This window comes from Brevibacterium marinum, from assembly GCF_011927955.1.
In the GTDB taxonomy this organism is placed as follows: Bacteria; Actinomycetota; Actinomycetes; order Actinomycetales; family Brevibacteriaceae; genus Brevibacterium; species Brevibacterium marinum.
Genome location: NZ_JAATJN010000001.1, coordinates 57,086 through 172,428, shown reverse-complemented (window position 1 = coordinate 172,428; position 115,343 = coordinate 57,086). Strand labels below are relative to the sequence as shown.

At 64.0% G+C, this 115,343-nt stretch carries 98 protein-coding genes and 1 riboswitch (2 of these 99 running past the window's edge); of the genes, 60 read left to right on the top strand and 38 right to left on the bottom strand.

Going from position 1 to position 115,343, the window contains the following annotated elements:
- Positions 1-3,016, bottom strand: partial view of an FAD-binding and (Fe-S)-binding domain-containing protein gene (locus BKA07_RS00730; protein ID WP_167949193.1) — the 5' portion only. Its footprint begins 95 nt before the window's first position; 3,016 of the gene's 3,111 nt are visible here — the first part of the coding sequence; the start codon lies at positions 3,014-3,016; its stop codon lies off the left edge, out of view.
- Positions 3,017-3,375: 359 nt separating this feature from the next.
- On the opposite strand from BKA07_RS00730, the gene BKA07_RS00725 reads away from it, so the two are divergent.
- Entirely contained in the window at positions 3,376-3,531 is a 156-nt protein-coding gene (locus BKA07_RS00725; protein ID WP_167949192.1) for a hypothetical protein, read from the top strand.
- Between the two features lie 2 nt (positions 3,532-3,533).
- Here BKA07_RS00725 and BKA07_RS19460 read toward each other — a convergent pair whose 3' ends face one another.
- A complete protein-coding gene (locus BKA07_RS19460) occupies positions 3,534-3,668 on the bottom strand; it encodes a hypothetical protein (protein ID WP_280712821.1) in 135 nt (44 codons plus the stop codon).
- Between the two features lie 305 nt (positions 3,669-3,973).
- On the opposite strand from BKA07_RS19460, the gene BKA07_RS00720 reads away from it, so the two are divergent.
- From BKA07_RS00720 to BKA07_RS00710, 3 genes are all read left to right on the top strand, one after another.
- The gene (locus BKA07_RS00720; protein WP_167949191.1) at positions 3,974-4,948 is read left to right on the top strand and encodes an inositol monophosphatase family protein; all 975 of its coding nucleotides are present in this window, start codon (positions 3,974-3,976) and stop codon (positions 4,946-4,948) included.
- A gap of 317 nt (positions 4,949-5,265) precedes the next feature.
- Entirely contained in the window at positions 5,266-6,252 is a 987-nt protein-coding gene (locus tag BKA07_RS00715; protein WP_167949190.1) for a siderophore ABC transporter substrate-binding protein, read from the top strand.
- Between the two features lie 30 nt (positions 6,253-6,282).
- Complete coding sequence (locus BKA07_RS00710; protein WP_245161784.1) at positions 6,283-7,359, top strand: ABC transporter permease; 1,077 nt, start codon at positions 6,283-6,285, stop codon at positions 7,357-7,359.
- 37 nt (positions 7,360-7,396) lie between these two features.
- Here BKA07_RS00710 and BKA07_RS19110 read toward each other — a convergent pair whose 3' ends face one another.
- Complete coding sequence (locus tag BKA07_RS19110; RefSeq protein ID WP_167949189.1) at positions 7,397-7,606, bottom strand: hypothetical protein; 210 nt, start codon at positions 7,604-7,606, stop codon at positions 7,397-7,399.
- Here BKA07_RS19110 and BKA07_RS00700 point away from each other — a divergent pair.
- From BKA07_RS00700 to BKA07_RS00690, 3 genes are all read left to right on the top strand, one after another.
- Positions 7,566-8,549: an iron chelate uptake ABC transporter family permease subunit gene (locus BKA07_RS00700; protein ID WP_245162029.1), complete on the top strand. Its 984-nt coding sequence runs from the start codon at positions 7,566-7,568 to the stop codon at positions 8,547-8,549. The genes BKA07_RS19110 and BKA07_RS00700 overlap by 41 nt on opposite strands.
- Entirely contained in the window at positions 8,546-9,301 is a 756-nt protein-coding gene (locus BKA07_RS00695) for an ATP-binding cassette domain-containing protein (protein ID WP_167949187.1), read from the top strand. The genes BKA07_RS00700 and BKA07_RS00695 overlap by 4 nt, the downstream gene beginning before the upstream one ends.
- A gap of 468 nt (positions 9,302-9,769) precedes the next feature.
- A complete protein-coding gene (locus BKA07_RS00690; RefSeq protein ID WP_167949186.1) occupies positions 9,770-11,269 on the top strand; it encodes an APC family permease in 1,500 nt (499 codons plus the stop codon).
- A 157-nt stretch (positions 11,270-11,426) separates the two neighbouring features.
- Here the strand turns inward: BKA07_RS00690 and BKA07_RS00685 are convergent, their stop codons facing one another.
- The 4 genes from BKA07_RS00685 to BKA07_RS00670 all read right to left on the bottom strand — a co-directional run bounded on the left by BKA07_RS00685 (position 11,427) and on the right by BKA07_RS00670 (position 14,970).
- Positions 11,427-12,134: a cache domain-containing protein gene (locus tag BKA07_RS00685; RefSeq protein ID WP_167949185.1), complete on the bottom strand. Its 708-nt coding sequence runs from the start codon at positions 12,132-12,134 to the stop codon at positions 11,427-11,429.
- A 69-nt stretch (positions 12,135-12,203) separates the two neighbouring features.
- Positions 12,204-12,968, bottom strand: a complete 765-nt coding sequence (locus BKA07_RS00680) for a FadR/GntR family transcriptional regulator (RefSeq protein WP_167949184.1) — start codon at positions 12,966-12,968, stop codon at positions 12,204-12,206.
- A gap of 216 nt (positions 12,969-13,184) precedes the next feature.
- Positions 13,185-13,640, bottom strand: coding sequence for a flavodoxin domain-containing protein (locus BKA07_RS00675; RefSeq protein WP_167949183.1), 456 nt, complete (start codon positions 13,638-13,640; stop codon positions 13,185-13,187).
- Positions 13,641-13,683: 43 nt separating this feature from the next.
- Positions 13,684-14,970: an FAD-dependent oxidoreductase gene (locus BKA07_RS00670; RefSeq protein ID WP_167949182.1), complete on the bottom strand. Its 1,287-nt coding sequence runs from the start codon at positions 14,968-14,970 to the stop codon at positions 13,684-13,686.
- 303 nt (positions 14,971-15,273) lie between these two features.
- On the opposite strand from BKA07_RS00670, the gene BKA07_RS00665 reads away from it, so the two are divergent.
- The 18 genes from BKA07_RS00665 (at position 15,274) to BKA07_RS00580 (ending at position 34,449) form a co-directional block, all read left to right on the top strand.
- A complete protein-coding gene (locus BKA07_RS00665) occupies positions 15,274-16,482 on the top strand; it encodes a cytochrome P450 (protein ID WP_209043822.1) in 1,209 nt (402 codons plus the stop codon).
- Between the two features lie 144 nt (positions 16,483-16,626).
- On the top strand, positions 16,627-18,117 hold the full coding sequence (locus BKA07_RS00660; protein WP_167949181.1) for a glutamine synthetase family protein: 1,491 nt from the start codon (positions 16,627-16,629) through the stop codon (positions 18,115-18,117).
- Positions 18,114-18,875, top strand: a complete 762-nt coding sequence (locus BKA07_RS00655) for a substrate-binding periplasmic protein (protein ID WP_167949180.1) — start codon at positions 18,114-18,116, stop codon at positions 18,873-18,875. The genes BKA07_RS00660 and BKA07_RS00655 overlap by 4 nt, the downstream gene beginning before the upstream one ends.
- Positions 18,872-19,600 carry a gamma-glutamyl-gamma-aminobutyrate hydrolase family protein gene (locus tag BKA07_RS00650; RefSeq protein WP_245161783.1) on the top strand — a complete coding sequence of 243 codons (729 nt, stop codon included), beginning with the start codon at positions 18,872-18,874 and terminating at the stop codon, positions 19,598-19,600. The genes BKA07_RS00655 and BKA07_RS00650 overlap by 4 nt, the downstream gene beginning before the upstream one ends.
- 30 nt (positions 19,601-19,630) lie before the next feature.
- On the top strand, positions 19,631-20,461 hold the full coding sequence (locus tag BKA07_RS00645; protein ID WP_342448947.1) for a gamma-glutamyl-gamma-aminobutyrate hydrolase family protein: 831 nt from the start codon (positions 19,631-19,633) through the stop codon (positions 20,459-20,461).
- Positions 20,462-20,683: 222 nt separating this feature from the next.
- On the top strand, positions 20,684-21,085 hold the full coding sequence (locus tag BKA07_RS00640) for a N,N-dimethylformamidase alpha subunit family protein (RefSeq protein WP_167949179.1): 402 nt from the start codon (positions 20,684-20,686) through the stop codon (positions 21,083-21,085).
- On the top strand, positions 21,085-23,373 hold the full coding sequence (locus tag BKA07_RS00635; protein ID WP_167949178.1) for a N,N-dimethylformamidase beta subunit family domain-containing protein: 2,289 nt from the start codon (positions 21,085-21,087) through the stop codon (positions 23,371-23,373). Before BKA07_RS00640 ends, BKA07_RS00635 begins: the two co-directional genes overlap by 1 nt.
- A 608-nt stretch (positions 23,374-23,981) precedes the next feature.
- Positions 23,982-24,284, top strand: a complete 303-nt coding sequence (locus tag BKA07_RS00630; RefSeq protein ID WP_167949177.1) for an urease subunit gamma — start codon at positions 23,982-23,984, stop codon at positions 24,282-24,284.
- Positions 24,284-24,898 (top strand): urease subunit beta, encoded by a 615-nt coding sequence (locus BKA07_RS00625; RefSeq protein WP_167949176.1) that lies wholly within the window; start codon positions 24,284-24,286, stop codon positions 24,896-24,898. The genes BKA07_RS00630 and BKA07_RS00625 overlap by 1 nt, the downstream gene beginning before the upstream one ends.
- Positions 24,891-26,600, top strand: a complete 1,710-nt coding sequence (locus tag BKA07_RS00620; protein ID WP_167949175.1) for an urease subunit alpha — start codon at positions 24,891-24,893, stop codon at positions 26,598-26,600. The genes BKA07_RS00625 and BKA07_RS00620 overlap by 8 nt, the downstream gene beginning before the upstream one ends.
- Positions 26,601-26,608: 8 nt before the next feature.
- On the top strand, positions 26,609-27,364 hold the full coding sequence (locus tag BKA07_RS00615; protein ID WP_167949174.1) for an urease accessory protein UreF: 756 nt from the start codon (positions 26,609-26,611) through the stop codon (positions 27,362-27,364).
- Positions 27,342-28,250, top strand: coding sequence for an urease accessory protein UreD (locus BKA07_RS00610; RefSeq protein ID WP_167949173.1), 909 nt, complete (start codon positions 27,342-27,344; stop codon positions 28,248-28,250). The genes BKA07_RS00615 and BKA07_RS00610 overlap by 23 nt, the downstream gene beginning before the upstream one ends.
- A 147-nt stretch (positions 28,251-28,397) precedes the next feature.
- Positions 28,398-29,129, top strand: coding sequence for an urease accessory protein UreG (ureG, locus tag BKA07_RS00605; protein ID WP_167949172.1), 732 nt, complete (start codon positions 28,398-28,400; stop codon positions 29,127-29,129).
- Positions 29,130-29,203: 74 nt separating this feature from the next.
- Positions 29,204-30,796, top strand: a complete 1,593-nt coding sequence (locus BKA07_RS00600; protein ID WP_167949171.1) for an ABC transporter substrate-binding protein — start codon at positions 29,204-29,206, stop codon at positions 30,794-30,796.
- A 68-nt stretch (positions 30,797-30,864) separates the two neighbouring features.
- Positions 30,865-31,902 carry an ABC transporter permease subunit gene (locus tag BKA07_RS00595; RefSeq protein ID WP_167949170.1) on the top strand — a complete coding sequence of 346 codons (1,038 nt, stop codon included), beginning with the start codon at positions 30,865-30,867 and terminating at the stop codon, positions 31,900-31,902.
- Entirely contained in the window at positions 31,899-32,678 is a 780-nt protein-coding gene (locus tag BKA07_RS00590; RefSeq protein WP_167949169.1) for an ABC transporter permease, read from the top strand. Before BKA07_RS00595 ends, BKA07_RS00590 begins: the two co-directional genes overlap by 4 nt.
- Positions 32,675-33,775 carry an ATP-binding cassette domain-containing protein gene (locus BKA07_RS19455; RefSeq protein ID WP_167949168.1) on the top strand — a complete coding sequence of 367 codons (1,101 nt, stop codon included), beginning with the start codon at positions 32,675-32,677 and terminating at the stop codon, positions 33,773-33,775. The genes BKA07_RS00590 and BKA07_RS19455 overlap by 4 nt, the downstream gene beginning before the upstream one ends.
- Before the next feature lie 5 nt (positions 33,776-33,780).
- Positions 33,781-34,449 carry an ATP-binding cassette domain-containing protein gene (locus BKA07_RS00580; protein WP_167949167.1) on the top strand — a complete coding sequence of 223 codons (669 nt, stop codon included), beginning with the start codon at positions 33,781-33,783 and terminating at the stop codon, positions 34,447-34,449.
- 28 nt (positions 34,450-34,477) lie between these two features.
- Here the strand turns inward: BKA07_RS00580 and BKA07_RS00575 are convergent, their stop codons facing one another.
- The gene (locus tag BKA07_RS00575) at positions 34,478-34,972 is read right to left on the bottom strand and encodes a hypothetical protein (RefSeq protein WP_167949166.1); all 495 of its coding nucleotides are present in this window, start codon (positions 34,970-34,972) and stop codon (positions 34,478-34,480) included.
- A gap of 103 nt (positions 34,973-35,075) precedes the next feature.
- On the opposite strand from BKA07_RS00575, the gene BKA07_RS00570 reads away from it, so the two are divergent.
- Positions 35,076-37,208, top strand: coding sequence for an amidohydrolase (locus BKA07_RS00570; protein ID WP_167949165.1), 2,133 nt, complete (start codon positions 35,076-35,078; stop codon positions 37,206-37,208).
- Between the two features lie 247 nt (positions 37,209-37,455).
- Here BKA07_RS00570 and fabG read toward each other — a convergent pair whose 3' ends face one another.
- The 3 genes from fabG to BKA07_RS00555 all read right to left on the bottom strand — a co-directional run bounded on the left by fabG (position 37,456) and on the right by BKA07_RS00555 (position 40,908).
- Positions 37,456-38,271 (bottom strand): 3-oxoacyl-ACP reductase FabG, encoded by an 816-nt coding sequence (gene fabG / locus BKA07_RS00565; protein WP_209043820.1) that lies wholly within the window; start codon positions 38,269-38,271, stop codon positions 37,456-37,458.
- A gap of 77 nt (positions 38,272-38,348) precedes the next feature.
- Positions 38,349-39,512 (bottom strand): acyl-CoA dehydrogenase family protein, encoded by a 1,164-nt coding sequence (locus tag BKA07_RS00560; RefSeq protein WP_167949164.1) that lies wholly within the window; start codon positions 39,510-39,512, stop codon positions 38,349-38,351.
- A 163-nt stretch (positions 39,513-39,675) separates the two neighbouring features.
- The gene (locus BKA07_RS00555; RefSeq protein ID WP_167949163.1) at positions 39,676-40,908 is read right to left on the bottom strand and encodes a CaiB/BaiF CoA transferase family protein; all 1,233 of its coding nucleotides are present in this window, start codon (positions 40,906-40,908) and stop codon (positions 39,676-39,678) included.
- 223 nt (positions 40,909-41,131) lie between these two features.
- On the opposite strand from BKA07_RS00555, the gene BKA07_RS00550 reads away from it, so the two are divergent.
- Entirely contained in the window at positions 41,132-42,031 is a 900-nt protein-coding gene (locus tag BKA07_RS00550; protein WP_209043819.1) for a LysR family transcriptional regulator, read from the top strand.
- A gap of 173 nt (positions 42,032-42,204) precedes the next feature.
- On the opposite strand, the gene BKA07_RS00545 is transcribed toward BKA07_RS00550, so the two are convergent.
- Together BKA07_RS00545 and BKA07_RS00540 are read right to left on the bottom strand one after the other, a co-directional pair.
- A complete protein-coding gene (locus tag BKA07_RS00545) occupies positions 42,205-43,026 on the bottom strand; it encodes a phosphotransferase family protein (protein ID WP_245161782.1) in 822 nt (273 codons plus the stop codon).
- A 10-nt stretch (positions 43,027-43,036) separates the two neighbouring features.
- Positions 43,037-43,618 carry a DUF1990 family protein gene (locus BKA07_RS00540; RefSeq protein ID WP_167949162.1) on the bottom strand — a complete coding sequence of 194 codons (582 nt, stop codon included), beginning with the start codon at positions 43,616-43,618 and terminating at the stop codon, positions 43,037-43,039.
- Between the two features lie 119 nt (positions 43,619-43,737).
- Here BKA07_RS00540 and BKA07_RS00535 point away from each other — a divergent pair, with 119 nt between their 5' ends.
- The 8 genes from BKA07_RS00535 (at position 43,738) to BKA07_RS00500 (ending at position 54,665) form a co-directional block, all read left to right on the top strand.
- Positions 43,738-44,538: an SDR family oxidoreductase gene (locus BKA07_RS00535; protein ID WP_167949161.1), complete on the top strand. Its 801-nt coding sequence runs from the start codon at positions 43,738-43,740 to the stop codon at positions 44,536-44,538.
- Positions 44,539-44,770: 232 nt separating this feature from the next.
- Positions 44,771-44,892: riboswitch (glycine riboswitch) on the top strand.
- Positions 44,893-44,991: 99 nt separating this feature from the next.
- A complete protein-coding gene (gcvP, locus tag BKA07_RS00530; RefSeq protein ID WP_167949160.1) occupies positions 44,992-47,943 on the top strand; it encodes an aminomethyl-transferring glycine dehydrogenase in 2,952 nt (983 codons plus the stop codon).
- On the top strand, positions 47,943-49,238 hold the full coding sequence (locus BKA07_RS00525) for a glycine cleavage system aminomethyltransferase GcvT (protein ID WP_167949159.1): 1,296 nt from the start codon (positions 47,943-47,945) through the stop codon (positions 49,236-49,238). Before gcvP ends, BKA07_RS00525 begins: the two co-directional genes overlap by 1 nt.
- Positions 49,239-49,331: 93 nt before the next feature.
- Entirely contained in the window at positions 49,332-49,730 is a 399-nt protein-coding gene (gcvH, locus tag BKA07_RS00520) for a glycine cleavage system protein GcvH (RefSeq protein WP_209043818.1), read from the top strand.
- Between the two features lie 115 nt (positions 49,731-49,845).
- Positions 49,846-51,489 (top strand): L-serine ammonia-lyase, encoded by a 1,644-nt coding sequence (locus BKA07_RS00515; RefSeq protein ID WP_167949158.1) that lies wholly within the window; start codon positions 49,846-49,848, stop codon positions 51,487-51,489.
- A gap of 714 nt (positions 51,490-52,203) precedes the next feature.
- On the top strand, positions 52,204-52,644 hold the full coding sequence (ectA, locus tag BKA07_RS00510; RefSeq protein ID WP_209043817.1) for a diaminobutyrate acetyltransferase: 441 nt from the start codon (positions 52,204-52,206) through the stop codon (positions 52,642-52,644).
- Positions 52,645-52,824: 180 nt separating this feature from the next.
- Positions 52,825-54,117 (top strand): diaminobutyrate--2-oxoglutarate transaminase, encoded by a 1,293-nt coding sequence (ectB, locus tag BKA07_RS00505; RefSeq protein ID WP_167949156.1) that lies wholly within the window; start codon positions 52,825-52,827, stop codon positions 54,115-54,117.
- Between the two features lie 155 nt (positions 54,118-54,272).
- Positions 54,273-54,665 carry an ectoine synthase gene (locus BKA07_RS00500; protein WP_167949155.1) on the top strand — a complete coding sequence of 131 codons (393 nt, stop codon included), beginning with the start codon at positions 54,273-54,275 and terminating at the stop codon, positions 54,663-54,665.
- Between the two features lie 217 nt (positions 54,666-54,882).
- Here BKA07_RS00500 and BKA07_RS00495 read toward each other — a convergent pair whose 3' ends face one another.
- The 7 genes from BKA07_RS00495 to BKA07_RS00465 all read right to left on the bottom strand — a co-directional run bounded on the left by BKA07_RS00495 (position 54,883) and on the right by BKA07_RS00465 (position 63,067).
- The gene (locus BKA07_RS00495; RefSeq protein WP_167949154.1) at positions 54,883-55,800 is read right to left on the bottom strand and encodes an SMP-30/gluconolactonase/LRE family protein; all 918 of its coding nucleotides are present in this window, start codon (positions 55,798-55,800) and stop codon (positions 54,883-54,885) included.
- A gap of 331 nt (positions 55,801-56,131) precedes the next feature.
- A complete protein-coding gene (locus BKA07_RS00490) occupies positions 56,132-57,601 on the bottom strand; it encodes an alanine/glycine:cation symporter family protein (protein ID WP_167949153.1) in 1,470 nt (489 codons plus the stop codon).
- 100 nt (positions 57,602-57,701) lie between these two features.
- Positions 57,702-58,727 (bottom strand): ketopantoate reductase family protein, encoded by a 1,026-nt coding sequence (locus BKA07_RS00485; RefSeq protein WP_167949152.1) that lies wholly within the window; start codon positions 58,725-58,727, stop codon positions 57,702-57,704.
- Positions 58,724-59,578 carry an SDR family NAD(P)-dependent oxidoreductase gene (locus tag BKA07_RS00480; RefSeq protein ID WP_167949151.1) on the bottom strand — a complete coding sequence of 285 codons (855 nt, stop codon included), beginning with the start codon at positions 59,576-59,578 and terminating at the stop codon, positions 58,724-58,726. Before BKA07_RS00480 ends, BKA07_RS00485 begins: the two co-directional genes overlap by 4 nt.
- A complete protein-coding gene (locus tag BKA07_RS00475; RefSeq protein WP_167949150.1) occupies positions 59,575-60,888 on the bottom strand; it encodes an MFS transporter in 1,314 nt (437 codons plus the stop codon). Before BKA07_RS00475 ends, BKA07_RS00480 begins: the two co-directional genes overlap by 4 nt.
- A gap of 118 nt (positions 60,889-61,006) precedes the next feature.
- On the bottom strand, positions 61,007-61,951 hold the full coding sequence (locus BKA07_RS00470; RefSeq protein ID WP_167949149.1) for a polysaccharide deacetylase family protein: 945 nt from the start codon (positions 61,949-61,951) through the stop codon (positions 61,007-61,009).
- Positions 61,952-62,035: 84 nt separating this feature from the next.
- Positions 62,036-63,067, bottom strand: a complete 1,032-nt coding sequence (locus tag BKA07_RS00465) for an AsnC family transcriptional regulator (protein WP_167949148.1) — start codon at positions 63,065-63,067, stop codon at positions 62,036-62,038.
- A 287-nt stretch (positions 63,068-63,354) separates the two neighbouring features.
- On the opposite strand from BKA07_RS00465, the gene BKA07_RS00460 reads away from it, so the two are divergent.
- The 3 genes from BKA07_RS00460 to BKA07_RS00450 all read left to right on the top strand — a co-directional run bounded on the left by BKA07_RS00460 (position 63,355) and on the right by BKA07_RS00450 (position 68,281).
- On the top strand, positions 63,355-64,170 hold the full coding sequence (locus BKA07_RS00460; protein WP_167949147.1) for a glycerophosphodiester phosphodiesterase: 816 nt from the start codon (positions 63,355-63,357) through the stop codon (positions 64,168-64,170).
- A gap of 139 nt (positions 64,171-64,309) precedes the next feature.
- Positions 64,310-65,821 (top strand): serine hydrolase domain-containing protein, encoded by a 1,512-nt coding sequence (locus BKA07_RS00455; RefSeq protein ID WP_167949146.1) that lies wholly within the window; start codon positions 64,310-64,312, stop codon positions 65,819-65,821.
- 12 nt (positions 65,822-65,833) lie between these two features.
- Positions 65,834-68,281: a thioredoxin domain-containing protein gene (locus tag BKA07_RS00450; protein ID WP_167949145.1), complete on the top strand. Its 2,448-nt coding sequence runs from the start codon at positions 65,834-65,836 to the stop codon at positions 68,279-68,281.
- Positions 68,282-68,325: 44 nt separating this feature from the next.
- Here BKA07_RS00450 and BKA07_RS00445 read toward each other — a convergent pair whose 3' ends face one another.
- The 3 genes from BKA07_RS00445 to BKA07_RS00435 form a co-directional block, all read right to left on the bottom strand.
- Positions 68,326-70,194, bottom strand: a complete 1,869-nt coding sequence (locus BKA07_RS00445; RefSeq protein ID WP_167949144.1) for an ABC-ATPase domain-containing protein — start codon at positions 70,192-70,194, stop codon at positions 68,326-68,328.
- Between the two features lie 107 nt (positions 70,195-70,301).
- A complete protein-coding gene (locus BKA07_RS00440; protein ID WP_167949143.1) occupies positions 70,302-71,096 on the bottom strand; it encodes an amidohydrolase family protein in 795 nt (264 codons plus the stop codon).
- Positions 71,097-71,357: 261 nt separating this feature from the next.
- Positions 71,358-72,797 carry a M18 family aminopeptidase gene (locus BKA07_RS00435; RefSeq protein ID WP_167949142.1) on the bottom strand — a complete coding sequence of 480 codons (1,440 nt, stop codon included), beginning with the start codon at positions 72,795-72,797 and terminating at the stop codon, positions 71,358-71,360.
- Between the two features lie 167 nt (positions 72,798-72,964).
- Between BKA07_RS00435 and BKA07_RS00430 the strand changes: the two genes are divergently transcribed.
- Entirely contained in the window at positions 72,965-74,476 is a 1,512-nt protein-coding gene (locus BKA07_RS00430; RefSeq protein WP_342448946.1) for a DUF1684 domain-containing protein, read from the top strand.
- Positions 74,477-74,662: 186 nt separating this feature from the next.
- Here the strand turns inward: BKA07_RS00430 and BKA07_RS00425 are convergent, their stop codons facing one another.
- Entirely contained in the window at positions 74,663-76,609 is a 1,947-nt protein-coding gene (locus tag BKA07_RS00425; protein WP_167949140.1) for a M13 family metallopeptidase, read from the bottom strand.
- Positions 76,610-76,735: 126 nt separating this feature from the next.
- Between BKA07_RS00425 and BKA07_RS00420 the strand changes: the two genes are divergently transcribed.
- Both BKA07_RS00420 and BKA07_RS00415 read left to right on the top strand, forming a co-directional pair.
- On the top strand, positions 76,736-77,251 hold the full coding sequence (locus tag BKA07_RS00420) for a low molecular weight protein-tyrosine-phosphatase (protein WP_167949139.1): 516 nt from the start codon (positions 76,736-76,738) through the stop codon (positions 77,249-77,251).
- 33 nt (positions 77,252-77,284) lie between these two features.
- Complete coding sequence (locus BKA07_RS00415; protein WP_167949138.1) at positions 77,285-77,935, top strand: copper resistance CopC family protein; 651 nt, start codon at positions 77,285-77,287, stop codon at positions 77,933-77,935.
- Between the two features lie 300 nt (positions 77,936-78,235).
- On the opposite strand, the gene BKA07_RS00410 is transcribed toward BKA07_RS00415, so the two are convergent.
- Together BKA07_RS00410 and BKA07_RS00405 are read right to left on the bottom strand one after the other, a co-directional pair.
- Positions 78,236-79,627, bottom strand: a complete 1,392-nt coding sequence (locus tag BKA07_RS00410; RefSeq protein WP_167949137.1) for an MFS transporter — start codon at positions 79,625-79,627, stop codon at positions 78,236-78,238.
- Positions 79,620-80,045, bottom strand: a complete 426-nt coding sequence (locus tag BKA07_RS00405; protein ID WP_167949136.1) for a MarR family winged helix-turn-helix transcriptional regulator — start codon at positions 80,043-80,045, stop codon at positions 79,620-79,622. Before BKA07_RS00405 ends, BKA07_RS00410 begins: the two co-directional genes overlap by 8 nt.
- 251 nt (positions 80,046-80,296) lie before the next feature.
- Between BKA07_RS00405 and BKA07_RS00400 the strand changes: the two genes are divergently transcribed.
- Complete coding sequence (locus BKA07_RS00400) at positions 80,297-81,280, top strand: LLM class flavin-dependent oxidoreductase (protein WP_167949135.1); 984 nt, start codon at positions 80,297-80,299, stop codon at positions 81,278-81,280.
- 694 nt (positions 81,281-81,974) lie between these two features.
- Here BKA07_RS00400 and BKA07_RS00395 read toward each other — a convergent pair.
- Positions 81,975-82,913, bottom strand: coding sequence for a LysR family transcriptional regulator (locus BKA07_RS00395; protein ID WP_167949134.1), 939 nt, complete (start codon positions 82,911-82,913; stop codon positions 81,975-81,977).
- 77 nt (positions 82,914-82,990) lie between these two features.
- Here BKA07_RS00395 and BKA07_RS00390 point away from each other — a divergent pair, with 77 nt between their 5' ends.
- Positions 82,991-84,766, top strand: a complete 1,776-nt coding sequence (locus BKA07_RS00390; RefSeq protein WP_167949133.1) for an FAD-dependent oxidoreductase — start codon at positions 82,991-82,993, stop codon at positions 84,764-84,766.
- Positions 84,767-84,961: 195 nt separating this feature from the next.
- Here the strand turns inward: BKA07_RS00390 and BKA07_RS19100 are convergent, their stop codons facing one another.
- Complete coding sequence (locus tag BKA07_RS19100; RefSeq protein ID WP_245161779.1) at positions 84,962-85,243, bottom strand: hypothetical protein; 282 nt, start codon at positions 85,241-85,243, stop codon at positions 84,962-84,964.
- On the opposite strand from BKA07_RS19100, the gene BKA07_RS19865 reads away from it, so the two are divergent.
- Positions 85,190-85,501 (top strand): FAD-binding protein, encoded by a 312-nt coding sequence (locus tag BKA07_RS19865; protein WP_425339302.1) that lies wholly within the window; start codon positions 85,190-85,192, stop codon positions 85,499-85,501. The genes BKA07_RS19100 and BKA07_RS19865 overlap by 54 nt on opposite strands.
- Here BKA07_RS19865 and BKA07_RS00380 read toward each other — a convergent pair.
- The 3 genes from BKA07_RS00380 to BKA07_RS00370 all read right to left on the bottom strand — a co-directional run bounded on the left by BKA07_RS00380 (position 85,470) and on the right by BKA07_RS00370 (position 86,887).
- The gene (locus BKA07_RS00380; RefSeq protein WP_167949131.1) at positions 85,470-85,736 is read right to left on the bottom strand and encodes a hypothetical protein; all 267 of its coding nucleotides are present in this window, start codon (positions 85,734-85,736) and stop codon (positions 85,470-85,472) included. The genes BKA07_RS19865 and BKA07_RS00380 overlap by 32 nt on opposite strands.
- A gap of 381 nt (positions 85,737-86,117) precedes the next feature.
- Positions 86,118-86,681, bottom strand: a complete 564-nt coding sequence (locus tag BKA07_RS00375) for a hypothetical protein (protein ID WP_167949130.1) — start codon at positions 86,679-86,681, stop codon at positions 86,118-86,120.
- Positions 86,678-86,887: a helix-turn-helix transcriptional regulator gene (locus BKA07_RS00370; RefSeq protein WP_167949129.1), complete on the bottom strand. Its 210-nt coding sequence runs from the start codon at positions 86,885-86,887 to the stop codon at positions 86,678-86,680. The genes BKA07_RS00375 and BKA07_RS00370 overlap by 4 nt, the downstream gene beginning before the upstream one ends.
- A gap of 200 nt (positions 86,888-87,087) precedes the next feature.
- Here BKA07_RS00370 and BKA07_RS00365 point away from each other — a divergent pair, with 200 nt between their 5' ends.
- From BKA07_RS00365 to BKA07_RS00350, 4 genes are all read left to right on the top strand, one after another.
- Complete coding sequence (locus BKA07_RS00365) at positions 87,088-87,759, top strand: GntR family transcriptional regulator (protein WP_167949128.1); 672 nt, start codon at positions 87,088-87,090, stop codon at positions 87,757-87,759.
- Positions 87,760-87,906: 147 nt separating this feature from the next.
- Positions 87,907-89,067, top strand: coding sequence for an MFS transporter (locus tag BKA07_RS00360; RefSeq protein ID WP_167949127.1), 1,161 nt, complete (start codon positions 87,907-87,909; stop codon positions 89,065-89,067).
- 131 nt (positions 89,068-89,198) lie between these two features.
- Complete coding sequence (locus BKA07_RS00355; RefSeq protein ID WP_167949126.1) at positions 89,199-89,561, top strand: MmcQ/YjbR family DNA-binding protein; 363 nt, start codon at positions 89,199-89,201, stop codon at positions 89,559-89,561.
- 66 nt (positions 89,562-89,627) lie between these two features.
- On the top strand, positions 89,628-91,136 hold the full coding sequence (locus BKA07_RS00350) for a replication-associated recombination protein A (RefSeq protein ID WP_342448945.1): 1,509 nt from the start codon (positions 89,628-89,630) through the stop codon (positions 91,134-91,136).
- Positions 91,137-91,317: 181 nt separating this feature from the next.
- Here BKA07_RS00350 and BKA07_RS00345 read toward each other — a convergent pair whose 3' ends face one another.
- Positions 91,318-92,544: an MFS transporter gene (locus BKA07_RS00345; RefSeq protein ID WP_167949125.1), complete on the bottom strand. Its 1,227-nt coding sequence runs from the start codon at positions 92,542-92,544 to the stop codon at positions 91,318-91,320.
- A 277-nt stretch (positions 92,545-92,821) separates the two neighbouring features.
- Between BKA07_RS00345 and BKA07_RS00340 the strand changes: the two genes are divergently transcribed.
- The gene (locus BKA07_RS00340; protein WP_167949124.1) at positions 92,822-93,868 is read left to right on the top strand and encodes an LCP family protein; all 1,047 of its coding nucleotides are present in this window, start codon (positions 92,822-92,824) and stop codon (positions 93,866-93,868) included.
- Positions 93,869-94,099: 231 nt separating this feature from the next.
- Here BKA07_RS00340 and BKA07_RS00335 read toward each other — a convergent pair whose 3' ends face one another.
- From BKA07_RS00335 to BKA07_RS00325, 3 genes are all read right to left on the bottom strand, one after another.
- On the bottom strand, positions 94,100-94,561 hold the full coding sequence (locus BKA07_RS00335; RefSeq protein ID WP_167949123.1) for a hypothetical protein: 462 nt from the start codon (positions 94,559-94,561) through the stop codon (positions 94,100-94,102).
- Between the two features lie 436 nt (positions 94,562-94,997).
- A complete protein-coding gene (locus tag BKA07_RS00330) occupies positions 94,998-96,206 on the bottom strand; it encodes an MFS transporter (RefSeq protein ID WP_167949122.1) in 1,209 nt (402 codons plus the stop codon).
- Positions 96,206-96,769, bottom strand: a complete 564-nt coding sequence (locus BKA07_RS00325; protein WP_167949121.1) for a helix-turn-helix domain-containing protein — start codon at positions 96,767-96,769, stop codon at positions 96,206-96,208. Before BKA07_RS00325 ends, BKA07_RS00330 begins: the two co-directional genes overlap by 1 nt.
- 58 nt (positions 96,770-96,827) lie before the next feature.
- On the opposite strand from BKA07_RS00325, the gene BKA07_RS00320 reads away from it, so the two are divergent.
- On the top strand, positions 96,828-97,955 hold the full coding sequence (locus BKA07_RS00320) for an aminotransferase (RefSeq protein ID WP_167949120.1): 1,128 nt from the start codon (positions 96,828-96,830) through the stop codon (positions 97,953-97,955).
- A 199-nt stretch (positions 97,956-98,154) separates the two neighbouring features.
- The gene (gene fdxA / locus BKA07_RS00315; RefSeq protein ID WP_101573299.1) at positions 98,155-98,487 is read left to right on the top strand and encodes a ferredoxin; all 333 of its coding nucleotides are present in this window, start codon (positions 98,155-98,157) and stop codon (positions 98,485-98,487) included.
- 28 nt (positions 98,488-98,515) lie between these two features.
- On the opposite strand, the gene pgm is transcribed toward fdxA, so the two are convergent.
- The gene (gene pgm / locus BKA07_RS00310; protein ID WP_167949119.1) at positions 98,516-100,198 is read right to left on the bottom strand and encodes a phosphoglucomutase (alpha-D-glucose-1,6-bisphosphate-dependent); all 1,683 of its coding nucleotides are present in this window, start codon (positions 100,196-100,198) and stop codon (positions 98,516-98,518) included.
- Between the two features lie 254 nt (positions 100,199-100,452).
- On the opposite strand from pgm, the gene glsA reads away from it, so the two are divergent.
- Together glsA and BKA07_RS00300 are read left to right on the top strand one after the other, a co-directional pair.
- A complete protein-coding gene (gene glsA, locus BKA07_RS00305) occupies positions 100,453-101,457 on the top strand; it encodes a glutaminase A (protein WP_425339344.1) in 1,005 nt (334 codons plus the stop codon).
- Positions 101,458-101,499: 42 nt separating this feature from the next.
- Positions 101,500-103,122: an MFS transporter gene (locus tag BKA07_RS00300; RefSeq protein ID WP_342448943.1), complete on the top strand. Its 1,623-nt coding sequence runs from the start codon at positions 101,500-101,502 to the stop codon at positions 103,120-103,122.
- A gap of 30 nt (positions 103,123-103,152) precedes the next feature.
- Here the strand turns inward: BKA07_RS00300 and BKA07_RS00295 are convergent, their stop codons facing one another.
- Positions 103,153-103,479 carry a rhodanese-like domain-containing protein gene (locus BKA07_RS00295; RefSeq protein ID WP_167949117.1) on the bottom strand — a complete coding sequence of 109 codons (327 nt, stop codon included), beginning with the start codon at positions 103,477-103,479 and terminating at the stop codon, positions 103,153-103,155.
- A gap of 236 nt (positions 103,480-103,715) precedes the next feature.
- Here BKA07_RS00295 and BKA07_RS00290 point away from each other — a divergent pair, with 236 nt between their 5' ends.
- From BKA07_RS00290 to BKA07_RS00270, 5 genes are all read left to right on the top strand, one after another.
- Entirely contained in the window at positions 103,716-104,015 is a 300-nt protein-coding gene (locus tag BKA07_RS00290) for a hypothetical protein (protein ID WP_167949116.1), read from the top strand.
- A gap of 90 nt (positions 104,016-104,105) precedes the next feature.
- Entirely contained in the window at positions 104,106-105,299 is a 1,194-nt protein-coding gene (locus BKA07_RS00285; protein WP_167949115.1) for an FAD-dependent oxidoreductase, read from the top strand.
- Positions 105,300-105,376: 77 nt separating this feature from the next.
- Positions 105,377-106,228, top strand: a complete 852-nt coding sequence (locus tag BKA07_RS00280; protein ID WP_342448942.1) for an ABC transporter permease — start codon at positions 105,377-105,379, stop codon at positions 106,226-106,228.
- Entirely contained in the window at positions 106,221-107,048 is an 828-nt protein-coding gene (locus tag BKA07_RS00275; RefSeq protein ID WP_167949113.1) for an ABC transporter ATP-binding protein, read from the top strand. Before BKA07_RS00280 ends, BKA07_RS00275 begins: the two co-directional genes overlap by 8 nt.
- Positions 107,049-107,245: 197 nt before the next feature.
- Positions 107,246-108,913, top strand: coding sequence for an APC family permease (locus BKA07_RS00270; protein WP_167949112.1), 1,668 nt, complete (start codon positions 107,246-107,248; stop codon positions 108,911-108,913).
- A 126-nt stretch (positions 108,914-109,039) separates the two neighbouring features.
- On the opposite strand, the gene BKA07_RS00265 is transcribed toward BKA07_RS00270, so the two are convergent.
- Positions 109,040-111,046: an acetoacetate--CoA ligase gene (locus tag BKA07_RS00265; protein ID WP_167949111.1), complete on the bottom strand. Its 2,007-nt coding sequence runs from the start codon at positions 111,044-111,046 to the stop codon at positions 109,040-109,042.
- Positions 111,047-111,293: 247 nt separating this feature from the next.
- Here BKA07_RS00265 and BKA07_RS00260 point away from each other — a divergent pair, with 247 nt between their 5' ends.
- Entirely contained in the window at positions 111,294-112,973 is a 1,680-nt protein-coding gene (locus BKA07_RS00260) for a stealth family protein (protein ID WP_167949110.1), read from the top strand.
- Positions 112,970-115,343, top strand: the 5' portion of a protein-coding gene (locus BKA07_RS00255; RefSeq protein ID WP_167949109.1) for a bifunctional glycosyltransferase/CDP-glycerol:glycerophosphate glycerophosphotransferase. It continues 239 nt past the right edge of the window; 2,374 of the gene's 2,613 nt are visible here — the first part of the coding sequence; it begins with the start codon at positions 112,970-112,972; its stop codon lies beyond the right edge, outside the window. The genes BKA07_RS00260 and BKA07_RS00255 overlap by 4 nt, the downstream gene beginning before the upstream one ends.

The window sequence follows — 115,343 nt, the reverse complement described above, 5'->3', positions numbered from 1 at the left end:
AGTAGCCGTCTGCCAGCACGATCCGGGTTCGTTCACCGTCGCCGGCGGTTTCCCCGGCCCCCGCAGCCCCGCCGGTCCCCGTAGCTCCCACGCCCCCCGCAGCCCCGCCGGCCCCCGCAGTCCCGCCGGCTCCAACCGCGTTCGGGGCGCGATTGCTCAGCGCCTCTTGGTCGCGCAGCGCCGGCAGCAGAGCCACCTCTGCCACGGCGACCGAGGTCTCGTAGTGGCCCTCTTCGACGCCGAAGTTCCCGGCCAAACCGCAGCAGCCGCCCAGGAACTGACTGGCGGCACCGCTTCTGGCCAGCAGCTCCTTGTCGGCGGCGTTGCCGAAGATCGCCGTCTGATGACAGTGCGGTTGCACGAGCGCCTCGACCTCGTCCAATGACGGCAGTTCGGCGCCCACGCTGAGCAGGTACTGGGCGAAGGTCTGAACCCGGTCGGCGACTCGTGCCGAAGCCTCGTCAGCGAGCAGCTTGAGCGAATCGTCCTTGAGCGTAGCCAGACAGGAGGGCTCGACCCCGATGATGGGCACGTCCCCGGTCGCGTCGAGCGCGGAGATCGTGGCTCCCAGGTTCGCCTTCGCCGCTTCGAGCTGGCCGGTCGAGATCAGCGGCAGGCCGCAGCACACGGTCTGGTCGATGACGCGGACCGTGACTCCGGCGTGTTCGAGCACGGCGACAGCGGCGGCGAGGATGCGCGGCGCAAAGTGATTCGACCACGAATCGGCGAACAGAATCACCTCACGCGTCTTCGCCGTCCGCGACCCGGCCGCTGCCCGCGACCCGGCCGCTGCCCGCGACCCGGCCGCCGTCCGTGACCCGGCCGCCGTCCGCGACCCGGCCCCACTCCGCGGCCCGGCCCCAGCCTCGGCGAGGGACTTCCACCACTTCCTGAACGTCGTCGGGGCGAACTTGGGGATGGACCGGCGGACGTCGATTCCGGCCATCTTCTTGGCCACGGTCGTCAGCCCCGGCAGACCCGAAACCCGGTTGACCACGGGCGCCAGGGGAGTGATCGCACGAGCCAGCTGCGGCAGGAACCCCAAGGAGTAGTGCTTCATCGGGCGCAGTTTCCCGCGGTATGACTGGTAGAGGACCTCCGCCTTGTACGTGGACATGTCCGTGCCCGTCGGGCACTCGGTGCCGCAGGCCTTGCACGAGAGGCAGAGGTCGAGGGCATCGGCGACCTCGGGCGACTGCCAGGAGGAGTCGAGGAGATCGCCGGAGACCATCTCCTGCAGCACACGCGCTCGGCCACGGGTCGAATGCCGTTCATCGCGAGTGGCCTGGTAGGACGGACACATCACCTCGCCACCGGCGGCGGTGTCTGCGCGGCACTTGCCGATTCCGGTGCAGCGATGCACGGCCGAGGCGAACCCCGCCGACTCGTCCTCATAGGCCATCGCCAGCGTTCCGGGCAGCTCCTGCCGCAGCGGCAGCTGGGTCAGGCGCAGCGACTCGCTCAGGGCATCGGGGTCGACGATGACGCCGGGATTGAGCAGATGCTGCGGGTCGAAGAGCTCCTTGACCTCCCTGAATAGGTCGATCACGGCCGGAGGGTAGATGAGGCGCAGCAGCTCGGACCTCGCCCGTCCGTCGCCGTGCTCGCCAGAGACCGATCCGCCGTACCGGGCCACGAGTTTCGTGGCCGCGACCATGAACTCGCGCATCACCGCGGGCCCGTCCGGATCCTCGAGCGGGAAGTCGACGCGCATGTGCAGGCAACCGTCACCGAAGTGCCCGTACGGAATAGCCCACAGCCCGTGCTCGGTGAGCAGATCCATGAGATCACGCAGATAGTCGCCGAGGTGCTCGACCGGAACCGCGGAATCCTCCCACCCAGCGTGGGCGTCGCGCCCGTCGGGAGTTCGGGAGACGAGGCCGGCGCCGTCGGCGCGGATCGCCCACACCTCGGCGGCGGCAGGAGCATCGAGGACCGCGGAATCCTGTGCGCTCGACTCGGTGATCAGGCGCTTCGTCTCCTCGTCGAGTTCGGCTTCGTCCTCACCGGTGAGCTCGACGACGAGCCAACCGCCTCCCTCCGGCAAGTGGGGGATCGCTTCGGCGCCTTTGGTCTCGATGACGCGGTCGAGCATGCGGGAGTCGAGCCCTTCGCAGGCAGCGACCGGGAAGTCCCTCAGCAGTGGGGCGTCGTGGGCGGCCGCGACCATGTCCTCGTATCCCAGCACCACCGCCGAGGTGTGGGTCGGGTCCTTGACCAGGCGCATCTTCGCGGCGAGGATGATTCCCCAGGTGCCCTCGGTGCCGGCGAAGGCGCGGCGGAGGTCGAAGTCGTTCTCCGGCAGCAGGGATTCCAGGCCGTACCCGGAGACCTGTCGGGAGAAGGTGCCGAGGTTGGTCCGGATCGTGCCGAGTTCCTTCGCGACGAGCTCGTGCAGGCGCGGGAACTGTTCGGAGGAATCACCGTCGTCGAGGGTGATGACGGTGCCGTCGACGAGCATCACTTGGAGGGCGAGGACGTTGTCGCCGGTGCGGCCGTAGCCGAGGGCACGTGGTCCGCAGGCGTTGTTGCCGATCATGCCGCCGATCGTGCACCGGGTGTGGGTGGAGGGGTCCGGCCCGAAGCGCAGTCCGTGCGGTCTGGCCTGTTTCTGCAGATGGGCGTGGATGCAGCCCGCCTGAACCCACGCCGACCGTTCCTCGGGGTCGAGGCCGATGACCTCGTTCATGTGCCGGGAGAAATCGAGGATGATGCCGGTGCCGATCGCGTTGCCGGCTATCGATGTTCCCGCCCCTCGGCTGGTGATGGGCACGCCGAGGCGCCGCGCGATCGCCAGTGTGCGAGAGACTTCGGACTCGTCATGCGGGAACACGATGACCTGCGGGACCAAGCGGAACAGAGAGGCATCGGTGGTGTAGGCGGCGCGGTCGGTGTCATCGATGCTGAAATCGCTGACCCCGGCTGTCCGAAGCTCGGTGGCGAGGGCATCAGCCAGGGACGTCTCTGTCCCCGTGGACCGCCGAGGTGAGCTGGAGCTGTGAGCCAATGTGGTCATGTCCGCATTGTGCCACTTCAGCTGTTGCCGGGGTACTCCCCTCGTCCGGGTTGTGCTCGCTCCGACTCGAGTGAGGTGTTCCCCGGCCGGGAACAGAGACCACCTCGAAAGTTACCAAAACGTTATATCAAATGACCGAGAAAGTGGCTCGTCTTCTCCAATTCGGGAATTATTGGCCTATTGTCAGGTACGTGGTATTTAATAGGACTACATCATTAGATGGCCTCGAGCCACGACTATAAGTAAGGGAAGAAACCATGTCGCGTCGCGCCCGTGAATTAACAGTTGACCAGACAGCCTTAGTTGGTGCAGTTCGAAAGGTTTCTCGACAGCGGACCAAAATCAACACCGATTACGTGATGGCGATTCTTCGTGCCCGAGAAGAGGGTGCGACTTTCGGCTCCATCGCCGAGGCGGCCGGGACCTCCTCGCAGGCGGTGCAGGAGATCGTGCGCAGGCACGGTCAGGTCCAGCGCCCCGATCCCGCATCATCCGCAGCAGCCCCCGCCAAATGAGGTCAGGCGGGAGCCGCAGGCGCTCCCGTCGACCCGCGGCGGACCGAGTCCGTCGTGTGATCTGCGCGTGACCGCGGCGTGATCGCAGCAGGGGTGCGCTTCGGGTGCCCGAAGGCGGCTCGAGCTGTTCGTTTCATCACTATTTGATAACAACATTTCTTTATTGTGGAATTCATGTGCAAAGCATGCATGCCGCGTTAGAAGTCCGATTGTGCGGAGCCAATGAAGCCTCCGGGCGGTGACGAGGTCACGTGGTCGAGAAGTCGGATCTCTGATCGTCGAGTTGGGGTCCAGACCAGGAGGCGCAGGTGCTTGAAATCACGATCATCTCCCCTTCGGAATCCGCAGCCGAACCGCATTAGATACAAGACGTACACATTCGGAACTGTATTGCAGTGTTGTTACAGACGAGCGATCGACGAGGACCGACTATCGTTGGAGCATGAGCTCAGAGACCGACCTTCTGCCCAGTGATGTCAGCGATCTGCCCTTGATGAGGATGGCCGCGGACCTGTCCGCGATGGCGTGGGAGCAGATGACGGCCTGGCGCAGTTCCCTGGGCGCCGGCCTCGATGCCGCGGTCGTGGATACGAAGACTTCACCCAACGATCTCGTCACGCTCGCGGATGCGCAGATCGAATCACTCGTCCGCGGCTATCTGGCGAAAGTCCGGCCGGGCGACACGATGGTCGGGGAGGAGGGAGCGCCGGCGCTCGATCCGACGGAGTTCTTCGATGCCCGGTTCCTCCGCGGACTCGGCTGTGTCGATCCGAGGCGCGGCGAGCTCCTCGATATGAGCGATGGCGGTCAAGAGTTGGAGTGGCACGTCGATCCCATCGACGGAACCGTCAACTACGTCCGGAACATCGAGCACTACGCGTTCTCCGTCGGAGTGCGAGTCGCCGGCGGCAATCACGGCCAGGGGCTCAGCGAGGACGGGTGGCTCCTCGGGCTGGTGGCCTCGCCCGGGCTGGGTGCCACGTGGGTGGGTGCCAGGGGCCTGGGCGCGTACCGGCTCGAGGGTCGCTGCTCGGGAGGTCGCCTCTCGGGTATCGGAGACGCAGCCGTCCCGGCCCAGCGCCTGCGCGGAACTCCCGATGGCCTCTCCGGTCGACTTCTGGCCACCGGGTTCGCCTATACGGGCAGCAGCCGCGGCCCGCAGCTGGCCAAGCTCGAGGCTCTCATGGGCGGCTACGACGACATCCGCCGCTGCGGGTCGGCGGCCATCGACCTGTGCATGCTCGCCGAGGGCAAGGTCAACAGCTATGCCGAACGCGGCCTGGGGATCTATGACTACGCCGGGGGTGCGGTCATCGCCGAAGAGGCCGGGGCCCGCGTCCATCGTGGAGGGTCCGGCGGCCCTACTGCCGCAGCGGCATCCGAGTCTGAGGTCAGGCGACTGATCGACACCATCTGAAAGCTTGCCGGCGGTGGGCGCGAGCTTGCCGGCGGTGCAGACGGGCTTGGCTGCCGGCCGACCGACGGTGGGCGCGAGCTTGCCGGCGGTGCAGACGGGCCTGGCTGCCGGCCGACCGACGGTGCGAGCGAGCCCGCCGGCGGTGCAACATCCGCAGTTCTTGCTGCCCTTGTCGCGCGCTCATGCATGGCACGGACTATTTCTGCTGTCAACGTGAGATGAATAACGATAGATTGCTGTCACGTATTGCGTGAAGCTTAGGCTAAGCTAATTACCAGTTCGCTCTCACTCGACACCCATGCAGGAAGGCAGAACCCATGGTTTCGTCCCGTCTCCGTTTCATCGCCCTGGCGGGCGTCGTCGCACTCGCCCTCGCTGGCTGCTCTCAGACCGCAACAGATGAGGCCGGCGCGAAGGCCGGCAGCGCCATCGACATCGCAGACAACAACGGTGCGCAGAGCGTGGCGAATCCTCCCACCTCGGTGGTGGCCACGGACAACCGCACCTTCGAAACCCTCGAGACCTGGGGCGTCGAGCTCAGCGCTGCCGCTGTGTCCCTGATGCCCGAGGGCCTCAGCTACACGAAGGACGATTCGATCCTGGACCTCGGGTCGCATCGTGAGCCCGACCTCGAGAAGGTCGTCGAGGCCGAGCCCGATCTCATCATCAACGGGCAGCGGTTCGCGCAGTTCCACGACGACCTCGCGAAGCTGGCCCCCGGCGCCGCCGTGCTCGAACTCGATCCTCGTGACGGTGAGGACTTCGGCTCGGAACTCAAGCGTCAGACGACCACCCTGGGTGAGGTCTTCGACAAGCAGGACGAGGCGCAGACGATCATCGACGACTACGACGCCTCGGTGAAGCGAGCCAAGGCCGCCTATGACAGCAAAGACACAGCAATGGGCCTCATCACCTCGGCGGGGGACATCAGCTACTCCGCTCCGTCGTCCGGGCGCACCGTCGGGCCGGTCTTCGACATCCTCGGTCTGGATCCGGCACTCGAGGTCGACACGAGCAGCGAGGATCACCAGGGCGACGACATCTCCGTCGAGGCCATCGCCGACTCCGATCCGGACCTCTTGGTCGTCATGGATCGCGACGCCTCGTTCGCACCGGACGAACGCGATGAGGGCTCAGCGCCCGCCGCCGAGGTGCTCGAGGACTCCGAGGCGCTCAAGGACGTACCCGCGATCAAGGACGACAAGATCGTCTACTTCCCGCAGGACACCTACCTCAACGAGGGGATCCAGACATACACCGAGTTCTTCAACTCCTTCGCGGACAAGCTCGAAGAACAGAGATGATGCAGTCCAGCCGCAATTGAGATCGACCCCATGACCAGGACACGCACCCGGCCCGACGATGCCGAGTCGACGGGCGGCACCGCCTCGGTGAGGGCTGGTGACGGCACCGCCTCGACGCGTCCTGTCGGCACGCCGAGGAAGAGTGCGGCCGGGACGAAGAGTTCGCTGATCGGCTGGAAGCTGGCGGCGGGCATCGTCGGTGTCCTGCTGCTGCTCGCGCTCTCCCTGCTCACCGGCGTCTACGACGTCTTCGGCGGTGACGGGGGAGCGGAGATGTTCCAGATCACCCGCATGCCGCGCACCATCGCTCTCGTCCTCTCCGGAGCGGCGATGGCGATGTGCGGACTGGTCATGCAGCTGCTGACGCAGAACCGGTTCGTCGAACCGACGACGACCGGCACCACGGAATGGGCCGGACTCGGACTCATGCTCACCGTCATCGTCTACCCGGACGCCTCGATCCTGGCCCGTATGATCGGCGCGATCATCGCCGCCTTCATCGGCACGCTGGTCTTCTTCCTGTTCCTGCGCCGGATCTCGCTGAAGTCATCGCTCATCGTGCCCATCGTCGGCATCATGCTCGGTGCGGTCGTCGGCGCGATCTCCACATTCATCGCCGTCCAGACCGACATGCTCCAGAGCCTGGGCATCTGGTTCGCCGGCAGCTTCACCTCGATCCTGCGCGGTCAGTACGAGATCCTGTGGGTCGTCGCCCTCGTCGTCGCCGCGGTCTTCATCACCGCCGACCGTTTCACCGTCGCCGGCTTGGGTAAAGAGGTCGCAACGAACATCGGGCTCAACTACAACCGGGTCATCCTCATCGGCACCGTCCTCGTAGCCATCGCCACCGGCGTGGTCACGGTGGTGGTCGGCAGCCTGCCGTTCCTGGGTTTGATCGTCCCCAACATCGTCTCGATGATCCGCGGCGACGACCTGCGCAGCAATCTGCCCTGGGTGTGTCTGCTGGGCATCGCCATCGTCACTATCTGCGACCTCATCGGCCGAGTCATCATCATGCCCTTCGAACTGCCCGTCTCCGTCATCCTCGGCGTCGTCGGCGCCCTGGTGTTCGTCGCACTGCTGCTGCGACAGCGAAAGAGAGGGTGAGGCGCGCCATGTCAGCAGAGACGACAGAGTCCGACATTCAGCCGGCGGCGCAGCCGACGCCATCCGCGACGGCCCCGCCTGCGACGACCCCGCCCGCGTCGACGCTGCCCGCGTCGGCGAGCGAGCGGACAGCAGCGCCGAGCAGCGCCCGGGCCTCGCGCGCGGCCGAGCGCGACGGCCGGCCACCTCGGCGATCGTCCGGGTCGTTGGCCACACCCAAGGCCAAGTGGCGGTACTGGTCGATCATGATCGGACTCATCGTCGCCTCGGCGGCCATCGCTCTCGGACTGCTGGCCTGGGACAATCCGATGCCGATCACCGACGAGGGATTCTGGCTCATTGCGCAGCTGCGGACGAAGAACCTCGTCGTCATCGCTGTCGTCGCACTGTGCCAGGCGTTCGCGACCGTGGCGTTCCAGACGGTGACGAACAACCGGATCATCACGCCCTCGATCATGGGCTTCGAGTCCCTCTATGTGGCCATCCAGACCGCGGCCATGTACTTCTTCGGCGTCACCGCGATCGTCGACCTCAAGGGCCTGGTGCCCTTCACGCTCCAGCTGCTGCTCATGGTGGGCCTGTCGCTGGCGCTCTACGGCTGGCTGCTCTCGGGCAGATACGGCAATATCGCGATCATGCTGCTCATCGGCGTCGTCATCGGCGGGGGGCTCGGCTCGATCGCGACGTTCATGCAGCGGACCCTGACGCCCAGCGAATTCGACGTCCTCGCCGCCCGACTCTTCGGCTCGGTCTCGAACTCCGATGCCAGCTACCTGCCGGTCTCGATCCCGGTGTGCATCCTCGCCTGCGCCGCGATCTACCTCAGCTCCCCGCGTCTGAATGTCCTGGCGCTCGGTCGGGAGACGACCGGCAACCTGGGACTGGCCCACCGGTTCGAGATGATGAAGATCCTGTTCTTCGTCTCGATCCTCATGGCCGTGTCGGTGTCGATGATCGGACCGATGATCTTCCTCGGGTTCCTCGTCGCGATGCTCGCCTACCAGTTCTCCGACACCTACGACCACAAGTACATCCTGCCGATGGCGGCCCTCCTCGGCTTCGTCGTCCTGGGCGGGGCGTATTTCATCATGAATAACCTGTTCTACGCCGAGGGCGTCGTCTCGATCATCATCGAGGTCGTCGGCGGCGGCGCATTCCTCATCGTCATCATGAGAAAGGGGCGCCTGTGATCACGCTGCGCGATGTCCGCAAGTCCTATACCAACGACGTCGAGATCGGACCCGTCGACCTGCAGATCCCTGCCGGGGGAGTCACCGCGCTGGTCGGACCCAACGGCGCCGGCAAATCGACGTTGCTGACGATGATCGGTCGGCTGCTGGGCATCGACGACGGTGCCATCGAGGTCGCCGGATACGATGTGTCGTCGACGAAGTCGAAGGACCTGGCGACGATCGTGTCGATCCTGCGCCAGGAGAACCACTTCATCACCCGGCTGACGATCCGCCAGCTCGTGGGCTTCGGCCGCTTCCCCTACTCAAAGGGACGCCTGAGCGCCGCCGACGAAGAGATCATCTCGCAGGCGATCGATTTCCTCGAGCTGGCCGAACTCGAAGACCGGTTCATCGACGAACTCTCCGGCGGCCAACGGCAGCGCGCCTACGTGGCGATGGTCCTGGCCCAGGACACCGACTACGTGCTGCTGGACGAGCCGCTGAACAACCTCGACATGAAGCACTCGGTGCAGATGATGGCGCACCTGCGCCGGGCCGCCGCCGAGATGGGCCGGACCATCGTCGTCGTCCTCCACGACATCAACTTCGCCGGGCACTATGCCGACCACATCTGCGCCGTGAAGACCGGCAGCGTCGTCGAGTTCGGAACGCCGGAGGAGATCATGACCGCCGAGGTGCTCTCCAGTGTGTTCGACACCCCCGTCGAGGTCATCGACGGCCCACGTGGGCGATTGGCCGTGTACTACTGAGGTGACGCCGACCAGTACTGCTGAGGTATCCCGGTCGGTACTACTGGGGTGTCGCCGACTGCGCGAGGTGCCTCACCGGGAAGTGAGCACGTGATCGATGCGCAGCCGGCAAGACCGCTGGCAGAGTATCGTGGATCCTTGGGAACACTGGGATCGGTGTTCGGCCGATCCTATTGGCTTAAACATCTACAATTGATAGTATTCCAACTGGTTAGCATGGCGGGTCGTCGTCGACTCGCTTCGACATTGGAACTCTGAGCCCCTGAATTTCAAGGGGGAAAGCTGATTATTGCGGGCTCTGAGGATCACAGCGCTGCATGAGAGCGAATCATTTCAGCGTCATTTCCACATTAACAATTTAGTTACAAATGTTTAGTTCGGCGAATTTTGTCGAGACGGCGTTCGAGACCCGAAGAGGGGGCGAATGCTGGTCCGACAAGCTTCGACTCCAACGAAGGAATCGGGAGCATGGATATTCAATCGACTTCAGTCCCCAGCACGCCCAGTGACAGTCAGCACTCGGGCGGGGACTTCAAACGCGATATGGGATTCTGGGGCAATCTCGCCCTCGGGTTCACCTATCTTTCACCGGTCGTCGGCGTCTATGCCACGTTCGCGGCCTCGATGGCGCTGGCAGGACCTCCGGCGTTCTGGATGCTCATCGTCGCCGGCGCCGGTCAGCTTCTCGTTGCCACGGTCTTCGGCGAGGTCGTCTCCCAGTACCCGATCGCCGGCGGCATCTACCCGTGGAACAAACACCTGTGGGGCAAGAAATGGGGGTGGATGAGCGGCTGGGTCTACATGATCGCCATCAACGTCACCATCGCCTCGGTCGCCTACGGTGCGGGCCCGTTCCTGGGAGCTCTGCTCGGCATCGAGATGTCGCCCATCGCCAACGTGCTTCTGGCTCTGCTCATCATCTTCCTCGCCACCCTTGCGAACCTGTGCGGAACGAAGTTCCTCGCCAACGTCGCGTTCGTCGGGTTCGTCGTCGAGATCTTCGCCACCGCGGCCATCGGGGTCTGGCTCCTCCTCACGGTCCGTAAGCACGATCTTTCAGTCCTCTTCCAGGACTTCCGCCCGGGCGACGTGCAGGATCAGACCCCGTTCGTCGTTGCCTTCGTGGGCGCGGCGATCATGGGCATCTATCTCTACTACGGCTTCGAGGCCAATGGCGACGTCGCCGAGGAGGTCCGGCACCCTGGGCGAGTCATTCCCAAGGCCATGCGGATGACGATCTATGTCGGCGGCCTCGCCTCGATGTTCATCGCCCTCGGGCTGATCCTGGCGGTCGGCAGTTTCGAGGACATCATCAACGGGACGATCCCCGATCCGATCACGACGATCTTCCTTGAGGCGTTCGGACCGATCGGGTTCAAATTCGTCATGGCGATCGTTCTGATTTCGTTCCTGTCGTGCACGATCTCTCTGCAGGCCGCGGCTTCCCGTCTGATGTACTCGATGGGCCGCGACGATCAGCTGCCGTTCTCGAAGTTCCTGCGCAAGTTCAGCGGGTCCCGTGCGGTGCCTCCGTATGCGCTCATCGTGGCCGGTGCCATCCCGTCCGCCGTCATCCTCATCTCGCTGCTGAGCGAGAACGCTCTGCTGGCGATCATCTCGTTCGCGTCTTTCGGCATCTATCTCGCGTTCTCCTCGGTGGTCTTCGCCTCGCTTCGGGCACGCGCCAAGGGATGGAAGCCCAGCGGCGAGTTCACAATGGGGAAGTGGGGCTGGACGATATCGCTCTCGGCCTTCGCCTATCAGCTCTTCGCGATGGTCATCGTCGTCTGGCCGGTGGCAGGAGTGCCGTGGTACGACGCCTGGATCGTCGGGCTCATGGCACTCGCGGTCGTCCTGGTCGGCGCGCTGTATCTGTTCGGTTCGCACCCCGAACGTCGGAGCGGAATCAGAGGGGCAGCAGGGGACGCCGCCGGTCCGTCTGTACCCGAACCAGGGGTCCGGTCCTGAGACCTGGTTCGGGTACGAATTGAACCCCTATCGCGTCAGCAATCATCACGCGATGGGGGTTCGATTCATCTCTGTGACCAGCCTCGGAGATGAGTCTTTGGTGATCATCCTCGGAGGACTGTCTCGGAGATGAGTCTCGGTGGTTTGTGGATCCGCGTCATGCGTCGGGAAAGACGAGGCTGAGGTCGACGCTTTCGACATCGATCGGGATGCGTGAGTAGCCGGGAGGCATGACGGCGATTCGCACCCCGGTGCTCAACTGAGCGGAATTGCCGACGAGGACCTGGTTGTGCCGGCTGAGCACGGCGCACCCGGATACAGGAGACAGGATCCGCAGCAGCTCGGTCTCAACGTCGTTCATGAGGATGTCGATGCCGGCGACGCCGACCCTGACCCCGTCGACGGTGCACGGAACGGCCATCGTCATCAGATAGTCGTCGACCCCGAGATGATCGATGTACGGTCCCGCCACGGTTCGCGTCCCCGCGTGGAAGGCGCCTTGGAACCACTCGAGGTACTCATAGTCATAGTACCGATCGGACTCGGGATCGAGGATGAAGTCGCGGCGGTTGATCTTGTCCTCGTCACGTACCCACCATTCGATCCGGGCTGTCTCGGGCTTGAGCTGCGAGAGTTGGAAGATGAGACCGGCACCATCGAGGCCCGGATGCTTGTCCAGGAAGGCGGCGACGTCTCGTCCCAGCTCTGTGCGGACCGAAGCACTGACTTCATGAGGAGGTTCTCCGGTGAAGTCCGAGACGAGCCGCGGGCCGAGGGACTCCTCCAGCTCTTCGAGGCCGCTGAACAGGTCTTCGAGCCAGATCGCGACTCCGCGTGCGACTGCTTCTGCCTGTGAGTTGGCCATGCTGCCCCTTCCTGTGCGCTTTCACCGTGTCGGCGCTGTGATGTTTCACCGTGTCGGCCCTGTGCTTTGTCACCGTGGCGGCGCGGTGTCGGCGCCGTTCGAGTCGAGGGTGAGCTTGACATCGATGAGACTGTAGACCGTCTTCCGGATGTTCGCCTCGACGGCCCGCTCTGCGCGTTCCGAGTCGCGGTCGCTGACTGCCTCGATCACCTCCCGGTGATCGGCGATGACGTCTGAGGTGTGTGCCGCCGCTCCGGCGGGGGACCACTTGAGTGCGAGGATCTCGCTCTGGAGGCGCATCTCTGCTCGCAGCAGTCGTGGAGACTGGGACACGATGGCCAGCTGCATGTTGAAGCGGCTGTCGGCGGCCGAGCATTCAGCGGGCGTGTCCGCGTTCTTCATCCGCAGGGCGGCATGTTCGAGTTCGGCCAGGGCCTGGGTGTGTGCCCGCTGGCAGGCCAGGCGGACGACGCCGGTCGATACGGCGGTGTGCTCATCACCGTAGTCTCGGTACTGGACCATCGACAGGCTGGCGAGGTAGTTCCGGATCTGCTCGTCCGCGGGGAACGGCACCTTGACGATGAAGGTCCCGCCGCTCCTGCCGCGGTGAGTCTCGACGATTCCGGCCTCACGCAGAACCGCAAGGCTCTTGCGCAAGGTGGCGACCGCGACGTTGAATTCGGCCGCGAGCTCGATCTCGGCAGGCAGCCGCTCTCCCACAGAGATCGACCCCAATGAGATTGCGGTGACGATCCGATCGGCAAGAGCATCGCCGAAGCCGAAAGGACCCTGGGCTCCCTGGGATGTGGGAACGAATGCAAACGAACTTGCCAACGGTCCCGCCCCTCCTGACTTCACGTCTGTCTGATCCTGACCACTTCTGAAATCTTAACCCGATGTGAAGCGGACAGGGGTGACGGTCCACGCCGGCAGAGCCCGAGCGGCGACATGATCGACCCGTTGTGCCACCTCGGCGGGCCGCCCAGCGTTGTCGCTTCGTTGGGCCGCTCAGCGGGGCCACCTCGGCCGGTCTCGTGTCGGATCGGCTGTTCAGGCCGCGTCGGCCGCTTCCATGACGGTCGGCAGCCATTCGAGCGCCACGTCGCTGGGCAGGTCCCAGGAGGAGGCGTCATGTCTGCCGTATTCGCCGATGCGAGTGGCACCGAGTTCGGTGAAGCGACGGTCGAGGTGCTCGCTGCCTTGGCTGTAGGTCTCTTCGTAGAACGAATCGCCGAGTCCGAACATGGCGTACTTCACTCCGGTGAGGTCCCCCGAGAATTCGGTGAACCTCTCATGGAAGTCGATTGCAGTGTTGGGCAGCTCGCCGTCGCCGTGGGTGGAGCAGACGACGAGGTAGAAGTTCTCCGGTGTGAGGTCCTCCGGTTCGAAATCCTGCAGGTCGAAGACCTCGGCGGAATGTCCGTCCGCGTTGAGTTTGTCGGCGAGGTCCTGAGCGATGAGCTCCGAATTGCCGGATTCGGTTCCGTAGAGCACGACGGTATTCATTTCATCTCTTTCGTTGGTCGATTGCGGTGTTCAGGCGTTTGAGTCAGGAGTCCTGGGAGCGAGCGGCGGCGAGCATGTCCTCATGGTCATGGAACTTGCGTCGGATGCGTGACTCTCCCGCGTTCGCTCGCTCGGCGGAGTCGATGCGCCCCCAGTGCGCGAAGCTCACGGACTGCTTCGTCAATGAAGCAGGAAGAGCTTCGTAGCCACCGGCCTCGGGATTGATCGTGCAGTCACCCGATTCGACGTCGGCGATGATCTCCTTGGCGACCTGGTGGGCGTCGGAGCGGTTCGCCGGAATTGCGCCCACCGGTCCGCGTTTGAGCCACCCCGAGCGATAGAGCCCAGGTCCGATGCGACCGAGAGTGTCCGAGGGCGTGAAGTCGTATTCCTCGGCGTAGTGCCAGTGACCAGGCGCGTTGACATCGAAGCCGATGGCGGAGATGACCGTGTCAGCGGGAATCACGCTGGCTTCACCACTCGGGGCCGCAGACAGATGGACGGTCTCCACCTGGGTGGTCCCGCCGACTCGAGAAGGGGTGGCTCCGAAGACGAAATGGACATGAGCACGGACCTCATCGACGTCACGGGAAGCGAGTTCTGCGAACGCCGCCTCGCGTTTGCGTCCGAGCGTGTTGTCCTCTGCGGCCGGGCTCGCATTCGCGACGGTGATGCGAACTCCGGGAATCTTGCCGAGCTCGCGGATCATCGCCACATCTGCCTTCGCCGAGGCGATGGGGGAGCGACTGAGAACGGTGACCTCGGTGGCCGGTGAGCTGAGATAGGAGTCGAGGGCCTCCGGGCTCACATCGCTGTCCGCGTAGTCGGCGGCAGTCTTGATGAGGAAGCGCACGATGTCGAGGGCGACATTGCCCGCCCCGACGACGACGACCTTCCGGCCGATCGTGGGCATCGGGATGTTGGGCCGCGGAACGGTGTTGAGCGCATTGACGATGTCGCCCGAGACGAGCACGCCGTCGAGGTGGGCGCCGGGGACAGTGAGCGTTCGGTCACGCCATCGCCCCGTGGCCAGGACGACGATGTCGAACTCGGCTCGGATGACATCGAGGTCGATGTCGCTGCCGACTTCGACATTGCCGGCGAATCTGAAGTCGCCGGAGCCGAAATTGCGGTCGAACTGGCGGGTGACAGCCTTCGTGTGCTGATGGTCCGCAGCGACTCCGTATCTGATGAGGCCGTAGGGTGAGGCGAGGCGGTCGAAAATAGTGATATCTGCATCTTTCCACTGCCGGCGCAGAGCCTGAGCGGTGAAGCAGCCGGCAGGGCCGCTGCCGATGACGGCAATATGTCGGGGTGAGTCAGCGTCCATGGTTCGACCTCCATCTGTCGACGAATTCTCCGTTGAACTCCGGGCCGATGCCCGCCAGTCGCTATGGTCGCCGAGGGGGCCGTCGACTCAACGACCATAACATTCGTTTCTCAATCATTGCCGATTGGTAGTTCTTCGGCAAGTGGGGCGATCGGATTTCTGAAAATCTTCGGTAGACACGGATTTGTCGGGTGAGTCGTGGGCTTGCGTGCGGTGAGTCACATGTGGTTTAATTCATACAGAAGTGAATGTTTAATTCGCCGTAAGCGTTGATCAAAGACGATTGGCTGGAGAGTGACGCTGATGAGCACAACCATCGACACGACAGAACTTCCCTACCTCGACATCTCCGCGCCCGGTTTCGCCATGGCGTCGGAAGAGGTTCGAGACGCCCGCGAGCAATCATGGATCGCCCGGACAAACTACGGCTACGCCGTCCTGCGATATGACGAGGTGGCGGCGTTGCTGAAGAACCAGAGCCTCTCCCAGGGCAGCGCACGTTGGCCGGACCACCATGGAGTCCACTCGGGTGCCTTCCACGAATGGTGGCGGAAGAACCTGCTGGTACTCGAAAGCGACGAGCACCATCGGATCCGGCGGCTGCTCAATCCGGCATTCTCGCCGTCGATGGCACGCAAGCTCGAGCCCGAGTTCGCAGAGATCGCCCACGAGCTCATCGATTCGTTCGCAGACAAAGGAGAATGCGAGTTCGTCCGCGATTTCGCTGAACCCTTCGCCACCCGCGCACTGTGCGCGATGATGGGGCTCGACCACAAGCACTGGCCATTCATCGCCTCACGCGCCAATACCGTCGGCTACGCACTGTCGGTGTCGATCAAGGACGAGATCGATCGCATCGACGAGGCGGTCAACGAGCTGTACGAATTCGTCGAACAGCTCATCGAGGAACGACGGGCACAACCGGGCCAGGATGTCGTCTCGCGCCTCGTCCACTTCAGCGAATCCGGAGACAAGCTCGACGCAGAAGAACTGCGAAACGCCCTGGTGCTCATGCTGTTCGGCGGAATGGACACGACCCGCAACCAGCTCGGACTCGCGATTCAGACCTTCATCCGCAACCCGGAGCAGTGGGAGAACCTCGCGCAGCGGCCCGAGCTGGCCAAGCAGGCCCTCGAAGAGGTGCTCCGGGTCAACCCCACGACCCGCTGGGTGACACGAGAGGTCATCGCCGACTTCGAACTGGGCGGCATCGAATTCGCCGCCGGAACCACGGTGCACCTATTCACTCAGACCTCAGGGTCAGACGAACGCGCATATCCGAACCCCGAGGTCGACATCACCGCGGAAGATCGGAAGCCGCACTTCACCTTCGGCGGCGGAATCCACCACTGCCTCGGACACTACATCGCACGGGCGGACATGAGTCAGGCTCTGCCGATCCTCGCCTCCCGAATCACGAACCTTGCCTGCCCCGGTGGGGACTCCTGGCTGCCCGACTCCGGAAACACCGGCCCGATCGAATTTCCCCTGACCTTCGACCCGCGCAGCTGACCGGTACCTTCCGGCAACAGCCCACCCGACAGCTGACCGGTACCGTCCGACACCCGTCCACCCCACAACCGACCGCACATTCCGGGCCATCCCGGATCATTCGTTCGGCAGAGCTGCCGAACCGCGAACAGAGGACACCGAACAATGACGATCACAGACCCGCACATCACACCGGCAGTGCAGGACGACCCCGCCGTCGAGGCGATTCGTCGCCGGACGGACTCCCAGGGGACGAACCTCGCCGAGGTGTTCCGATCACGCATCGCCTCCGAACTCGAGGACAACACCGCCCTCGACCGTCACCGTGAGGCGAACACGGACAACGACACCGTTGCAGAGCTCAAGGAGAAGATCGAGCGTTCAGGAGTGGAGTACATGTACTACATGGTGCCCACTCTGCGTTCGCGCACGGTCGCCAAAGTCGTCCCGGCCAAACACTTCGTGCGCAACCTCGAAAAGGGCGTGAACTTCACCCGCAACGCCCTCATGGACTTCCAGAACGATATCCACGGCAACCCCATCGGCGCGAACATCAATTCGAAGGAATTCGTGGCGATGCCGGAGGCGGACTCATTCGACCAGCTTCCCTGGGACGAGTCGATCGGCCGGATCTTCTGCTCGACCTACGAACCCGGTCACCTCGGCGGCATTGCGGGACGTCCCAACGTCCATGACTCACGCGCGCATATGAAGCGGACGCATTCGCTGCTCAAAGATGTCTTCGGACTGACGATGAAGTCCGGCACGGAGCCAGAGATGGTGTGGGTGGGAGAGTCCATCACACCGAAGACCATTCCCGGATACAACCCCGCCTATCAGGTGGAGTATCTCGAAGGGATGCGCCCCATCTACAAACGCATCCACGAATACGCCGACGCTCTCGGCTTCGAGATGATCGAAGGCGACTACGAGGATCGCGGCCAGATCGAACTCAACTGGAACTTCGACGACATCGAGAACACCACCGATCGTCTGGTCACCTACCGCCAGATCTGTTCACAGGTCGCTCGCGAGTTCGATGTCGAAGCCTCCTTCATGCCCAAACCCTTCATCGGCGAGATGGGCGCCGGCTGCCACCACAACATCTCCCTGTGGGATGAGGCGGGGACCAACACCTTCGAGGACGAAGGCGTCCAAGAACTGCACCTGTCCCAGCTGGGACGCTGGGCCGTGGGCGGCATCCTCAAGAACTCTCCCGCGATGATGCTCATCTTCGCCTCGACGGTGAACTCGTACAAGCGTTTCTGGGACCCGGGCCAGTTCGCCCCGGCTCGAGCCGACTGGGGACTGGACGATCGTGCGTCGATGATCAGGATCTCCTCGAACGGACGGGCCGAAGTGAGAGTTCCCGACGCTTCGGTCAACCCCTACCTGTCGCATGCGCTGCTGACCGCGGCCGTGGCCGATGGAATCGGCAACCAGGTCGAACCGCCGGAAGCCGGAGCCCAGGGCATCGACCTGCCCCGCACGCTCGGCGAAGCCGTCGAGGTCTTCCGCAACGACGAATTCGTCAGGACCGCGCTGCCTCCGGAGCTCGCCGACACCTTCTTGGAGATGAAGGACAACGAATGGGCACAATACTGCGGTGTGCTCACGCAGTGGGAGTTCGACCAGTACTGGCAGGCCATCCCATGACCGAGACTGCAGATCGTGGCGTCCCAGATGCTCGCACCGGCACCAGCATTCGCTTCGCCTGCATCGACTCGGAGGCCGCACCGCTGTTCGACAAGTCGGAGGACGGCGGCATCACTCGAACCGGGTATGAACCCGAGGCGGCGCAGCTCGTCGCCGATGCCCTCGGCCGAGACCTCGAATGGGTCATCGTGGCCTGGGACGACATGATTCCCGCTGTGATCCGCGGTGACGCCGATGCGGTGTGGTGCGGGCAGGGGATCATCCCGTCCCGACAGGAACAGGTGAACTTCACTCGGCCCTACGCGGTGTTCAACGAATCCGTCCTCGTCCGTGCCGGTGACCCCGCGACATCGGCGCAGACCCTCGGCGGATACAAGGTCGCGGCCATCGAGGGCAGTGCGAACATGGCCCTGGCCGAGACATTCACCGGGGCACAGCTCGTACCCTTCGGTCCGAGCGACGACGTCTTCGGCGACATGATCCAAGCGGTGCGTGATGGCAGTGTCGACGCGATGGTCGACGACGACGTGGTCACGGTTCCATTGGGTGACGATCCCGAGTTCGACATCGCCTTCACGGAGCCGACGCGCAATCCTTGGGGAGTGGGGGTCGCGAAGGACGACGTCCTGATGCTCGAATTGCTCGACACCGCTCTCGCCCAGGTCATCGCCGATGGCCGCCTGGCCGAGGTGTGGGCGCGATGGATGCCCCACCTGCCCTTCCCGGACGAAACTCTGGCAGCAGGACGAGCATCATGACGGATGCGGTCGGCATGGACTCAGGGAAACCGCTCATCGCCGTCCCCGCCATGTCCTCGGGTCAGGTGCGTGGGCTCCGCTATTCGGGGAGCGTCGTCGCCGATGCCGTGCTCAGATCGATCGCCGCTGCCGGCGGGGAACCGGTCATCGTGCCTCCCGTGGTCGACAGCGGACTCTACGCCCGTGTCGACGGCATCGTCCTTCCCGGCGGATCGGACATCGACCCGGGCCGCTACGGTCAGACACCCGACGAATCCTATGCGGGCACCGACCTGCCCGATCAGGACGACGCCGACGCGGTGGCCATCGCAGCGGCGGAGAACCTCGGACTCCCCACCCTCCTCATCTGCCGTGGTCTGCAGCTGTGGAACGTGGAGCGCGGAGGCACGCTGTTCCAGCATTGGCCGGCCGACGGGGTCGACCATATCGGTCAGGTCCACCCGGTCAGCGTCGACGCGCAGTCACTCCTGGCCGAAGCCTTGGGCACCAGCGAGAACGTGGCGGTGTCGAGCTATCATCACCAAGCCGTCGATGAGCTCGGCCGTGGGCTTCGAGTGACCTCACGCGGAAACGACGGCTGCGTCGAAGCCGTCGAGGACGACGAGCACACCATCCTCGCCGTCCAGTGGCACCCCGAGGACCGAGCCGAAACCGACCCCGTGGACCGAGCTCTCTTCGAATGGATCGTCGTGAGGGCAGAGGAACACAGCCAGCGACGCAGTTGAACCACCACGAGACAATGGAGGCGGAGCGCAGTGGCCGTAAATGAACTTGTTCCAGCAGACGTACTGACGACGTCACCCGCCGCCGAGGCGGATGTCGAGATCGCGGTGATCGTCGGCCTGAATGCGCCGGGGCAGACCGAGGACGCGATCGCTCTGCAGAGAGACCTGACGATCACGGCCGTCGACTCCATTCACGAGCTCGGCGGCAGGGCTGTCATCCACGATGTGAGTGTCGCAGATGAACCGGACTACGAGGACATAGCGACCGCAGACGGCATCCTCGTCCTCGGCGGCGGGGACGTCGACGCGACGATCTATGGATACACCGACCCCGTGCCCAACGAGTACGGCAAGGACCGGCGTGCCGATGAGCGCGAACTGGAGATCATCGCCCGAGGGATCGGTGAGGACTCGATCATGCTTCACCTGTGCCGTGGCTCCCAACTGCTCAACGTGGCCTGCGGGGGAACCCTGATACCCGACCTGGATCCGTACGGCCCCCACAAGGGCGCCCCGGGCCAACCGCTCTTCCTCGACGAAGAGGTCCGACTCGAACCGGGGCACTTCGTCCACGACCTCTATCAGGTCGAGAACTTCACTGTCCGCAACGGGCACCACCAGGCCATCGACCGGGTCGGGGTGGGTTTGTCCGTGGCCGCGCGGGCCGCCGATGGAATCGTCGAAGCCACAGAACGGGTGGACAACACCTGGATCGTCGGGGTGCAGTGGCATCCCGAGGAAGCCGGGGCAGATGTCGACGATCGCACGATCCTCTTCGAGGCTTTCCTCGCTCAGGTGCGGGGCTGGAAGAACCGCCCGGTTCGAGGGGCGGGCATGCGAGCGGAAGCGACCAGTGGCTGAGGACGTCGACGACAACTGTGCGGCGGCGACAAATAATGATCTCCCCCGAGAGGGGCATGAAATGCATATTTCACCAGGAAGGATGATTGATTCTTAATTCTTCAACCGGGCAAGCGAAGCTACTGATATGCGCAGAGTGATTCAAATCTAACTTGTTCTGCTGGATTCGGGCCACCGGCTGGCTCGATTCGACCACCCACTATGAACTCAGAAAGGTATCCAATGCCGTATACATCTCCGGAACAGCTCAGAGATCATAACGACGATTGGCTCGACTACTACTATCTGCGACGTGGCCGGGACATCCTCAATATGATTGACGAGGAACTGATCGACGAACATCGGAAGAATCCCGAGCAATCTGAAACTTATCACAGTGCAAAGTTGCACGAAGTGCTTAACTACTTCCGGGCTCTCCCAGTGCTCGGTAAGACATTCGCGTATGCCGAAGTGCCCTATCAGCGCTATCGACTCGGTGTCGTCACAGAGCGAGGGAAAGAGGCGCGCTGGGTCGATGACGGAGTCTATGCCTCGGAACAGGAAGCTGTTCACGGCATCTTAAAGTACAGGATCGAGGAACTGCGACAGCGATTAGAAGCTGCGAACGGAAAGGAGATTCGGTAATGGCCAGACTGCGAATTCGCGGATACACCGATCGGCCGAATGTTGCACCCGGTGAGTCGCTGAGCGTTCACATCTCCTGCGATGACCCGGGAACTTATGAGGCACAGTTAGTAGCTCTCAGGAATGGGGACCCCCATCCCGATGGGCCCGGACATAAAGAGTCACCCGTAGAGAACGACGCGAACGGCAACTATCCCGCAAAGTGGAAGAGGACCCAGGCCGGTGGATTCGTGCAGGTTCCCGACCTGCAGAAGAAATTGGCGCCGAGCGGGAGCTTCACTGTTCATGCTTTCTTCAGTGCGATGCTTCCAGGACATGGAATGCAATGCCTCATTTCCCGATGGGACGAGTCCACCCAGAGTGGGTGGGCGGTTCAGGTGGATGAGCAAGGACGTTTGAGATTCCGCGTGGGAGATGGAACGGGAACCGTCCGTGACGTCGTCAGCGACAAGTCACTTTTCGTCGATACATTCTACTCCATCACATGCACCTATAACGAGGACGAGGGGACGCTGGCGCTGCGTCAGAAACAGGTCGTCAACAGTACCAACAGTCGGTTCGGAATGGTGTTTCCTCTGGACGGTGACACGACTGTGAAAGCCGAGTCCAGGTTGGATCCGGGCGCGCCATCCGTGCCTCTCGTGATCGCTGGCCAGGTCGAGGATGCGTCCTCAGGGGATACGTGGATTGTCAACAACTTCAATGGGAAAATCGACAGTCCATCGCTCTTCTCCGGAGCTGCTTCGGAAGAAGACATGACTTCTCTGGAACGGGGCGAGGCTCCCCACACGCTTCAGCCCTTCGCCCGTTGGGACTTCACCGCTGGATTCGGAAAGAACGGCATCCCGACTGACGACGTCGTCGATGTTTCAGGAAACGAGTGTCACGGCTTCTGCGTGAACCAGCCGGACAGAGGGATGACCGGCTGGAATTGGGAGGGCCGCGAGGAAGTCTTCAAGTATTGTCCTGAAGAGTACGGTGCGCTTTGGTTCCACGATGACTCGCTTGACGATGCCCGTTGGGAGAAGGACTTTGACATCCGCATTCCAGAGGGGACACCCAGCGGCGCGTATGCGATGCGACTGACGCAAGGGCAGAATGTCGATTGGGTCCCGTTTTTCGTTCGGCCGCCCCGGGGCACGGCCACGAGTAAGGTTCTCCTGCTCATTCCGACGTTCAGTTACCTGGCTTATGCCAATACCCAGGTGATGCAGAATGGGGCAACCGGTCAAGCTATCATGGGACATTTCACCGTTCTCGAAGAGATCGATCTGGAACTCAATGAGTACACCGAGCCGTATGGGCTGAGCACCTATGACTATCACCGAGATGGGCGAGGGTGCCAGTACTCGAGTTGGCGCCGTCCGATCCTCAACATGCGACCGAAGTACACTCACGAGTTTGGTTCCGTCTGGCAGTATCCTGCTGATCTCCAACTCATCGATTGGTTGCACAGCCAGGGAATCGACTTCGACATCGCCACGGATCATGACCTGCAGGAAGAAGGAGTTGACCTCTTCTCACGCTATAACGTAGTCATGACGGGAACACACCCTGAATACTATTCGCGTCAGATGATCGACGGGTGGGAGCAGTACCTGGCCCAGGGTGGCCGAGGTATGTATCTCGCGGGGAACGGTATGTATTGGGTCGCCGATCAGCATCCGGAAAAGCCCTGGATGGTGGAAATCCGTAAGGGAGAGCAAGGAGATCAGGCATGGAGGGCTCGTCCCGGCGAGCTGTATCACGGCGTCAGCGGTGAGCGCGGAGGGCTATGGCGAATGCGCGGACGCTCCTCGGCAAAGGTGTGGGGCACCGTCTACACCGCACATTGCCTCGATGTGAGTGTCGGCTTCCAGCAGATGCCGGATGCCCGAAAGCCAGAGATCAGCTGGATGTTCGATGGAATCGACGAGGACGAGGTGATCGGCGACTTCGGACTTGTCAACAATGGGGCATCAGGACTGGAAGTCGACCGCTACGACCAGACTCTCGGAACCCCTCCCAATGCTCTTCTCATCGCGAGTTCCTACAGCGAAAGCAAGAACTGGGTGCTTGTCCCTGAAGAAGCGTATTTTGCCTATTCGGGGATGAACGCACCGGAGAATCCATTGGTGCGAGGCGATATCGTCTACTTCTCCTCCCGCAACGGCGGTGCGATGTGGAGCCCGGCGTCGATGACGTGGTGTTCCAGCCTGCAGTGGAACGACTACGACAACAATGTCTCGACGATGACAGCCAACGTTGTCCGTTATTTCGCACAGGACGGCCCGCTGCCGGAAGTCTGAGCGGATCGATGCAGAACGATATGACGGGAGGGCAAAGGAAACCGCTCTCCCGTCATATCGTTGTTCAAATGGATGGTTCGAAGAGAGTTGGCCGATCAGCGGCTAACCGCCGGGCGGATCGTCACCCAGCGGCTGACCGCGACGATGAGCAATGCACGATGAGGCCGAGGGTTAGGAGTCCGTCGGCGGCTATGTAGAACAGGTGCAGGCTCGACCCGCCGTCGTCGGTCCCCGCGGGCACAGAATTCGTGCGTTTGTTGAGCAGGGGTCGGATCACCGGTAACTCGGCGATGACGACTGCGTTCACCGCATAAGCCAGGTGCCGAAAGACAGCTTCCGAGCGGCCCTGATCCGGGTATCACCGACCCGCGCATCACTGACCGCCCGACACGGCCACCAGCAACGATCCTCGTCGTGGTCCCGAGTGGACTTGACTGCCCCCGGGCGATGGGTATTGTTGCTTGCATGAGCGTATCCTCGCGGGTGAGAGGCTGCTTACGGACGTCGTTCGACGTATCCGGCCCGGGGTTCGCGCCCTCGACGAGACAGGCAGCCTTCACATCACCTCTGCGAATTGATACATACCTTTCGAATGCACCGGGGGAGAAGTGTTTCTCAGTCTGTACGAGCAAGAGCGTCTGATGATCTACACGGCCGGCAAGTTGGCCCTGGAGCGCAAAGACCGCGGCCTCAAGCTCAACCTGCCCGAAGCGACCGCCGTCATCACCTCCTATCTTCTCGAAGGTGCCAGGGATGGAGACAGCGTCGCCGACCTCATGGAATCGGGCCGACACGTGCTCAGCAGAGACGACGTCATGGAAGGGGTGCCGGAAATGCTTACTCAGGTTCAGGTCGAGGCGACGTTCGCCGATGGGACCAAGCTCGTGACCGTGACAGGGCCGCTCCAATGATGAGCAATGAACGCGGACCGGCGGGAACCGGACCCGACGAGGAGAAGCGGGGCACCAACCCGTTCGAGAACGAAGAGCTCCAGCCCGAGCACCGCGACACCGGCGCCGAGCATCCCAGCGATCACCCCGGTCGCGACTACGACTATGTCGAAGCAACGGTAGTGGCGGAACCGGGCATCGAGGAACGCCAGCGACACCCGTCCTCGGGCCCCAGCGGTCCCAGTGAGCCTCGGAGACCCGGCTCGGGTTCCCGGCAGGGCCCGCGTGAGGAGTCCGAAGCACCGGTGACGGCGGCGGACACGGTCGTTCCTGGTCAGATCTTCCTCCGTGATGAGCCCGTCGAGGTCAATATGGGACTGGCCGTGACGACCCTGCGAGTCGCCAACGTCTCCGACCGTCCGATCCAGGTCGGGTCGCACTTCCACTTCGCCGAGGTGAACCCCGGCTTGGAATTCGATCGTGAACGGTCCTGGGGCAAGAGATTGAATGTGCTCTCCGGTGGTGCGATGCGCTTCGAGCCGGGAGCAGATGAGGAAGTCGAACTCGTTCCCTTCCAGGGCGCACGCATCGCCCTGGGGTTCCGAGGCGAATGCAGAGGAGAGCTGGATGGTTGACATATCGAGATCCGAATACGTGGCCTCGTTCGGTCCGACAGTCGGTGACCGGATCCGGCTGGCCGACACGGACATCGTCATCGAGATCGAGAAGGACTACTGCGTCGGCGGCAACGAGGTCGTCTTCGGCGGTGGCAAGAGTGCCCGGGAGTCAATGGCCCAGTCGTCTCGGACTCGAGCCGAGGGCACCCCCGATCTCGTCATCACCGGTGTGATCATCCTCGATCACTGGGGAGTCATCAAGGCCGACGTGGGCGTGCGCGATGGCAGATTCGTCGGCATCGGACGCTCCGGCAACCCCGACACCATGAACGGGGTCGACCCCAACCTGGTGATCGGCCCGAACACGGAGATCGCTGCCGGCAACGGACTCATCATGACCGCCGGCACCATCGACACCCACGTCCACTACGTCGGACCCGACATGTTCCAGGTCGGCCTCATGGCCGGGACCACGACGATGGTCGGCGGCGGCACGGGCCCGACCGAGGGGTCGAAGGCCACCCTGGCGACACCGGGGCCGTGGTGGTTGGCGCGGATGTTCGAGAGCATGGACCCCTGGCCGGTCAACGTTCTCTTCCTGGGGCGCGGCAACACCATGAACGACGAGGCTCTGCTCGAGCAGGTGCGCGGCGGCGCCGGCGGCTTCAAGATCCACGAGGATTGGGGTGCGACACCGGCCGTCATCGACAACGCCTTGCGCGTGGCCGATGACACCGGGGTCCAAGTCGCCATCCACTCGGACACCCTCAACGAAGCCGGCTTCGTCGAGGACATGCTCGCCGCGGTCAAGGGGCGCACCTTCCACGCCTTCCACACCGAAGGCGCCGGCGGCGGTCACGCCCCGGACATCATCACCATCGCCTCGGAGCACAACGTCCTCCCTGCCTCGACCAACCCGACGAGGCCCTTCACCGGAAACACCGTCGACGAGCACCTCGACATGGTCATGGTCGCCCACCACCTCAACCCGCAGGTGCCCAATGACCTCGCGTTCGCCGAGAGCCGGGTGCGGGCGGGCACCATCGCCGCCGAGGATGTGCTCCAGGACATGGGCGCACTGTCGATCATGTCCTCCGACGCTCAGGCCATGGGCCGCATCGGTGAGGTCGCCATGCGCACCTGGCAGACCGCCCACCAGATGAAGCGTCTGCGCGGCCCCCTGGAAGGCGATGTTCGCGCCGACAACAACCGCGCCATGCGATACATCGCCAAGTACACGGTCAACCCGGCCATCGCCCACGGCATCGACTCCCACGTCGGCTCGATCGAGGTCGGCAAACTCGCCGACTTCGTGCTCTGGCAGCCCTCGATGTTCGCGGTCCGTCCGCACACCGTGTTCAAGGGCGGCATGGCGGCCGTGGCAGCGCTGGGCGACCCGAACGCCTCGATCCCGACCCCGCAGCCGGTGTCCGAACGGATGGGCTTCAACCACCGGAGTTCTGCGGCCGCCTCGACGAGCCTGGCCTTCGTGTCCGAGCACGCCATCGCCGACGGCATCGCCGACAAGGTCGACGTCGACAGGCCCTTCGTGCCGATCACCTCGACCAGGGAGGTCACGAAGGACGACATGATCCACAACTCGGCACGGCCGAAGATCGACGTCGACTCCGACACCTATGCGGTGACCATCGATGACGAGCTCATCGAACACGAACCGACCGAGTTCGTACCCATGGCCCAACGCTATTTCCTGTTCTGAGAACAGGGATGGCACGAAGCACCTCACGCGCGACCCTCCTGATGCTCGGCGACGGGCGACTTCCCTCGGGCGGGTACGCCCACTCCGGTGGACTCGAACAGGCCATCCGCCAAGGCTGGGTCAACGACACCGCTGACCTGCACGCCTTCCTCCGCGGGCGCCTGCACACCACCGGGCTGATGAACGCCGCCTTCGCGGTCTCGGCCAGGCACCACCTCGGCGAGGATCCGGCCCTCACCGAGGTGGGTGAGGAGACCACCTCGGTGTGCGGGGAGACCGCCGAGACCTCCGTGGGCGATGCCACCGCCCAGATGCTCGCGACCCTCGACGCCGAACTCTGTGCCCGCACACCCGCACCCGCTCTGCGCACGACGGGGGAGTGGCTGGGGACGCTGATGCTGCGGTCGATGCAGCGGATCCATCCGCATCCGCTGCTGGAGACCCTGCCCAAGGGCCTGCAGCAGCCGCTCGTCTACGGGGCGGTGGGCCGAGCGTTGGGACTCGGTGCTGCGGAGACGGCCGCGGTGGTGCTGCACGAAGCCGTCACCGGACCGGCCACCGCCGCGGTCAAGCTGATGAGCATCGACCCGTTCCAAGCCCATGGGGCGATCCTGTCCCTGGGCTCCGAACTCGATGCCGTTGCCGAGGCGGCCGCCGAATACGAGACGACTGCGGCCATGGACCTGCCGGCACTGAGCTCACCCCTGTCAGACTTCGCCGCCGAGATGCATGTGAAGGACAATGTTCGACTATTCGCATCCTGAGGACAGGACCCTGAAGAGCAAGCGCCCCGGCCCTGCGCCCGCGGGCGACGCCACGGCCAGCGGCCCGAGCAAGATGACGTGCCGGGCCTCCGTGGCAACCGAGCTGATGGAGCCGGGCCGACCGGGAACACGCGTCTCTGGCCTGCGCGCTCAGGCCCCGCTCGTGCCCCGCCCCACCGGCGCCAGCGGCCACGAACCCTTCATCGACCGTGACCCCGACGCCGCCCGCATCGCCCTGACCTCGGGAGCCGCCGGACCGTTGGGCGGGGACCACTACCGCTTCGACGTCGACGTCGGCGACGGTTCGAGCCTGCTCATCCGAGAGGTCTCGGCGACCCTCGTCCTGCCGGGCGTGCACGGGCACCCCTCACTGCTGGAGACACGCGCCCACGTCGGGGAGTCCGCGACCTTGGTGTGGATCCCGGAACCGGTGATCGCGGCGAAGGGCTGCCGCCACACGCACCGCGTCGACATCGACCTCGCCGCAGACGCCCGGCTCTTCTACCGCGAAGAACTCGTCCTCGGTCGTCACGGGGAAGATCCCGGTGACCTCAGCTCCGCCCTCACCGTCCGCCGAGGCGGGGCACCGCTGAGCATCCAACGCTTCGACCTGGGACCGAACAGTCCCGGCTTCAACTCACCCGCCGTGGCCGGACCGGGCCTGGGCGTCGGCTCGATCGTCATCGTCGATCCAGACGGGGGACTGCCGCGAGAGACCGTGGTCATCGACCCGCAGACCTCGATCCTGCCCGTCGGCGACACATGCGTCCAGATCACCGCGGTCGGGTCGGATGCCCTGGCCCTGCGCAAACGACTCGATGCGGCGCTCGCCCACATCGGCGAACCCTGGGGCCGCGAGCAGACCTGGTCGGCGGTGCCCCGATGAAGTGCGGCACGGGCTGGCCTGACGAAGTACGGCCCAGGCCGGATCGGCCCGATGAGGCGCGACCCGGACCAGCAAGCGGCCCGACTGCGACGGCCAGGTCGCCTGAGAATTTCAGCTGACGAATCAACAACGAACAGGAGAGAGACAATGAGCACTGGAAAACGCGCACTGCGCTTGGGCATCGCCGGACCGGTCGGCACCGGCAAGAGCTCCTCGATCGCCAACATCTGCACCGCACTGGCCGAGGACTTCCGCATCGGCGTCATCACCAATGACATCTACACCGACGAGGACGCACGCTTCCTCAAGGCCGCAGGGGTTCTGCCCGACGAACGCATCCGCGCCGTCGAGACCGGAGCCTGCCCGCACACCGCCATCCGCGATGACGTGAGCATGAACCTGCTCGCCGTCGAGGCGCTTGAAGAAGACTTCGACCCTCTCGACATCGTCCTCATCGAATCCGGCGGCGACAACCTCACCGCGACGTTCTCACTGGCACTCGTCGACGCCCAGCTCTTCGTGCTCGACGTCGCCGGCGGCGGCGACGTCGCACGCAAGGGCGGGCCGGGAATCGGTCGCGCCGACCTGCTGGTCATCAACAAGATCGACCTCGGCCAGTATGTCGATGTCGACGTCGACCTCATGCTCGAGGACGCGAAGACCGCCCGCGAGGGCGGCCCCGTGTTGGGCGTCTCCCGCAAGGTTCCCGAAACCGTCGATGCCCTGGCCGACTGGGTCCGCGAGGTCCACGCCCGCTTCGTCAAGGGCGACCACACACCGGTCGACCCGGGTCCGATGGCGCCGCACTTCCACGCCGATGAGGACGGCGAAGGCTACATGCACACCCACGCCGAAGGCGAAGAAGCCCACCAGCACTGACAAGACACCACACTGACAAGGTCCCGCACTGATAGAAGGAGAACGACCGACCACCCACGGTTCGGCCCGACCATATGAAACGAACGCACACCTCGGCGCTGGTGGCCTCACTGGGAGCCCTCGCACTCGTGCTCACTGCGTGCGAGGCTCCCAGCGGGGGCGATTCGCAGCTGGTCATCGGCACCGAGAACATCGGCGGATACAACCCCGTCAACGGGTACTCGGTCGACGGCAACTCCCCGTTCTACGACGGACTGCTGCGCCTGCAGGAGGACTCGGGAGAAGGGGAGATGCCGGACCTGACTCCGGCCCTGGCCGCCACGGAACCGGAAGCGAACGAGGACTCGACGACATGGACGGTGAAACTGCGTGAGGGCGTGAGCTTCTCCGACGACTCCGCCTTCGACTCCACGGACGTCGCGGCCACCTACCGGGCCATCGTCGACCCCGACTCCGCCTCGGAGGTCGTCGACGCGTTCCGGATGATCGAGGACATCGACACCCCGGACGAGTCCACGGTCGTCTTCCACCTCGCCGAGCCGACACCCACCTTCGCGTCACGTCTGACCCTGGGGATCCTGCCCAGCGAAGCCATCGAGGAGGGTACGCCGGCCGCGGACTGGAAGGTCAACAGCGAACCGGTCGGCACCGGGGCCTACCGGCTGAAGTCGTTGACCTCCGACACCGCTGTGATGGAGGCCCGCGACGACTACTGGCGAACGACCCCGGAGCTGAAGTCGGTGACGGTCCAGGCTTATTCGGACTCCTCGGCACTCGCGGCAGCGGTCTCCGACGGCAAGGTCTCCGGGGCCGCCGTGCCACCGCGCTCGGTCGACAAGATCACGGGCGACGACCACGAGGTCGTGACCGCGAGAACCGCGGACTGGCGGGGACTGACACTGCCCTCGGACAACCCATTCACCGCCTCGGCGACGGTGCGCAAGGCCCTGAACCTCGCCGTCGACCGGGAGAAGATCGTCGACGAGGTCCTCGCCGGGCACGGCACACCGGCCTCGACCCCGGTCGGCGACTTCTACGGTGACGCCTACGAACCCTCCGCGAACTTCGAGCGCGATGTCGAGGCGGCAGAGACCATGCTCGACGAGGCCGGCTGGGAGAAGGAATCGGACGGGATCAGGAGCAAGGACGGCCAGCGGGCCGAGATCCCATTCACCTATCCGGCCGGTGACTCCGTGCGCGGGGACATCGCCGCCGAGGTCGCGGCCCAGCTCAAGCCCCTGGGCATCGGCGTCGAGGTCGAAGCCGGCGAATGGGACCAGATCGAGAAGTCGATGACCGGGCAGGCCATCGTCTACGCCGGCGGGGAACAGCCCTACAACATCGACCACCAGATCAGGGCCTCCCTGCACACGCACACGAAGACCTCCGGAGTCTTCGACAACCCTGCCGATGTGGAGGTCCCCGGAGCCGATGAGCTCCTCGACCACGCCGCCCAGGAGACCGACGAGGCGAAGGCCGCCGCCGACTACCGCAAGGTCCAGGATCTCTATATGGACGATCCCAGCTACCTCATCGTCGCCTTCCTCGAACACACCTACGTCGCCGACACCGAAGGGTGGGATGTTCCGGACACGACGTTCGAACCCCACGTCCACGGCTCAGACTGGGGCCCGTGGTGGAACCTCGCGGACTGGACGAAGAGCTGATGAGCGTCACCGCCGGATGACTCGGACTCACGCATTGACCAGGACGCAGGTATGAGAGCCGTCCCGATATGAGAGGCGTCCTGACCAGGGCCGCAATCGTCATCGGCGGAATCTGCGCCGCGGTGCTGGCCGCCGGGATCGGGGTGTTCGCCCTGGCGGCGGCCTCACCGGCGAACCCGCTGGCGCACACGATCAGCAGTTGGGAATTCGCCTCCGCACAGGCTCGGGCCGATCTCGAGGCCGCCTACCAATCCGGTGGGTGGCTCTCGGCCTGGTGGCAGTGGCTGATGACAGCGGTGACGTCCGGGGACCTGGGCTATTCGCGGATCCTCCACGCTCCCGTCGCGGAGCTCGTGGCCTCCCGCGGGCTCAACACCATCGCAGCCAGCGTCACCGCCGTGGCCATCACCGCGATCGTGGTCGGGGCGGTCGCGATCGCCCTCGCCCGCTTCCCGAGCCTGGCGCAGAGTTCGAGCGCCTCGGGCGTCCTCGGCGCCTGGTTGGCCATCCCCTCGTTCCTCCTCGCGCTCATCATCGTCGTCGCCTGGGGCACCCAGCTGCCCAACCCGGCCACCAGCGCTCCGATCACGCTCATCCCCGGAGTGGCGATCACCATCGCGTTCGCCTGGGCCGCCCCGCTCATCGCCGCGGCCCGGTCGGCCGCCGCCGAGGTGTGGTCGACTCCGTGGGCCCGTGCCCTCATCGGCCGGGGATTCGACAACGGCGCCCGGATCCGCACCGTCCTGCCCACCGTGCTCGGGGCCGTGGCCAGTCCGGCCCTGGTCTACCTGCCCACCATCGTCGTGGGCGAAGCCGCCGTCGAGGCGGTGCTGGCCTACCCGGGGCTGGGCAATGCACTCGTCCAAGCGGCCGCCGGAGCCGACCTGCCGCTGCTGGCCACGGTCACCTCGATCGCGGCGGGTGTGACGACGGGACTCGTGCTGATCGTTCGCACCACGTCCGCAGGCCCGCGCCTCGGCGGCGAACTGTCGACCCTCACGGAGGCTCGGCTCGGTTTTGACGGTGCCCGCCGAGACGGGGGCGACGGTGCCCGCCGAGGTGGGGGTGCGGATTATGCCCGCCGAGGTGGGGGTGGTCGGTCATGAGATCCAGACTTCCCTTCGTCGTCCTGGCACTGGTTCTGGTGCTGCTGATCATCGGGCGCTTCGTGCCCGAGCCGAGCACCGACTTCGCGGACTCACTGCTTCCACCCGGTGACGGCGGAGTGGCCGGGACCGATCATTACGGTCGCAGCGTCGTCCTCACCGTGTGGACAGCGGCCGGGGGTTCGGCCCTGGCGGCACTGATCACCGCCTCGGCGACCACTCTCATCGGTGCCGCGGTCGGGCTCGTCTCCACGTTGTCGCGAACACTGTCGACAATCTCGACGGCCCTGCTCATCGCCACCGTGACCGTGCCGTCCATGCTGCTGACGTTCATCGTCGTCGGCATCCTCGGCGGCGGCCGTGAGGCGATCATGGTGACGGTGGCGCTCACGCACTGGCCGATCGCGGCCCAGCTCATCGGACCGAAGATCAGCGAGGAATGGAACTCCGGATGGGTGCGCTTCGACCGCCGCCTCGGCGCCACCCGCCGCCAGATTCTGAGCTGGCACCTGCTCCCGGCCGTCTGGGGTCGGGTGGCCGCTGCCATGGCGATCACCTTCCCCTCGGCGGTCGTGCACGAAGCCACGACGTCTTTTCTGGGCATCGGGGTCGATCCGGGCGCGGTCTCTCTGGGACCGCTCATCGCCTGGGGCCGCAACGACATGACTGTGGGAGCATGGTGGACGCTGCTGGTTCCGACGTTGGCGCTCATGCTGCTGCTTCTGCCGTCGACGATCATGTCCCGCCGATTGGGAGAGAGGCCGCGATCACTGTGAACACCATCGCCGTGTCCCGCTGCTGTCTGCAGCTGCCTGCCGGCGACCGCATCCTCTCCGACCTGTCCGTGGAGTTGCCGATGGGGCGGATCACCTGGCTGGTCGGAGAGTCCGGGGCCGGCAAATCCACGCTGTGCAACCTGTTGGCGGGACTCACGCCTGCCCGGGCACAGGTCACCGGGCACCTCGATATGGGCGGGGGCTCGGGCGAGCCGGGCACCCGGGGCAGGGCCGAGGAGTGCGGCACTCTGGGCAGGGCCGACGACTGCGGTACTCGGGGCCGGGCCGACGACTGCGGTACTCGGGGCCGGGCCGACGACTGCGGCACGGCAGGTTCGGTCGACCTGGGCACTCGTCGGGGACGGAAGCTGTTGGCGGGGATGCGTCGCCGCGGTGAACTGGCCTGGGCGCCGCAGAACGCCATGGACACGTTCCCACCGCGCCTGCGTCTGCGCGAGTGGTTCCATCGCGCGGGCATCGAGAGCCCGGATCTGGTCCCCTTCGGTCTGGAGAACACGATGCTGGAACGTCACCCGCATGAGCTCTCCGGCGGGCAGATCTCCCGTGTGTCCCTGGCTGCAGCCCTGGCACACTCGCCGAGGCTGCTCGTCTGTGACGAGCCCACCGCCGGCCTCGATCCCGGGCAGGCCGATTCGATGGTCACCGTCCTCGACGACTGTGTTCGCGGGGGTGGAGCGGCCGTGCTCGCGGTCACCCATGACCTGTCGAGCATGGCCAGGAACGCCCGCCCCGATGATCAGGTCGCCGTCATCTTCAACGGACACATCGTCGACGCCTGCTCGGTCGAGGTCTTCCTCAGCACACGTGCCGACAACGCCTACAGCCGGGCTCTGGCCGCGGCCGCCCCGGTCACGGGAGCGCACCCGCTGCCGTTGGCGCCCGACCACCTCGGCGGTCGGGGATACCGTGAGGGCGACGAACTGCGCAGACTGCACGAGTTCGAGCAGCTTCCCGACGATCTTACCGGGGCCTGCCCTGGAGACCGTTCCGGAACTTTTCCACACGTGGACAGGACGGTGGTGCGCGAGACGATCGAGTGTGACCGGGTCGAATGGACATCGGGCGATGCGGGGTGACGACGATGGAGCTGAATGAGCTTGAGATCGACTACGGGGCCACACTGATCGGACCGGTCAGCGCCGAGCTCCCCGCCGGTGGCGTCACCGTTCTGCGGGGTGGTTCGGGCAGCGGCAAAACCAGTCTGTGCCTGGCGATGACGGGGTTCCTCACGCCCACCGGCGGGGGCATCAGCGGCGATGAGGGTGTGCTGGTTCCGCAGAACCCGCGCGAATGGCTCAATCCCAGGCACACCGTCGACGAGGTGATCGACCGGACCGCCCGCATCCTCGGCCACAGCTTGGGAGCCGACGAGCGCGCGGGCGTACTGGCTCGCGCGTTGCTCGGACCCGAACTGCTCCAGCACCGATGCGGTGAGCTCTCCGGAGGTCAGGCGGCCAGAGTCTGCCTGGCCAGGGCCCTGGCCAGCGGAATCGACACGATCGTCTGCGACGAACCGACGGCTGCCCTCGACGCGTCGAACGCCGCGAGGTTCGCTCGACTCATCCGCACTCTCGCCGAGGCGGGACACACGATCGTCTGGGCCACCCACGACCTGCCCCTGGTGATGGCGACTAACGCAGACTGCGGATTCGTGTCCCTGGACCACCGGCAGTCCGAGCTTCGGCAGCCCGATCACCGGCAGCCCGATCACCGTTGGCCCGATCACCGGCCGCCCGAGCTCTGGCAGTGAGCTCACCGGCAGTGAGCTCGGCTCCGGGTCAGCTGCTGACGGCGTCCTTGACGGCGGGGCGGACCGTCACCCAGCGACGCACCGCGACGATGAGCAATGCGATGAGGCCGAGGATGAGCAGACCATCGGCGGCAATGTAGAACAGGTGCAGGCTCGACCCGCCGTCGTCGGTCCCCGCGAGCACAGCGTCGGTGCGGTGGTTGAGCAGGGGCCGGATGACGACGACCTTGATGATGAGCACGCCGATGACGCCGCAGGCCAAAGACTGGTAGAGCTTGCCGACGGCGTCTTTGAGCACCGACCACAGCAGGGCGACGGCAATGGCGATCTCGACCCAGTTCATGACGGTGAAGACCAGACGGCCGATGCCCAGCCCCAGTGGGATCGTGATGCCCGGTGCCGTGAACTTCAGCGGCGCCTCGATCAGCGAGATGCCGATGATGAGGCCGAGCCAGATGGCAGGAAGAACGATGCGGGCACCGGCGGAGAGCCGGGTGTCCTGAGAGCTGAGAACATTGGCCATGCCTCGAATTCTACTCCGGGTAGAAGGCATGTCCGGTCAGTGTCGGGAAACCTGCCTCCTCTCCAGCCCGGTGCATGTGTCCGTGAGCCTTAGACTGGTGCTCATGCGTCTGTTCTCCAACGCCGTCGTGCGAACTTTTGCTCCTTCCTCCTCGGGATCCGATGCCGCCACAGTAACTGCTGCCACTGACACGAGCGCGACGACTGTCCCCGACGCGATTCTCGTCGACGGGGAGACCATCGTGGCCGTCGGCACCAGAGCGGAACTGCTCGACATCGCAGCCTCGGAGTCCTCGACGACGGCAGCGCTCGCCTCGGCGGGCGGGCTCGGAGCCACCACGGTGATTCCCAGCCTCGAGATCGAGGAGGTCGACTGCGACGGCAAGGTCATCCTGCCGGGCCTCGTCGACGCGCACATGCACTCGGTCCATTACGCCGACTCCCTGACCGATCTCGATCTCTCGACCGTCCGATCCCTCGCCGAGGCGGTCGAAGCCATCCGTGAACGCGCTGGCCAGATGCCGTTCGGGGCCTGGGTGGTCGGCTCTGGCTGGGACCTCAACAAATGGGACGAGCCCCGTTTCCCCGATCGAGAACTGCTCGATCAGGCGGTGCCCGATCACCCTGTGGCGATGTGGTCGGTCGATCTCCACACGCTCTGGACGAACGCCCACGGTCTCGAGATCGCCGGCATCGACGATGTCACCGCCGACCCGTTCGGCGGAGAGTTCGTCCGCGACGACGAGGGGGAGCTGACGGGACTCGTCAGAGAGGACGCCACCGACCTGGTGGCCAGGTACATTCCCGAACCCAGTCGTGAGGAACAGGTCGAGCGACTCGACCGCACGCAGAAGCTGTTCCTCTCCCAGGGGCTGACCGGCATCCACGACTTCGACGGGATCGCCTCGACGCTGGGCTGGTCCGATCTGCGGGAAGCCGATCGGCAGTACATCCGAGTCTCGCAGTACCTGCGCGGGCCGGAGGTGCCGTGGGCGATCGAGACAGGGTGGCACACCGGCGACGGCGACGATTGGCTGAGCCGAGGTGGGCTGAAGCTGTTTTCGGACGGAGCTCTGGGCTCGCACACCTGTCACATGTCCTCACCGTTTCCCGAGCCGAGCGCTCACGACAGCGCTGTGCCCGAAGGAGCGGCTCACGAGGGGGCGGCTCGCGCGGGGACACCACTCGAGGGAGCGACTCACGTTGGGGCGGCGCACGAAGGGACGACTCACGAGGGGACGGGCGACTCTCGAGGGACACCAGCTGAGGAGGGCAACACCGAACAGGAGTCCTACACCTACCCGGGGAACGTACCCGAGGGGGTGCTGAGCAGCGAGCCGGTGGATGCGAACTACGGGATCGCTCAGATGTCCGAAGACGATCTGTTCGAGAATGCGCGGCTCGCCACCGAGGCGGGGATCTCGGTCGCGATCCACGCCATCGGCGACCAGGCCAATCACCACGTGCTCAATGTCTTCGAGCGCTTGCACCAGACAACGAAGGAGGCCGAGGAACGTTTCGAACGTCCGCTGCGTCACCGGGTCGAACACGCTCAGTTCATCCAGCCCGGCGACGTCGACCGATTCGCCGAGCTCGATGTCATCGCCTCGATGCAGCCCCATCACTGCATCTCCGATCTGCACTTGCTCCACCTCATCGACGAATCCGCCCAGCTGGCCGCCTATGCGTGGCCGGACTTGTTGGCTGTCGGGGCGCAAGTGGCGTTCGGCTCCGATGGTCCGGTCGAATCCGCGAACCCTTTCGCTGCTGTCTATGCGGCGATGACCAGGGCCGACATCTCCGGGGATGCGAGTACAAGCTTCCAGCCCCGACGTCGGTTGTCGGCGGCCGAGGCGATTCGGCAGCACACCCAGGGTCCGGCTTACGCCGCCGGGCTCGAAGATCGGCGCGGGTATCTGGCACCTGGCATGGACGCTGACTTCATCGTCGTCGACACCGACCCGTGTGCTGCAGAGGGGTTGAACGACTCCGCACGTGTGAGGAATGAGGCCGAAGGTGAGCCCGGCGGTGCCGAAGGTGAGCCCGGCGGTGCCGAAGGGGGTGTCGGCGGTGTCGAAGGCGGGGTCGGCGGTGTCGGCAGCAATGCGGCCGTGCTCGATCACGATGGTCTGCTCGGCTATGAATCGGAGGAAGCACTCTTCGCCCACGCGCAGGCGATCCGCGACACCACGGTCGCACTGACCGTCGTCGGCGGTCAGGTGAAGTACCGGGCGTGACGCGGAACTCGTAGTCGGCGGAGGCCCACCCAGCCTCCGGCTCGGGGAGAAGACGATTTGGAGGGAACAGAGTGTTGGTTTCTGCGGTGAAAACCAACACTCTGTTCCCTCCAAATCAGGGCCCGCTCCAAATCAGGGCCCGCTCCAAATCAGGGCCCGCTCCAAATCAGGGCCCGCTCCAAGCCAGGGCCTGCTCCAAGCCAGGGTCCGCGGGCTTGGCCGGGACGGGCCGGGAGCGAAGGAATTCTCAGATGTGGCGTCCGCCGGATATTTCGGTGACGGTGCCGGTGAGGTAGCTGGAGAGGCCGGAGGCCAGGAACAGCACCACCGAGGCTACTTCTTCTGGTTCGCCGGGACGCGCCAGGGGGATCTCGGCGAGCTTCGAGTCGATGGCGTGCTGGGGCATGGCCGCGGTCATCGCGGTGTTGATGAAGCCGGGCTGGATCGCGTTGATGCGGATGCCCTTGAACGCCACTTCCTTGGCCACAGCCTTCGTCATGCCGACGATGCCGGCCTTCGCGGCGGAGTAGTTCGACTGGCCGAGCATGCCGACCTTGCCGCTGATGGACGAGACGTTGACGATCGCGCCCCCGCGGCCCTGCTCGCGCATGACCCCGGTGGCGACCTTGAGCCCGTTCCAGGTTCCGCGCAGGTGGACGGAGATGACGTCGTCGAACTCCTTCTCGCTCATCTTCCGGATCGTCGCGTCGCGGGTGATGCCGGCGTTGTTGACCCAGATGTCGACGCCGCCGAAGGTCTGCGTTGCCGCCTCGGCGAGTTTCTCGGTGTTCTCCAGCGAGGCCACGTTGCACACGACCCCGGCCGCAGAATCGGACCCGCCGAGCTCCTCGACGGCCTGCTGCAGGCTCTCTTCATTCATGTCGCCGAGGACGACCTTGGCCCCCGAGTTGACGAGGCTCCGGGCCATGGACAGGCCGAGTCCCTGGGCGCCGCCGGTGACGATGGCGACCTTGTCGGCCAGCAGGCCGGGGATCTCGGAGATGCCCTGAGCGTTGGAAATCTGGGTGTTGGAGACATCGGTGGTGGCAGGTGTGTCAGTCATGGGTTCTTCTTCCTTGCAATCGGGTAGTTATGTGTTCTGGCGATGCGCCGTTCGCGGGTCGGCGGGCGGTGGGCCGTTTACAGGTTGAACTGCGATTTGTGGGCACCCTTGAGCAGCTGCCGGGCGACGACGACGCGCTGGACCTCCGAGGTGCCTTCGTAGATGCGGAACAGGCGAGCGTGACGGTAGAAGCGTTCGACCGCGGACTCACGCATATAGCCGGTTCCGCCCTGGATCTGCACACCCTTGTCGGCGATGCGGCCCAGAGCCTCGGAGGCGAAGAGCTTCGCGGAACTCGGGCCGAGCTTCCGGTCCTCGTCGGCATCCCAGCGCTTCGCGGCCGCGAGGACGAGGGCCTTGGCGGCGGCAACCTCGGTGTAGATGTCGGCGAGCATGGCCTGGACCAGCTGGAACCGGGCGATGGGCTCTCCACCCTGTTTCGCCTCGGCGGCATAGTTCACGGACTCATCGAGGATGCGGGTGGCCTGGCCCACGCAGATTGCGGCGATGTGCAGGCGACCCTTGTTCAGCGAGGCCATCGCGGCGTAGAAGCCCTTCTCCTCCTCACCGCCGATGAGATTGGCGGAGGGCACTCGGACCTCGTCGAAGAAGATCTCCGAGGTCCAGGCGCCGGCCTGCCCCATCTTGTTGTCATGGCTGCCGACGGTGACGCCTTCGGCCGTGGTCGGGACGAGGAAGACGGAGATGCCCTTCGAGCCCTGCGCGTTCGGGTCGGTGCGGGCGAAGACCATGAGCACATCGGAGGTCTCGGCATTGGTGATGAAGCGTTTGCTGCCGGTGATGACGTAGTCATCGCCGTCGCGCACGGCGCGGGTGCGCATGCCCGAGGGATCGGAACCGGCCTCGGATTCGGTCAGCGCGAAGGAGGCCACGATATCGCCGGAGCTCAGCTTCGGCAGCCACTGACTCTTCTGCTCATCGGTGCCGTAATTGACGAGGACCTGCCCGGCGATGCCGTTGTTCGTGCCGAAGACCGACCGGAACGCCGGTGTCGTGTAGCCGAGCTCCATAGCCAGCTGGGCGTCCTGCTCGGCATTCATGCCCAGTCCGCCGTACTCCTCGGGCAGTGCCCAGCCGAAGAGTCCCATATCGGCGGATTCCTTGATGATCGAGTCCGGGATCGCGTCATCGGCCTCGATGTCGAGCTCGATGGGCACGACCTTCTCGCGGACGAATTCACGGACAGTTGAGAGGACATCGTCGAGTTCCGAAGTATCCATTCTTCGTTCTCCTTATGAGTTGAAGTGGTGTAGTCAGGTTGGTGTGGTCGCCGAGGCGGTGGCGGGTTCCCTCGCCGAGGTGGCCTGATTTCGCCGAGATGGCCTGATCCCGCCGAGATGGCCTGATTTCGCCGAAGTGGCCGTTCGCGTTCGTCGTTTTCGGTCAGAGGCCGTCGATCCAGACGCGGACCCGGTCGGAGTCGGCGCCGAGTTCCGGTGGCGCAAGATCGTAGGAGACCTCGGACTTCGCCAGTCGGATCGGATTGCGGATCGTGGGAATGACGCGCTCGCCTTGGCCGGTTTCGACGATCGGGTCGAGCCCGAGGTCCCGGGCGCGTTCGACTCCCTGCGAGATCGAGTTGATCGGCGCGCAGGGCAGGCCGACGGCTGTGAGCTTCTCGAACCATTCCTGCGCAGTGTGGTGCGCCAGGGCTTCGAGGAGTTCGGGTTCGAGCTCATCGCGATGAGCATTGCGGGTCTTGGCCTTGGCGAAGCGTTCGTCCTCGGCCCAGTCAGGTCGTCCCAGGGCCTTCGCGAGCGCGGCGAACTGTCCGTCATTGGCGGCAGCGACGATGATCTCACCGTCCTTCGTCGCCATCGGCTGGTAGGGGTAGAGGCTGGGGTGGGCGTTGCCCATGCGCGTCGGCGTCACTCCTGCGGCGGCATAGGCTCCGGACTGGTTCGCCAGTCCCGACATCGCCGAAGACATGAGGTTCGTCTCGACCAGCTGCCCCTCGCCGGTGCGGGTCTTGTGCTGGATGGCGGCCATGATGCCGATCGTCGTGTGCAGTCCGGTGATGACATCGAACACCGCGACGCCCGCACGGTAGGGGGAACCATCGGGGCTACCGGTGACGGACATGAAGCCGGACATCGCCTGCACCAGCAGGTCGTAGCCGGGCAGTCCGTTGTGGGCACCGAAGCCGGTGACCGAGGCGAAGATGACCTCCGGGTTGGTCTCCGTGACCGAGTCGTAGTCGAGACCGAACTTCTTCAGGCCGCCGGGCTTGAAGTTCTCGACGATGATATCGGCGCGAGCGGCCAGCTTCTTCGCGACCTCGAGGTCATCGGCGTCGGTGAAGTCGAGGACGATGTCGTACTTGTTGCGGTTGATCGACAGATAGTAGGTGGCGTCCTCATCGCGGACCGGTGGGCTCCAGTGCCGTGTGTCATCTCCGTTGGGGCCCTCGACCTTGATGACGGTGGCGCCGAGGTCGGCGAGCATCATCGTGGAATAGGGGCCGGCGAGGACGCGGGAGAAGTCGACGACGACCTGGCCCGTCAGCGGACCGTTTCCTTCACGGGGGAGGTGGTCGGCCACGGGGTCCGGCCGATCGTTCGATGCGTGTCCGTCGTGATCTGTTGGCGTCTGCGTCGCGGCGGTCTCGCCATTCATCGATGAAAGCTCCCGTTGATCGTGGTCCGGCGACGTCCATTGCTCTGGACAGAAACGTGATGATCGCCGAGGTGGTTCCGAAGTCCGTTCGAGTGTTTCACCCCACAATATAGCAACATGGGTAATAATAGGAAGTGATTGTTATCTGCAGCGATATTTAAAGAGGTGGGCGGGCCGGCTGACATCCAGGCTTGCCGGCGCAGGAAGGAAACATGAAGGAAGCATGATGGAGATCCAGCAGGTGCGGGCCTTTCTCGTCGTTGCCGAGGAGCTGCACTTCGGTCGCGCCGCCCAGCGCCTGGGCGTGTTTCAGCCGCCGCTGAGCAGGACGATCAGGGCGCTCGAGGACGACCTCGGCGTCTCCCTTTTCCAACGCACCACCCGCAACGTGCGCCTCTCGCCGGCAGGTGAGGCGCTGGTCGAACCGGCACAGAAGATGCTGGAATATCAGGGGCTTGCGGTCGACTCCGTGCAGCGGGCCGCGACGGGGGAGACCGGGCGCATCGGCTTCGGATTCGCCAGATCCTCGTCACGGACCTTGGCCGCCAGGTTGATCGCAGCCTCGAGACGTCAGAGTCCGGGGATCGTCTTCAGCCTCGAATCCGATGTCTTCGCCGAGGAAGGACTGGACCGCCTCGTCGACGGCACACTGGACCTCGCGCTGGTCAGGTGGGACACGCGACCGCCGGGAATCATGGGCAGACCGGTGATGATCGAACGCCTCTGCGCTGCTCTCCCTGCGGGCCACCGTCTGGCTGGGCACTCTTCCATCCGAGTCGAGGAGCTGGCAGATGAGGACTTCATCACGCTGCCGGCACACCCCAACTCCACCCTGCGCGAGAGCACCATGAAGCTGTGCCGCGATGCTGGATTCACTCCTCGCCGGGTGCAGGTCGCTCCGGACACACAGACGATCGGCGCCCTGGTCGCCGCGGGTCTTGGGGTCTCGATCACCTTCGACTCGGTATCGGCGAACACGCGCGAGCTCGGCACGGCTGCCGTGCCCCTCGACATCCCGCAGGACCCCTCGACGCTGTACCTGGCGCACCTGAGCGACCACGGCAAGCCCTCCTTGGAAGCGGTGCTGGCCCTCGCCGAGGAGGTCCTGCCGACCGTGGAGTGAGCAGAAGACGCAAGGTCGCGACGAACGCGGGCTCACTCGCAGGCGCGAGGACGGATTCGCAGGTGACAGAATGTCGGTCTGAGCGCCATTTTTCGACAGTCTCCTACCTCGAAAATGGTTCACCTCACGAAATGATCTCCCACACCGCGTCCTCGCTGATTCTCCGCTGCCGCTTACAACGTCGCGTTCCACGAATCGAGTCGCTCGCGCAGCAGCTGGGCAGTCATATCGGTTCGCCCGATCCCGACATAGTTGGGCAGCCAGGTTTCGACGCGATCATGGGCGCGAGCCGCGGCTTGAACATCCCAGGCGTCGATGTCGTCGATCGAGTCGCCCCACAGCCGTTCGTACTCCTCGATGAACAGGCGGGCAGCCTCGGGAGAGCCGAGGAGTACGAGGTCCTGCCGACACCACGCCACATCGACGCCGCGCGGACCCGAGCGCGCACCCGACCAGTCGACGACACCGGTCAGCCGACCGCCCTCCCACAGGGCGTTCCCGCACCAGAAGTCCGAGTGGATGAGCACAGGATCGCGCATGTCCAGGCTCGCCCATTCCCGCCGAGCACGGGCGGCAAGGGCCGACTCCCCACCAGGTGGCTCACCAGGAGTTGGTCTCAGTCCGTGCCCGCCGAGGTCGTGGATCCTCACCAGCGCAGCCGCCATCTCGGCAGCGATCACCATCGGCGACAGATCAGGACCAGGGGCAGACCCAAAGACACGCGAGGTGACGATGACAGGATCGGCCAGATCATCATTGGCCGCGACCAGATGAGGGGCCCATGCACCCAACGTCGATAACCGGCCGAGTACCTCGGCTTCCCTGATCGCAGCATCGTGGTGGGCGGGGAAGGCTCGGACGACGAACTCCGAATCACCGTCGGTGGCCAAGAGAGTGATGGCATGCTGGCCGCCGGTGAAGACGTCGACAAGACTGAGCTCCCGTCCCACCAGGTCAGAGGCGGTGCGAAGTGCCCGAGCCTGCACGTCTGTCATGCCCGCAAGCCTACAGACGGCGATCCGAGCGCCCGAACACCGGACTGCCCTGCTGCTGAACCGGACTGCCCTGCTGCCGAAGCATCTGCTTGAGCCCATTGGCGTAACGTCTGGCCATCATCTTCTGCGCCGCCACCGACATCGGCGCGACGGCCTGCAGCAACGGGTGCCCCGGAACAGATTGGGAAGTGATGGAGACGCCCAGGCGATCGTTCGTTCCGACGAACACGCGGAAGGACTGTTCGCCGGATTCCAGGTGCTCTGGCAAAGTGCGATAGACGAATCCGGCAGTGCGCTCAGCGCCGAATTCTTCGAGGGCAGCCCGCTCCGCCTCGGTCCCCGCCGTATCGATGACGTCAACGACCTCGCAGGACCCGATCGGGAGCGCGAGGTCACGACCGCGCAAGCGCACCGCAGGCCGCGGCCAGACCGGATTGAGCCAGAGGCCGACGATCTGACCGACCCGCACACGCCGCACCGGCCGCGCGATGACTCCGGCAGATTCCTGCAGCTTCCAAGTCAGAATCGCCTCACGCGCCGCCGGAAACAGGTCCACAGGACCGAGGTCGAGGGTGTGCTCCAGCTGGTTCATTCCAAACTCCTCGTGCCTCCGGGCAACTTCTCCTTGTGATCGTCGCCTGCTCCTGCCTACGATACGAACACACTACTGAGCGAACGCTCGGTTTCTTCGACGGACGACGGAGTTCCCCCATGACAGAACAAGCCAGCACGGATACTCAGCCCCGCCTCGGCGCGCGATTCGCCGGTCAGGTCGCACTCATCACAGGTGCCAGCCGCGGCATCGGACTCGGCATCGCCCACCGGCTGCAGGCCGAGGGCGCCACCGTCGTCCTCACCGCCCGCAAACCCGAGGCCCTCGCCGAGGCGGTCGCCCAGTTCCCCGAAGGCACTGCATTGGGCATCGCGGGAAAGTCCGACAATCCGGACCACCGCGCAGAGGTCTATGACGCGATCGCGGAGAAGTTCGGTCGCCTCGACGTGCTGGTGACCAACGTCGGCATCAACCCGGTCTACGGCCCGCTCATCGACCTCGACCTCGATGCCGCCCGCAAGATCCTCGACGTCAACGTCATCGGCACGCTCGCCTGGGTGCAGGAGGCCGTCCATCACGAGAAGCTGGGCTTCCGCGAGAACAAGGGGCGAATCGTGTCCATCTCCTCGGTGGCCGGTCAGGTGCCCAGCCCCGGCATCTCCTTCTACGGCATCTCGAAGGCGGCGGTCTCCCACCTGACCAAATCGCTGGCCGTCGAGCTCGGCCCGGACATCCGCGTCAATGCAGTGGCCCCGGCCGTGGTGAAGACGAACTTCGCCACCGCGCTCTACGAGGGCAAGGAGGAGGAAGTCGCCTCGGCGTACCCGGCCAGGCGCCTCGGAACTCCCGAGGACATCGCCGGCGCAGTCGCCTACTTCGCCTCGTCCGACGCCGACTGGATCACCGCGCAGGTGCTCACCGCCGACGGAGGAGTCATCACCGCGGGCGGAAACGCCTGAGCTGCTGACTGGGGCGCCGCCAATCAAAGATTTCGCGGGAGGAGAATGTCGAATTTCGCCGCTGAAACCGACATTCTTCTGCCTCGAAATTCTGATTCGGGAGGGAGCGAGCCACCACCTTGCCGTTTGTCCACCGTGAGCGGTGCCACTAGACTCGGGGCCGTGAGTGCTCAGCCTCCAATGGCCGGGCACGCAGACAAACGAATAGCCACATAAGTTCATATTGCCGTTAAGACATGACGTGGGAGAGCTGCTCAGCTGCCGCAGCTATCAGTTGCAGCAAGCGCACTGTGCAGCGCCGTAGGTGCAATTCCCTCCCCGGGAAACTCTCAGGCCCAGTACCACCGATTGCAGGCATATCTGAAGGACGCGCTGCGTCCGACAGATCGGGGAGGACCATCACTGTTCAGTGCGTCCTCCGCAGGCGGGCGCGACACCGACCCAAGGACGGCAATGACCAGTTCACTCGCCCACACCAGCTCACTCGCGCACACCACGGCTCCCACCGGAGACACCGAACGCCCCTTCTCCGACCGGCATATCGGACCCCGCGCCGACGACACCGCGGCCATGCTGGCCGAACTCGGCTACGACTCCCTCGAAGCACTGTCGGCCGCAGCCATCCCAGAATCCATTCAGATCGACGGACTCGACCTGCCCACCGGCCGTTCCGAAGCCGAGGTCCTCGACGACCTCCGCTCCATCGCCGGACAGAACATGATGCGCAAGCAGATGATCGGCCAGGGCTACTACGACACGATCACCCCGGCCGTCATCCGCCGCAACCTGGTCGAGAACCCGGCCTGGTACACCGCCTACACCCCCTACCAGCCGGAGATCTCCCAGGGTCGCCTCGAAGCGCTGCTGAATTTCCAGCAGGTCGTCCAGGACCTCACCGGCCTCGACATCGCCAACGCCTCCCTCCTCGACGAGGCCACCGCCGTCGCCGAGGCGGTCCTGCTCATGCGTCGATCCGTGAAGAAGGGGTCGACCGTCGTCCTCGACTCAGAACTCCACCCGCAGACCATCGCCGTCGTCCGCGCCCGTGCGAAGGCCATGGACTTCACCGTCACCGTCGCCGACCTCGCCGAGGGCCTCGTCGGCGAGGACATCTTCGGCATCGTCTGCTCCCAGCCCGGCACGACCGGCGTCATCCGCGACTTCACCGAAGCCGTGACCGGCGCCCACGACCGCGGCGCGCTCGTGACCTTCGACGCCGACCTGCTGGCCCTGACCCTGCTCAAAGACCCCGCCTCCCAGGGCGCCGACATCTCCGTCGGATCGGCCCAGCGCTTCGGCGTACCCCTTTTCTTCGGCGGACCCCACGCCGGCTTCATGGCCGTGAAGACCGAACTCAAGCGCCAGCTGCCCGGCCGCCTCGTCGGAGTGTCCAAGGACGCCCAGGGCAAGCCCGGCTACCGCCTGGCCCTGCAGACCCGCGAACAGCACATCCGCCGCCAGAAGGCCACGAGCAACATCTGCACCGCCCAGGCGCTGCTCGCCAACGTCGCCTCCATGTACGCCGTCTACCACGGCCCCATCGGCCTGACCCGCATCGCCTCCCGCATCCACCGCCTGGCCCAGGCCTTCGCGGCCGCGGCGAACACCGCACCCGGCGCCGAGGTGGTCAGCTGGAACTTCTTCGACACCGTGGCACTGCGAGTCGCCGACGCCGAAGCCGCCCGCCACGTCGCCGACCAGGCCGGCTTCAACATCCGCGTCATCGACGACTCCACCATCGGCGTCTCCTTCGGCGAACCCCACACGGTCGCCGACGCCAACGGCCTGCTCGAAGCCTTGGGCATCATCGCCAGGGTCGACGAAGCGAACTTCGAAGCCGCCTCGGCGGGAACATTCGGAGCCAACGCCGTGCCCACCCCGGCCTTCGATGAGAACTTCCACCGCACCACCGAGTTCCTCACACACCCGGTCTTCAGCTCGCACGGCTCCGAGACCTCGATGATGCGCTACCTGCGCACCCTGGGCGATCGGGACCTGGCGCTGGACCGGACGATGATCCCGCTGGGCTCGTGCACGATGAAGCTCAACGCGGCGGCCGAGATGGAGCCCATCACCTGGCCGGAGTTCGCCTCCATCCACCCCTTCGCCCCGGCCGAACAGACCCACGGCTGGCGCAACCTCATCACCCGCCTGGAGAACTCGCTCGTCGAGGTCACCGGCTACGATCGAGTCTCCCTGCAGCCCAACGCCGGCTCCCAGGGCGAGCTGGCCGGACTGCTCGCGATTCGCAACTTCCACGTCGCCAACGGGGACTCCGACCGCAGCGTGGTCCTCATACCGCAGTCGGCCCACGGCACCAACGCCGCCTCCGCTGTGCTGGCGGGACTGACGGTCCAGGTCATCGCCACGGCCGAGGACGGATCGGTCGACATGGACGACCTCGACGCGAAGATCGAGAAGAACGCCCACAAGCTCGCCGCGATCATGATCACCTACCCGTCGACCAACGGCATCTTCGAGTCCCAGATCCGTGAAGTCTGCGACAAGGTCCACGACGCCGGCGGTCAGGTCTACGTCGACGGTGCGAACCTCAACGCCATGGTGGGACTGGCCAAGCCCGGGGAATTCGGCGGCGACGTCTCCCACCTCAACCTGCACAAGACCTTCTGCATCCCCCACGGGGGCGGCGGACCCGGCGTCGGACCGGTCGGCGTGCGCGAGCACCTCGCCCCGTACCTGCCCGGTGACCCCACCTCGGCGGAACTCGTGGCAGGAGACGAGGACGCCCGCGAACTGCCGATCTCGGCCTCGATGTTCGGCTCCGCCGGCGTTCTGCCGATCAGCCTCGCCTACCTCGAGCTCATGGGCGGAGACGGACTGAAGGAAGCCTCCCATGCCGCGCTCCTGGGCGCGAATTACCTGGCGGTCAACCTCAACGACGTCTTCCCCATCCTCTACTCGGGCGAACACGGGCTCGTCGGACACGAGACGATCCTCGACCTGCGTGAGGCCACCGCGAAGTCGGGCGTCACCGCCGAGGATGTGGCCAAGCGCCTGATCGACTTCGGCTTCCACGCCCCGACCTTGGCCTTCCCGGTCCCCGGCACCCTCATGGTCGAGCCGACCGAATCCGAGGACAAGGCCGAACTCGATCGCTTCATCGAGGCCATGCGCGTCATCCGCGCCGAGATCGATGCGATCGGCGACGAATACTCCTACGAGGAGTCGCCGCTGGCCGGAGCCCCGCACCCGGCGACCGTGGTGATGGATGACTGGGACGGAAAGTACTCTCGCGAAACCGCAGTGTTCCCGGTCAGGGGACTGCGCCAGACCAAGTACTTCCCGCCGGTCAGCCGCATCGACGGTGCTTATGGCGACCGCAACCTGGTGTGCACCTGCCCACCGCCAGAGGCCTTCGAGGTCACCGATGGAGAGGACGACTGATGAGTACCGAGAATTCAACGCGCGAGACCCCGCTGCACGGCATCCACGCGCAGCTGGGGGCCTCCTTCACCGATTTCGGCGGTTGGGACATGCCGCTGAAGTACGGGTCCGAACTCGCCGAGCATCGCGCCGTGCGTGAGGCAGCTGGGATCTTCGACCTCTCCCACATGGGCGAGGTCCGCATCACCGGCTCCGACGCGGCCGCCTTCCTCGACTACGCACTCGTGGCGAAGTATTCGAAGATGAAGATCGGCAAGGCCAAATACGGGGTGCTGGTCAACGAGTCCGGCTACCTCCTCGACGACCTCATCACCTACCGGATCGGCGATGAAGAGTTCCTCATCGTCCCCAATGCCTCGAACACCCCGACCGTCGTCGCGACACTGAAGCAGCGGCTGCAGGACTTCGTGGGCACCCAGTCGCCGGGAGCCGATGCCCGGCTCAGCGACGAGTCCGAGGATACGACGCTCATCGCCGTGCAGGGACCGAACTCGGAGGCCATCATCCTCCGTGCCCTCGACGAGGGTGCGCATGGGGAATTCGGGCCCAGCACCACCGCGGCGGATGGATCGGCGGCCAACGATGCGGCCGTGACCGGGGCTGCAGACGGTGTGGGCGATGACTCCACGGTGAACTCGACGGGAATCACCGTCGGCGAGGCGGTCCGCGAGCTGAAGTACTACGCGTGGATGCCGCTGACGATCGCCGGCATCGACCTGGCGCTCGCACGCACCGGATACACCGGGGAGGACGGGTTCGAACTCTACATTCCCAACATCGCGGCCGAGCGTCTGTGGCAGACCCTGACGACCGCGGGAGTCGACTACGGCCTCGTGCCCTGCGGCCTGGCCTCACGCGACTCGCTGCGCTTGGAGGCGGGAATGCCGCTCTACGGCAACGAACTCGGCCTCGAGACCACACCCTTCGACGTCGGATTGGGCCGCATGATCGGGTTCAAGACCAAGGAGGACTTCGTCGCCCGCGAGGCCCTGGCCGAACTGGGAGAGACCGAACCGGCACGCGTGCTCGTCGGGCTCACGTCCGAGGGGCGCCGCGCCGCACGTGCGGGAGCGAGCGTCTTCGCCTCGGCGGACGAGGTCGGAGCCGAGGGTGGTACAGCAGTCGGGACCATCACCTCCGGACAGCCCTCACCGACGCTCGGACACCCCATCGCACTGGCGTTCCTCGACCGCGGACTGGTCGATCCGGGCACCCCCGTGTTCGTGGACATCCGCGGCAAGGCACACGAGTTCACCGTCACCCAGCTGCCGTTCTACAAACGCGGCGAGAAGTGATCGGCAGATCGTGATGGTGTTGCCCCCGGTGACTCGTACACTGGGGGCACCTGCTCACCCACACAGCTGTCAACTCAGCAGAAAAGGACAATCATGGCGCAACTGCCCCCGCTCCCAGACAACTTCACGTACTCCGCCGAGCACGAGTGGATCAACGCCAAATCCGACGCCATTGTCGGCAACACGGTCAAGATCGGCATCACGGCGGTCGCCTCCGACGCTCTCGGCGAGGTCGTCTACGTCGACCTGCCTGAAGTCGGAGACTCTGTCACTGCAGGTGAGACCTGTGGCGAAGTTGAGTCGACGAAGTCGGTCTCGGACCTGTACTGCCCCGTGTCCGGCGAGGTCGTCTCCATCAACGAGGCAGCCACGGACAACCCCGGCCTGCTCAACTCCGACCCCTACGGCGAGGGCTGGCTGCTCGAAGTCAACGTCACCGAGCTGGGCGAAGTGATGGATGCAGCAGGCTACGCAGAGGCCAACTCCCTCTGACGCACCCTCCGACCGATGGGACCGACCACGGCCGGAACGTTCCTGCCTGACAGGGCCGGAACTTCCGACCTGGGTCGGTCCCATCGATCACACGAAATGAATCGGAGTATCTTCAATGTCACTGAGCGTCTTCGATCTGTTCTCCGTCGGCATCGGCCCGTCGAGTTCTCACACCGTGGGGCCGATGCGAGCAGCATCGAGCTTCCTCACACTTCTGGGCGACAAGCTCGGATCCGTCAAGACCATCACAGTCGATGTCTTCGGATCCCTTGCCGCCACCGGTGCCGGGCACGGCACCTTCGACGCGATCCTGATCGGCCTCGAAGGCTGTCACCCCGAGCACGTCGAAGCCAATGAACTCACCGCACGTCGCACCCGCATGGCCGAGTCCGGCACGCTCCTCCTCGGCGACGCTGTCGGGGGAGACTCGGCCGGCGACGCAGGTGCGGCGGGCAGCTCTGGCGCGACCCGTGAGGCAGGTGCGGCCGGCGGTGCAGGGGCGGCTGGCGGCGGCGTCGAAATCGCCTTCACCGAGGACGACATGGTGAAACGCCCCCTGACCATTCTGCCTCGGCACACGAATGCCATGACCGTGGCCGCCTATGATGCGGACGGCCGGACCGTGGCCGAAGAGACGTACTATTCGGTGGGCGGCGGATTCGTCACCTCCGAGACCGAGTTCCTCGAGAAAGAGCAGGCCGCCGAGGCGGGCGCCGAGTCGGGAACCGAGACAGGCGCTGAGTCATGTGCCGAATCCGGCGGTGAGTCTCGTGTCGAGGCATGCGCTGAGTTCGGAGACGGCGAATCCGCCGACGGGCAGTTCGCCGTAGCCGATGCGGTCATCGACGCGGAGCTGCAGTCCTACAGTGAAGATCTGCCCTACCCTTTCCACTCGGGCGTCGAACTGCTGCAACGGTGCCACGAGAACGACATGTCCGTCGCCCAGATCATGCTCGCCAATGAGAAGTCGATGCGAGATGAGGACGAGATCCGCCACGGCCTCCTCCACATCTACTCCGTGATGGAGGAATGCGCCTCGGCGTCGTTGGACCGTTCGGGCTACCTCCCCGGTGGACTCAAGGTCCGCCGACGGGCCCACGACTGGTACCTCAAGCTCAAGGACGAGGACCCCGACCGCGACCCCGGCTACTACCTGGAGTGGGTCAACCTCATCGCGATGGCCGTCAATGAGGAGAACGCCTCGGGCGGACGCGTAGTCACCGCACCGACGAACGGTGCTGCCGGAATCATCCCCGCGGTTCTGCACTACGCCCTGAACTATGTGGAGTCAGTGGCAAAGGGCGGCGAGGCCGCGAAGCACGCTGCGATCGTGGACTTCCTGCTCACCTCGGCGGCGGTGGGTGTCCTCTACAAGGAGAGGGCCTCGATCTCCGGAGCCGAGGTGGGGTGCCAGGGCGAGGTCGGTTCCGCTTCGTCGATGGCAGCCGGGGGACTGGCCGCCATCATGGGCGGAACCCCGGAGCAAGTCGAGAACGCGGCCGAGATCGCTATGGAGCACAACCTGGGTCTGACCTGCGACCCGATCTCAGGGCTCGTGCAGGTCCCCTGCATCGAACGCAACGCGATCGCGGCTGGAAAGGCCATCAACGCCTCGAGAATGGCGCTGTGGGGCGATGGTCAGCACCGGGTCAGCCTCGACGAGGTGATCGAGACGATGCGACAGACAGGCGCCGATATGAGTTCGAAGTACAAGGAGACAGCGCAGGGCGGCCTCGCCGTCAACGTCGTCGAATGCTGAAGCGGGCCGGTCGGCGGAAGAGCCGGCTGCGCTGGATGGGTGGACTGGGTGGTCTGGGTACTTGGGCCCCGTGTTCTAGAGCCATGGGCACGGGTTTCTAGGACTCTGGGGCCTTAGGCACGGCGTTCTAGGGCCCTGGGGGCTGTGGGCATGGAGTTCTGATCCTCTGAGCTCTGAAGGTCGGCGGGCCCGTCGAAACACGGGTCGTGCGCACCTGCGCCTTCATCGAGACCACGGCTGCGTCCCGACACCGCGGTGCACGCACCGTTGCCTCGGCGCTGAGGCGTTGTATCGGAGCCAGGAGTCGACTCCCAGCATCAGCTCCAGCTGCCAAGAGGTGCCACCCAGACCCCCTTCCACACCCCCAACCACCCTGCTGTTACCGTCGCGTAGAAGCCATTCGGACGTCACGACCCGAGAGTCCGTCTGGGCGTGGAACAGCCGTGGAACCGGAGTTCCAAAACCTGCGAAATGTAACGAAACGATAACGAAGCACTTCCGCGGATTGAGCGCGCAGGAGCGCCCTGGTGCATCCCAGAGATGCCATGGGGAAGCCCCGGTTCGTCACGTCAGGACCACGCGCCGAAAACACCCCGGAATGTGGCTTGAATCGCCACTTTCGGAGTTGACGCTCATCCTGAGCCCGTTAAGTTTGGTGGCGTGAGAAACGCAGTCGCTGAACCTCAAACGGAAACCGATGTCCGTACTCCGAGCATGGAGGACGGACAACACATGTGGAGACTGGCTAAAGATTCGGCCGTTCTCGACCTCAACTCCTCGTACTCGTACATCCTGTGGTGCCGTGATTTCTCGGCTACCTCGACAATCGCACGAATCGGCGGAGAGCCCGCTGGCTTCGTCACCGGCTACACCCGCCCGGATCGGCCCAACACGCTGATGATCTGGCAGGTCGCCGTTTCGTCTGACTTCCGCGGACACGGACTGGCGAAGACCATGCTCAACGAGCTGGCCGATCGCACCAATTCGCTCCGCCTCGAGACGACGATCACCGATGACAATCACGCGTCGAACCGACTGTTCCAGTCTTTTGCTGAGCAGCGCGGAGCGTCATGCGAACGACGTGCGCTGATCACCCCAGATCTGTATCCGGACGGCCACGACACCGAATTTCTGTACGAAATCGCACCGCTCTGATGCACAGCTTCGACGCACCGCTGTAAAGCGTGGTGCCACCAGGCGCCCTGGGGATCGACTGATCCCGACTGAGGACGCCGACCGGCGACAGCCGTACCCGAAACGTTCGGTCGCGGCCACCGCCTGAAGCACCTGCTCACGAGGCAGGCGCTCATTCCAGAAGTCGAAAGGACTCAAGTGATGACCGAAACTCCCAAGACCGAAACCCCTGACATCTTCGATACCCGCGAATCAGAGGTGCGAGGATACTCGCGCTCCTGGCCCGCCACCTTCGCCCAAGCGCAGGGCGCGAAGCAGTGGGGCGAAGACGGCCAGGAATTCATCGATTTCTTCTCCGGCGCCGGAGCCCTCAACTACGGGCACAACAACCCCGCCGTTATGAACCCGCTCGTTGAATACCTCCAGTCGGGTGCAGTCCTGCACTCTCTGGACATGAAGACCCCGGCCAAGCGTGAGTTCCTCGAGACCTTCCAGGACCTCATCCTCAAGCCGCGCGGACTCGACTACACCGTGATGTTCCCCGGACCGACGGGAACCAACACCGTCGAAGCAGCCCTCAAGCTGGCTCGCAAGGTCACCGGCCGTCAGCACATGCTCTCCTTCACCAACGCATTCCACGGCATGACCCTGGGGTCGCTGTCCGTGACCGGCAACTCGATGAAGCGCGAAGGCGCAGGCATCCCGCTGACCAACAGCTCGAAGATTCCCTATGACGACTACTTCGACGGAGAGATCCCTGACTTCCTGTGGCTGGAGAAGGTCCTCGAGGATTCCGGCTCCGGCGTCGACAAGCCGGCCGCCGTCATCGTTGAGACCGTGCAGGGTGAGGGCGGCCTCCGCGCCGCTCGTGCCGAATGGCTCCGCGAGCTGTCCAAGCTGACCAAGAAGCATGACATCCTCCTCATCGTCGACGATGTCCAGGCCGGCTGCGGCCGCACCGGTTCGTTCTTCAGCTTCGAAGAGGCCGGAATCGAGCCGGACATCGTCTGCCTGTCGAAGTCGATCTCCGGTTCGGGCCTGCCGATGGCACTGACTCTGTTTCGTCCCGAGCTCGACGTCTGGGGAGCCGGCGAGCACAACGGAACCTTCCGCGGAAACAACCCCGCATTCGTCACGGCGACCGCTGCGATCAAGACCTTCTGGGCCGACAACTCGTTCCAGAACGAATTGGCCGACACGATCGCCGCACTGCACCAGCGCCTCGACTCGATTGTGGAGAAGGCAGAGGGAGCGTCCATCCGTGGACGCGGCCTGCTCGCCGGACTGCACTTCGAGGACGACGAGGTTGCCGGCAAGGTGGCAGCAGAAGCCTTCGACAACGGCCTTCTCCTCGAGACCTCCGGTCCGAAGGACGAGGTCACGAAGATCATGCCTCCGCTGACCATTTCCTCGCACGATCTGGAACAGGGCCTCGACATCATCGAGGCTGCTGTGCTGAAGTTCGCTCCGGCCGCAGAACCTGCGGCGGTCTGAGCCTGCTCCCAGCTGAGCGCGAGAGCCTGAGAAACAGAGCTTCGGTCCGCCGTTGCTCGACCATGAAACTTGAATGATGTGTTGCCGGTGTATCGGTCGATTTCTCGATCGATGCATCGGCAATATGTCTGACACCTTGATCGAAAGGACCACGAATGTACGTCGTCAACCGCGATGACCTCAATGACACCGACCGCGACATCAAGTCGGAGACCTGGCGCAGCCGCCGCATGGTGCTGGGCAAGGAACGCGTCGGATTCTCGTTCCACGACACTGTGATCTACGAGGGAACCACCTCGACCTTCCACTACCAGAACCACGTCGAAGCCGTGTACTGCGTGCAGGGCGAGGGCACTCTGACCGACCAGGAGACCGGTGAGACCTACCCACTTCACGATGGTGTCATGTACCTGCTCGACGGAAACGAGAAGCACACCGTGGTCGCCGACAAGGAACTGCGTATGGCCTGCGTCTTCAATCCGCCGGTCACCGGCCGCGAGGTCCACGACGAGAACGGCGTCTACCCGCTCATCGTCGAAGAGGACTGAGATCCTCTCGTGAGCTGACAAGCTCCATCGCCGAGGTGACCGATCGTTGAGTCGGTCACCGGAGCACCGTCCGGCCCCGGACGCCTGAAATGGTGGCCACGGAACCAAGGCAAGCCCCGCAATGAGGGGCATGAACTTGGTTCCGTGGCCACCATTCTTATATGCGATCACCAGAGTGCCGAAGCGCGATCACCAGGGAGGCGATGCGCTTCCTCAGTCAGATCCGGGACTTACCTGGCACGTCGACCTCCGCCACCTCGATCTTGCCAGTGCGCGAGGCGCCGGCTTCGTTCGGGTTCGACGACACTGCGGTGCACAGCACCAACGTACTGCCCTCGAGTCCTACGGCGAAGCACCCCTGCGAAGCCGTGACGTAGTCGGTCGCAGAGCCGTCTGGGCCAATCCTCACGGCACCACCATGCGTCGGGTCCGAAACCCAGATGCCGTCCTCGACATCACTGCAAGTGCCGTCGGGAAAAATAGGTTCACCGCCGGGTGCTGCGGCCGTGAGGTCCGCGTAGACAGTGCGGTTGGCCAGCGCTCCCTGCTCTCCGACGTCGAAGGCCGTGAGGCAGCCTCCCACCGTTTCCGCCACGACCAGGCGCCCATCACTAAGTTGTACGATGCCGTTGGGGAACCGAAATCCTGTAGCCGCCGTGCGCACCGTACCTTCGACATCAATGGTCACCAACGACGCCGTGGGCGGATTCGCTCCCGGCCCAAAAAGGGGATCCGCTTCCGGCTCGCGCTCCAGCATCCCGTAGAAGTCGAAACCGAAGTCGCCGACCCAGGCGCGGCCGTCATGCGCCACATACATGTCGTTCGCGCAGCCCTCCGTGTGTGCACTCAAATCGGCGTACTCATTCACGCTGCCATCTGGACGGCGCCGCAATACCCTGCGGTCCCGCATCGACACGACGAGCAGGCTCCCGTCCTCCAGCCAGCCCAGTCCCGACGGCTGGGCCGGGACGGTCAGAATGGTTTCCTTCGCGCCAGTCTCGACATCGATCGCCACGACCTCGTGCGCATAGAAGTCTGATACGTAGACCCTGCCATCAGGCCCCGGCGTCGGGGTTTCCGCGAAATGGATTCCGTCAGTGAGGGTTCGTGCGTTGATTATGTCGTATTCGTCCATGGTCTCTCCTTTGCCTGCTCAGACGCGACTACTCGATGGTCGTCCCGAGATCTGTCCCGTGAATTTCTCCATGTGTACCTTCGAACGGTGCTATGGCTTCGCAGACGGGCATGCACAGCACATCTATCCCGGCCGGCCGATCTGCGACCGCCGTAGCTCTTCGCTGCGCTATTGGCGACGAAGCGCAGGTGCCCCAACTCTGCATCGCTGACGGTCCAGACGATCGCCTGCGGCGGGTCGTCGTTGACGAACGTGAAACGGCGCGCATCCGTGGTGACATCCCAGCCGGTTGACTGGGCGAGGGACTCAGCCAGCTCGGACCGGACCATCTTCACTTCCGGCTCTTCTCATCCCAGAAGTCGCGACGGGTGACGTCGTCGGAACCGTCCCAGGCGTCGATCCCGTCGATGCCGGGCAGATCGTCCTTGTGGAAGACCGGCTCGAGGCCCAGCTTGCGCTGCCGCAGGTAGTTCTTCAGGAGCTTCATGGCCGTCGGTGCGAGGAAGAAGACCGCGACGAGGTTGGTCAGGGCCATGAGCGACATGAACACGTCCGCGGCAGACCAGGCCAGGGGCAGGGCGATGACCGAACCGGTGAACACGGCCACCATGACGATGATCCGGTAGATCGAGACCGCGGCCCTCGGCTTCTTCGTGAATAGGTACGAGACGTTCGCTTCGCCGTAGTAATAGTTGCCCAGAATCGACGAGAATGCGAAGAGAAAGATCGCGATCGTGAGGAAGTGGACCGCCCAATCACCGAGCTGTGAAGCCAGAGCGGTCTGAGTCAGCGATGCACCTTGGGCTTCGTCGTATTCCGGGTTGGAGAGCAACACGATGAACGCGGTGATCGAGCAGACCAGGATGGTATCGAAGTAGACGCCGAGGCTCTGGACCAGCCCCTGCTTCACCGGGTGGGACACCGATGAGGTGGCTGCGGCGTTGGGCACCGACCCCATGCCGGCCTCGTTGGAGAACAGACCACGCCGGATGCCCTGCATGATGACGATGCCGATACCGCCGCCGATGATTGAATCGAAGCCGAGGGCATTTTTCACGATCAGCGCGATCATGGCGGGCACCTCGGTGATGTTGATGGCGACGACGATGACACCGAGGATCAGATAGGCCACGGCCATGATGGGAACGATGACGGCCGACCAGTTCGAGATCCGCTGCACTCCGCCGAGGAAGACCAGGCCGGTCACGACGGCCAGGCCGATGCCGAGTCCGAAGGGCAGCCAGAAGCTCTGCGAAGTGTCGATGGAGAAGCTGGTGGCGGTGGCGTCGACGATCGAGTTCGCTTGCAGCGAGTTGAAGACGAAACCATAGGTGAGGGTGATGATGACCGCGAAGAACGCACCCATCCACGGTTGCCGCAGGCCCACGCTCATGTAGTAGGCGGGGCCGCCTCGGAAGGTGCCGTTGTCCTTGACCTTGTAGAGCTGGCCGAGGGTTGATTCGATTAAGGCGGTGGCCGCGCCGAGGATGGCCATCACCCACATCCAGAAGACGACTCCCGGCCCGCCGATGGAGATCGCCAAGGCGATTCCCGCGATGTTTCCGGTTCCGACGCGGGAGGCGGCCGAGATGCAGAAGGCCTTGAACGAGGAGATGGATTTCGTTCCGTCGATGTCCTTGCCGGGGCTCTCTCCGACGATGCGGAACATTTCCGGGACCAGCCTCAGCTGGACGAGTCCCGTCCGAATGCTGAGGTAGATGGCGACGCCGACCAGAACGGGGACCAGAATCCATCCGAGCCAGTCGTTGACGACAGTGATGAGTCCATCGAGCGAGAACATGCAGAACATCCAATGCTGAAAAATTGTCTGAGTGTATCTTCAGAACATTGTGTCACCCTGCCGAACTGGTCGAGACTTGCGGCTCTGAAGGACGCTCAGATCATTCTGCTTCGATCCGCCACATCAGTGAGGCCCCCATAGACGATTCGTTTCGTTCCAACTCTCCGATGAGTTCTACCATCGTATGTAGCTTCGGTGTTCTGATGCCTTGGTCGTCAGCAACTGCGAAGACAGGTTGATAATGAGCGGTGACTTCAGTCGGTCGTTTACGCACGTTGATGTCACGCCAGATTCCCGAACGGGTCTTCGTCTGACCAGCTAACCAATCGGAGAGCGAGTCGAATGCGGCGTTGATCGTGCTATCCGACGACTCGACGCGGTAGTCATCGGGAATGAACGCGTCGAAGCTTTCCAGCTGAAGACCGAGCGCGTCGGACACCGCGAAGACTTCGCGAGCAAGACCGAGCATGGGAGTGCGATTCTCGCTGATCACTGACGACATATCCTCGTCGATGAACGCACTGGCCGTGAGCATGGCACCAAAGGCGAGTTTTGACCACAAGTACCCGCTGACATTGTCACTGACGATTGGCGAGCCCCAGTGTGAGAGATCCTCGGCAAGGCGATCGACACGCCTGCTCGTGTCCCCGGCGTACTCACCCAGAGCGATTGTACCGATGCCTCCGTCCTGGACGACACCGGGCTCCAGCAGGTCCGCGAACAGGTCCACGAAGGCAATCACCGTTCGGTCGGCCCCGATGCGCTTGGCGATCGCAGCCTCATTGAGTCCATTCTGCATGGAGACCACAAAGCCGTCAGATCGGAGGCGCGGCCCAATCCATTCCATCGCTGACGCGGTTGCCTGTGACTTCACAGCAAGAATCACGGGGCCCAACTCGTCCGGTGCGTCCGCGAGTTCGAACGCAGGGATCGAAGTTTGGAGTGTTCCAGTTGGGCTGTCGATTCTCAGGCCCTGCCGGCGAATGGCAGCCACATGGGCGCTGTCCGTATCCACGATCTGCACGGGGTGGCCGGCCAGAGCAAGGTGCGCCGCCAGTGTGCCGCCGATGGCACCGCCACCGACGACTGTGTAGGCGGCCGCGGTGGGGGAAGCTGGAGTCGTCATTCGGTGGTGCTCGCTTTCAATGCTGACATTGTCGCTGGTTCGTCATCGATCTCGGTGCGCGTCTCCGGCCAGTGCACGGGAAGGTTGAGCGCTCCCGTTGCTGATCCTCCGTCGACTCGAAGGATCTCGCCGGTGATCCATTCTGCAGCGGGGGACGCGAGCCACAGCACGGCTCTGGCGATGTCATCGGGCCGACCTTTTCTCCCGAGCGGATTGGCCGATACTTTGGACACGTAGTCGTCGGTGAGACGGTTGAGCTCACTGTCAACGACGACGAAACCCGGTGCCACGGCATTGACCCGGACCCCCATAGGGCCAAGTTCCAAAGCGGATGACTTCGTGACCATCTCCAGAGCGGCCTTCGACGTGGTGTAAGGAGCGGCTCCCGGCCGCGCCCGGAGTGCGGCACCCGAAGAGATGTTGACGACGGCGGGGTATCCGAGCGGAAGTCCTTCGTCGAGGTTATTCATCCTCTTGGCGAACTCAACTGTCAGCAGCTGTGGCGCGCGAACGTTGATCGACTGCACCGCATCCCACACCTCGGCGGTGATGTCGAGCAGTGGGACCGCGGGATAGACGCCGGCAGAATTGATAAGGACGTGGACTTCGCCGAATACGAAAGCGGATTCGATCACCTGGACCGGAGTCCGGGGATCACGGAGATCCGCGGTGATGGAGTTGACCTCGGCACCACCTCGGCGAAGATCGTCGGCAACTGAGTGGAGAGATTCCTCATTGAAATCCACGAGGCTCAGCTGTGCACCCTGTTCGGCGAACTGGCAGGCGATTTCCTTGCCGATTCCACTCGCGGCACCGGTGATGAGAACGTGAGGTCTGAATGTTTCAATCATGCGAGCTTCTTTCCCTTCGTCTCAGGCATGGTGAGATAGACAGCTAGACCGATTGCGGCCGCGGCAGCACAGTAGATCCACACTTTGTCCCCGATTCCGGCGTCGTTCATCCACGTGATGACATAAGGTGCGGTTCCGCCGAAGACGGCGACGGCCAGTGCGTAAGGAAGACCAATACCGGTGGCGCGCACCTCCGGTGGGAACTGCTCGGCCATGATCACTGCACAATTGGCCGAGTACCCGAGCAACAGCGTCATGCCGATGATCTCCACTGCCAGGAAGACCCAGAAATTGTTCTCGAGAACATTGAGCAGGGGGAAGGCCAAGACCAGGAAACCTGCAGCGAATGCTGACATCGTCGGCTTGCGGCCGATCTTGTCCGACAGAATTCCCGCGAAGGGAAGCATGCAGATGAAGTAGGCGATCGCGATGAAGTTCGCCGTCAGCGCCAAGTTGAGGGGGAGGCCCGTGGCGACGTGAGCGTACGTCGGGAGGTAGGAGACCCAGATGTAGTAGAGCAGGGTGCCGGCGATCGTGATGCCGAAGACGCGAGCCACAGCACCCGGGTGTTTGACGAACATAGCGAGGTAGGAGCTCTTCTGCTTGGGTTCGGAGGCACGGGCAGCCTTGCTTGCTTCGAATGATTCGGACTCTGCAACGTTCGTGCGCAGCCACAGACCGAACAGGCCGAGCAGCGCGCCCAGAGCGAATGCCAGTCGCCAACCCCACGAATCGAGTGCCTGGGAATCGAGTGCGGAAGTGATGACGGCTCCGATGCCGGCAGCGATGAGTCCGCCGGCTCCAACCGAGACCTGTTGCCAGGACCCGGCGAAGGCGCGACGCTTCGGTGCTGATGCTTCCACCATGAAGGCAGAAGACGCTCCGAACTCTCCTCCGGCAGAGAACCCTTGCAGCATGCGAGCCAGGACCAGCACGATCGGGGCGAAGATGCCGATCATCGAATAGTCGGGGGTAATCGCAATGATGAGGGAGGCCCCAGCCATCAGACCGATCGTCAAAGCCATGCCCTTTTTGCGACCGTGACGGTCGGCGTAATTGCCGAGCACTGCGGCTCCGATGGGGCGCATGATGAATCCGACGGCGAAGACAGCCAACGTCGCCAGAAGAGCAGCGGCAGGGTCACCACTGGGAAAGAAGTGCACGGCGAAGACGGACGAGAACGTAGTGTAAATCGCCCAGTCGACCCACTCAACGGTATTTCCTACGGCACCGGCGAGCAGTGCTTTGCGGCCCTTTTTCGACAGTTTTGTGTCGTGGGGTGGATGAGTCTGCGGTGTATCTGTGGGCATGTTCGGTCCGTGCTTTCATGAGAGTGGTGTCCCGGGACCCGGAATCGACACGGGTGAGAGACGAAGAGCCTGTGCTGAGAGGGCGGGCAGCGGGTAGTGGGCAGTGAGAGGCGCGTAGTCAGTCCTGTGGTTCCAGGGCGAAGTTGGCTCTCAGATGGTCGGCCAGCTGGGCGTGCGTGCCGAACCAGACATTATCGAAAGTGCGGATGTGTGAGAGCAGCCGATCGACCATGGCAAGACGCGACCGGTGTCCACTGATGTGTGGATGCAGGGTCAGCTCAAAGACACCGCCCGCGGCGTGTGCTGCTTCGAACTCGTCGATCCAGATGCGTTCGACGTCGTACGGGGAGAGATGGGGTCGGAGACCTCCGAAACGATCCATCATGAAATAGGGTGCGTCGTCCCTGATCCATTCGACGGGAATCTCGATGATTCCGGTCGGTACTCCATCGGCATTGAGCTCATAGGGTTCGTCATCCGCCATCAGTGAGGAGTCGTAGGTGAACCCCAGTTCTCTGATGACGTTCAACGTCGACTGGGAGAAGTCCCACGAAGGTGTTCGGATACCAACTGGACGAGTACCGGAGAGCCGTTCGAGCACATCCGTGGCTCTGCTGATGAGATCGAGCTCGGCTTCGTGGGGCAGCGTGGTGTTGCGCTCGTGAATCCACCCATGCACGGCAATCTCGTGGCCGCCGGCAACATAACCTTCGATGTCCTGCGGGTGAAGCAGCGCAGACACAGCTGGCACATAGAAGCTTGTCGGAACTTCGTGACGGGTGAGCATGTCGAGAATCCTAGGTACAGCTGATCGACTGCCGTACTCACCCTGTGCCAGGGACCCTGGTGAAGTCTGTCCGTCTCGCAGGTAGGGGGTTTCGTGATCGGAGTCGTAAGCAATGAGAACAGCACATTGCGCTCCTTCGGGCCAACGCCGCGAAGCGTAAGCGTTAACCAGGCTTCGTCCGGCTCGTACACGGTTGACCTCGGATTGCCACTGTTCGTCCGACCATTGCCAAGGCTCGGTCCGCGGGCTGGTGACAGAAGGACTTTGTGAGGACATCTGATCTCCTATGTGTTGTGGTTTCGACGATGAGACACGGGCCGTTCCGCGGCCGGACGGAGCCGAGATGGCAAATTCTGTGAGTCAATCATGAGATTGGAGGTATTCAATCGGATCCAGCGGTTGCCCGGCCGTTGCGTAGACGCCTTCTTCGATGGATGTCCAAACCCGCTTGTGAGTTGCGGTCTGGATGGAAAAGTCCGCACTGCGGATTCCGGGGAGGGAAGCGAGGACCTGTGTTGAATAATGGAATAGCTCGGTGCGGTCGCGAACAATGAACTGTCCTGCCAAGCTGCAGCTGCCGGTTGTGGCCGTGAGGTATTTCGTGGACGGATGTTCCGAAAGGGAAATCGCGGTTTCGGTGAGATGTTGAGGCTCGACCTCCAGCCAAAGTAGAAACTCGGTGCCGAACCCCAGGCGCTCCGGTTCTACGAGGATCCGAAAATCGAGAAGGCCATATTCTTGGAGCTGATCAATCGTCCGGGAAGCAGTGTTCTCCGACTTGCCAATCGCGTTTGCAAGGTCGCCGAGCGAAGTGCGGCCGTCATGCATGAGCATGCCCAGGGCTTTCGCTTCGGATCGCGTCAGCTCGACCGGTGGGGCCGGCTGAGTCTTCACCGGTGCCAATCGAGTGGGCTCATCCGTGTCACGCGGGGGAGCCCAGTCTTGTCCGGAAGCGAAAGCATGGGTGAGGAGGAGGGTCTCGACAGTGGCTGCGGTTCCCTTCGTGATATCTGCGACGAGCCTGCTGTGGTCTGCATTTGGGGGAAGTACCATTTCGGCCGCAATGTCGACGGAACCGAGAAGTGTATTGAGGGAACGTACCTCCTTGCGTGACCTGAGCCGGGGGATCAGCACGTCCAAGTCCCCGTGAGCGTTGGACAGGCGCATGTATATGGGTGTCCCCAGGCCCAGCCGAGCAACGTCGGTTGCTCCGATGACCCGTATCACACCCTGATTGTGCATGGTTTCGTAGCGCCTGCGAACGGTTGCTGCGGACACATTGACTTGCTCGGCAACTCTGGACCATGGTGCGCGACCATCACGGTGAAGAACGTCGACGATAGCTCTGTCGACTGGGTCCAGAGTGGCGCTTGGTGTTGTGTTGTAGTTCACACAATGATCATATTCTTCAAATAGGTAAAGTCAAGTGATGGTCCTCTTCATTATGATCCGACTACATGACTGAAAGCGAGATTTTGAACGATTGTTGATGCACGTTTGCGGGCGGAGAACGGGCAGGCTGTGCACCGAGACTGACGCTGTACCCATCCAGCATTCACGTCGAGTCCATCCGCGCATCACCCGGGCATTGCTCTGAGTGTCTAGTCTTGTCCGCACTGACCTGCATCATCGGCCGCTGGCCACCGTCTCGAGCCGCCATCCGCTGAGGAGCCCCCGCCATGCCCATCACTCTCCTGAACCACTCCGCCGCCGAGCTCACTCACACTCGGGTCCCGCCGCTGGTCATCGCTCACCGAGGAGCGTCCGCACAATATCCCGAGAACACAATGCCCGCTTTCGTCGCCGCAATCGACCAGGGCACCGACATGCTCGAGATCGACGTGCACATGAATGCTGACGGCGGGCTCGTCGTCATCCACGACGACACCGTGGAACGGACGACGAATGCCCGTGCCGTCTATCCCGAGCGCACGGACTGCAGCGTGAAGTCCATGACCACGGCCGAGATCGCCAGTCTCGACGCTGGCAGTTGGAAGTCCGAATCATTCACCGGCGTCCGAGTCCCTCACCTCGCCGAGGTGCTCGATCTCGTGCACGTGACCCGCACCGGGCTGCTGCTCGAGGTCAAACACCCCACCCAGTACCCGGGATTCGCCGAGGCGCTCGTTGAGTCCCTTACCGCAGTCCCCGACTATCTGGACCGAGCTTTGGCCGCGGGAATGCTCGTCGTCCAGTCCGGCGACTGGGCCTTCGTCCGGGAGTTCCACGCCCTGGCACCGGAGGTCCCTGTCGGCGTGCTGGGCAGGCCCTGCCCGGATGAGCTGAGTGACTTCGCCACCTGGGTCGATCAGGTCAATCCTCAGTACATCGCCGCCGATGCCACGTTCCTCGGACATGTTCATGAGCTGGGAATGTCGAGCCTGGTGTGGACCGTCGACAGTGTCGAGGACATGGAGAAGGCCGTCGACCTCGGCGCCGACGGCATCATCACCAACCTGCCAGATCGGCTGGTCCAAGTCGTCGAAGACCTCTGACCCCCGCCTGAGCTCAGGTACCCGCCAGCGTTGTCAGCTGCTCACTCCCGAGGAACTCGCAACTGGTTGGGTTTTCCTCCTGGCGACGTGAGGATCGACCCCTGGTACCGACCATTTTGTGCGCCCTAGGGTGGAGGCCATGGTCAATCTCCTATCCACGGCGCAACGTCTCCTCGCCTGTGTCGCAATCTTCGGCCTGGCATTCGGTCTTGCCCCAATGGCGGTGGCAGGCCCGGCGAACGCTGCTGCGGAATCGGCGGCGAGCGCCCGGCCCGCGAACGGCAGTGGTGCCGAGGCTGACCCGACTGATTATGGTTCGGACTCGGCAGAAGAATTCGTCTCCGCCTACACCTCCCGCCACGGTCTCCCCGGAGCCAGCTACGCCGTGGTCAAGGACGGCGAGCTCGTCGCAGCCGAAGGAGTGGGCGACGTCTCGACCGACACTCCGATGGCGATCGGTTCGGTATCGAAATCCTTCACCTCCTTCGCCGTCCTGCAGCTCGTGGACTCCGGCGACGTCGACCTCGATTCTCCGGTCACCGATTACCTCTCCGACTTCTCGATCCGCGGAGCAGACGCCTCGGCGATCACGGTGCGCATGTTGCTGTCCCACACCTCCGGGATCCCCAATCCCACCTTCGTCAGAGCCACAGGTTCACTGGAGGACAGCGTTGCCGACATCGCCGACCTTGAAGTTGCCAGCGTCCCAGGCTCCACCTATGCTTACAGCAACTTCAACTACCGCACCCTCGCCCGCCTCGTCGAGGTAGTCGATGGCCAGGACTTCAACACCTACCTCGACGAAAACATCTTCACTCCACTGGGCATGGACGACACCGACGCAGTCACGACGGCCGGCGACCGGTCCGGACTCGATGCCGGGCACGTCACTGCCTACGGGCTGGCGCTGCAGCTGCCCGAGTTCGCCACCGACATCGGCGGGTCCGGAGGCGTGATCAGCACCGCCGAGGACATGGCCACGTGGGTGGGTGTGCAGCAGCGGGGCGGCACATCGGCCGATGGCAAGCGCCTTCTGAGCAAGGACCTCGTCGCTGAGACCCACACGCCTCAGCCGAATGCCGACACCTACGGGATGGGCTGGCAGCACACCTCGACCGCCGACCCGGAAAGGGTCGGCCACGGAGGATCGCTGATGCGCTACAGCGCGCGTGCGGACCTCGTCCCGTCGAGCGGCTATGCCACGGTCGTGCTCCTCGACAGCTTCACCTCCATCCATCAGCATCAATTCGACATCAGCACGGGATTGATCAACATCTCCGAAGGAAAGGATCCCGACCTCGGATTCCCGCTTGCGACGGTCATCGATCTCGTTCTCGGAGCGATGACGATCATCGTTGCGGCCTTGGGTGTCCGCGGACTGCGCCGTTCATCTCGCTGGGCCGAGAAGCGAGCCGATCACCCCTGGTGGCGTCGCGCTCTGCGACTGCTGCCGCAGGCGATCATGCCCATCGCCGCCCTCGGTGTCTTCGTCGGGCTCACCCTCGGACAGGGAAATCCAGCGACACCGCTCGATATATTCGGAGTCTGGCCGGCCCTGATGATCCTGATCGCGGCCGCAGGCATCGTCGGACTGCTCCTCATCGTGTCCCGATTGCGAGCCTTCGGGTTCTCTTCTCCGCCGGTGCAATGAGACGCTGGGAGCATGGCCAATGAACTCGCGTCCTCCACCAGCCCGTACCTCCGCGCCCACGCCGGAAACCCCGTCGACTGGCGGATGTGGACGAAGGACAACCTCGCCGAGGCGTCCCGTCGTGACGTGCCCCTGCTCATCTCGATCGGCTATTCCACGTGCCACTGGTGCCACGTCATGGCCCACGAGTCCTTCGAGGACGAAGCCATCGCCCGCGTCATCAACGAGCACTACCTGCCGATCAAGATCGACAGGGAAGAGCTGCCCGATATTGACTCCTACTACATGAACGCCCTCCAGGCGATGCGTGGCCAGGGCGGTTGGCCGATGACGATCTTCGCCACACCCGAAGGCAGCCCCTTCTACGCCGGCACCTACTTCCCGCCTGCGCCGCGGGGGAATCTGCCCGCGTTCACGCAGGTGCTCTCGGCCGTGTCCCAGACATGGACGGATCGCCGCGCCGAGGTGACCGAGATGACCCAGCGCATGGACCGTGGGCTCGCCGACATGGCCGACGCGGTCTCCGAGGCTCTGCCCGCCGAGGCCGCCTCGGAACTGCTGAGCGCCGAGGAACTGGATTCGGCCGCCGAATCCCTGCTCGACTCCTACGATCCGGCCTGGGGCGGATTCGGCACGGCACCGAAGTTCCCGCCGCTGATGAACCTCATGCAGCTCTTGGCCGCATTCGTACGCTTGGGCGGAACCACCTCGGCGAGGGACGACGACGAACGCGGGCAGGTACGGGAAGCTTTGGCTGCGGGCGCAGTGGACAGGTTGGGTGCCGACGGTCATCTGGAGGGCGCGCTCGTCCTCGACTGCCTCATCGCGGTCCGCAGCACCTTCGCGCGGATCGCCAGCGGCGGGATGCGCGATCAGGTGCACGGTGGCATCGCCCGCTACAGCGTCGACCGGCAATGGTTCGTGCCCCACTTCGAGAAGATGCTCTACGACAATGCGCTCTACCTGCGCGCCGCCGTCCAGTGGGCGAAGGTCGAACGCGCCCTCGACCCGGCATCGAAGTGGCTGGCGTTGGCCGAACGGGAGGTCACCGATACGGCGAATTTCCTCAACGCGGACATGTCCGACGGCGACCGCTTCATCGCCGCGCTCGACGCCGATTCACTCAATTCCGATGGTGTGCTCGAGGAGGGTGCCGCGTACGTGGTGACGCCGGAGGAATTCGCCGAGGCGGGGGAGGAGGGGTTGCTCCAGCTCGTCGATTCGCCCGCCGCCGCAGAACTGTCCGGATCCGTCGTCGCCGCGATCCGTATCATCGACTGGCTGGGCATGGACGAGGTGCCCTTCGACGAGGAGCATCCGGCACCGTGGACCACCTCGGCGACGGCCGCGCAGCGCAACAGACTCAAGGAGCTGCTGGACAGACGTCCCCGGCCCGCACGGGATGAGAAAACGATCACCGAGTGGAACTCGCTGGCGATCACGGCACTGGCCGAAGCGGCGTTGTACTCGGGTGCTGCCGCTGGAGCCTGTGCTGATGCCGACGCCGGTGCTGCCGACGGTGCCGGTGCTGCCCGCGATTCCTCAGCCGCTGATGAATCGGCTGCTTGGGCCAGCGAGGCAGCGCATCTGTGGGAGGCGATGCTCGCACGCTTCGGCGAGGCCGGTGCAGGCGTCGACCGCGACTCGGACGTGAGCGCCGGCAGTTCCGGCTCGAGTACCGCCCCGGGTCTCGACGTCCGGCGCAGCTTCACCGGTGACATACCAGGACCGGGCCAAGCCGGACTCGCCGATTGGGCTCAGTTCATCACCGCGGGCATCACCGTCCGCCAGCTGCCGGACGCGTCGGTGCAGGTGAGCGACCTGGTCTCGTTGAGCGCGCGCATGTTCGGAAACTTCACCGCCGAGGGCGAGACGCTCGAGGTCTTCGACTCCCTGGGCGACGAGATCCTGGGGGTGAGAGCCTCCGATCCGGTGGACAACACGGTGCCGTCCGGCAGATCTGCCGCAGCAGAGGTGGCACTCCTGCTCGCGGAGATCGGCGTGGAGAGCAGCGCTGAGGCTGGTTCGGCTGTCACGGCCCGGGTCGACGACATCCCGGCCGACGACACCCCGGCCGACGGCTTGGGCACGGGGGCATCTGACGGCCTGGGCGTCGGCACAGTCGGAGGGCTGAGTAGTGGTCGGCTGATGGAGCTGAGAGACAGACTACTCGGCATCTACCGGGCGCTCGCCGGTCGTGCTCCGCGAGGTTGTGGCCACGCGCTGTGGCAGTCAGAACTGGCTCTCAATCCGGTTCGCGTGGCCACCCGTGATGCTGCGCTGAGCAGTATCGCGTCCCAACATCCCACGGTCACGCTGGTCACCAGTTCAACCGGCGTACCTGCCGAAGACGGTGCGGAGGTCGAGGTGCCTGACGGTGCGGCCATCGTCTGCCGCGGAACGCAATGCTCACTGCCGGTGACCACGCGTGAGGAGCTGTCGGCTCTGCTGAACGAGTGAGCTGGCAGCGGCGTGGACTTCGCGCCGCTTGAGGGACTCACGGTTCACTCCACGAGGCGCAGCCCTCGGAAGCGGTTGAGGGCGGCCGCGATCTCCTGTGCGCGGGGTCTGGCGACATGACCAGGATGGTCGCGGTTGCCGGTCAGCCCATCCACGCCCTGCGCATCGAGCATGTCCTCGACCTCTGCCAGGGCCTCGGTGAGCGAGGTCCGATCGTCGAAGATCTCGGCCATGTACTCGAGCGCCTCGGCGATGCCCGTCGTCTGCTGGGGATCGATGAGCTGGGACACGGCGGCGAGGTCGATGAACGCCTTGCCGAACTGAACCTGGCCCAGCCCTTTGGCCTTCGCAGACTTCGTCTTCGAGCTGGGATGCAGCGCTTTCGCCGTCGGGGTCCGCGGCTGCGGAGTGGTGAACGTTTCTCCGCCCGAATCGACCGATTCGTCCGTGTCGACCGATTCGTGCTCGGTGTTGTCTGGACCGGCCGAGCCTGCGACCGTGCGCTGATCCGGGTTCGACCTCTCCAGATCGTCGGCGTCGACCCCCACCAGCTCGTGTGCCTTCGCGGTGACCTCCTGCGGCACGTAGGCGTCGAGGCCGATGACGTGGTCGGCGACCTCGAAGAACGCGCTCGAACCGCCCGCGACCAGAATCGTGGAGACACCCCGGCGGGTGAACAGCGGACGGATGCGGTCGACGAACGGTGTGATGGGTTCGCGGTCGGCCGGGATCAGCGCGCGCATGCGCTCGTCGCGGATCATGAAGTTCGTCGCCGAGGTGTCCTCGTCGATGAGCAGCGTCCGCGCCCCGACTTCCACGGCTTCGACGAGGTTGGCCGCTTGTGAGGTCGAGCCGCTCGCATTCGTCGTGGTGAAGGATCTCGTGTCAGTGCCGGATGGCAGATTGTTGATGAAGGGCGAGATGTCGTCACCGGTTACGGCGCGACCGTCCTCGGCCCGGATGGAGGTGGCACTGGGTTCTGTGATGACCCATTCCCGGCCGTCGCCTGCGATGTGCGGGTAGACGCCGCGTTCGAGAGCGCGCAGAATCGTCGACTTGCCGTGATACCCGCCGCCGACGATGACGGTGACACCGCGGGGGATCGCCATGCCCGTGAGGCTGCGCCCGCTCGAGAGGGTGACGGTGTGCTCAAGTGAACTCGGGCTGGTGAAGGCCACAGCGCTGGAGTCCATCGGCAGATCCGAATCACCTGAGCGCCGCGGCAGAATCGCACCGTTGCCGATGAACGCAAGGAGACCTTCCTCGCCGAGGTGGTTCTGCAGTTCCAGCTGATCCCGGTGGAGCTGGACATGCTCGCGCAGGCCACCGTCGGGGCCGTGGCCGGACGCCTCGCCGGAGCCGTCGCTGGAACTCTGGCCGGACGCGTCGCCGGAGCTGTCCCTGGATTCGTGGCCGGAACTGTGCCGGGCGAGATTGGAGTGGACGAACATCGCCTGTGCGAGCTCGGGCACATCGCGGGTGAGGATGTCCGCGGCCTGATGTCCCAGGATCCGCCTGCCCCGAGCCGGAAGGTTGACGAGCAGCCGTGCTTCGAACCCCTCGTCGTCGATGATGACGTTGGTGCGCTCAAGAACTTCCTGTCCCGGACGTCCGAGGATGATGGCGCGCCGATTGCTGTGGTGCAGGAACTCGTTTCCGACGCGGAATAAGAAGTCGGAGGCGGCAATCCGATCGGCCCGGTCGGTGGTGATGTCGGTGGGGAACCCCGCCTCGGCGCGGTTGATCCTGATGCGGACCTTGGACGGGGAAGCGAAGGGGTCGACCTGGACCCGGTCGACGAACACGGTGACCGGCCCGAACTCGTAGCGGCCGCGGATCTGCTTGTAATTGCCGTAGCTGCGTCCGTCGAGGTTCTGCAGGGTCGAGGCGAGCTTCGATCGTTGGGAGTTCATCCCAAAAATGCTACTCGATCGAGGTCAACAGAGACGAAGACCGGGCTTTGTGAGGAGTGAAACGGGCCAAGCGGGCGTCGTCACCGCGCTCAGGCGCATGGGCGTCGTCACCGAGAACAGGCGCGTGTGCGTCCCAGATAGAATCCGGCGGCGTTGTCCCAGAACACGGCGGTGAGCTCCTCGGGGGAGAGCGCATCGCGGATGACGTCGAAGTCGGATTCGTCGAAGGGCCGGGGAGCCCGGGTGGAGGGCAGGTCCGTTCCCACCATGAGCGCTGTCGGGTCGACGTCGACGATCGCTCGCATCGCGGCGGCCGGATCGAGTGCGACGCGTCCGAAGCCGGTCGCCTTCACCTTGACGCCGCGCTCGACGAGGCGCAGCAGATCCGGCAGGCCTTCGGCGTGCATCCCGAAGTGGTCGATGCTCACGGCAGGCAGTTCGGCGATGCGGTTGCCGAGGTCCTCGTCGATGCTGCGGGCGTCGATGTAGAGCTCCGAGTGCCACCCCGCGAGGTCATGGACTCGGCGCGCGATGTGCTCAAGGTCGTCCAAGACTGCGGATCCGCCCCGCGCGACGTTGAACCGCAGCGCTCTCACGCCGTCGCGGTCGAGTTCGAGGATGCGGTCGTCGGAGGTGTCGGCCGGAAGCTGAGTGACGCCGACGAAATCGGGTCCGAGAGTGTGCAGGGCGTCGACGAGGTAACACTGGTCGTATCCCTGGAAGGATCCCGCGACCACGGCTCCGCCCGCGACCGTGACACCACTGCTGCCCAGGTTGCCGACGCGGACCAGATAGTCATCGACCGTGAAGGGATCCGGCAGGTAGCCGTCGTTCTCGACCAGCGGATGCTTCGGATCGATGATGTGCAGGTGCGAATCGAAGACCGGGGCCGGAGAGTCCATGGTGCAAATTTACCGGTGAAGTCGACAGCCGCAACTTCGATCTCAAACGACGGTCGACCCACCTGACCGTTCACCTCGGCCGGGGCCCGCGCAGCCCCCGGGCCCGTGCAGCCGACGGGCACGCACAGCCCCGGCGTCCCCACACCCCGGGCCGGCACACCCCCAGGGCACGCACAGCCTCATGGCACACCTTGCGGAACAGTACATGGGTTGCAACCTGTGTACTGTTCCGCAAGGTGAAAAGTCCTCACCGCTGATCCCTCACCCCGCGCTCTCACCCTGCAGGAATGCCTTCGCCGCAGCCCCCAGGGCGACGACATCGTCGATGGCGACCATCTCGCGGGCCGAGTGCATCGAATACAGCGCGGGTCCCACATCGACGGTGGTCATGCCCAGACGCGTCGCGGTCAGCGGGCCGATCGTCGACCCGCACGGCATGGCATTGTTCGACACGAAGTTCTGGTACTCGACGCCGGCCGCCGCGCACGCCCTTGACCAGGCGGCCGTGCCTACAGCGTCCGTGGCATAGCGCTGCTGGGCATTGAGTTTCAGCAGCGGACCCCCGCCGAGGCGAGGGCGGACATGAGGGTCGTGGCGCTCCGGATAGTTCGGATGGGCGGCATGTCCGGCGTCGGAGGACACGCAGATCGACGAGGCGAGTGCGGCCAGATAGTCACTGCGCGTCGAGTCCGGGTCCAAGGAGGCGATGATGCGTTCGGTGACATCGGCGAGGAACGGCCCGCTGGCACCGGAGCGTGAGTTCGACCCGATCTCCTCATGGTCGAACCCGGCGAAGAGCGCAATGGCATCGAGGTCGGAGGCGTCGACGTCGACCAGGGCGCTGACACCGGCATGGACGGACAGCAGGTTGTCCAGCTTCGGCGCGGCGAAGAACTCCTCCTGGGCGCCGAACAGAGCGGGAGCCTGAACGGGGACCGTGTAGACGTCGTGTCCGACGACCTGCTCGGGATCCACCTCGGCGGATGTGGCGAGGATCTCGATGACATCGGCCTCGGCAAGGTCGGCCAGCCCGATGATCGGGGTGGTGTGGCGCTGCTTGTCCAGCGTCAGACCGTCGTTGACCTGCCGATCGAGGTGGATAGCCAGCTGCGGGATGCGCGCGATGGGCGGGGTCTGTGCGAGGACGACCGTGCCGTCGGCGAGGCTGAGCTGCCCGGCCAACGCCAGTTCCCGGTCGAGCCACGAATTGAGCAGAGGCCCGCCGTAGATCTCGACGCCGACCTGTCGGGTGCCCTCGGCGGTGAATTCCTCGCCGGGTTTGAGTTTGAAGGCCGGAGAGTCCGTGTGAGAACCGAAGACGCGAAACCCGGGAACCGGGCCGGTACCAGTATCCGCACCCGTACCAGTGCCCGCTCCCGCACTTGCGCCTGCACCCGCACTCGTGCCGACGTCTGCACCCGCACTCGCGCCTGCACCGCTACCCGCACTCGAGCGGGAATCGACACCCGCGCTCGTCGGAATTCGCCATGCGATGATCGCACCGTCGCGAACGACATAGCAGCCGCGACCAGGCTCGAGCGACCATTTCGCCTGCTCGTCGAGTCGAGAGAAACCTGCGGCGTCGAATCGTGCGGCCGCGCTGGCGGTGGCATGATGGGAGCTTGGAGAAGAACTGATGAAGTCCGACAGGTCGGCTGCGGCCTGGGCATTCGTGCGTGGTCTCACGGGCGATGTACTCATTTTCACAGCCTATCGTTTGCGGTACCTTTGGCCACATGGACAACGGTCGCCGAGTCCGCGCACGGCGCGAGATGAGGTGCCGGAGCCGCAGTGACCATCGACCGCTCGGGCTTCATCGTCCGTGATCTGAGTACCAGCAGCGAGAAGTGAAACAGGGAGTGTTCGAAGTGAACCAGTTCGTGACCGAATGGAACACATGGCGGGATTCGAGGAACTCGGCCCTGGCGACTCCCTTCGGATGGCTGAGCGTGAGCGGCCTGCACTGGCTCGACGAGACCACGACCTGGCCCGATGCCCCCGGAACCTTCACCGTCGACGGCGGTTGGGTCAGCGTCGACCTCGAGCCCGAAACCAAGGCCGGTCCCGCGGCGGCAACCTTGGACCTCATGAGCAGGACCGCCGAGGCGGGTTCCGGCACCAGTCGTCCCTCGGCCACCAGCTCGGCATCGGTTCCGAGCGACACCACGGCGATGCCGATGGTCCGTGAGATTCCCAACGCTGAGGCGCGGGTCGAAGAGAACGGATTCAGCGCGAAGCTGCCGACCGGGGGATCTCTCCAGTGGTTCACGGTCGGCAACGTGCTCTACGAACTCATCGACCGCGCCGGTCGGATCGGAATCCGGGTGCGCGACTCCAAGTCGCCGCTGCTGGGTAAATTCTTCGAAGTTCCCGTCTTCGATCCGAATCCCGACTTCGTCTTCCTCGGCAAATTCACGCCGTTCGAGACGCCTCAGGTGCACCCCATCAACACGGCGCAGGACGACCTGAAGGTGGAGACCCCGGCCGTCGGAGTCGTGTCATTCACCAGTGAGGCCGGCGAGGTGCGGCTGCTGGCTACGGGCAATCCCGCCACCGGCCTGCAGCTGGACTTCCACGATTCCACGAACGGAGTGAGCACACCCGCGTGGAGGACCCTCGACCTGGGTGTGCCGAACCAGGACGGTTCGCTGGTCGTCGACTTCAACCGTGCCGTCGACTACCCCTTCGCGTTCACCGCCTTCGCCACCTGCCCAGCACCGATCGCCGGCAACATCGTTCCGTTCGAGGTCACTGCGGGTGAGCGGACGCCGCCGTTCTACTTCTCGGAAGCGGGCATCAACGTGCCCTTCCTCTTCTACGTGTGGTGGGATGAGGAAAGCGCCAAGGTGACCCGGCCGTGGTACGCCCGCTTCGGCCTCGACATCACGCTGCTCAACCCGAACCACGACGACATCCAGCAGTCCCTGGTCGGCTACGACGGTGTCGCGATGTCCGGCGCCGACGCCACCCCGCTGACGCGCAGGGCCCGGTCACGGTTGGTCAAAGTCGCAACCGAGGCGTTGACCTCTCGGATCCCGGTCGTCGGAATCGGTGCCTATGCCGAGTTCGTCATCACGGCCCAGCGCGAACTGCGCGAATCCCAGGGATACGACGACGGCATCGAGGAGGAGTACGCGGGCTCGGACGGCAGACTGCTCATCGTCATGAACAACGAGCTCGCGCCGAAGAGCGCCGGGTTCGACGTCGTGCACACCGATGCGAGCGGGCTCCTCTACGTCGAGATGCCCTACGACATCCCCTTGGAGTCGGACTTCGACGAGATCGACGAGTTCGACGCCGCGATGCAGGAAGACGCACCGATCAACAGCTGGGAAGAATTCGACTACCGCATGGTCAGCCTCATCCGCCAACACCGCTGAGTCGCCGGCGGCACCCGCTGAGGCGCCGGCGGCTCTGAGGAGCATGCGGTGCTGCGTCGTGGCGGCAAACGCTGAGGGGCCGTCAGCACCCCGAATCTCAGCAGCCCGAAGGGCGCCGGGCAACCCGGCTAAAGGTTGCCCAGCGCCCTTCGGGTTGCCAGGATGAAGTCCGCCTGCACGCCACCTTCACCAGATGGTGACGCGCTCCTCGGGCGGCAGGTACATGCCGTCGGACTCTTTAATCCCGTAGGTGTCGTGGAAGGCGGTCATGTTCTTCACGACCTGGTTGCAGCGGAACTCCTCCGGTGCGTGCGGGTCGATGCTCAGCCGACGCACGCGCTCCTCGGTGCGCATCTTCGCCCGCCACGCCTTGGCCCAGGCTTCGAAGAACGTCGTGGCCTCGTCCGAGGAGGGCACCCGGCCCAGCTCCAGCTCGAGGGCCTTCCAGCCGATGGTCAGTCCGCCCAGGTCGCCGATGTTCTCGCCCACGGTCAGCGCACCGTTGACGTGCTGCGATGAGTCCAGCCCATCGGGAACCAGCGCCTCGTATTGGGCGATCAGCGCATTGGTGCGCTCCTCGAAACGCTCCCGGTCCTCGGCCGTCCACCAGTCCACGAGGTTGCCGTCGCCGTCATAGCGCGAGCCTTGGTCGTCGAAGCCGTGACCGATCTCGTGGCCGATGACCGCCCCGATGGCTCCGAAGTTCGCCGCCACGTCACCGGAGGCGTCGAAGAACGGCGGCTGCAGGATCGCTGCCGGGAAGACGATCTCGTTCATCACCGGGTGGAAGTAGGCATTGACCGTCTGCGGCGTCATCAGCCACTCTGTGCGATCGATCTCCTTGCCGATGCGCTTGATCTGGCGCACATGCTCGGCGCGGGCGCAGCGGCGGACATTGCCCACCAGGTCGGAGGAGTCGATCGCGGCCGGGTATTCGCGCCACACCTCGGGGTAGCCGACCTTCGGCGTGAACTTCGAGAGCTTGACCAGCGCCTTCTGCTTCGTCTCCTCGCTCATCCAATCGAGTTCGTTGATCGATTTGTCGTAGGCCCGGATGAGCATCTCGACGAGGTGGTCGATCGCCTCCTTGGCCGCCGGTGGGAATTCCTGCGCGACGTAGAGTTTGCCCACAGCCTCGCCGAGGAGGCCCTGGACCAGTCCGACACCGCGCTTCCAGCGTTCCCGCAGAGCAGGGGTGCCCGAGAGGGTGCGGGCATTGAAGTCGAAGTTCTCCTCGACGAATTCGTCGCTCAGCAGCGAGGCGGTGGCGGAGAGGACGGCGAAGCGCAGCCAGATCTTGATCGTGTCGATATCGGTGCGCTCCCACACTTCGGCCATGCCGGTGACGAAGGAGGGCTGGCTGATGATCAGGTAGGGCAGCTCACCGTCGACGTCGGCGGCCAGCGTTGAGAGCCAGGAGTCGAAGTCGAAGCCCGGCCCCAGCTCGCGCAGCTGATCGAGCGTGACCTTGTTGTAGGTCTTCTCCGCATCGCGGCAGGCCACCCGGTCCCAGTGGTGGCGGGCCAGGGAGGTTTCGAACGCCATCACCTTGGCGGCCACCTCGGCGTCGGAGATGTCGCTCTTGGCACCGAGTCCGGCGAGGGCGGACATCTTCTTCACATGGTCGACGAACTTCACGCGCACCTCGGCGTGGTCGTCGTTGAAGTAGTAGTCCTCGTCGGGCAGGGAGATGCCGCCCTGCTCGAGGTAGAGGGCGTAGATGTCGGAGTCCTTCGCGTCGGCGGTGACGCCGCCGTCGAGGAGTCCGCCGATGCCTTCGACCTCGAGTCGACCGAGCAGGTTCGCCAGCTCCGATTTGTCTTCGGCGGCGTCGATGGCGGCGAACGAGGCATTGAGAGGGCTCACGCCGAGCGAATTGATCTGGTCGAGGTCCATGAACGAGGAGTACAGGTCGGCGACCTTCTGGCCTTCGCTGCCCGGTTCCTGCGGGGAGTCGGAGACCGCGGCGATGATGTCGCGGACCTTGGCCTCTGCGGTGTCGAAGAGTTCGCGCATCGCACCGTCGCCGGCGCGGTCGTCGGGAATGATGAATGAGTCGATCCACTCGCCGTTGACGTGGCGGAACAGATCGTCCTGAGGGCGCGCCGAAGCGCTCGATGCAACAGATGTCATGGTGCAACAGTATCGTGATCGGTAGGCAGAATGGGCGGGTGGAACCGGTGCGGATGCGTCGGACCCCGCAGGATTTTCACGCAGCGTTCTTCACACAGTGGGACGCGGTTCGATCAGGAGGAATGCATGAGGGTGGCATCCGTGGTGTTCGTGTGCACGGGCAATATCTGTCGTTCGGTCACGGCCGAACGCGTGCTCCGGCATCACCTGGAGATCGACGGCGCCGAGGCGGTCGTGGACTCGGCCGGCATCAGCGACGAGGAGGCCGGCAATCCCATCGATCCCCAGCAGGCGCGGGTGCTGCGGGCAGCCGGATACCGCACCGACGATCATGTGGCCCGACAGATCACCCCCGAGTGGCTGGCCGATCGTGACGTGGCGATCGCGATGACCGGCAGGCATCACCGTGTTCTGCAGAACCTCATCGGAGACCTCCCCGCCGAGGTGCGTCCGCAGCTGCGTATGCTGCGCGACTTCGATCCGCGGGTGGCTCGGGAGGAAAGGTCCGACGAGCTGGCACCGGACGTCCCCGACCCGTGGGCGGGGGAATTGAAGAATTTCGAAGAAACTCTTGAGACAATAGAAGTGTCCGTGCCGGGAATCACAGACTATCTGCACTCTCTGGCCGAGCCGACTGGGTGATACTGAAGGTAATTGTTGAAGGAGAATACTGACATGACTCGAACACAGTGGTCCGCTCTCAAGCTGGGCTTCGCTGCCCTGCTGGTGGCTGCATTGAGTGTCTTTGCTTTTGCCCCGGCCAGCGCTCACGACCAGCTCGTGTCCTCGAACCCGGAGGACGGATCGACGGTCGACCAGCAGCCGGAATGGATCGAGATGACCTTCTCCGGTGAGGTTCAGGAGGTCGGTTCCGAGGTCAAGGTCGTCATCGATGGCGAGAACGTCTCCGCCGGTGAGCTTGCCGTCGACGGCAAGAAGCTGACCGTTGCCCTGCCGGACAACCTCAAGCCCGGCGACTACAAGGTCACCTGGCGCGTAGTGTCGCAGGACGGTCACCCGATCTCCGGTGACTTCGACTTCACCATCGCCGACTCCGAGGGTGCCGGCGGTTCGGTCGAGGAGTCCTCACAGGCCGGACTCGGCGGCGGGGTCGTCGACGAACCCGGCAAGGACACCGAGGAGCGCGGAGAGATCGGCGAATCGACCGGCAGCGATTCCGGCATGTCGACGCCGATGATCGTTCTGCTGTCCGTCGGCGGCGTGGCCATCATCGTCATCGTCGTCCTCCTCATGCGGCGCAAGGCCCAGGGTCTGCCCGGCACCACCAAGGGCGATGACTCGGGTGACGGTCCGAAGGACGAGTAAGTCGCCATGATCGGCTGAGGCTGTGTCTGCCGTCCGCGACTTCAGGGTCGACTGGGGTGCAGCGGCGAGAGCTTTGCGGGGCCCCGGGAGCGAATCCTTCCGGGGCTCCGCTCTTGCCATCCACGCACATCTCTATTGGCAGTGTGAGCCTCAACCGGGGTGTGTGACTCACTGTGGAGTGGGTCGACGGCGCTCCGTGCGGGTCGACGGTGCTCCGGGGAGTGGGTCGATGGCGCTCGGGGGGAGTGGGTCGACGGCGCTCCGGGGAGTGGGTCGACGGCGATCGGGCGTGCGTCGATGTCAGCCGGCTTCGTGTGTTCCGCGGGCCCGGTCGATGAGCAGTCCGACGAGCACTGCAGCGCATCCGATCGCTGAAATCGCCAGTGCCAGGAAGATGCCGCTCGCCGTCGGATGGCCGTCCGATCCCAGGTGTGCGGCGAGCACCGCGCCGGAGATGGCGCTGCCGAATGAGCCGCCGACGGTTCGCAGAACCTGGTTGAAGCTGACCGCGCTGCCCAGTTCATCGGTGGCGACGGTGAGCGCGATGAGCGCGGGCATCGCCGCATAGGTCGTGCCGACTCCCATTCCGATGAGGAACATGCCGAGCAGAATCTCCCAGAGCTCTCTGTGCGCGAACAGCAGAAGCAGCGACGCCGCAGTGACCAGAGACGCACCCAAAGGCAGCAGCGCAGTCATCTGAATCCGCTTCGCCAGGCGACGCACGATGCGGTTGGCGGTGAAGCTGCCGACCGAGAACGGGAGCATCACGAACCCGGCCCAGAACACCGGCAGGGCGATGCCGTAACCGGTCTCGTCCGGCGCCTGTGCGATGATGCTGCCGATCGACAACACCATATACATGACCGTACCGAGGGTGATGGCCGTCAGGTTCGCGACGAGTGCATCCGGGCTGCGGAGGACTCGAAGATTGATCAGCGGATGTCGCACCTTCAGCTCCAGCAGGGCCCAGACCGTGAGTAGGACGATGGCCAGCGCGAAACAGCTCAGCGTCGGCAGAGCGGCCCACCCCCAGATCTCTCCCTCACTGACGGCCAGCAGCAGTGCCGCAAGTCCGAAAGCGAGCACTGTCGCCCCCGGCACGTCGAATCGGACCCGAGGTGCCCGATCGTCCGGGCCTGACGGAACGGCGAGTGTGACCACGATCATGGCCGAGACGATGAATGCGGCGGCGAACCAGAATGCGAACTGGTAGTCGAGTGTTCCCGCGATGAGTCCCGTCAGTGGGTATCCGATGCCCATCCCAGTCGCCACCGTCACCGAGAGGCTGGCGATCCCCTGCGTGCTTCTCTCCACTGGCATGTAGCGGCGCGCAAGTGCGATCGTCATGGGCACGATGCCGTAGCTGAGTCCCTGCAGCGCACGACCGATCAGGAACACGGCGAAGGTGTCGGCGAGGGCAGCGATGATCGAGCCCACCAGAATGGTGGTGAGGGCGCCGACGAGGAGTCTCTTCTTGTGCGGGCCGTCGCTCAGCCGCCCCATCACCGGGGTGACGATCGCACCGACGAGCAGGTTGATCGTGAGCATCCACTGCGCCGTGCTGATCGTGACGTGGAATTCCGAGGAGATCGTGGGTACGAGCAGCATCCCCAGCGAGCTGACGATCGCCGTCGACAGCGCCGCATAGACGAGCGCCGGGAGCAGGCGACTGCCCTGTGCCCGTTCACTCATCCACAGTCTCCTGCATGAGCTTGCGCAGCACGGGCACTGCCGAAGACAGCACTTCCCGCTCGGAGTCATCGAGCCGTTGGGCCAGAGCATCGGCGAGCCACTGCGTGCCGGCCGCGTGTTCGCGTTCGAGTGAGGTGCGGCCCTCCTCGGTGATCTGGACGAGCACTTTGCGGCGGTCGGTCTCGTCCCGAGCTCTGGCGACGAATGAGAGCTCTTCGAGTTCGCGCAGTGCCACGGCGACTGCCTGCGGTGTGATGCGCTCCGACGCTGCCAACTCGGACGCCGTGGCCGGGCCCTGCTCGTTCAGGCGGTTGAGGATGCCGGACTTCCCGAGTGAGACGGTCCGCTCCCGGTTGAAACGGCGGACGAGTGGGCGTAGTGCGCTGCGAAATTCTGCAGCAAGATCGGGGTCGGGCATCTTTACACCATACAAGTAAGTTGATCAATCTATTTGTCCACTGTGACACAGTGGGCAATACCCGGGGCGCGCACAGGCTGGTTTTCCTGCGGCTTGGCGCACACAGGCTGGGTCGTCCTGCGGTTGGACGCGCACACAGGCGGCTCGGCAGCGATCATCTCGGGAATAGAACAGTGCGCCAGTGCTGTTGCCGATGACAACTGACGTTTTAGCTCACTCACCCGCACCCTCGACCGAAGGTCCTCATCACTTTGTCTGTTCCGCTGAATATTCTCGATCTCGTTCCTATCCGCGAAGGGTCCACCGCTCGTGAGGCCATCGATGCGTCGATGAGCGTGGCACGTGTTGCTGATGGGGCAGGCTACAGCCGTCTGTGGTTCGCTGAGCACCACAACACCATGGGGTTGGCCGCAAGCGCCACATCGCTGCTCATCTCGCAGGCTGCATCGGTCTCCGAGAAGATTCGCGTGGGCTCAGGCGGAGTGATGTTGCCCAACCACGCTCCGCTCATGGTCGCCGAGCAGTACGGAACACTGGCCAACATCCACGACAACCGCATCGACCTCGGGTTGGGCCGTGCGCCCGGCACCGATGGCATGACGGCGCAGGCGCTGAGTCGGTCCTCGGCCGAGCCGCAGTCGTTCGCGCAGAACATCTACGACATGCAGGGCTGGTTCAGCGACGAGGGCCAGGCCCACACCTCTCCGATCCAGTCCGCGGTCTCGGCCGGCACGGATGTGCCCATCTGGGTGCTGGGGTCGACGACGAACGGTGCCGCGATCGCGGGTCAGCTCGGGCTGCCGTTCTCACTGGCCTCGCACTTCGCTCCCGATCAGATCGACGCGGCGATCCGCGTCTACCGCGATTCGTTCACCACCGAGGCGCCCACCGCACAGATCGACAAGCCCTACGTCATGGCCGGCATCAACGTGATAGTGGCCGAGACGGACGAAGAGGCCCAGCGCGAGTTCACCTCGGTCAAGCAGATGTTCGCCGACATCGGCCGTGGTCGCCGCCGTCGGCTGCAGCCGCCCATCGATCCAGGAGAGGTAGAGGGCGGTGGTGAGAACCCGATGCTCCAGATCAGCGCCGTCGGCTCGCCCGAGACGGCCACCCGCCAGATGTCGGAGTTCGTCGAGCGCACCGGTGCCGACGAGCTCATCACCATCACCTACGCCTACGACCCCGCAGTGGCGGAGCGCTCCTTGAAGCTGCTCGCCGACGCCTGGTTCTGAGCAACAGTCGCCGTTCCTCCTGCCGACCGCGCATACGTAGGCAGGAGAGGGTACGAAAGTGGCTACGTCCGCCGAAGCGAACATAGCCATCCAATCTCAATCCGTATGGTGCCTAGCTGAGTCGGAGGTCTGAGCTCACCTACGCAGCTTCGGAGTGGACAATACCCACAAGTTCGTTGTGGAGCGAAGAAGACGGCATCTCGAAAACTCGTGAAAAGCAAAGAAGGTCCAATAGCTCATCACGGAAAAGTTTGCGGATGGCAATGCAGCGGGCTCCAGCGCGCACCCCTGGTCATGTGATTGCGAACCTCACGTTTGGCTTCTGGGTGGCGTTGACGCGCCCAGAGCGGGAAGCCACGATTTGGACGCCGATTCTCAGCAACGTTCTTCCCGGAAGGACCAGAGGTCATTTGCATGATGCGATGGACAAGCTCAATAGGTCTCGCAATCGCCTCGTTCACTGGGAGCCAGTGTTCAGTACCACGACCGGGCTCGGAACGAGACTCAGTCAGTTCGATCAGATCTTCCGCGAAATAGATTCCGACGTGGCCGACTGGGTTGGTCGACAGTCGGTCGTACCCAGCCTCCTGAGCAGTCCACCGCTGGAAGTGATTTCAGTCGACACCTCGACCTACCTTTGTTCTTGAGTGGCGGCTGCCAGTTCAGCCCTATTGCGTGCCGTCAGCCGCACGAGTCACCCCACCAAGCGCACATGCGCCGCAAGTCCGGTATCGTCGGCGGTAAGTGCCCGTGCTGTGTTGAGGATCGTCGCTTCCATCGCCGAGGCGGCCCTGGTCGGCCGGACGTCCGCGCGGGTGGCGAGGCTGACCGTCCGATTCAGGCTCGGCTCCACCAGCTGTGCCGAGGTCAGGCGGGGACGGTCGACGAGGACCATCGCCGGGACGACCGCGATGCCCAGCCCGCGTTCGACGAAGCGCAGGACCGCATCCATCTCCGCACCCTCGACGACGATGTTCGGTGCCAGTGCTGCAGCATCGAAGGCCGCCGAGGTGGCTTCGCGCAGATCGTATCCGTGATGGAACAGCACCTGGGGGAGTGCGGCAACTTCTGCCAAAGTGACCGTGTCACCTGACAGAAGGCCTCCGTCCGCTGCGGCGATGACAACGAGGTCCTCGCTCAGCACCGGCTGCATCCGCAGCCTCGGCATCTGCGTGCCCGGAGTCAGCGTTCGGGTGATCAGCGCAAGGTCGACTTCACCGGCACCCAGGGATTCGATGAGTTCCCTCGACCCCTTCTCCACGAGCTCGAGCTCGACCCCGGGATGTTCCTGGTGGAACCCGCTGATCGCCTCGGCGACCAAGCTGACGCACAGCGTCGGGGTCGCACCCAGGCGGATCCGACCCTTGCGCAGTCCTGCGAGCTCATCCATGTCACGGCGGACCGCCTCGGCGTCGGCGAGCATCCGTCGCGCACTCGGCAGCAGCGTCTCGCCCGCAGCGGTGAGACTGATGTGTCCATGGGCGCGATGGAACAACTCGGATCCGAGCTCTCTCTCCAGCGTCGAGATCTGGCGGCTCAATGACGGTTGTGCCAGGTGAAGCGTGGCGGCGGCTTTCGTGAAATGCCCGGTGGCGGCGACCTCGACGAAGCTCGCGAGCTGTTCCAAATTCATGTCCATAGCGTATAGCTATCAACTCAAGCGAAACAATACATTGGACGCATGCCGGCGGCGAGCCTAGCGTGGAAGACATGAACACCACACAGGGGCCGAACTCCACAGAGGGAAATGCCCGCACCAAAGAACACACGATCTCCACCTCGGTGCTGGTCATCGGCACCGGCGGATCCGGCCTGCGCGCCGCGATCGAGGTCGCCGAATCCGGCACCGACGTCCTCGCCGTCGGCAAGCGACCCAAGGACGACGCCCACACCTCGCTGGCCGCCGGCGGCATCAACGCGGCCCTGGCCACGATGGACCCCGACGACACCTGGCAGCAGCACGCGGCCGACACGATCAAGGAATCCTATGACCTCGCCAACCCCCGAACCGTCGAAATCGTCACCCAGGGAGCAGCCCAAGGCATCGCCGACCTGGAGCGATATGGAATGGACTTCGCGAAGGAGGACGACGGTCGGATCTCACAGCGCTTCTTCGGCGCCCACACCTGGCGTCGCACCGCTTTCGCCGGCGATTACACGGGACTTGAAATTCAGCGCACCCTCATTCATCGTGCTGAGGCCCTGAACGTCCCCATCCTCGACCGCGTCTACATCACCAGACTCCTCGTCGCCGACGGCCGCATCTTCGGCGCCTTCGGCTTCGACGTCATCGACGGCACGACCTACCGTATCCACGCCGATGCCGTCATCCTCGCCGCCGGTGGCCACAACCGGATCTGGCGCCGCACCTCATCCCGCCGCGACGAGAACACCGGCGACTCCTTCCGCCTGGCCGTCGAAGCCGGAGCCCGCCTGCGCGACGCCGAGCTCGTCCAATTCCACCCCTCGGGCATCATCGAACCCGAAAACGCCGCGGGCACCCTGGTCTCGGAGGCCGCCCGCGGTGAGGGCGGCATCCTGCGCAACGGTCTGGGGGAGAGGTTCATGGAACGCTACGACCCCGACCGCATGGAGCTGTCCACCCGCGACCGCGTAGCCCTGGCCGCCTACACCGAGATCGCCGAAGGACGTGGCACCGAGAACGGCGGCGTCTGGCTCGATGTGTCCCACCTGCCGCGCGAGACCATCATGAACCGGCTTCCACGAGTGTTCCAGACGATGATGGAGACGCAGATGCTCGACATCACAGTCAGCCCGATCGAGATCGCCCCGACCGCGCACTATTCGATGGGCGGGGTGTGGGTCGACCCGGTCGATCACAGCACCGATGTCGAGGGCCTGTGGGCCATCGGCGAGGCCTCGTCCGGCCTCCACGGGGCCAACCGCCTCGGCGGCAATTCCCTCATCGAACTCCTCGTCTTCGGGCGCATCGTCGGCAGGTCCGCCGTTGCGCACTCCTCTGACCTGAGTGCACAGGTGCGGTCACAGTCCGCCATCGCCGAGGCGCGGACTGAGATCGATGATCTGCTCGCATCCGAGGGCACGGAGAACGTTCGAGCCCTGCAGCGTGAGATCCGCAATCTCATGACCGCCCATGCTGGAGTCGTCCGCGACGAGACGGGACTGATGGCCGGACTCGAGAAGTTGGCCGGCATCGAGGCACGGATGGGGCAGGTGGGCATCCACCCTGACATCGCCGGATTCTCCGACCTCTCCCACGCCTTCGACCTCAAATCCTCGGCGCTCGCGGCCAGGGCAACCCTCGAAAGCGCGCTCGAACGCAGGGAGACCCGCGGCTGCCATAACCGCAGCGACTACCCCGAGCAGGATGAGAGCCTGCAGGTCAACCTCGTCTGGGCACCTTCGACGGGTGTGGTCCGCGAAGACATTCCGCGAGCCGACCCCGAGATCGCCGAGCTCATGCGCACCGAGGAGATCAGCCAGGTCGGGAAGCTCGTCGAGTGAAGCGGGCTGCAGCCCGCGGTGAGGTTCGGTGGTGTGGCCGGCGGCGCGGTGCGGTGGTGCGGCCGGCGGTCCGATTCGCAGTCGCTCGCAGCGCAACTACCCGGAGTGCTGAATCATCCCGCTGCAACACGACGATTCAGCACTCCGGGTGTTGAGCGGTGACGATAGATCCGCTGTAACGAGATGTTTCGGCACTCACAGGGTGATGTTGAGGCGGGCCAGGATCTCCTCGTCGGCGATGACCTCCACGGAGGACACCCTGTCCTGGGTGAATCGGAACAGGTAGATCGCATGGACCACCTCGTCGGCGAGGTATGCGGCGGCCGGGATTTCGACGAGGCCCACCGTCCGTGGAATCGCGCCATCGACCAAGACGTTCTCGCCGTCGTCGAAGCCGCTGACGTCGACGACATCATCGGCCTCGTGAAGTTCGCCCGGGGATCCGACCAATCCATCGCCATCCAGCCGAGCGGTCACGGTGCGACCGGACGAGCGAGCGGCGCGATACTGTTGCGAACAGCCCGACTCAACGAGGTCGTCATCGACCCCGAACAGCGCACGGCATCGATCGGCTCGGGGGTCAAGACCGGAGAGCTGCAGGAGACCGCCGCCCTCTGGTGCGGCTTCGTCGGCTCAAGGAGGAGTGAGATCCGAACGCGGTCTTCCGCGGGAACTTCAGCATCTTCGAGTGACCCGGCAGCTTTCACGCTGCGAGTGCGCGCTTCCAATCCGTGACCAAATCGACGAGGACGAGTCCCGTGATGAATGCGGGGAGGGTCGCCACGAGCCCTATGCCGAAGAGTTCAATGCCCGCATCGGAGGCATCTTTCGCTAAGAGGACCCCGGTGACTGTCAGTGCTGAGGCTCCCCAGGCTGAACCGACGAGTGTGCCGGGAACTCGTGGCAGGGCCTTCGTCAGCATTCCGAGTACGAAGCTGACGGCGATGGCGCTCCAGATGATTGATTCCACATTGATCACATGACCGAGTACCCAGACCGTGGGCGCTCGTGCATGTCCTCCAGTCGACTGCTCGGCATTGAGCGCCTGAACGGCGCCGAGCACTACATTAGCCGACAAGGGGCGGTGGAGGCATTTCAGACGGCGGATACCTCGTCCGCCCACGACGAGGCCGCTCACAGCCCCGCGGCCCGGCGGCCCCGCGGCCCGGCGGCCCGGCGGCCCGGCAACCCCGCAGCCCCGGGGCCCGGCAGGCCCCGCTCCGGATGGTCACAGGCAACTGAGCCGTCGAAGGCGGGCAACTGCACACTCCCGGCCTCCGCTCGCATCGCCTACATCTGCCGCCGGATCACCCCGCTGCAGAGGGTGGTTTTGCTGCTGGCGATGCGGGGTTCAGTCCTCGTCCTCGATCTCGGAAGCTCGTTCGGCTTCGATGCGGGCCTGTTTGAGCTTGCGTTGGCGAGAGATTGTCATCGCCAGGATGGCAATGATCACTCCCACGAGCCCGCCGATCACGATTGAACTCCCACTGGCGCTTTCCACGCTCGACCCCAGACCTGCTGCGACCAGTGGGTGCCCGGTGGTCTGATGGAACCCGATGGCAATTACCCAAGCGATGGCGAACGCTCCACATGCAAGGTAGGAGATGACGAGACGCCTCGGTGCGGCGCGTGCCGTCGCGAGCTCGAAGTCGACGCCTTCGCGTTTGCAGTAACTGGATACGGCGAAACTCAGCACCGATGAGCCGAATATCAGAGGGATGGTCCAGAATCCTGCCCCGATGACAGCGAAGAGAACAGCGAGGGCAAGGAAGACGAACATGGAGATGACAGAGCCGAACATGTACGCCCGGAGGATGACGTCCCGCTCGCGCTCGTCACCCATCGACGGATCGTCGAGTCCGGCGATCCTGTCGGCCAGTGCGTTGGGCTTGGCCGCATTGTCAGTGTTGGTCATGATTCCTCCTGAAGCGAGAAGATCTCTTCCACTGTCGTCTCGAGAGCCTTGGCGATCCGCAGTGCCAGGTACACGCTGGGCGCGTAGTCGCCGCGCTCGGTGGCGATGATGGTTTGGCGTGATACGCCCGTGAGTTGAGCAAGTTGAGCCTGTGTGAAGCCGGCCGCCTTGCGGATCTGCTTGAGGCTCGAGGTCTGAACTTCCATTTCGCCTCCTCAAGCCTGCTGCCTGATGCCAATGGTGCAATGTCAACGATTCTTTACATATAAAAGTAAAGCATTCTTGACATGTCTATGTCAAAGATCGTTGACATCTATCTGTCTGCCACCCAGTACCCTTCCGAGGCCAGGGAGCGTCCCTTGCGTTTGATGCATCTATCAATGCATGCATCTGTTAGCGTTGAGGCATGAACGATCTGCTGACGCTCCCGTGGGAAAGCACCGACGAGACTTCCCCGATCGCTGCGCGAATGGCTGCGTGGGCCGCACGCGAGGTCATCGAGCAGCGCTACGAGCCCGGCCGACTCCTCACCGAAGCCGACCTCGCCGAGGCGCAGCGGGCCAGTCGGACACCGGCGCGTGAGGCGATGCTCCAGCTTGAGCGATGGAGGCTTGTCCATCTCGTGCCGAAGAAGGGCGCTCTCGTGACCACGGTGACGCGCCACGAGCGCCGGGATCTGCTTGCCGTGCGTGCGATGTTCGAGATCGACGCCGTCCGAGCGCTCAACGGTGACAGCGAATTCGCACCTCTGGCGGCAGACCTGCGCACACTCCTCGACCAGCAGCGCGCAGCACTCGAGGCCGCCGATTCCCTCGACTTCGCCAGCGCCGACTACGCCTTCCATGCCCGCATCATCCGCAGCGGAGGCAACAGCGTCGTCGACGAAATGCTGACCACGATGGGACCGCGCCTGGCCCGCCTGACCTACCAGGCCGTCATCGACAGCCCGAACCCACTCGACACGCTCTTCGACGAGCACGCCGAACTCACCGACCTGGCCGAACGCGGCGATGCCTCGGGCTTCGGGAAGGCCGTCCGCCAGCACATCACGGCCTCGCACTTCCCCCAGAACCAGTGACAAACACTCACCCCGGAATCGCCAGCAATGACTTCAGAACCGACCACTGACACCGCAGAACCCCGGACAGTCAGAGCAGAGACTCCAGCAGCGTCAACCCCAGAGCCCCACCGCCGAGGCGGTGCTTGGCTTCGCGTCGTCCCCGCAATGTTCCTGCTCGCCTGGGGTGGCAATCACTTCACTCCTCTCGTGCACATGTACGAAGCCGACGGCGGCTACGCGGTCTGGCAGGCGAACCTGCTGCTGGGCATGTACGTCGGTGGACTGGTTCCGGGGCTCCTGGTCGCCTCGGCGCTGTCGGATCGTCGCGGACGCAAACCGATCCTCATAGTCGGTACGATCGCCGCGCTCATCGGCAGCCTTCTCCTCGGCGTCGGCTTCGACCTCTTCTGGCTGCTGTGCATCGGCCGCGTGCTCGCCGGGGCCGGCGTGGGCGTGGCCATGTCCGTGGGCACGAGCTGGATCAAGGAGCTCTCGGCTCCGCCTTTCGACCACACAGCCGGGATCACGGCCGGCGCTCGCCGGCCCGCGCTGACGCTGACTGTGGGATTCGCGATCGGCGCTGCGGTCACCGGGTGCCTGGCACAGTGGGGGCCACTGCCCGAGGTGATTCCCTACGCGGTCCACGGTCTGCTGTCGATCGTCGCTCTGCTCATCGTGTCCACCGCACCGGAGACGCTGACGAAGGAACGACAGTCGAACCAGCACTGGTGGCGCGGCCTGCGGATTCCACTCGTCGGTCACCGGACCTTCATCAGGCTCATCATCCCCGCTGCCCCGTGGGTGTTCGCCGCCGCGGGCGTCGCCTATGCGGTGATGCCGGCGCTCGTCCAGGAACAGCTGGGGGAGTGGACGACCCTGTACGCGACGGTGCTCACCGTCGTCACTCTCGGAGCCGGAGCGATGGTGCAGAATCTCGTTCCGCGCATCAATCGGTGGACGGGCGGACGTGCTCTGGTCGTCGGACTCACCCTCATGACCATCGGCATGGGCCTCGCAGTCGTGGCGGCGCTGGTCGCCGACCCGATCCTCGCGTTCGTCGTCGCAATCGTGCTCGGCGTCGCCTACGGCATCTGCGTCGTAGCCGGCCTGGTGATCGTCCAGGCCATCGCCGAGCCGAAGGACCTGGCCGGAATCACCGGCGTCTACTACTCGCTGGCCTACTCCGGGTTCCTCCTGCCCACGGTGCTCGCCGCCCTGCTGCCGGTCATGGCCTACAGCGTCTCGCTGGGGGCAGTCGCGCTGGTCAGCCTGCTCAGCCTCGGCGCAGTGGCGCTGGCGTCGTCCCGGTCAGCTTCGAAGAAGTAGAATCCGGCGCCCACGACGGACCAGATCCCGGCCGCCGACGTGACGACCGTCTCCGCCGTGGTCTTGTGGCCCCAGGTATCGTTTCTCAGAGGACAGGTTGGTCCGGAACCGCGCCGGCGAAGGAGAACATCGTGAGCCTCAGTGGCCGCAACATCCAGCACAGGGCCCGGGAGGTCGCGAACGGCTTGGCGGCCACCGGCAGCGGCTACCCGTTCACGGAGCACTTGCAGGTGTGGAAGGTCGCAGGGAAGGTGTTCCTGATCGTGACGGAGGATGACCCGGAACTGGAGATCATCACCGTCAAAGCCGAACCCCACCACGGTGATGCTCTGCGGCGCGAGCACGACTCGATCATACGGGGGCATTACCTCGACAAAGACCACTGGATCTCCATCGGATCCGGCGCAGGCATCACCCCAACCGTGGTCGACGAACTCGTCCAAGACTCCTATGACCTTGTCCGGGAGCAGCTGCCGCTCAAGGACCGCCCATAAGAAGACAACCACCGCCGCTCCAGGCTGTGAAGATTGAGCCTGAGCCATGAAGATGGAGGTGACATCGTGAGCCAAGAACCACCGTCCTTGTTCGAGCCCGATGACGTGGGGCGCCCTTTGGCCGATCGTCTGCGTCCGGAGTCTCTCGAGGATGTCATCGGTCAAGATCATCTCCTCGGTGATGACGCACCGATTGGTCGAATGGTCGCCGAGAGCAGGCTGGTCTCGATGGTGCTGTGGGGGCCGCCAGGTTGTGGGAAGACAACCATTGCAAGGCTGCTGGCCGAACGCACCAACCTCGTCTTCGAATCGGTCTCGGCGACCTTCTCCGGTGTCGCCGAACTTCGCAAAGTCTTCCAGTCGGCTGTCAAACGGCGCGAGATCGGTCAGGGCACGATGCTGTTCGTCGACGAGATCCACCGCTTCAACCGCGCACAGCAGGACTCCTTCCTCCCCTACGTGGAGGACGGCACGGTCGTGCTCGTCGGCGCGACCACGGAGAACCCCAGCTTCGAGCTCAACTCCGCATTGCTCTCGCGCTGCCAGGTCTTCGTCCTCAAACGTCTCGACGAGGAGACGCTGACCACGCTCATCTCACGGGCCGAAGAGACCACGGACCGAGAACTGCCGCTTGACGCGCAAGCACGGGATGCTCTGGTGGCGATGGCCGACGGCGATGGCCGCTACCTGCTCAACCTCATCGAACAACTCCAAACTGTCAGCGGGACACTCGACGCTTCTGGCCTCGTCGATCTGGTCCAACAGCGCGCACCGATCTACGACAAGGCCCAGGAGGGGCATTACAACCTGATCTCAGCGCTGCACAAGTCAATGCGCGGCTCAGACCCCGACGCGTCGCTGTATTGGTTGGCACGAATGCTCGAGGGCGGAGAGGATCCCCTCTACATCGCCCGGCGCCTGGTCAGATTCGCCAACGAAGACATCGCGATTGCCGATCCGCAGGCCGTCCAGCAAGCACTGGCCGCATGGGATGTGTTCGAGCGGCTCGGCTCCCCGGAAGGGGAACTGGCGATCGCCCAAGCCGTCGTCTACCTCGCGACTGCTCCGAAATCCATCGCCGTCTACCGTGGGTTCAACGCGGCAAAGAAGCTCGCGAAACAGACCGGCTCTCTCATGCCTCCGGCAAATATTCTCAATGCCCCGACCAAGCTGATGAAGAACCTCGGCTACGGCGAGGCCTACGAGTATGATCCGGACAGGCCAGGCGGGTTCTCCGGTGCGAACTATTTCCCCGAGGATATGAAACCGGAGAGAGTGTATCGGCCCACCGACAATGGTTACGAGCACGTCGTTGCGCAGCGGCTGTCCGAATGGGATCGGATGCGTGCAGAAATACGTGGGCAGGACGAACGCACCGGCAACGAGCGGTCCGACGATGCGCAGCGCGGCAGTGCGGGCTCCGACGAGGGGCAGGTCGACGATGCGCAGCGCGGCGATGCGGGCCCCGACGAGGGGCAGGCCGGCAACGGACAACGCGGCGACGACCAGCGCGGCAACGGACAACGCGGCGACGACCAGCGCGGCGAGAGGCAGTCTGACGAAGGCGAGAGATGAGTGAGGCGACGGAGTGTCGACGTGCATGGTCGAGATGTGCATCGTTGCTGCTGCCCGCGCATGCCCGCACGCCCTACAGTCAGCGCTGACTTCTACCGCTGCAGCGGGGCGTTTTAGCACTCACGGTGCCGAGTGTATCCCTCCCGCAAGCCTGAGCCGTGCTGCCCAGCCCCAGCACCCGTCACTCGCGCAGGGCGTCCTTCCGCAGCCGGGCTTCGTGGCTGGACCGCGAAGGGTTGAGGCGCCTGAGCAGCGAGAGGGCCAGGATCGCTCCGAGGATCACGCACCCGGCGGGCAGCAGCATGGCGGTCTTGGCGTTGTGCGTGTCGATGATGTTCCCGGCGATGGCCGAGCCGAAGGCGACGCCGAACGCCAGTGAGGTCCCGAGCCACGCGAACGCTTCGGTCAGCCGCCGGGGCGGGGCCAGCTGCTCGACCACGGAGTTCGCGCCGATGAGGCTCGGGGCGATGGTCGACCCGACGAAGAAGAGCAGCACGCCGAATGACCACATATCCTGAGCCAGCAGCATCAGGCTGACGGTCACGGCCAACAGCGACACCGCGATGCCGAACCGGTGGTGGCTGGGAGTGGTCCAGGTCTTGGCTCCGTACAGGGCGCCGCACAGCAGCGAGCCGAAGGCGAGGGCGCTGAGCAGCAGACCTGCCAGCGACTTCACCCCGAGCTCTTCGGAGAAGGCCACGGCGATGACGTCGATGGCACCGAAGTTCACTCCGAGGAACACATTGACGATGATGATCGCGAAGATGCCGGGATTGGACACGACATGCCCTTTGGCCTCGCCGCTGCGTTCGATCGGCGGTGGTTCCGTTGCCTTCTGGATGTAGAGCAGGGTCGACCCGACCGCAGTGGAGATCATCGACAGGATGATGCCCGCGGGTGCCCACACGGCCGTGGCGAGGACGGTGGCCACGACTGGTCCGGAGACGAAGAGCAGCTCATCGGCCACGGACTCCCAGGAGAAGGCGGTCTGGAGCTGATTGGGGCTGTCGACGGTGTTCGACCACCGGGAACGGACCAGTGAGCCGACGGAGCCCACGGTGGCTCCGCCGACGCCGGCGAAGACGAGCAGCAGTCCCACCCACCAGTCCTGGTAGACGCTGACGATGAGCAGGGTCAAGGCGACCAGGTGCACGATGACGATGGGCACCATCACCCGGGACTGGCCCAAGCGGTCGACCATGCGAGCGATCCCGGGGCCCGCCAGAGCCTGGACGACCATGAAGACGGCGGCGACGATGCCCGCCATTCCGTAGGAGCCGCTCACGCCTTGGATGAAGAGGACGATTCCCAAGCTCAGAACTGCGATGGGCATGCGCGCAACCAGCCCGGCCAGGGAGAACTTGAGGGCACCGGGAAGAGACAGAATTTCCCGATAGTTGTTGAACACCACAGAAGTCTACCCAGCGCACGCGACGACCACCATATGGATACGGCGCCATTACCGGTGAGTCGGGTCACCTCGGCGAGGGAGGGGTGAGGCAGATGCGAGGGAAATGGGAGGGGTATGAGAGCAGGCGAGAGGGGCACGGCGGCGGGTCGGAGGGCCCCAACCCCGCGAGGTCGTCGAACCGTCCTGGGGACTGTGACAATCACTATATAATTGCTGGGATTGCAAACCTCTCCCGCCGGCGGTCCCGCCGCATTGACTGAAACCCGGAGTGCCGATGACGGACAACAGCAGTTTCGATGACCTGCTCGACAGCCAGGACGAGCGATCGCAGCGCCCCCGACGCAAGAAGAAAGTGTGGCGCAAGGTCCTCGTCGTCGTGCTCGTCATCGTCATCCTCGGCGTCCTCGGCGTCGGCATCTACCTGTGGAACGTCGGCAGAACGTTCGACCAGAATGCCAATAAGCTCACCGATGAGCAGATCTTCGGCACCCAGCGTCCCGATGACCGGAAGGAAGACGGCGGAACGAACATTCTGCTGCTGGGCTCCGACGAATCGATGGACGAGGTCGACGTCAATGACTCCCGCGGGCTGCGCTCGGACACGATCATGGTCATGCACCTGCCCGAGGACGGTTCGAAGGTCCAGATCATGTCGATCCCGCGTGACAGCTGGGTCGACATCGAGGGCTACGGCAAGGCGAAGATCAACGCCGCACTCTCCTACGGCGGACTGCCGCTGGCCGTGTCCACGGTCTCGGACTTCATCGGCACCGACCTCGATCACGTGGCGATCATCGACTTCGACGGCTTCAAGGCCCTGACCGACAGCCTCGGCGGGGTAACGGTGCACTCGGAGCAGAGCTTCGAGAAGAACGGGTACACCTTCACCCAGGGAGAGAACCTCCTCAACGGCGACGAGGCGCTGACCTTCGTGCGCGAACGCAAGTCCTTCAAGGACGGCGATTTCCAGCGCGCCCGCAACCAGCAGGCCTTCATCAGGGGGCTGACCAGCGAGATCATCTCCGCCGATACACTGTCGAACCCGATGAAGATCCAGGACATGGTCGAGGACTTCTCCCCGTACATGTACGTCGACTCCGGCCTCGACGCCCAGTACATCTCCGCCACGGCCTTCGACATGCGCGATGTCCGCCCCGGTGACATCGAGTTCTTCACCTCCCCGACGGCGGGCGTGGGAACCTCGCCCAACGGTCAGTCGATCGTCAACGTCGACGAGGAGGAGCTGGGCAAGGTCCAGGACGCGTTCCAGAACGACACCCTCGACGAGTACGTGAAGAACGCCCCGGAGTCGCACCTGTAGAACCCTGCGGTTGATGACAGTTCTAAGCCCCGCCCTGGGTCAGTAAGTAGCGCAACACCCGCCGTGTGCGAGCCGCATCGCCTCCGCTGGTGAGAGGCGCTTGGCACCCGCTAGTTAAAGGTGTATAGGTCCAGTACAAATGACGTACCTATGCACGTACGGCAAGCGGTTAGTGCGCTCTCGTCGATATGCCGCGGCGTCGTCCTCGCGTTCGCGCCGCGCCCATTGACATCAGTCGGTGAACTGGACTTTGTGCACCCCGTGGGGTTCGCCCCATTCTCCGCCGTTAGAGACGGCTTCGTTGGCAACGCCGACGGACATCTTCTCCCCGGTGACGGTGTTCTCGTAGTCGACATATATCGTCCCGGCGGCCCCTTCGCTGCCCGTCTGTACCCAATGGGTTGCATTCTCATTGCCGTGGTCGGACAGGACGCCGACGACGTGCGGGGAGGCGAAGGCTTCGACCCGGTCGGTGTTTCCCGCGCCCCAGGCTCTGACGAGCTCATCGGCGTAGCGGACGGTGTCGGTGGGAAAGTGGACCGATTGCGGTTGGACGTCTGCGGCTGTCGCCGCTGCGGGTGATGGAGTCGCCAGGGCGGGACCAGCGGCGAGGCCGAGGCCCGCGACCGCGGCGAAGCCTGTGACCGTGGCGATTCCCGCGGCTGCTGCGCGATTGCGAATGGTTGTCTTCATTTCGTCGATCCTTCTTCTTTGAGAGGTGTCTTCTTCGAGTGATGCCACCGGGCAGGGGACATATCGTCGACGCGGTCCAGTATCGCGATCGCGCTTGAAGTCAGGACCACATCGGCTGGGAGGAAGCTCGGAAGATGTTACGGAGTGAAAACGAGTTCTTTGCAGTTGTGCGGCATGGGGTGTCTCAGCTGTGACACGGCCCCCGCCCGGCAATGGTCCATGCCCGATGGGTCGGTGCCATTGGGCCCGCGTCGGATCAGACCGAGCAGTGCCGAACGGTCGTCCCCGTGCGTCGTTTGCGACGATTTCGTCCGAACAGTGATGCTCGATCGTGATCCGGCCTCGCCGAGGTGGCCCACCATGACCGTTGACAGTGCAGACCAGCAGTTGTTGCGCCGTCCAAGATTCGAATGAGCTGAGACGTCTCGGTCCCGGCTCACCCCAACGCCACCACGCCACGTCTCCGCCGCCCTCGCGTGAAGTACACACCGGCCAACACCGTTGCGATGGCGAGCAGTCCGAGGGCCCCGACGAGCGCCGCTGTCAGCCCGAGCAGCGCGAGCAGCCCGCTGGTGGCCATGATCCCCAGGGCGTTCGTCGTGCGCAGCAGTGCGAACATCTCTGCCCGCCGCTCCTCGGGTGCAAGGGCGTCGAGGGCGAGGAGATAGAAGGTGTCGAGCATCGGCAGGAACCATCCGACGATGAGAGCCCCGGTCAGTGTCAGCCCGATATGCCCGTCGACGAGGAGCAGTGCGAAGGCGACCGTGGTGATGGCGAAGAAGGATACGACCTTCCAGCGCCCTGGCATGCGGTTGCGGATGCTCACCCACACTCCGCCGAGGACGGAGCCGATGCACATCGCCAAGGCGAACAGGAACGCCCAGGCCGGGCTCAGCCCGAACGACAGGGCGAAGGACACCGCGCCCACTTCGATGCCCGCGATTGAGGCCCCCGTCGCGCCCGAGGCGAACAGCCAGATCCAGACAGCACCAGGCACGGGAGCCCGACGTCTCGAACGCAGCGCAGCAGGTGCCGACCGTGGCTCGGGGATGCTGGGCATGAGCAGCATCGGCCCAGCGCCGAGGATTGTCACAGCAGCCATGGCTGCGACCGGTGACCACGCCCCGAGCAGTGAGGCCAGGACAGGTGATGCGGCGAATGCGATCTCATTGAGAGTCGCGGCGATCCCCAGGGCACGCGGCATCCCTGACGGTTCGACGAGGTGATTGAGCAGTGTCCGCATGTAGCCGTAGGCGGCGCCGTTGACCAGACCGGCCACGACGACGGCGATCATCAGGGAGCCGAACGGTGCCGAGACCGCGGCCAGGACCGTCACGGCGAGCAGGCCGAGGGTTCGGAAGGAGATGAGCGTGCGCAGGTAACCGACGCTGCCGAATCGCCGGCCCAATCGGGTGATGGGCACCGAGCCGAGGATCTGCGCCGCCGTCATCGCGAAGACGAGGCCGGCCCCTGACTCGGCGGACCCGGTGAGCGGCAATGCGAGGAGGGCGAAGGCGATGGGTGCCGCCGCCTGCGGAACGCCGAAGGTCCCGTACCCGATCTGCCAGCGCAGCACGTTCACGCGCGAACGTGAGGCGCTGCGCTTGCCCGGTGGCTGCGGCGTTTCGGCCGGAGAGTTCTCCATCAGGCGCCGATGACGACCCTGATGAAGTCGACCGAGTCGTCGTCACCGGCTGTGTATGAGTACGACCGGTCGGTCGAGATCCGAGTCGACGTTCCAGCATCAAGCGTCCGTGTCTCGCCGGCAAGGCACAGTACGAGCTCCCCGGACAGGATGTGGAGGATCTCCTCGGCTCCGGTGCGATCGGCTTCAGCCTGATACCGCACGCTCGGTCCCAAGTGCCACCGCCACAGTTCGGTGCCCGGAACCGAGGACGCGCCGAGGATGTACGCGGTGCTTCCGCGAGGACCCTCCCACGCCAGAGTGTGACCGCCATCCGCATCCAGCGGGCTCCGCTCGGCCAGTGCCAGATCGGCAAAACTGGTCCCGAGGGCATGGGCGATCCGGTCGATGGTCGCCAGGCTCGGGTTCGCCTGGCCCAATTCGATCTGAGTGAGCATGCGCCGGCTCAGCGACGCCTCGTCGGCAAGCCGTTGGATGGTCCATTCCCGCCCCTTGCGAAGCTCGCGGACCCGACTTCCGACGCGATCGAGGAAGGTCTGGATGCGGGCGCTCATCGTTGACATAATGAGCACTATACTGCACTCTGATCTGAGCACTATATTTCTCGAATGAAGGATTCCCATGGCCCGTATTGACGAGTTCGCTGTCGAGCAGTGGATGAATGCCCATGAGGAGTCGTGCCGGTACAACCTCGCCGAAACGTGCGTGCGATCGCTGACCGTGGACGAACTCGTCGAGCTCACCGGCGAAAAGGCGGCCTTCTGGGACGACCTCGGAAGAACCCGGCTGACCTATGGCCCGATCATCGGCAGCCCGCGGCTGCGCGAGCTCGTGGCAGGCCTCTACGACGACGAGAGCGCCGACGATGTGATGATCACTCACGGAGCGATCGGAGCCAATGCCCTCGTCTATTCGGTGCTGGTCGAGGCCGGCGATCATGTCGTGACCGTCGTTCCGACCTACCAGCAGCATTACTCGATCCCACAGAGCATGGGCGCCGAGGTTGACCTCGTTCACCTGCGAGCCGCCGACGACTGGCTGCCGCGCACTGAGGAGATTGCTGCCGCAGTGAGGCCGACGACGAAGGTCATCGCGCTCAACAACCCCAATAACCCCACCGGCGCCCTCATCGCGCGCGAGCAGCTCGAAGCCATCGTCGAAATTGCCCGTGAAGCCGGCGCCTGGGTGGTCTGTGACGAGGTGTATCGCGGGGTCGACCAGAACGGCGACGGGTTCACCGTCTCCGTCGCCGACCTCTACGAAAAGGGAATCTCGACCGGCAGCATGTCGAAGTCCTTTGCTTTGGCAGGGCTGCGCCTGGGGTGGATCCTCGGACCCCGCGACTTCCTGGACGCCGTCGCGATCCATCGTGATTACACCACGATCAGCGTCGGGCGCATCGACGATGCGCTCGCCGTCGTGGCATTGGAGAACCGAGACACGGTCCTCGAACGCTCACACCGGATCACCCGTGAGAACCTCGCGATCGTCGACGACTGGGTGAGTTCGCGTGAAGACCTCAGCTATGTGAAGCCGCAATCGGGAACCACAGCTCTCATCCGCTACGACGCGGACATCGGCTCCTACGACTTCTGCACCCGGCTGCTGGAGGCCGCCGGGGTCATGTTCACTCCCGGCGACGCCTTCGACATTCCGAAGACCTTCCGGATCGGCTTCGCCGACGACAAGGAGGTGCTCACGACCGGATTGGAGCTGACCGGGGAGTTCCTCAACAGTCTCGGGAATTGAACGAAGCAGACGAGAGTCCCGCACCAGATCAGTCTGGAGCAGGGCGTCGTCAACCCCTCGCCGAGGTGGTTCTTCGTTCCCGTCGAACGTGACCGAGACCATATGGCGACTGGGTTCGAAAGCCTAGAGTGGGCCCTGAAGTCCATTCCATACGTCACTCAGAGGAAGTGGACGATCCGAGCAGAGAGCGGAGGCCCGCATGACCTATGTGATCGCGCAGCCGTGCATCGACGTCAAGGACAAGTCGTGTGTCGATGAATGTCCTGTCGACTGCATCTACGAAGGCGAACGCAGTCTCTACATCCATCCCGACGAATGCATCGACTGCGGTGCCTGTGAACCGGTCTGTCCCGTCGAGGCGATCTTCTACGAGGATGATGTCCCGGAGGAGTGGGCGGACTATTACACCTACAACGTCGAGTTCTTCGACGAGCTCGGTTCCCCGGGAGGCGCGGCGGGTCTGGGCAACACTGGCCGAGACCACTCGGCCATCGCCGCTCTGCCACCCCAGAACCAGGACGTCGAACTGTGAACAGTCGGTGGCTGGGAGGCTTCTTCGGTCATCGAGTCCCGGGCGAGCCCTGAGGCGTATTCGGTCCGGGGTGCTCCAGCACCCCATCCACCAGCGTCCGCGCATCGTGCTGGACGGCCCGCAGGTGGTCCTCGTCGCGCAGCGACTCCGCGTAGATCTTGTACACGTCCTCCGTGCCGGAGGGTCTGACAGCGAACCAGGAGTTCTCGGTCGTGACCTTGAGGCCGCCGATGGGTGCATTGTTTCCCGGCGCCGAGGTGAGTGTCGAGGTCACAGGTTCACCGCCGACGGTCTTCGCCTTCACCTGGGAGGCCTCCAGCGAACCGAGCTTCGCCTTCTGCTCGCGGGTGGCCGGGGCGTCCTGGCGGGCGTAGACGCTGGTGCCGAAGTTCGCGGCCAGTCCCGCATAGCGCTGGGAGGGAGTCTGTCCGGTCTTCGCTGTCATCTCGGCGGCCAGGAGGGCCATGATGATGCCGTCCTTGTCCGTTGACCAGACCTTGCCGCTGCGACGCAGGAACGATGCTCCCGCGGACTCCTCCCCGCCGAATGACAGTGTCGAGTCGAGCAGACCGGGCACGAACCATTTGAACCCGACGGGAACCTCGAACAGGCGGCGGTCATGGGCGGCCACGATGCGGTCGACGATCGAGGAGGTGACCAGCGTTTTGCCGATGCCGGCGCTAGATGACCATTCCGGCCGATTGTCGATCAGGTAGTCGATCGCGGTCGCCAGATAGTGGTTGGGGTTCATCAGGCCCGCGTCGGGGGTCACGATGCCGTGACGGTCGGCATCGGCATCGTTGCCGGTGGCGATGTCGAAGTCGCTGCGGGAGGCGATGAGCCCGGCCATGGCGTAGGGGGAGGAGCAATCCATGCGGATGTTCTCGTCCCAGTCGAGGGTCATGAAAGACCAGGCGGGGTCGATCTCCGGGTGGACGACCGTGAGATTCAGGTCGAAGTCCTCGGCGATCGCGGCCCAGTAGTCGACGCTGGCTCCGCCCAGGGGGTCCGCACCGATCTCGATGCCGGAGCTGCGGATGACGTCGAGATCGATGACCGATTCGAGGTCTTCGGTGTAGTTGGCGATGAAGTCGAAGTTCTCGGTGTTCTCCAGGTGGAAGGCGCGTTGGAACCCGGTCCGCGGGATCTTCTCCCACCCGGCTTCGAGGTAGGCGTTCGCACGTTCGGCGATCCACGTCGTCGTCTCCGAGCCTGCCGGTCCGCCGTGGGGCGGATTGTACTTGATGCCGCCGTCGGACGGCGGATTGTGGCTGGGGGTGACGATGATGCCGTCGGCCTGAGGCTCGGATGCGGACTTCCCGGCGTTGAAGCCGAGGATCGCGTGGGAGAGCACCGGGGTGGGCGTGAAGCCGTCGCGCTCGTCGATGAGCGCGTCAACCTCGGCGGCGGCGAGGACCTCGAGGACCGTGAGGAACGCGGGTTCGCTGAGCGCGTGGGTGTCACGGCCCAGGAAGATGGGGCCGTGGATGCCCTGGTTCTTGCGGAAGTCGACGATGGCGGCAGTGATCGCTGCGATATGGGCCTCGTTGAACGCACGGTTGAAGCTCGAGCCGCGGTGCCCCGAGGTTCCGAAACTCACGGCCTGAGCGGGCACGGAGGGATCGGGGACGAGGTCGTAATACGAGTCGAGCAGTGCGGGGATGTCAACGAGATCCCGATCCTGGGCCAGCTGGCCGGCGCGAGTAGTCATGCTTCTACCTTGCCAAACCCGAACCGATGCACACAGTCCTGGCGTCTCAGTTCTTGCATCGTGGACGAACACGGGTGGTGAAGTGGGAGCGCAACGTGTGCAACCTGTTCACCAGCAGTCTGGCCTGGTGGTCGGGTGATGACTTCGGGAGGCGATCCGCGGTCTATCCAGGAAACGTCCAGAAAGCTAAGCTGAAACGACACGACGCGGACAACGCGTTCTGTCGGATCCTGCTGACCGAAGAGGTGATCGGATTGTTCGAGGGCGAACCGAGCGAAGCAGAGCAGCGTGCCTTCACCGGTGATCTTCCCTCCGTATCGGCGACCGCACGGACCATCGCCGAGGCTCACCGACGTTACCGTGGTCTCGACGACGGCGACATCGCCGATTACATCCCCGTCCTCGCTGAGGCCGATCCCAGCTGGTTCGGCCTCAGCCTCGTCGATACCGGCGGTGAGGTCCACGAGGCCGGTGACGTCGAGATGACCTTCTCCATCCAATCGATCTCCAAGGCCTTCGTCTTCGCCCTCGTCTGCCAGGCCCGCAGTCACGAATTCGTCCACGAGCGCATCGGGGTCAACAACACGGGGCTGCCCTTCAACTCGGTGATGGCCATCGAACTCAATGACGGCAGTCCCATGAACTCGATGGTCAACGCCGGCGCGATCGCCACATCGGCACTCGCGACCGGTGAGACCCCTGCAGAGAAGTGGGAGACCATCCGCACCGGGCTCTCCCGGTTCGCGGGACGCAGCCTCGACCTCGACGGACGCGTCTACCGCTCCGAGATCGAGACCAACCAGCGCAACAAGGCGCTGGCCAGACTGTTGGAGAGCTATGGGCGCATCATCACCGACCCCTTGGACAGCGTCGACATCTACACCCGCCAATGTTCGCTGTCCGTGACCGCCCACGACCTCGCCGTCATGGGGGCGACCCTGGCAGACGGGGGCGTGAACCCTCTGACTCGCGAACGCGTGGTCGCCGCCGAGGTGGCCCGTGACACCCTCGCCCTGCTGGCCTCGTGTGGGATGTATGAGAACAGCGGCGAATGGCTCTTCGAGATCGGTCTGCCCGCGAAGTCCGGGGTCTCGGGCGGGATCGTCGCCATCGCACCGGGCAAGGCGGCGATCGGCGCGTTCTCACCGCGCCTCGACTCCGCCGGCAACAGTGTCCGGGGTCAGCGAGCCTGTTTCGACCTCGCCCGCACGCTGGGAATGAACCTCTTCGCGTCGACCCCAGAATCACCGCCTCGCTGACAACTATGCGCTGACCTCGTCACCCCACTGAAAGGAAATGCCGTGTCCGCTGCACCCGCCCCTTCCGATCACGTCGAGGACCGTGCATCCTGGACACCGATGATCGGGCTGTTCCTCGCCCAGGTCCTCATGTCCTTCAACGTCGCAGCCCTGCCGATCTCGTTGGGCGGAATGGTCGAGGACTTCGGTGTCGCGCCCACCGTCGCCTCGTCGACGATCGTCGTCTACGGACTCGCCGTCGCAGCCCTTGTCATGACCGGTGCGAAGCTCGGCCAGCGAATCGGCTGGGTCGTCATCTTCCGCATCGTCCTCATCGTGTTCGCCGGATCATCGCTGCTGATGATCTTCTCGCGCACGGTGGCCTGGGCTATCGCCGGGCAGATCCTCGCCGGTGCCGCCGCGGCCATCATCGTCCCCGCTCTCGTCGCGCTCATCGCAGAGAACTACCGGGGCTCTCAGCAGGCGGCGGCGGTGGGGTCCCTCGGTTCGGCACGTGCGTTCTCCGGCATGAGCGCATTCCTCATCGGCGGAACACTGGGCACCCTGGTCGGCTGGCGGCCGATCTTCTTCATCACCCTCGGACTGGCCGTCATCGTCTTCGCACTCAGCTTCAAACTGCGTTCGGACAAAGGTGATCCCACGATCCGCATCGACCTCGTCGCCTCGGTGCTCATCGGCGGTGCGATCGTGCTGCTGACGATGGGATTCAACAATCTCAACGCCTGGGGGATCGTCAGTGCCGAGGACGGTGCTCCGTTCTCCATCGCAGGTCTGTCCCCGGCACCGGTCTTCGTCGTCGTCGGAGTCGTCCTCGGCCAGGCCTTCTTCATGTGGACGCGTCGGCGCGTCGCCAAGGGGAAGGTGCCGCTGGTCGACATCAGCGTCTTGGCCAGGCCCACCGAACGTGCCGCCGTGTACGCCATGTTCGTCATCGTCGCGATGGAGGCCGCGGTGAACTTCACTGTGCCCACCTACATCCAGGTCGTGCAGGGGCGCACCCCGTTCGACACCTCGATGGCGATGCTTCCTTTCAACCTCACGGTCTTCGTCACCGCTACTCTGATCGTGCGGTTCTACAAGCGCTATTCTCCCCGCACGATCGCTCTCTTCTCCTTCGGCCTGACCACCGTGGCTTTGGTGTGGTTGGCCTTCGTGGTCACGAACAACTGGGAGACCCTGCCGACGATCCTCGGACTGATCGTCTTCGGAATCGGCCAGGGGGCGCTCGTGACCCTCGTGTTCAACGTCCTGGTCACCGCGGCTCCGAAGCATCTGGCCGGGGACGTCGGCTCGATCCGCGGGACTGCCCAGAACTTGGCCTCGGCTGTCGGCACAGCGGTGATGGGTGCCGTGCTCGTCACGACGCTGAGCGCCGGGATCACCGGTGCGGTCGAGGACCATCCGGAGCTGCCCGAGGAGCTCGTGGCCCAGGTCGACCTCGACAACATCAACTTCACCAGCAACGACGAACTCAAGGAGGTCCTCAGCACCACCACCGCGACACAGGCTCAGATCGACGAGGCGGTGGAACTCAACGCCCAGCAGCGTCTGCGTACCCTGAAGCTCGGATTCCTCATCCTGGCCGGCATCAGCGTGGCCGCGGCACTGCCGGCTTCACGTCTGCCGAAATATCGCCCCGACGAGATCCCGGATCCTGCGAAGTAGTCGCCAGGTGGGACCGCACTCAAGGCTGATTCACTTCACCCAGGGCTCGTCGTCGGTCTCTGACACGATCGGCTTGCCGTTGTCGAGGTTCCAAGAGCCCATGCCGCCGGTGACGTTGTAGGCGTCGAAGCCGTTGTTCGTCAGCCAGGCCACGGCACGGTGGGAGCGACCGCCGGTGCGGCAGATGACGTACATGTCGTCATCGAGAGGCAGGTCGTCGAGGCGGGTGGGCAGTTCTCCCAGCGGCACGTGCACCGCACCATCGATGTGCCCGGCCTCCCATTCGTCGTCCTCGCGGACGTCGATGATGGCGGCACCCTCGGGGATCTCATTCACGGAGACTGATTCTTCATCCATGCCTTCAGTCTAGACATCAGCACTTTCACTGTGCACCCCACCGCGACTGTCCACCCGACACTGCGGTGGTGCCCGTTGACACCGTCGCCGAGGTGGTGCGGCACGTCCCGCAGCGACCCCCACCGCGACCTCCTTGTGCCGACAGGGGCTGTTGCTCGGCAGTGGCACGTGTGACAATGACCGAACAGTCGACCACACGACTGAGGAGCAATGGATCGTCAGTGAAAGGATCGATGATGAGCAGAGACACACGCGACGAGTCGGGCGGCGAGAAGAAGGCGCGCGATGTTGCGGAGAAGCTCGACAAGACGGCCGAGCCGCTGGCCGGCACCTCGCAGCTGCACTCGCATGCGCAGGTCGGCTATACCGAGGAGGACGTCGAACGTCGTGCCGGTGAGGCGGCTGCAGAGGAGGGCGTGAGCCTGTATCGCAACCCGGACGGCTCGCATACCGCCATCGACGAATCCGCTGCCGAGGAATTCGTGGCCGAGGACCCCGCCCGACGCGCCGACGAATCCGCAGACGACGAGGAGTAGACGACGGTCGAGCCCAACGACGGCAAGCTGCTCGCCCACCCGGTCGGCCGCACGACTGGCACCATGCGACTCCAGGACTAGCATGGAGACATGACCAAGCGGATCGTCATCATCGGTGCAGGCCTGGCCGGAACCACTGCCGCCCGGGAATTCAGTGAACGCGGACAGGCGGTCACACTCGTCGACCCTGCCGCGGGCCGGACCAGCGAAAGGCCGCCCCTCTCGAAGCACCTCTTCGACGGCTCCCGGTACCACCTGCCCTTCCACCTCGAGTCCAATGAGCACATCACCTTCGTCCGTGACCGGGCCACGGAGATCACCCTCGACGAGGCGGGTGTGGGCGGCACCGTCCACCTGGCCACGGAGGAGACCCTGGACTTCACCCACTGCATCCTCGCCACTGGGATGGAGGCCAACCGACCCGAAATCCCTCAGTACCCGGATGCGCTTCCGGTCTACAACCTCGGCGAGGCCGAATGGATCCGCGAGCTGGTCGCCGAATCCAGCGCACCGCTCAACGTCGGCGTCCTGGGCTCCGGGTATCTGGGGATGGAGGTCGCGACCTCTGCGGTCGCAGCCGGACACGAGGCCACCGTCTACCTGCGCGGTGGCGAACCTCTGCGCAAGCAGCTTTCGGCACCCGTAAGGCAGGCTCTGTTCGCCAACCATCAGAAAGCGGGTGTGAATTTCGTCGCCCACACGAGCAGCCCCGACGAAATACCGGAGAACACCCACAACTTGTTCGTCACCAGTGTCGGCGCCCGACCGATCGTGATCCCCGTCGACGGTGACCGCCCCGCCGAGGCATGGGAGGTGAATGAGAAATTGGCAACATCTCACCCCGGCATCTGGGCGGCAGGCGATTGCGCACTCATCACCGATGGACCTTACGCACTCGACCATCCCTGGGCCTGCGAACCCGTGGCAGAAAGTCACGGCAGGTACCTCGCGGAATCACTGAGTGCCGAAGGCGACGAGGCCGCGGAACCGTTGTCCGACGTTCCCTGGCACTGGAGTTTCCAAGGCCCCGAGAAGGTCTTCACTGCAGGCCTGACCAGCCCCGATGCCACCGACACCATCATCAGGCACGACCCGAGCGGCACGAAGTTCCAGGTCTTCCACTTCGACGGAATAGAGCCCGAGGCCAGGCTCGTCGGCGTCGAAACACTCAACTGGCCACCGATGCAGGCCGCCGCTCGTCGAGTACTCGCCGGTAATAACATTCCGAGCCGGGCCCAGATCGACGACCCCGATTTCGACTTCAAGGCTCACAGTCGACTGTGAGAATGGGCTACTCCCATCACGTAGACTTCCTGTGTTCGACTCCCAGCCGCCGACGAGAGAAACTTCTGTACATGGATATGGCTAAGCTAGCTGACGAGCACGGGCTCGGCAGAGTCGGCGGGCGGCCGTCACTGCCGCAGTACGTCAAGCAGCTGATCACTCGCAGCGACTTCACCTTCTCCCTTGCGAAGTACAAGATGCAGAGCGAGAACGAACGCAACCGGCTCGGCATGCTCTGGGTGCTGCTGAGGCCCGCGTTCTCGGCGCTCATCTACGGCACGGTCTTCGGCGTCATCATGCAGGGCGCGACTGCGCGCCCACCAGACTTCGCTCCATTCGTCGTCATCGGCGTCTTCGTCCTCGAATTCTTCAACACCTCGATGAACGGTGGCGCGAAGTCGATCATTTCGAACGCCTCGCTCGTCCAATCCCTGCCGTTCCCGCGCATCGTGCTGCCCATCGCCACGGTGTTTCAGAATCTTCTGAATTTCATTCCCACTTTCATCTTCATGGCGATTCTGGTCATGCTGTTCGGCGCCCGTCCTGACTGGGATTGGTTCCTCTTCATTCCATTGGTCATCCTGTTCTGGATCTTCAATCAGGGCGTAGCGTTCATCTTCGCCCGCGTCACGGTCCACTTCCGTGATCTGTCCCAGGTCACTCCATTCATTTCACGGTTGATCTTCTACACCTCGGGCGTGTTCTTCGAGCTCAAGACTATGGTCGAGAAGATCAACCCGGCTCTGCAGCCGTTCGCCGATTGGCAACCGCTGAATAACGTCCTTGCCATTGCCCGCGGCATCCTGATGAAGGGTCGTGATGTTCCCTACGACTACTTCTGGCACCTGTCCATTTGGGCGTTCGGCATCTTCATCATCGGCTTCGTCTTCTTCTGGCAGGCCGAGGAAAGGTACGGTCGCGATGAGTGAGCAGAGCGAGACTGAGCAGACCGATATTGAGCAGGAAACGCACGACACAGGCGGTCTCCCGGACGTCACGAAGAACAATCCTCCGGTGGTCGTCTGCGACAACGTGCACGTTCGCTATAAGACCATGGCCACGGGCAAGAAGCTCAAACTCGGCGGTGGCGGAGGACTGCTCAATCGTCAGCACGGGCTCCAAGAAGTCCATGCGCTCAAGGGTGTCAGCTTCGTCGCGCACAAGAACGAATCGATCGGCGTCATCGGCAGCAACGGCTCTGGAAAGTCGACGCTCATGCGCTCGATCACGGGCCTGACACCCACCTCGGAAGGTGCGATCTACGCGAACTCGAGGCCGAACCTCCTCGGCGTCGGTGCCGCTCTGATCCCGGATCTCTCCGGCGCCCGCAACATCGTTCTCGGTTCGCTGGCCCTGGGCCTGACCCGCCCGCAGATTGAGGAGAAGTTCGACGACATCGTCGAGTTCACCGGGCTCGAGGATTTCATCGACCTGCCGATGCGCACGTATTCCTCGGGCATGTCCCAACGTCTGAAGTTCGCCATCGCAACCTCGGTTCAGCACGAGATCCTCATCGTCGACGAGGCACTCAATGTCGGTGACAAGAAGTTCCGCGACAGAAGTGAGGGGCGGATCCGGTCGATTCGCGAGAATGCCGGTACGGTCTTCCTCGTTTCCCATTCGATGCGATCCATCAAGGACACTTGTAACCGTGCACTGTGGATCGAGAAGGGCGTCCTGCGCGCGGACGGGCCTGCCGCGGACATCATCAAGGAATACCAGAACTTCACCAAGTCGGAGAAGACCTGACTGCCCGAAACATCAATCTCATGTTTCGTTTCACATCGACATATCTGACATCTGAACGTGTCAGATGTGACGGTGCGTATGTGCCTTCGCGTCGCTGCCTGTGAAGCCATGACCTCCGACGATGGCATTGACAATTGCGCGATCGCAGGAGAAGACTGTCTCCAGAATTCCATCCATTACTCGTGTGGGAGGCAAAGATGCCCTCAGGGAATGCACAGTCAGCGAACGCGCCGACGAGTGTGACAGTTGTCCATGACAGAGGACTCAAACGCGATATAGGCAAGGTCGGGCTCCTGTTCACCGGCGTCGGATCCATCATCGGATCGGGCTGGCTGTTCGGAGCATTCGATGCGGCCAGCATGGCCGGACCCGCAGCGATCCTGTCCTGGGCGATCGGCGCCGTCATGATCATCTTCGTGGCCATCAACTATTCCGAACTCGGCGTCATGTTCCCGGTTGCCGGCGGCGTCGTCCGTTATCCGCATTACGCCTTCGGGTCATTTGCCAGCTATACCAGCGGGTGGATCACGTGGCTGTCTGCGGCGGGCACCGTCGGCATCGAGGTGCTGGCAGCAGTCCAGTACGCCTCCAGCTATCTGCCCTGGCTCATGGAGAGCAAGGAAGGGGTGCTGGTTCTGACGGGACGGGGCATCCTCGTCAGCGTCGCGATGGTGCTGGTGTTCTGCATCATCAACATGTACGGCGTGAAGTTCTTCGCGAATTTCAACAACATCCTCGTGTGGTGGAAGCTGCTGGTCATCGTGCTGGTCTTCGTGGTCCTGGCGATCCTAGCGTTCAACCCGGGCCACTTCCATATGGCCGAATTCGGCGGATTCGCCCCGAACGGGTTCGAGCCGATCCTGGCCGCCCTTCCGGCTGCGGGAATCGTGTTCTCCTACCTGGGCTTCCGCCAGGGCGTGGAATTCGCAGGTGAGACCAAGAACCCGCAGAAGAACGTGCCGTTCGCAGTCATCGGATCGATCATCCTCACCGGCATCATCTACATTCTGCTTCAGGTCGCCTTCATCGGAGCGATTCCCACCGACTTGCTCAAGGACGGCTGGTCGGGCCTGTCGTTCTCGAACTCGGCAGGCCCCTGGGCAGAGATCGCGATCATGCTCGGCGCGATGTGGCTGGCCATCGTCCTCTACATCGATGCTGTCGTGTCGCCGGCTGACACGGGTCTCATCTTCACCGCGTTGACTCCTCGATTGTCTTACTCGCAGGCTCGCGTCGGCAATGCGCCGTCCGGGTTGGCGAAGTTGAACAAGAAGGGCATTCCCTGGGTCGGCCTCCTCGTGACCTTCGTCGTGGCATGTTTCCTGTTCTTCCCGTTCCCCTCGTGGGCGAAGATGGTCGGATTCATCACGTCGGGCACCGTCATCTCGTTCGGCAGCGGCCCCATCGCTGTGGCCGCACTGAGACGTCAGCTGCCGGACCAGGAGCGTCCATTCCGCATCCCCGGTGGTGACACCCTGCCGTTCCTGGGCTTCCTCGCCGCGAACCTCATCGTCTATTGGACCGGGTGGGACACGAACTGGAAGCTCTTCCTCGCGATGGCACTCGGCTACGTCGTACTGGGGCTGCACTACGCATTCAGCAACCGCAGCAAGATCCCGCCGCTGCAGTTCGGATCGGGCTGGTGGATGCTCGTGTGGATCGGCAGTCTCGCACTGCTGAGCTTCCTCGGCGACTACGGTGAGGGACTGGGCGTGCTGAGCTTCGGTTGGGGCGAATTGGCTTGCCTGGTGCTGACGGTCATCGTCTTCGCTATCGGTGTGGCAACGCGCCTGGCACCGCACGACGTCGTCAAGAACGTTGAGAACACTCGACAGGTCAGTGCCGAGACGCACGAGACCGAGTGATCCGACCGTAACGACAGTTGAGGCCGAACGAGCCATTCACTGAGGCGATGAGAGACCGGTGAACCTTCCGAACCGGATGACAGTCGCATCAGCACCCCCAGCGGCGTCCCGGGGCGCCGCTGGGGGTCAGTCGGCCGAGCCCTTCTGGTCAGCGGACCCCTCCTCCACCGCGAATCGAGTGAAGTAGGTCAGTGCCTCGAACGCATCGACGGCGTCAGGGTTCGCCACCCGCTCGAGAGGGTGGCCCTGGATGAGCCGCTTGACGGGAACTTCGAGCTTCTTGCCCGTGCGCGTGTGAGGGATGGCCGGCACGTCGATGATGTCATCGGGGACATGACGTGGGGAGGCCTTGGTGCGCAACTCGTCCTTTATCCGCTTGCGCAGCTGGTCGTCGAGTTCGACACCTTCTGCCAGGACGACGAACAGCGGCATCCAATACCCGCCGTTAGGCTGCTCGGCGCCGATGACCAGGGATTCGGCCACCTCGGCGATGCCGTCGACGACGTCGTAGATGTCGGCACTGCCCAGACGCACGCCGTGCCTGTTGAGGGTGGCATCCGAGCGTCCGGAGATGATGACGCTGCCGTGGTCGGTGATCGTGATCCAATCACCGTGGCGCCACACTCCGCGGAACATCGAGAAGTACGTGTCGCGGTAGCGCTGCGCGTCGGGATCGTTCCAGAACTTCACCGGCATCGACGGCATCGGTTCGGTGATCACCATCTCCCCGACCTCGTCGATGAGAGGTTCGCCGTCATTGTCCCAGGATTGCAGGGCCACGCCGAGGATCGGTGCGGAGAGCTCTCCCGACCACACCTCGAGGTTCGGCGCGGATCCGGCGAATCCGCTGACCACGTCCGTGCCTCCGCTCGTCGAGGCCAGCTGCACGCGCTCGCCGACGGCGTCGCGGACCCAGGGAAAGCACTGCGCGGGCACCGGTGCGCCGGTCGCGCCGATCGTCCGCAGAGCCGACAGGTCCAGCTCCTCGCCGGGTTTCAGCCCTGCCTTCATTCCGGAGAGGAAGATCCCTGGACTGACCCCGAGCACGTTGGCGTGCGTGTCCGCGGCGATCTCCCACAGTCGGCGTGGGCCGGGGTAGAGGGGGCTGCCGTCGAAGCAGACGGTGGTCGCGCCGGCCAACAGTGCCGAGGCGACCAGATTCCACATCATCCAGTTCGTGTTCGTGTACCAGAAGAAGCGGTCTCCCGGGCGAAGGTCCAGCTGCAGTCCGAGCAGCCGCAGATGATCGATGACCACGCCACCGTGGCTGTGCACGATGCCCTTGGGGATCCCCGTGGTGCCGGAGGAGTAGAGCACCCACAGCGGGGTGTCGAAATCGACCCGCACGAACTCCGGCGGCGTATCGCCGGAGGCGATGTCGTCCCACGCGACGAGTTCAGCGATCGGGTCCTGTTCGTCCAATGGTTCCGCGCCGAGGTTGTCGATGCGAACGACTGCCCGCAGCGACGGGATGAGAGCGGCTAGGTCAGCTACCTGGTCTCGGCGGTCGAAGGTCTGTCCGTTCCAGAAGTAGCCGTCGGCGGCGAAGAGCGCCGTCGGTTCGAGCTGCCCGAGCTTCGCGGCGGCGCCTTCGGCCGCGTAGTCCTGGGCGCAGGCCGACCAGATGGCGCCGATCGAGGCGGAGGCGAGGAAGGCCACGAGTGCGTGGTGGGTGTTCGGCAGATAGCCGACGACTCGGTCTCCCTGTTCGACTCCTCGCTCGCGCATCCAGGCGGCCACCGATCCGACCTGGCGTCGCAGTTCACGCCAGGTGACCTCGATACTGTCGCCGCCCTCGGTGACGGTGATGATCGCCGGCTCGTCGACCAGTCGTTCGTCGAGCGCGGCGCGCAGTGCGTGTTCGGCGTAGTTGACGTGGGTCCCGGGGAACCATTCGGCGCCCGGCATGGATCTGTCCGCCAATACCTCTGTGTAGGGCTCGTCCGAAATGATGTCGAAGAAGTCCCAGACCGCACCCCAGAAACCGTCCAGATCGTTGACCGACCAGCGCCACAGATCGTCGTAGCTGGCCATGCCCTGGCCCGTGCGCTTGTTCGCGAATTCAGTGAATGCGTAAATCTGCGGGCGGGGAGTCTGCTCGGGGTTCGTGCGCCAGATCGGTTCAGCGGTCAATTCTTCTCCTCAGGTCAGCACGTCGGTGGGCAGGAATGGACGACGCGGGCCTCATGCGCAGGACTGGGATGTCCTCCTGCTGGTGAGGCGGTGCCTCAACTCTACGCTCGACTGCAGCGACGGCTCATAAGGCGTCTGAACCGGCGGACTTTCGCCAGTGCCGCAGTTGGTGACATGAGTTTTGCTGAGACTTCCGACACAACGTCAGTGATTTTGTTATGAATGTAGTTGAAGTATGTAGAATCGTTTGGGCATTTCGGAAGAATGCGGCGTCAAGTGGAGGAAAAGAATAGTGATGCGGATCGGGGAACGTCTTCGGCGTTGGGGTGCTGAACAGGCTTCAACGAAACAGAAGGTCACCGTTTCCAAGCTTCGACACCGCGAGTACAGGTGGCAGCGGCCGTTCAAGGAACGCCAGGCGGAAGCAGGACTGGCACCCGAACGCGGCTACGATGCTCGAGCCGTGGCTCAAGACAATCTGTCTGTCGTGACGAAGACACTGTGCGCTGCTGGAGTCGAGTTCGTGGTGCTGCCCCGCTCGAACGAGTTCAATCCGATCGTCGTCGTCGCCGAGACCGAGGTACAGCGAGCCGTTGAGGCTCTGTTGCAGCTGGGGGCCGACGAAGGATGGTACTCGCACGCCACCTGTTTCTCGGGGCGTCGGGGGTTGCTGGCAAGATTCTCGTCAAAGCCGGAAGATGTGAGCAGGATTCGTTGTCGGCGCCGTTTGAAGGCTCGGAACGGCAAGCTGATGAACACGCGCTTTGAGGACATCATCATCGAGACCTGGGCTGTGCTGGGTCCGGAAGTGGAGCGGGTCGACGGCGACATGCACGCCGAGGGGACTCTGCACCGCCGCGTTTCGCAACGGGGCGTGCCCGTCGAATATCTGGTTCCGGAGATGTGGCGGAAGACGGTTGCCCATGGAGGGCAATTGGCTCTGCCATACCCCCATCTCTATGAGGTCGTCGACCCTGTTGACATCGTCTATACCTGGGTCGACGGAGACGACTCAGCCTGGCGGCAACGCAAGCGTGCCGTCGAAGCGGCACTCGAACACGGAACAGTGAACGAGACTGCCACGATTTCGTCGCGGTTCACCAGCAGAGATGAGCTCAAATACTCTCTGCGCTCGGTTGAGGCATATGCCAGCTGGGTCAATCACATCTATATCGTCACCGATGGGCAAGTCCCGGTCTGGCTGAATAGAGAACATCCGAAGATCACCGTAGTGGACCACCGTGAGATCTTCACCGACAGCGACGCGCTGCCGGTGTTCAACTCCCATGCGATTGAGTCGCAGCTTCATCACATCCCGGGCCTCAGCGAAAGATACGTCTATCTCAACGACGACATCTTCTTCCTGCGCCCTACAGACCCGTCGCTCTTCTTCACCGGAAATGGACACTCGAAGTTCTTCCCGTCGAAGGCCTCTCTCGATATCGGTCCTCCGTCGGTCCGCGACCTGCCGGTCCTGTCCGCGGCAAAGCGGAATCGCGAGTTTCTGCAAGACAGATTCGACAGAACAGTGACCAACAAGTTCAAACACACTCCTCACCCGCAGTTGCGTTCGGTACTTTCAAAGATGGAGACAGAACATTCAACCGAGTTCGAAAGAGTCGCGCGGTCGACTTTCCGCCACCCTGACGATCTGTCGATCCCGTCCGCGCTCTACCATTTCTACGCATACGCCATCGGACGCGCCATCCCCAGCAGCATTCGCTACGCCTATATGGATATTGCCCGCGAGGATGCCGAGTTGTACTTCCTGCGGCTCTACCGGCGACGCGATCTCGACGTGCTCTGCCTCAATGACACGAATACCGCCGGCGCTGATCAGGAAAAGCTCGATGAAATGATGCGAGAGTTCCTCGAATATCAGCTCCCCATACCCAGTACTTTTGAGAAGAGGGCTCAGGACCAATGATCGATAAGAAGTTTGCGGTGGTCTCTGCCGTCTACAACGTCTCGCGTTATCTCGACGACTTTCTATCTTCCCTCGACCGTCAGACGTTTGATCACTCCCTCATTGAGATCATCCTCGTCGATGACGGCTCGACTGATGACTCGCTCGACCAGTTGAACGAATGGGCCGCTGCGACTGATTTCGCCGTAACCATGCTGATGAAGACCAACGGAGGACAAGCCTCGGCCCGAAATCTTGGGCTCGGCTCAGTCACCGCCGAGTGGGTGACGTTCGCCGATCCGGACGACACACTGGCGGAAGACTACTTCGAGGCTGTCGACGCGTCTTTGAATTCTCACGCCAACGCGGAGATGGTGATCTGCCACCTAGTCGATAACTTTGAAGCCACGGACGAGGTGAAGGACTCGCATCCTCTGCGGCATCGCTTCCGCGGAGGTGACCAGCTCGTCGACGTCGATCGCTTCCCCGAGTACATCCACCTACATGCTTCTTCCGCCTTCTTCCGAACAGCGAAGGTGAACGACCTCGGTCTTCGATTCGATGAAAGGTTAAGACCCACTTTCGAAGACGGCCATTTCGTGCAGAAGTATCTTTTGATGCTGCCGAAAAGGTTGGTCTCGGTGGTCGATTCGGCGAAGTATTTCTATCGTCGCCGAGCCGATAAATCCTCGACTCTTCAAACCAGCGCGACAGACCCTGGCAAGTACACAACTGTTCTGGAGTTCGGATGTCTACAGCTCCTGGAACAGGCGGCGCCTGAGATCCCCTTGTGGTTGCAATATGTCATCATCTACGAGCTGACGTGGACCTTGCGCGCAGAAGAGGCAATGTATTCGGCAACTTCGAGCCTGGAGTCGGCTGTCGTTGCCCGGTTCCACGAACTCGTCGGCAGGATCCGAGGGTATCTCTCGTCCGAAGCGATCGAATCCTTCCCGCTGGTCAAACGGTCCACGACGCAGTTCGAAGCGCTGGCGCATGGCTACGTGCAAGAGAACTGGCGATGGCAATCTGTGGTTGTCGACAGTCTGGATGAAGATCGTCGACTCGTCGAACTGCGTTATCACTACACGGGAACTAGGCCACGCGAGGTGACCCGTTTCAGAGGCAAACCAATTGAACCCTTGGCCGCGAAGACTCGAGATTTTACCTATCTGCGCAGGGCATTGATTCACGAGCGGATTCTCTGGGTACCTGCCGATGGCACTGTCGAGATCCTACTCGACGGGACACCGGTGCCAGTGACGTTCGGTTGGCCGAAACCTCGGCAGTTCTCTGTCCGGCCGGCCCAAGTCCAAGCACAACGGGGCTCAATGCAGAAGCAGAAATCAAAGGCAAGGCGTCCAAAGCCGAGGAAGCGTAGCGCAAAGTTCTCTGCGAGGGATTCATTCGTACCGTCAATGGCCCGGGCAGCACCGATTCGTCGAATGTTCGCGGATGCGTGGGTGCTGATGGATCGTGATGTGAATGCAAATGACAATGCAGAACATTTGTTTCGGTACCTGCGCAGGCGGCGACGCGATATCAACGCATGGTTCGTTGTGGAAAAGAACTCTCCCGATTGGAGCCGGCTGAGAAACGAAGGCTACAAGCGACTCATCCCCTATGGTTCCACCCTGTGGAAGGCGCTTTGCCTCAACGCGCGGTACATCGTCTCCTCACATGCTGATGCCTATGTGTACTCGCCATTCGTCTTATCGAACGGCGAACGCCCGAGATGGAAATTCGTCTTTCTCCAACACGGTGTCACTCAGAACAACATCTCGCGCTGGCTGAATGGCAAGAACATTGCGGGAATGGTGACATCTACGGTTGATGAGTTCGCTTCGGTCGCAGGCGACCACTCACCGTACAAACTCAGCGCTAAAGATGTCTCACTCACCGGAATGCCACGCCACGACGTTCTGGCGAAGAAAGCCTCTTCTTATGCGCTCGACGAGCGATCGGTCATCACAGTCATGCCGACTTGGCGCCAGTTTCTGGTCGGCGAAGCCATCGGACGTGGCAATCGGCGGCTTCCTAACTACGGCTTCTTCGAATCAGAGTTCCTGCGTCGATGGTTGGACGTGCTTGAGTCTCCCGAGCTTCAGAGGATGGCCGAGGAACACGAATACAGGATCATGTTCATGCCCCACCCCAACCTCGAGGATTATCTGCCCGGACTGACTCTTCCCGACCACGTTGAGGTCCGTTCCTTCGCCGAGACCAATGTTCAAGACGTGATAGCACAATCGGCTGTCGTAGTCACTGACTACTCTTCGATTGCCTTCGACGCAGCAATTGTGCATCGACCCGTCGTCTACTATCAGTTCGACCGGGAGCGAGTCTTCGGCGGGGACCACCTGACAAAGCCCGGGTACTTCTCATACGACC

Excerpts from the sequence above, each read along its gene's own strand:
- BKA07_RS00725 (WP_167949192.1), top strand. The coding sequence starts at position 3,376 with ATGGCGATTCTTCGTGCCCGAGAAGAGGGTGCGACTTTCGGCTCCATC.
- BKA07_RS19460 (WP_280712821.1), bottom strand. The coding sequence starts at position 3,668 with ATGAAACGAACAGCTCGAGCCGCCTTCGGGCACCCGAAGCGCACCCCT.
- BKA07_RS00720 (WP_167949191.1), top strand. The coding sequence starts at position 3,974 with ATGAGCTCAGAGACCGACCTTCTGCCCAGTGATGTCAGCGATCTGCCC.
- BKA07_RS00715 (WP_167949190.1), top strand. The coding sequence starts at position 5,266 with ATGGTTTCGTCCCGTCTCCGTTTCATCGCCCTGGCGGGCGTCGTCGCA.
- BKA07_RS00710 (WP_245161784.1), top strand. The coding sequence starts at position 6,283 with ATGACCAGGACACGCACCCGGCCCGACGATGCCGAGTCGACGGGCGGC.
- BKA07_RS19110 (WP_167949189.1), bottom strand. The coding sequence starts at position 7,606 with ATGATCGACCAGTACCGCCACTTGGCCTTGGGTGTGGCCAACGACCCG.
- BKA07_RS00690 (WP_167949186.1), top strand. The coding sequence starts at position 9,770 with ATGGATATTCAATCGACTTCAGTCCCCAGCACGCCCAGTGACAGTCAG.
- BKA07_RS00685 (WP_167949185.1), bottom strand. The coding sequence starts at position 12,134 with ATGGCCAACTCACAGGCAGAAGCAGTCGCACGCGGAGTCGCGATCTGG.
- BKA07_RS00675 (WP_167949183.1), bottom strand. The coding sequence starts at position 13,640 with ATGAATACCGTCGTGCTCTACGGAACCGAATCCGGCAATTCGGAGCTC.
- BKA07_RS00670 (WP_167949182.1), bottom strand. The coding sequence starts at position 14,970 with ATGGACGCTGACTCACCCCGACATATTGCCGTCATCGGCAGCGGCCCT.
- BKA07_RS00665 (WP_209043822.1), top strand. The coding sequence starts at position 15,274 with ATGAGCACAACCATCGACACGACAGAACTTCCCTACCTCGACATCTCC.
- BKA07_RS00660 (WP_167949181.1), top strand. The coding sequence starts at position 16,627 with ATGACGATCACAGACCCGCACATCACACCGGCAGTGCAGGACGACCCC.
- BKA07_RS00655 (WP_167949180.1), top strand. The coding sequence starts at position 18,114 with ATGACCGAGACTGCAGATCGTGGCGTCCCAGATGCTCGCACCGGCACC.
- BKA07_RS00650 (WP_245161783.1), top strand. The coding sequence starts at position 18,872 with ATGACGGATGCGGTCGGCATGGACTCAGGGAAACCGCTCATCGCCGTC.
- BKA07_RS00640 (WP_167949179.1), top strand. The coding sequence starts at position 20,684 with ATGCCGTATACATCTCCGGAACAGCTCAGAGATCATAACGACGATTGG.
- BKA07_RS00635 (WP_167949178.1), top strand. The coding sequence starts at position 21,085 with ATGGCCAGACTGCGAATTCGCGGATACACCGATCGGCCGAATGTTGCA.
- BKA07_RS00625 (WP_167949176.1), top strand. The coding sequence starts at position 24,284 with ATGAGCAATGAACGCGGACCGGCGGGAACCGGACCCGACGAGGAGAAG.
- BKA07_RS00620 (WP_167949175.1), top strand. The coding sequence starts at position 24,891 with ATGGTTGACATATCGAGATCCGAATACGTGGCCTCGTTCGGTCCGACA.
- BKA07_RS00615 (WP_167949174.1), top strand. The coding sequence starts at position 26,609 with ATGGCACGAAGCACCTCACGCGCGACCCTCCTGATGCTCGGCGACGGG.
- BKA07_RS00610 (WP_167949173.1), top strand. The coding sequence starts at position 27,342 with ATGTTCGACTATTCGCATCCTGAGGACAGGACCCTGAAGAGCAAGCGC.
- ureG (WP_167949172.1), top strand. The coding sequence starts at position 28,398 with ATGAGCACTGGAAAACGCGCACTGCGCTTGGGCATCGCCGGACCGGTC.
- BKA07_RS00600 (WP_167949171.1), top strand. The coding sequence starts at position 29,204 with ATGAAACGAACGCACACCTCGGCGCTGGTGGCCTCACTGGGAGCCCTC.
- BKA07_RS00595 (WP_167949170.1), top strand. The coding sequence starts at position 30,865 with ATGAGAGGCGTCCTGACCAGGGCCGCAATCGTCATCGGCGGAATCTGC.
- BKA07_RS00590 (WP_167949169.1), top strand. The coding sequence starts at position 31,899 with ATGAGATCCAGACTTCCCTTCGTCGTCCTGGCACTGGTTCTGGTGCTG.
- BKA07_RS00580 (WP_167949167.1), top strand. The coding sequence starts at position 33,781 with ATGGAGCTGAATGAGCTTGAGATCGACTACGGGGCCACACTGATCGGA.
- BKA07_RS00575 (WP_167949166.1), bottom strand. The coding sequence starts at position 34,972 with ATGGCCAATGTTCTCAGCTCTCAGGACACCCGGCTCTCCGCCGGTGCC.
- BKA07_RS00570 (WP_167949165.1), top strand. The coding sequence starts at position 35,076 with ATGCGTCTGTTCTCCAACGCCGTCGTGCGAACTTTTGCTCCTTCCTCC.
- fabG (WP_209043820.1), bottom strand. The coding sequence starts at position 38,271 with ATGACTGACACACCTGCCACCACCGATGTCTCCAACACCCAGATTTCC.
- BKA07_RS00560 (WP_167949164.1), bottom strand. The coding sequence starts at position 39,512 with ATGGATACTTCGGAACTCGACGATGTCCTCTCAACTGTCCGTGAATTC.
- BKA07_RS00555 (WP_167949163.1), bottom strand. The coding sequence starts at position 40,908 with ATGAATGGCGAGACCGCCGCGACGCAGACGCCAACAGATCACGACGGA.
- BKA07_RS00550 (WP_209043819.1), top strand. The coding sequence starts at position 41,132 with ATGATGGAGATCCAGCAGGTGCGGGCCTTTCTCGTCGTTGCCGAGGAG.
- BKA07_RS00545 (WP_245161782.1), bottom strand. The coding sequence starts at position 43,026 with ATGACAGACGTGCAGGCTCGGGCACTTCGCACCGCCTCTGACCTGGTG.
- BKA07_RS00540 (WP_167949162.1), bottom strand. The coding sequence starts at position 43,618 with ATGAACCAGCTGGAGCACACCCTCGACCTCGGTCCTGTGGACCTGTTT.
- BKA07_RS00535 (WP_167949161.1), top strand. The coding sequence starts at position 43,738 with ATGACAGAACAAGCCAGCACGGATACTCAGCCCCGCCTCGGCGCGCGA.
- gcvP (WP_167949160.1), top strand. The coding sequence starts at position 44,992 with ATGACCAGTTCACTCGCCCACACCAGCTCACTCGCGCACACCACGGCT.
- BKA07_RS00525 (WP_167949159.1), top strand. The coding sequence starts at position 47,943 with ATGAGTACCGAGAATTCAACGCGCGAGACCCCGCTGCACGGCATCCAC.
- gcvH (WP_209043818.1), top strand. The coding sequence starts at position 49,332 with ATGGCGCAACTGCCCCCGCTCCCAGACAACTTCACGTACTCCGCCGAG.
- BKA07_RS00515 (WP_167949158.1), top strand. The coding sequence starts at position 49,846 with ATGTCACTGAGCGTCTTCGATCTGTTCTCCGTCGGCATCGGCCCGTCG.
- ectA (WP_209043817.1), top strand. The coding sequence starts at position 52,204 with ATGGAGGACGGACAACACATGTGGAGACTGGCTAAAGATTCGGCCGTT.
- ectB (WP_167949156.1), top strand. The coding sequence starts at position 52,825 with ATGACCGAAACTCCCAAGACCGAAACCCCTGACATCTTCGATACCCGC.
- BKA07_RS00500 (WP_167949155.1), top strand. The coding sequence starts at position 54,273 with ATGTACGTCGTCAACCGCGATGACCTCAATGACACCGACCGCGACATC.
- BKA07_RS00495 (WP_167949154.1), bottom strand. The coding sequence starts at position 55,800 with ATGGACGAATACGACATAATCAACGCACGAACCCTCACTGACGGAATC.
- BKA07_RS00490 (WP_167949153.1), bottom strand. The coding sequence starts at position 57,601 with ATGTTCTCGCTCGATGGACTCATCACTGTCGTCAACGACTGGCTCGGA.
- BKA07_RS00485 (WP_167949152.1), bottom strand. The coding sequence starts at position 58,727 with ATGACGACTCCAGCTTCCCCCACCGCGGCCGCCTACACAGTCGTCGGT.
- BKA07_RS00480 (WP_167949151.1), bottom strand. The coding sequence starts at position 59,578 with ATGATTGAAACATTCAGACCTCACGTTCTCATCACCGGTGCCGCGAGT.
- BKA07_RS00475 (WP_167949150.1), bottom strand. The coding sequence starts at position 60,888 with ATGCCCACAGATACACCGCAGACTCATCCACCCCACGACACAAAACTG.
- BKA07_RS00470 (WP_167949149.1), bottom strand. The coding sequence starts at position 61,951 with ATGTCCTCACAAAGTCCTTCTGTCACCAGCCCGCGGACCGAGCCTTGG.
- BKA07_RS00460 (WP_167949147.1), top strand. The coding sequence starts at position 63,355 with ATGCCCATCACTCTCCTGAACCACTCCGCCGCCGAGCTCACTCACACT.
- BKA07_RS00455 (WP_167949146.1), top strand. The coding sequence starts at position 64,310 with ATGGTCAATCTCCTATCCACGGCGCAACGTCTCCTCGCCTGTGTCGCA.
- BKA07_RS00450 (WP_167949145.1), top strand. The coding sequence starts at position 65,834 with ATGGCCAATGAACTCGCGTCCTCCACCAGCCCGTACCTCCGCGCCCAC.
- BKA07_RS00445 (WP_167949144.1), bottom strand. The coding sequence starts at position 70,194 with ATGAACTCCCAACGATCGAAGCTCGCCTCGACCCTGCAGAACCTCGAC.
- BKA07_RS00440 (WP_167949143.1), bottom strand. The coding sequence starts at position 71,096 with ATGGACTCTCCGGCCCCGGTCTTCGATTCGCACCTGCACATCATCGAT.
- BKA07_RS00435 (WP_167949142.1), bottom strand. The coding sequence starts at position 72,797 with ATGAGTACATCGCCCGTGAGACCACGCACGAATGCCCAGGCCGCAGCC.
- BKA07_RS00425 (WP_167949140.1), bottom strand. The coding sequence starts at position 76,609 with ATGACATCTGTTGCATCGAGCGCTTCGGCGCGCCCTCAGGACGATCTG.
- BKA07_RS00420 (WP_167949139.1), top strand. The coding sequence starts at position 76,736 with ATGAGGGTGGCATCCGTGGTGTTCGTGTGCACGGGCAATATCTGTCGT.
- BKA07_RS00415 (WP_167949138.1), top strand. The coding sequence starts at position 77,285 with ATGACTCGAACACAGTGGTCCGCTCTCAAGCTGGGCTTCGCTGCCCTG.
- BKA07_RS00410 (WP_167949137.1), bottom strand. The coding sequence starts at position 79,627 with ATGAGTGAACGGGCACAGGGCAGTCGCCTGCTCCCGGCGCTCGTCTAT.
- BKA07_RS00405 (WP_167949136.1), bottom strand. The coding sequence starts at position 80,045 with ATGCCCGACCCCGATCTTGCTGCAGAATTTCGCAGCGCACTACGCCCA.
- BKA07_RS00395 (WP_167949134.1), bottom strand. The coding sequence starts at position 82,913 with ATGAATTTGGAACAGCTCGCGAGCTTCGTCGAGGTCGCCGCCACCGGG.
- BKA07_RS00390 (WP_167949133.1), top strand. The coding sequence starts at position 82,991 with ATGAACACCACACAGGGGCCGAACTCCACAGAGGGAAATGCCCGCACC.
- BKA07_RS00375 (WP_167949130.1), bottom strand. The coding sequence starts at position 86,681 with ATGACCAACACTGACAATGCGGCCAAGCCCAACGCACTGGCCGACAGG.
- BKA07_RS00370 (WP_167949129.1), bottom strand. The coding sequence starts at position 86,887 with ATGGAAGTTCAGACCTCGAGCCTCAAGCAGATCCGCAAGGCGGCCGGC.
- BKA07_RS00365 (WP_167949128.1), top strand. The coding sequence starts at position 87,088 with ATGAACGATCTGCTGACGCTCCCGTGGGAAAGCACCGACGAGACTTCC.
- BKA07_RS00360 (WP_167949127.1), top strand. The coding sequence starts at position 87,907 with ATGTTCCTGCTCGCCTGGGGTGGCAATCACTTCACTCCTCTCGTGCAC.
- BKA07_RS00340 (WP_167949124.1), top strand. The coding sequence starts at position 92,822 with ATGACGGACAACAGCAGTTTCGATGACCTGCTCGACAGCCAGGACGAG.
- BKA07_RS00335 (WP_167949123.1), bottom strand. The coding sequence starts at position 94,561 with ATGAAGACAACCATTCGCAATCGCGCAGCAGCCGCGGGAATCGCCACG.
- BKA07_RS00330 (WP_167949122.1), bottom strand. The coding sequence starts at position 96,206 with ATGGAGAACTCTCCGGCCGAAACGCCGCAGCCACCGGGCAAGCGCAGC.
- BKA07_RS00325 (WP_167949121.1), bottom strand. The coding sequence starts at position 96,769 with ATGTCAACGATGAGCGCCCGCATCCAGACCTTCCTCGATCGCGTCGGA.
- BKA07_RS00320 (WP_167949120.1), top strand. The coding sequence starts at position 96,828 with ATGGCCCGTATTGACGAGTTCGCTGTCGAGCAGTGGATGAATGCCCAT.
- fdxA (WP_101573299.1), top strand. The coding sequence starts at position 98,155 with ATGACCTATGTGATCGCGCAGCCGTGCATCGACGTCAAGGACAAGTCG.
- pgm (WP_167949119.1), bottom strand. The coding sequence starts at position 100,198 with ATGACTACTCGCGCCGGCCAGCTGGCCCAGGATCGGGATCTCGTTGAC.
- BKA07_RS00295 (WP_167949117.1), bottom strand. The coding sequence starts at position 103,479 with ATGGATGAAGAATCAGTCTCCGTGAATGAGATCCCCGAGGGTGCCGCC.
- BKA07_RS00290 (WP_167949116.1), top strand. The coding sequence starts at position 103,716 with ATGAGCAGAGACACACGCGACGAGTCGGGCGGCGAGAAGAAGGCGCGC.
- BKA07_RS00285 (WP_167949115.1), top strand. The coding sequence starts at position 104,106 with ATGACCAAGCGGATCGTCATCATCGGTGCAGGCCTGGCCGGAACCACT.
- BKA07_RS00280 (WP_342448942.1), top strand. The coding sequence starts at position 105,377 with ATGGCTAAGCTAGCTGACGAGCACGGGCTCGGCAGAGTCGGCGGGCGG.
- BKA07_RS00275 (WP_167949113.1), top strand. The coding sequence starts at position 106,221 with ATGAGTGAGCAGAGCGAGACTGAGCAGACCGATATTGAGCAGGAAACG.
- BKA07_RS00270 (WP_167949112.1), top strand. The coding sequence starts at position 107,246 with ATGCCCTCAGGGAATGCACAGTCAGCGAACGCGCCGACGAGTGTGACA.